This is a genomic window from Meridianimarinicoccus aquatilis, from assembly GCF_004358675.1.
GTDB classification, from domain to species: Bacteria; Pseudomonadota; Alphaproteobacteria; order Rhodobacterales; family Rhodobacteraceae; genus Meridianimarinicoccus; species Meridianimarinicoccus aquatilis.
In genome coordinates, this window is record NZ_SMZO01000012.1 from 1 (window position 1) to 103,032 (window position 103,032).

93 protein-coding genes, 3 tRNA genes and 3 pseudogenes are annotated in these 103,032 nt (G+C 58.2%); 45 read left to right on the forward strand and 54 right to left on the reverse strand.

The window, feature by feature from the left end:
* The 3 genes and pseudogenes from E2L05_RS07045 to gyrB form a co-directional block, all read left to right on the forward strand.
* A pseudogene (locus tag E2L05_RS07045) lies at positions 1–372 on the forward strand (DNA replication/repair protein RecF); the annotation flags it as partial.
* A gap of 112 nt (positions 373–484) precedes the next feature.
* Positions 485–1,105, forward strand: coding sequence for a LysE family translocator (locus tag E2L05_RS07050; RefSeq protein WP_133342221.1), 621 nt, complete (start codon positions 485–487; stop codon positions 1,103–1,105).
* A 78-nt stretch (positions 1,106–1,183) separates the two neighbouring features.
* Positions 1,184–3,601, forward strand: coding sequence for a DNA topoisomerase (ATP-hydrolyzing) subunit B (gene gyrB / locus E2L05_RS07055; RefSeq protein ID WP_133342222.1), 2,418 nt, complete (start codon positions 1,184–1,186; stop codon positions 3,599–3,601).
* A 190-nt stretch (positions 3,602–3,791) separates the two neighbouring features.
* Here gyrB and E2L05_RS07060 read toward each other — a convergent pair whose 3' ends face one another.
* Both E2L05_RS07060 and E2L05_RS07065 read right to left on the reverse strand, forming a co-directional pair.
* A complete protein-coding gene (locus E2L05_RS07060; protein WP_243721899.1) occupies positions 3,792–4,385 on the reverse strand; it encodes an MlaC/ttg2D family ABC transporter substrate-binding protein in 594 nt (197 codons plus the stop codon).
* A complete protein-coding gene (locus tag E2L05_RS07065; protein WP_133342224.1) occupies positions 4,378–5,136 on the reverse strand; it encodes an MlaA family lipoprotein in 759 nt (252 codons plus the stop codon). Before E2L05_RS07065 ends, E2L05_RS07060 begins: the two co-directional genes overlap by 8 nt.
* A 171-nt stretch (positions 5,137–5,307) precedes the next feature.
* On the opposite strand from E2L05_RS07065, the gene E2L05_RS07070 reads away from it, so the two are divergent.
* From E2L05_RS07070 to E2L05_RS07090, 5 genes are all read left to right on the forward strand, one after another.
* The gene (locus E2L05_RS07070; RefSeq protein WP_133342225.1) at positions 5,308–7,038 is read left to right on the forward strand and encodes a type I secretion system permease/ATPase; all 1,731 of its coding nucleotides are present in this window, start codon (positions 5,308–5,310) and stop codon (positions 7,036–7,038) included.
* Positions 7,035–8,354, forward strand: a complete 1,320-nt coding sequence (locus E2L05_RS07075) for an HlyD family type I secretion periplasmic adaptor subunit (protein WP_133342226.1) — start codon at positions 7,035–7,037, stop codon at positions 8,352–8,354. The genes E2L05_RS07070 and E2L05_RS07075 overlap by 4 nt, the downstream gene beginning before the upstream one ends.
* A gap of 37 nt (positions 8,355–8,391) precedes the next feature.
* The gene (locus tag E2L05_RS07080; RefSeq protein ID WP_133342227.1) at positions 8,392–8,856 is read left to right on the forward strand and encodes a RidA family protein; all 465 of its coding nucleotides are present in this window, start codon (positions 8,392–8,394) and stop codon (positions 8,854–8,856) included.
* A 71-nt stretch (positions 8,857–8,927) separates the two neighbouring features.
* On the forward strand, positions 8,928–10,118 hold the full coding sequence (locus E2L05_RS07085; RefSeq protein ID WP_133342228.1) for a GNAT family N-acetyltransferase: 1,191 nt from the start codon (positions 8,928–8,930) through the stop codon (positions 10,116–10,118).
* A gap of 23 nt (positions 10,119–10,141) precedes the next feature.
* On the forward strand, positions 10,142–10,423 hold the full coding sequence (locus tag E2L05_RS07090; protein ID WP_133342229.1) for a 4a-hydroxytetrahydrobiopterin dehydratase: 282 nt from the start codon (positions 10,142–10,144) through the stop codon (positions 10,421–10,423).
* Between the two features lie 77 nt (positions 10,424–10,500).
* Here the strand turns inward: E2L05_RS07090 and E2L05_RS07095 are convergent, their stop codons facing one another.
* The gene (locus E2L05_RS07095; protein ID WP_133342230.1) at positions 10,501–10,989 is read right to left on the reverse strand and encodes a peroxiredoxin; all 489 of its coding nucleotides are present in this window, start codon (positions 10,987–10,989) and stop codon (positions 10,501–10,503) included.
* A gap of 129 nt (positions 10,990–11,118) precedes the next feature.
* Here E2L05_RS07095 and rsmD point away from each other — a divergent pair, with 129 nt between their 5' ends.
* Positions 11,119–11,688 (forward strand): 16S rRNA (guanine(966)-N(2))-methyltransferase RsmD, encoded by a 570-nt coding sequence (gene rsmD, locus E2L05_RS07100; protein ID WP_133342231.1) that lies wholly within the window; start codon positions 11,119–11,121, stop codon positions 11,686–11,688.
* A gap of 131 nt (positions 11,689–11,819) precedes the next feature.
* On the opposite strand, the gene E2L05_RS07105 is transcribed toward rsmD, so the two are convergent.
* From E2L05_RS07105 to sfsA, 3 genes are all read right to left on the reverse strand, one after another.
* A complete protein-coding gene (locus tag E2L05_RS07105; protein ID WP_133342232.1) occupies positions 11,820–12,866 on the reverse strand; it encodes a TRAP transporter substrate-binding protein in 1,047 nt (348 codons plus the stop codon).
* 39 nt (positions 12,867–12,905) lie between these two features.
* Positions 12,906–13,727, reverse strand: a complete 822-nt coding sequence (gene map / locus E2L05_RS07110) for a type I methionyl aminopeptidase (protein WP_133342233.1) — start codon at positions 13,725–13,727, stop codon at positions 12,906–12,908.
* An 84-nt stretch (positions 13,728–13,811) separates the two neighbouring features.
* Positions 13,812–14,516, reverse strand: coding sequence for a DNA/RNA nuclease SfsA (gene sfsA, locus E2L05_RS07115; protein WP_133342234.1), 705 nt, complete (start codon positions 14,514–14,516; stop codon positions 13,812–13,814).
* Between the two features lie 45 nt (positions 14,517–14,561).
* Here sfsA and E2L05_RS07120 point away from each other — a divergent pair, with 45 nt between their 5' ends.
* Genes E2L05_RS07120 through E2L05_RS07140 form a run of 5 tightly spaced genes read left to right on the forward strand, consistent with a single transcriptional unit; the run spans position 14,562 to position 18,289 of the window.
* The gene (locus E2L05_RS07120; protein WP_133342235.1) at positions 14,562–15,299 is read left to right on the forward strand and encodes a competence/damage-inducible protein A; all 738 of its coding nucleotides are present in this window, start codon (positions 14,562–14,564) and stop codon (positions 15,297–15,299) included.
* Positions 15,296–16,084, forward strand: coding sequence for a GNAT family N-acetyltransferase (locus tag E2L05_RS07125; protein WP_133342236.1), 789 nt, complete (start codon positions 15,296–15,298; stop codon positions 16,082–16,084). The genes E2L05_RS07120 and E2L05_RS07125 overlap by 4 nt, the downstream gene beginning before the upstream one ends.
* Positions 16,026–16,595: a peroxidase-related enzyme gene (locus E2L05_RS07130; protein WP_133342237.1), complete on the forward strand. Its 570-nt coding sequence runs from the start codon at positions 16,026–16,028 to the stop codon at positions 16,593–16,595. Before E2L05_RS07125 ends, E2L05_RS07130 begins: the two co-directional genes overlap by 59 nt.
* Positions 16,592–17,554 carry an OmpA family protein gene (locus tag E2L05_RS07135; protein WP_133342238.1) on the forward strand — a complete coding sequence of 321 codons (963 nt, stop codon included), beginning with the start codon at positions 16,592–16,594 and terminating at the stop codon, positions 17,552–17,554. The genes E2L05_RS07130 and E2L05_RS07135 overlap by 4 nt, the downstream gene beginning before the upstream one ends.
* 57 nt (positions 17,555–17,611) lie before the next feature.
* Positions 17,612–18,289 (forward strand): DUF2270 domain-containing protein, encoded by a 678-nt coding sequence (locus E2L05_RS07140; protein WP_133342239.1) that lies wholly within the window; start codon positions 17,612–17,614, stop codon positions 18,287–18,289.
* A gap of 38 nt (positions 18,290–18,327) precedes the next feature.
* On the opposite strand, the gene E2L05_RS07145 is transcribed toward E2L05_RS07140, so the two are convergent.
* The 3 genes from E2L05_RS07145 to ilvD form a co-directional block, all read right to left on the reverse strand.
* Positions 18,328–20,346 (reverse strand): NADPH-dependent 2,4-dienoyl-CoA reductase, encoded by a 2,019-nt coding sequence (locus tag E2L05_RS07145; RefSeq protein ID WP_133342240.1) that lies wholly within the window; start codon positions 20,344–20,346, stop codon positions 18,328–18,330.
* An 83-nt stretch (positions 20,347–20,429) separates the two neighbouring features.
* Positions 20,430–21,101: a hypothetical protein gene (locus tag E2L05_RS07150; RefSeq protein WP_133342241.1), complete on the reverse strand. Its 672-nt coding sequence runs from the start codon at positions 21,099–21,101 to the stop codon at positions 20,430–20,432.
* A complete protein-coding gene (gene ilvD, locus E2L05_RS07155; protein ID WP_133342242.1) occupies positions 21,082–22,815 on the reverse strand; it encodes a dihydroxy-acid dehydratase in 1,734 nt (577 codons plus the stop codon). Before ilvD ends, E2L05_RS07150 begins: the two co-directional genes overlap by 20 nt.
* Positions 22,816–22,978: 163 nt before the next feature.
* Between ilvD and E2L05_RS07160 the strand changes: the two genes are divergently transcribed.
* The 3 genes from E2L05_RS07160 to E2L05_RS07170 are packed head-to-tail and all read left to right on the forward strand — an operon-like array spanning position 22,979 to position 26,142.
* The gene (locus E2L05_RS07160) at positions 22,979–23,866 is read left to right on the forward strand and encodes a CPBP family intramembrane glutamic endopeptidase (RefSeq protein WP_165971706.1); all 888 of its coding nucleotides are present in this window, start codon (positions 22,979–22,981) and stop codon (positions 23,864–23,866) included.
* Positions 23,867–23,923: 57 nt separating this feature from the next.
* Positions 23,924–24,865, forward strand: a complete 942-nt coding sequence (accD, locus tag E2L05_RS07165; protein ID WP_133342244.1) for an acetyl-CoA carboxylase, carboxyltransferase subunit beta — start codon at positions 23,924–23,926, stop codon at positions 24,863–24,865.
* A gap of 32 nt (positions 24,866–24,897) precedes the next feature.
* The gene (locus E2L05_RS07170; RefSeq protein ID WP_394346539.1) at positions 24,898–26,142 is read left to right on the forward strand and encodes a bifunctional folylpolyglutamate synthase/dihydrofolate synthase; all 1,245 of its coding nucleotides are present in this window, start codon (positions 24,898–24,900) and stop codon (positions 26,140–26,142) included.
* Positions 26,143–26,287: 145 nt separating this feature from the next.
* Here the strand turns inward: E2L05_RS07170 and E2L05_RS07175 are convergent, their stop codons facing one another.
* The 5 genes from E2L05_RS07175 to aspS all read right to left on the reverse strand — a co-directional run bounded on the left by E2L05_RS07175 (position 26,288) and on the right by aspS (position 33,562).
* Positions 26,288–27,361 (reverse strand): flagellar basal body P-ring protein FlgI, encoded by a 1,074-nt coding sequence (locus E2L05_RS07175; protein WP_133342309.1) that lies wholly within the window; start codon positions 27,359–27,361, stop codon positions 26,288–26,290.
* A gap of 35 nt (positions 27,362–27,396) precedes the next feature.
* Positions 27,397–28,407 (reverse strand): flagellin, encoded by a 1,011-nt coding sequence (locus E2L05_RS07180; protein ID WP_133342246.1) that lies wholly within the window; start codon positions 28,405–28,407, stop codon positions 27,397–27,399.
* Positions 28,408–28,409: 2 nt separating this feature from the next.
* Positions 28,410–29,855 (reverse strand): FlgK family flagellar hook-associated protein, encoded by a 1,446-nt coding sequence (locus E2L05_RS07185; RefSeq protein ID WP_133342247.1) that lies wholly within the window; start codon positions 29,853–29,855, stop codon positions 28,410–28,412.
* Positions 29,856–29,875: 20 nt separating this feature from the next.
* On the reverse strand, positions 29,876–31,186 hold the full coding sequence (locus E2L05_RS07190; RefSeq protein ID WP_133342248.1) for a flagellar hook protein FlgE: 1,311 nt from the start codon (positions 31,184–31,186) through the stop codon (positions 29,876–29,878).
* Positions 31,187–31,657: 471 nt separating this feature from the next.
* Positions 31,658–33,562 carry an aspartate--tRNA ligase gene (gene aspS, locus E2L05_RS07200; RefSeq protein WP_133342250.1) on the reverse strand — a complete coding sequence of 635 codons (1,905 nt, stop codon included), beginning with the start codon at positions 33,560–33,562 and terminating at the stop codon, positions 31,658–31,660.
* A gap of 549 nt (positions 33,563–34,111) precedes the next feature.
* Here aspS and leuD point away from each other — a divergent pair.
* The 5 genes from leuD to E2L05_RS07225 all read left to right on the forward strand — a co-directional run bounded on the left by leuD (position 34,112) and on the right by E2L05_RS07225 (position 38,303).
* The gene (gene leuD, locus E2L05_RS07205; RefSeq protein WP_133342251.1) at positions 34,112–34,717 is read left to right on the forward strand and encodes a 3-isopropylmalate dehydratase small subunit; all 606 of its coding nucleotides are present in this window, start codon (positions 34,112–34,114) and stop codon (positions 34,715–34,717) included.
* 97 nt (positions 34,718–34,814) lie between these two features.
* Positions 34,815–35,960, forward strand: coding sequence for an endonuclease/exonuclease/phosphatase family protein (locus E2L05_RS07210; RefSeq protein ID WP_133342252.1), 1,146 nt, complete (start codon positions 34,815–34,817; stop codon positions 35,958–35,960).
* A gap of 35 nt (positions 35,961–35,995) precedes the next feature.
* Complete coding sequence (gene leuB / locus E2L05_RS07215) at positions 35,996–37,102, forward strand: 3-isopropylmalate dehydrogenase (RefSeq protein WP_133342253.1); 1,107 nt, start codon at positions 35,996–35,998, stop codon at positions 37,100–37,102.
* A gap of 86 nt (positions 37,103–37,188) precedes the next feature.
* On the forward strand, positions 37,189–38,145 hold the full coding sequence (locus tag E2L05_RS07220) for a DMT family transporter (protein ID WP_133342254.1): 957 nt from the start codon (positions 37,189–37,191) through the stop codon (positions 38,143–38,145).
* A gap of 81 nt (positions 38,146–38,226) precedes the next feature.
* A tRNA-Pro gene (locus E2L05_RS07225) sits at positions 38,227–38,303 on the forward strand.
* A 279-nt stretch (positions 38,304–38,582) separates the two neighbouring features.
* Here E2L05_RS07225 and E2L05_RS07230 read toward each other — a convergent pair.
* Together E2L05_RS07230 and arfB are read right to left on the reverse strand one after the other, a co-directional pair.
* The gene (locus tag E2L05_RS07230; protein WP_133342255.1) at positions 38,583–39,551 is read right to left on the reverse strand and encodes a phosphotransferase enzyme family protein; all 969 of its coding nucleotides are present in this window, start codon (positions 39,549–39,551) and stop codon (positions 38,583–38,585) included.
* On the reverse strand, positions 39,544–39,966 hold the full coding sequence (gene arfB / locus E2L05_RS07235; protein WP_133342256.1) for an alternative ribosome rescue aminoacyl-tRNA hydrolase ArfB: 423 nt from the start codon (positions 39,964–39,966) through the stop codon (positions 39,544–39,546). The genes E2L05_RS07230 and arfB overlap by 8 nt, the downstream gene beginning before the upstream one ends.
* A 139-nt stretch (positions 39,967–40,105) precedes the next feature.
* On the opposite strand from arfB, the gene E2L05_RS07240 reads away from it, so the two are divergent.
* Positions 40,106–41,290 carry an extracellular catalytic domain type 2 short-chain-length polyhydroxyalkanoate depolymerase gene (locus E2L05_RS07240; protein WP_133342257.1) on the forward strand — a complete coding sequence of 395 codons (1,185 nt, stop codon included), beginning with the start codon at positions 40,106–40,108 and terminating at the stop codon, positions 41,288–41,290.
* A 316-nt stretch (positions 41,291–41,606) separates the two neighbouring features.
* Here the strand turns inward: E2L05_RS07240 and E2L05_RS07245 are convergent, their stop codons facing one another.
* The 5 genes from E2L05_RS07245 to E2L05_RS07265 all read right to left on the reverse strand — a co-directional run bounded on the left by E2L05_RS07245 (position 41,607) and on the right by E2L05_RS07265 (position 46,057).
* Positions 41,607–42,227, reverse strand: coding sequence for a queuosine precursor transporter (locus E2L05_RS07245; RefSeq protein ID WP_133342258.1), 621 nt, complete (start codon positions 42,225–42,227; stop codon positions 41,607–41,609).
* A gap of 105 nt (positions 42,228–42,332) precedes the next feature.
* Entirely contained in the window at positions 42,333–43,220 is an 888-nt protein-coding gene (locus E2L05_RS07250; protein WP_133342259.1) for an esterase-like activity of phytase family protein, read from the reverse strand.
* Complete coding sequence (mepA, locus tag E2L05_RS07255; RefSeq protein ID WP_133342260.1) at positions 43,193–44,098, reverse strand: penicillin-insensitive murein endopeptidase; 906 nt, start codon at positions 44,096–44,098, stop codon at positions 43,193–43,195. The genes E2L05_RS07250 and mepA overlap by 28 nt, the downstream gene beginning before the upstream one ends.
* Positions 44,095–45,432: an MFS transporter gene (locus E2L05_RS07260; protein ID WP_243721900.1), complete on the reverse strand. Its 1,338-nt coding sequence runs from the start codon at positions 45,430–45,432 to the stop codon at positions 44,095–44,097. Before E2L05_RS07260 ends, mepA begins: the two co-directional genes overlap by 4 nt.
* Before the next feature lie 61 nt (positions 45,433–45,493).
* On the reverse strand, positions 45,494–46,057 hold the full coding sequence (locus E2L05_RS07265; RefSeq protein ID WP_133342262.1) for an acyl-CoA thioesterase: 564 nt from the start codon (positions 46,055–46,057) through the stop codon (positions 45,494–45,496).
* A gap of 137 nt (positions 46,058–46,194) precedes the next feature.
* Here E2L05_RS07265 and E2L05_RS07270 point away from each other — a divergent pair, with 137 nt between their 5' ends.
* The 3 genes from E2L05_RS07270 to yaaA all read left to right on the forward strand — a co-directional run bounded on the left by E2L05_RS07270 (position 46,195) and on the right by yaaA (position 49,480).
* Positions 46,195–46,479 (forward strand): YggT family protein, encoded by a 285-nt coding sequence (locus E2L05_RS07270; RefSeq protein WP_133342263.1) that lies wholly within the window; start codon positions 46,195–46,197, stop codon positions 46,477–46,479.
* A gap of 76 nt (positions 46,480–46,555) precedes the next feature.
* Positions 46,556–48,634, forward strand: coding sequence for a DNA helicase RecQ (gene recQ, locus E2L05_RS07275; RefSeq protein ID WP_133342264.1), 2,079 nt, complete (start codon positions 46,556–46,558; stop codon positions 48,632–48,634).
* Between the two features lie 60 nt (positions 48,635–48,694).
* Positions 48,695–49,480 carry a peroxide stress protein YaaA gene (yaaA, locus tag E2L05_RS07280; protein ID WP_133342265.1) on the forward strand — a complete coding sequence of 262 codons (786 nt, stop codon included), beginning with the start codon at positions 48,695–48,697 and terminating at the stop codon, positions 49,478–49,480.
* 14 nt (positions 49,481–49,494) lie between these two features.
* On the opposite strand, the gene E2L05_RS07285 is transcribed toward yaaA, so the two are convergent.
* From E2L05_RS07285 to E2L05_RS07295, 3 genes are all read right to left on the reverse strand, one after another.
* Positions 49,495–51,762, reverse strand: a complete 2,268-nt coding sequence (locus E2L05_RS07285; protein ID WP_133342266.1) for a response regulator — start codon at positions 51,760–51,762, stop codon at positions 49,495–49,497.
* 255 nt (positions 51,763–52,017) lie between these two features.
* A complete protein-coding gene (gene serA / locus E2L05_RS07290) occupies positions 52,018–53,613 on the reverse strand; it encodes a phosphoglycerate dehydrogenase (RefSeq protein ID WP_133342267.1) in 1,596 nt (531 codons plus the stop codon).
* 187 nt (positions 53,614–53,800) lie between these two features.
* On the reverse strand, positions 53,801–54,955 hold the full coding sequence (locus E2L05_RS07295; protein ID WP_133342268.1) for a phosphoserine transaminase: 1,155 nt from the start codon (positions 54,953–54,955) through the stop codon (positions 53,801–53,803).
* Between the two features lie 286 nt (positions 54,956–55,241).
* Here E2L05_RS07295 and E2L05_RS07300 point away from each other — a divergent pair, with 286 nt between their 5' ends.
* The 4 genes from E2L05_RS07300 to E2L05_RS07315 all read left to right on the forward strand — a co-directional run bounded on the left by E2L05_RS07300 (position 55,242) and on the right by E2L05_RS07315 (position 58,458).
* A complete protein-coding gene (locus E2L05_RS07300; protein WP_133342269.1) occupies positions 55,242–56,396 on the forward strand; it encodes a THUMP domain-containing class I SAM-dependent RNA methyltransferase in 1,155 nt (384 codons plus the stop codon).
* Between the two features lie 381 nt (positions 56,397–56,777).
* Positions 56,778–57,269: a type III secretion system chaperone family protein gene (locus E2L05_RS07305; protein ID WP_133342270.1), complete on the forward strand. Its 492-nt coding sequence runs from the start codon at positions 56,778–56,780 to the stop codon at positions 57,267–57,269.
* Between the two features lie 41 nt (positions 57,270–57,310).
* Complete coding sequence (gene proC, locus E2L05_RS07310; RefSeq protein WP_133342271.1) at positions 57,311–58,123, forward strand: pyrroline-5-carboxylate reductase; 813 nt, start codon at positions 57,311–57,313, stop codon at positions 58,121–58,123.
* Positions 58,120–58,458: a tRNA-binding protein gene (locus E2L05_RS07315; RefSeq protein WP_133342272.1), complete on the forward strand. Its 339-nt coding sequence runs from the start codon at positions 58,120–58,122 to the stop codon at positions 58,456–58,458. Before proC ends, E2L05_RS07315 begins: the two co-directional genes overlap by 4 nt.
* On the opposite strand, the gene E2L05_RS07320 is transcribed toward E2L05_RS07315, so the two are convergent.
* From E2L05_RS07320 to E2L05_RS07345, 6 genes and pseudogenes are all read right to left on the reverse strand, one after another.
* Entirely contained in the window at positions 58,452–59,048 is a 597-nt protein-coding gene (locus E2L05_RS07320; protein ID WP_133342310.1) for a thymidine kinase, read from the reverse strand. The two genes, E2L05_RS07315 and E2L05_RS07320, sit on opposite strands and share 7 nt — an antisense overlap.
* A 119-nt stretch (positions 59,049–59,167) precedes the next feature.
* Positions 59,168–59,722, reverse strand: a pseudogene (locus tag E2L05_RS07325) (DDE-type integrase/transposase/recombinase); the annotation flags it as partial.
* Positions 59,723–59,876: 154 nt separating this feature from the next.
* Positions 59,877–59,952 (reverse strand) — tRNA-Thr (locus E2L05_RS07330).
* A gap of 63 nt (positions 59,953–60,015) precedes the next feature.
* Complete coding sequence (locus E2L05_RS07335; RefSeq protein WP_133342273.1) at positions 60,016–61,479, reverse strand: heme biosynthesis protein HemY; 1,464 nt, start codon at positions 61,477–61,479, stop codon at positions 60,016–60,018.
* Between the two features lie 10 nt (positions 61,480–61,489).
* The gene (locus E2L05_RS07340) at positions 61,490–63,124 is read right to left on the reverse strand and encodes a COG4223 family protein (protein WP_133342274.1); all 1,635 of its coding nucleotides are present in this window, start codon (positions 63,122–63,124) and stop codon (positions 61,490–61,492) included.
* Between the two features lie 33 nt (positions 63,125–63,157).
* Positions 63,158–63,913: a uroporphyrinogen-III synthase gene (locus E2L05_RS07345; protein ID WP_133342275.1), complete on the reverse strand. Its 756-nt coding sequence runs from the start codon at positions 63,911–63,913 to the stop codon at positions 63,158–63,160.
* 91 nt (positions 63,914–64,004) lie between these two features.
* Between E2L05_RS07345 and tsaD the strand changes: the two genes are divergently transcribed.
* The gene (tsaD, locus tag E2L05_RS07350; RefSeq protein WP_133342311.1) at positions 64,005–65,102 is read left to right on the forward strand and encodes a tRNA (adenosine(37)-N6)-threonylcarbamoyltransferase complex transferase subunit TsaD; all 1,098 of its coding nucleotides are present in this window, start codon (positions 64,005–64,007) and stop codon (positions 65,100–65,102) included.
* Positions 65,103–65,163: 61 nt separating this feature from the next.
* Positions 65,164–65,436, forward strand: coding sequence for a YciI family protein (locus E2L05_RS07355; RefSeq protein WP_133342276.1), 273 nt, complete (start codon positions 65,164–65,166; stop codon positions 65,434–65,436).
* Between the two features lie 92 nt (positions 65,437–65,528).
* Here the strand turns inward: E2L05_RS07355 and E2L05_RS07360 are convergent, their stop codons facing one another.
* Complete coding sequence (locus E2L05_RS07360; RefSeq protein WP_133342277.1) at positions 65,529–65,957, reverse strand: EVE domain-containing protein; 429 nt, start codon at positions 65,955–65,957, stop codon at positions 65,529–65,531.
* A 289-nt stretch (positions 65,958–66,246) separates the two neighbouring features.
* On the opposite strand from E2L05_RS07360, the gene E2L05_RS07365 reads away from it, so the two are divergent.
* A complete protein-coding gene (locus E2L05_RS07365; protein ID WP_133342278.1) occupies positions 66,247–66,897 on the forward strand; it encodes a hypothetical protein in 651 nt (216 codons plus the stop codon).
* A gap of 9 nt (positions 66,898–66,906) precedes the next feature.
* On the opposite strand, the gene E2L05_RS07370 is transcribed toward E2L05_RS07365, so the two are convergent.
* The 5 genes from E2L05_RS07370 to E2L05_RS20720 form a co-directional block, all read right to left on the reverse strand.
* Positions 66,907–67,767 carry an SDR family oxidoreductase gene (locus E2L05_RS07370; RefSeq protein WP_133342279.1) on the reverse strand — a complete coding sequence of 287 codons (861 nt, stop codon included), beginning with the start codon at positions 67,765–67,767 and terminating at the stop codon, positions 66,907–66,909.
* Between the two features lie 41 nt (positions 67,768–67,808).
* Positions 67,809–68,279: a 23S rRNA (pseudouridine(1915)-N(3))-methyltransferase RlmH gene (rlmH, locus tag E2L05_RS07375; protein WP_133342280.1), complete on the reverse strand. Its 471-nt coding sequence runs from the start codon at positions 68,277–68,279 to the stop codon at positions 67,809–67,811.
* 40 nt (positions 68,280–68,319) lie between these two features.
* A complete protein-coding gene (rsfS, locus tag E2L05_RS07380; protein WP_133342281.1) occupies positions 68,320–68,745 on the reverse strand; it encodes a ribosome silencing factor in 426 nt (141 codons plus the stop codon).
* A gap of 80 nt (positions 68,746–68,825) precedes the next feature.
* Entirely contained in the window at positions 68,826–69,443 is a 618-nt protein-coding gene (locus E2L05_RS07385) for an SOUL family heme-binding protein (protein ID WP_133342282.1), read from the reverse strand.
* A gap of 25 nt (positions 69,444–69,468) precedes the next feature.
* The gene (locus E2L05_RS20720; protein ID WP_165971707.1) at positions 69,469–69,717 is read right to left on the reverse strand and encodes a hypothetical protein; all 249 of its coding nucleotides are present in this window, start codon (positions 69,715–69,717) and stop codon (positions 69,469–69,471) included.
* Positions 69,718–69,741: 24 nt separating this feature from the next.
* Here E2L05_RS20720 and leuC point away from each other — a divergent pair.
* The 4 genes and pseudogenes from leuC (at position 69,742) to carB (ending at position 76,318) form a co-directional block, all read left to right on the forward strand.
* Positions 69,742–71,158, forward strand: a pseudogene (gene leuC, locus E2L05_RS07395) (3-isopropylmalate dehydratase large subunit).
* A 28-nt stretch (positions 71,159–71,186) separates the two neighbouring features.
* Positions 71,187–71,714, forward strand: coding sequence for an HdeD family acid-resistance protein (locus E2L05_RS07400; protein ID WP_133342284.1), 528 nt, complete (start codon positions 71,187–71,189; stop codon positions 71,712–71,714).
* 239 nt (positions 71,715–71,953) lie between these two features.
* A complete protein-coding gene (locus E2L05_RS07405) occupies positions 71,954–72,691 on the forward strand; it encodes a VWA domain-containing protein (protein ID WP_133342285.1) in 738 nt (245 codons plus the stop codon).
* Positions 72,692–73,078: 387 nt separating this feature from the next.
* Complete coding sequence (gene carB, locus E2L05_RS07410) at positions 73,079–76,318, forward strand: carbamoyl-phosphate synthase large subunit (RefSeq protein ID WP_133342286.1); 3,240 nt, start codon at positions 73,079–73,081, stop codon at positions 76,316–76,318.
* Between the two features lie 362 nt (positions 76,319–76,680).
* Here the strand turns inward: carB and E2L05_RS07415 are convergent, their stop codons facing one another.
* The 7 genes from E2L05_RS07415 to E2L05_RS07445 form a co-directional block, all read right to left on the reverse strand.
* Positions 76,681–77,592, reverse strand: a complete 912-nt coding sequence (locus E2L05_RS07415) for a restriction endonuclease (RefSeq protein WP_165971708.1) — start codon at positions 77,590–77,592, stop codon at positions 76,681–76,683.
* A gap of 34 nt (positions 77,593–77,626) precedes the next feature.
* Positions 77,627–79,555 carry a 1-deoxy-D-xylulose-5-phosphate synthase gene (gene dxs, locus E2L05_RS07420; RefSeq protein WP_133342288.1) on the reverse strand — a complete coding sequence of 643 codons (1,929 nt, stop codon included), beginning with the start codon at positions 79,553–79,555 and terminating at the stop codon, positions 77,627–77,629.
* A 47-nt stretch (positions 79,556–79,602) separates the two neighbouring features.
* Complete coding sequence (locus tag E2L05_RS07425; RefSeq protein ID WP_133342289.1) at positions 79,603–80,469, reverse strand: polyprenyl synthetase family protein; 867 nt, start codon at positions 80,467–80,469, stop codon at positions 79,603–79,605.
* Positions 80,469–80,711 (reverse strand): exodeoxyribonuclease VII small subunit, encoded by a 243-nt coding sequence (locus E2L05_RS07430; protein WP_133342290.1) that lies wholly within the window; start codon positions 80,709–80,711, stop codon positions 80,469–80,471. Before E2L05_RS07430 ends, E2L05_RS07425 begins: the two co-directional genes overlap by 1 nt.
* Positions 80,708–81,664, reverse strand: a complete 957-nt coding sequence (locus tag E2L05_RS07435) for a histone deacetylase family protein (RefSeq protein ID WP_133342291.1) — start codon at positions 81,662–81,664, stop codon at positions 80,708–80,710. Before E2L05_RS07435 ends, E2L05_RS07430 begins: the two co-directional genes overlap by 4 nt.
* A 157-nt stretch (positions 81,665–81,821) precedes the next feature.
* Complete coding sequence (locus tag E2L05_RS07440) at positions 81,822–82,526, reverse strand: response regulator (RefSeq protein ID WP_133342292.1); 705 nt, start codon at positions 82,524–82,526, stop codon at positions 81,822–81,824.
* A gap of 4 nt (positions 82,527–82,530) precedes the next feature.
* Positions 82,531–83,016 (reverse strand): MarR family winged helix-turn-helix transcriptional regulator, encoded by a 486-nt coding sequence (locus tag E2L05_RS07445; protein ID WP_133342293.1) that lies wholly within the window; start codon positions 83,014–83,016, stop codon positions 82,531–82,533.
* Between the two features lie 176 nt (positions 83,017–83,192).
* Here E2L05_RS07445 and E2L05_RS07450 point away from each other — a divergent pair, with 176 nt between their 5' ends.
* A complete protein-coding gene (locus tag E2L05_RS07450) occupies positions 83,193–84,062 on the forward strand; it encodes a branched-chain amino acid aminotransferase (protein ID WP_133342294.1) in 870 nt (289 codons plus the stop codon).
* Positions 84,063–84,069: 7 nt separating this feature from the next.
* Positions 84,070–84,849 carry a 23S rRNA (adenine(2030)-N(6))-methyltransferase RlmJ gene (rlmJ, locus tag E2L05_RS07455; RefSeq protein ID WP_133342295.1) on the forward strand — a complete coding sequence of 260 codons (780 nt, stop codon included), beginning with the start codon at positions 84,070–84,072 and terminating at the stop codon, positions 84,847–84,849.
* Positions 84,850–84,870: 21 nt separating this feature from the next.
* On the opposite strand, the gene E2L05_RS07460 is transcribed toward rlmJ, so the two are convergent.
* From E2L05_RS07460 to E2L05_RS07490, 7 genes are all read right to left on the reverse strand, one after another.
* Positions 84,871–85,059, reverse strand: coding sequence for a hypothetical protein (locus E2L05_RS07460; protein WP_133342296.1), 189 nt, complete (start codon positions 85,057–85,059; stop codon positions 84,871–84,873).
* Positions 85,060–85,137: 78 nt separating this feature from the next.
* The gene (queG, locus tag E2L05_RS07465; protein ID WP_279512629.1) at positions 85,138–86,202 is read right to left on the reverse strand and encodes a tRNA epoxyqueuosine(34) reductase QueG; all 1,065 of its coding nucleotides are present in this window, start codon (positions 86,200–86,202) and stop codon (positions 85,138–85,140) included.
* Between the two features lie 65 nt (positions 86,203–86,267).
* Positions 86,268–86,933 carry an FtsZ-binding protein FzlA gene (gene fzlA / locus E2L05_RS07470; protein WP_133342297.1) on the reverse strand — a complete coding sequence of 222 codons (666 nt, stop codon included), beginning with the start codon at positions 86,931–86,933 and terminating at the stop codon, positions 86,268–86,270.
* 67 nt (positions 86,934–87,000) lie between these two features.
* Positions 87,001–87,720: a monofunctional biosynthetic peptidoglycan transglycosylase gene (gene mtgA, locus E2L05_RS07475; protein ID WP_133342298.1), complete on the reverse strand. Its 720-nt coding sequence runs from the start codon at positions 87,718–87,720 to the stop codon at positions 87,001–87,003.
* A gap of 206 nt (positions 87,721–87,926) precedes the next feature.
* Positions 87,927–92,465 carry a glutamate synthase large subunit gene (gene gltB, locus E2L05_RS07480; RefSeq protein WP_133342299.1) on the reverse strand — a complete coding sequence of 1,513 codons (4,539 nt, stop codon included), beginning with the start codon at positions 92,463–92,465 and terminating at the stop codon, positions 87,927–87,929.
* Positions 92,462–92,902, reverse strand: coding sequence for a GFA family protein (locus tag E2L05_RS07485; protein ID WP_243721901.1), 441 nt, complete (start codon positions 92,900–92,902; stop codon positions 92,462–92,464). The genes gltB and E2L05_RS07485 overlap by 4 nt, the downstream gene beginning before the upstream one ends.
* Positions 92,903–93,104: 202 nt before the next feature.
* On the reverse strand, positions 93,105–94,541 hold the full coding sequence (locus E2L05_RS07490) for an NAD(P)-dependent oxidoreductase (RefSeq protein ID WP_133342300.1): 1,437 nt from the start codon (positions 94,539–94,541) through the stop codon (positions 93,105–93,107).
* Positions 94,542–94,738: 197 nt separating this feature from the next.
* On the opposite strand from E2L05_RS07490, the gene E2L05_RS07495 reads away from it, so the two are divergent.
* A complete protein-coding gene (locus E2L05_RS07495; RefSeq protein WP_133342301.1) occupies positions 94,739–95,542 on the forward strand; it encodes an undecaprenyl-diphosphate phosphatase in 804 nt (267 codons plus the stop codon).
* Between the two features lie 15 nt (positions 95,543–95,557).
* Here the strand turns inward: E2L05_RS07495 and E2L05_RS07500 are convergent, their stop codons facing one another.
* Positions 95,558–96,541 carry a complex I NDUFA9 subunit family protein gene (locus E2L05_RS07500; RefSeq protein WP_133342302.1) on the reverse strand — a complete coding sequence of 328 codons (984 nt, stop codon included), beginning with the start codon at positions 96,539–96,541 and terminating at the stop codon, positions 95,558–95,560.
* 139 nt (positions 96,542–96,680) lie between these two features.
* Between E2L05_RS07500 and E2L05_RS07505 the strand changes: the two genes are divergently transcribed.
* Positions 96,681–96,766, forward strand: a tRNA-Leu gene (locus tag E2L05_RS07505).
* 426 nt (positions 96,767–97,192) lie between these two features.
* Here E2L05_RS07505 and E2L05_RS07510 read toward each other — a convergent pair.
* Positions 97,193–98,500: a glycerate kinase type-2 family protein gene (locus E2L05_RS07510; protein ID WP_243721902.1), complete on the reverse strand. Its 1,308-nt coding sequence runs from the start codon at positions 98,498–98,500 to the stop codon at positions 97,193–97,195.
* Positions 98,501–98,684: 184 nt separating this feature from the next.
* The gene (idi, locus tag E2L05_RS07515) at positions 98,685–99,215 is read right to left on the reverse strand and encodes an isopentenyl-diphosphate Delta-isomerase (protein ID WP_133342303.1); all 531 of its coding nucleotides are present in this window, start codon (positions 99,213–99,215) and stop codon (positions 98,685–98,687) included.
* A gap of 296 nt (positions 99,216–99,511) precedes the next feature.
* On the opposite strand from idi, the gene E2L05_RS07520 reads away from it, so the two are divergent.
* Positions 99,512–99,940: a c-type cytochrome gene (locus E2L05_RS07520; protein WP_133342304.1), complete on the forward strand. Its 429-nt coding sequence runs from the start codon at positions 99,512–99,514 to the stop codon at positions 99,938–99,940.
* A gap of 90 nt (positions 99,941–100,030) precedes the next feature.
* Here E2L05_RS07520 and E2L05_RS07525 read toward each other — a convergent pair whose 3' ends face one another.
* On the reverse strand, positions 100,031–100,573 hold the full coding sequence (locus E2L05_RS07525; RefSeq protein WP_133342305.1) for a fasciclin domain-containing protein: 543 nt from the start codon (positions 100,571–100,573) through the stop codon (positions 100,031–100,033).
* 105 nt (positions 100,574–100,678) lie between these two features.
* Between E2L05_RS07525 and tnpA the strand changes: the two genes are divergently transcribed.
* The 3 genes from tnpA to tnpC all read left to right on the forward strand — a co-directional run bounded on the left by tnpA (position 100,679) and on the right by tnpC (position 103,004).
* Positions 100,679–101,083, forward strand: a complete 405-nt coding sequence (tnpA, locus tag E2L05_RS07530) for an IS66-like element accessory protein TnpA (RefSeq protein ID WP_133342306.1) — start codon at positions 100,679–100,681, stop codon at positions 101,081–101,083.
* Positions 101,080–101,427 carry an IS66 family insertion sequence element accessory protein TnpB gene (gene tnpB, locus E2L05_RS07535; RefSeq protein WP_133342307.1) on the forward strand — a complete coding sequence of 116 codons (348 nt, stop codon included), beginning with the start codon at positions 101,080–101,082 and terminating at the stop codon, positions 101,425–101,427. The genes tnpA and tnpB overlap by 4 nt, the downstream gene beginning before the upstream one ends.
* A gap of 68 nt (positions 101,428–101,495) precedes the next feature.
* Positions 101,496–103,004, forward strand: coding sequence for an IS66 family transposase (tnpC, locus tag E2L05_RS07540; protein ID WP_133342308.1), 1,509 nt, complete (start codon positions 101,496–101,498; stop codon positions 103,002–103,004).
* Positions 103,005–103,032: the final 28 nt, after the last annotated feature.

A 103,032-nucleotide genomic window follows, 5' to 3' on the forward strand; every position in this document is an offset into this window, starting at 1 on the left:
GACCTGCGCGCCGGACGCACCCGGATCGGCCCGCATCGAACAGACCTTGGGGCAACTTACATCGCCAAGGATGTGGCCGCCGCGCAATGCTCCACCGGCGAGCAAAAGGCGATGCTCATCTCGCTTATTCTGGCCAATGCCCGCGCCCTTGCCCATGACACCGGTGCGGCCCCCATCCTCTTGTTGGATGAAGTCGCGGCCCATCTTGATGCTGCCCGCCGCGCCGCCCTTTATGATGATATTTGCGCGCTGGGATCGCAAGCATGGTTGACCGGCACCGGGCCAGAGCTGTTCACCGAACTCGGTTCGCGCGCTCAGCATTTGACCGTCACCGACCAGGATGGCGAAAGCCACATCGCCTCCGCAGACTAAGATCACAGGCGTCAAACGCTTGATCGACACCTGTCATAGACATGTCACACGCCTGATTTCGCCCCATTCGTTGGGGACTTGCGACCGCGCCGCGCCCGCCTTAGACGACATTATGACCCTTCATCTCGCAGATCTTGCGCTCTATGCGCTTGCGCTTTTCGTGCTGTTCCTGACCCCCGGTCCGGTTTGGCTCGCCTTGTCTGCTCGGGCCATGTCCGGCGGCTTCACCGCAGCTTGGCCGCTTGCTCTTGGCGTCGTCGTAGGCGATGCGGTCTGGCCATTTCTCGCCATCCTTGGCGTCAGTTGGATCGTGTCTGAGTTCGCTGAATTCATGACAGTTTTGCGACTGTTGGGTACCGGGGTCTTTATATGGATGGGGATTTCGCTGATCCGAAACGCGGACCGCCAGATCGGATCTGACAGTCGACTGACAAGACCCGGAAAGCTGGCCGGTTTCATCGCGGGCGTTGTCGTGATCCTCGGGAACCCAAAGGCGATCTTGTTCTATATGGGCGTCCTGCCCGGTTTCTTTGACCTATCCGCAGTCACCGGCCCAGACATTGCCGCTATTGTCGCGCTTTCGATTGCCATCCCCTTGATAGGGAACCTTATTTTTTCACTCTTGATCGATCGGGCCAGACGAGTTTTGACCAGCCCCCGCGCCCTGCGCCGCATGAATTTGACGGCCGGGTATCTCTTGATCTTCGTTGGACTGGTTATCCCGTTCACCTAAGCCGAATTTTGGCCGCTAACGCGTGACATTCCCTGCCCTCGCCGGTATAAAATGTCATAAAAATGAAGGGCATGACGAATGGCCAATACGATCACGGCACCCGAAGAATATGGCGCCGATTCCATCAAGGTTCTCAAGGGGCTGGAGGCCGTGCGCAAGCGCCCGGGCATGTATATCGGTGACACCGATGACGGCTCTGGCCTGCATCACATGGTCTACGAGGTCGTGGACAATGGGATCGATGAAGCCTTGGCCGGTCACGCCGACGCGGTGAACGTCACATTGCACGACGACAACTCGGTTTCTGTGAGCGATAACGGCCGCGGTATTCCCGTTGGCATCCACGAAGGCGAAGGCGTGAGCGCGGCAGAAGTCATCATGACCCAACTTCATGCCGGCGGTAAATTTGATCAGAACTCCTATAAGGTTTCCGGCGGTTTGCACGGCGTTGGCGTGTCAGTCGTCAACGCTTTGTCAGACTGGCTCGAGCTGCGCATCTGGCGGGACGGCAAGGAACACTGCGCCCGGTTCGAACGCGGCGAAACGGTGGAACATCTGCGCGTCACTGGCGACACACCGGGCCGCACCGGAACAGAAGTCCGTTTCCTTGCCTCCAACACCACGTTCACCAACACGGAATACAGCTTCAAGACCCTTGAAAATCGCCTAAGGGAACTGGCGTTTTTGAACTCTGGCGTGCGCATCATCCTCACCGATGAGCGCAGCGCGGAAACACAGCGGTCCGAATTGTACTACGAAGGCGGCGTGAAGGAATTCGTGCGCTATCTGGACCGCTCTAAATCCAGCATGATGCCCGAGCCGATCTTCATCACCGGCGAACGCGACGGGATCACAGTCGAAGTCGCCATGTGGTGGAATGACAGTTACAACGAAATGGTTCTGCCGTTCACCAACAACATTCCGCAACGCGACGGCGGCACGCACTTGGCCGGCTTCCGGGGGGCGCTCACGCGGACCTTGAACATCTATGCGGGGCAGTCAGGGATTGCCCGCAAGGAAAAGGTCACATTCACCGGGGACGACGCCCGCGAAGGGCTGACCTGCGTGCTGTCAGTCAAAGTACCAGACCCGAAATTCTCCAGCCAAACCAAGGATAAGCTTGTCAGTTCAGAAGTGCGCCCCGCCGTTGAGGGCCTTGTGAACGAAAAGCTGTCCGAGTGGTTTGAGGAAAATCCCAACGAAGCCCGTCTCGTTGTGACAAAGATCATGGAGGCCGCTCTCGCCCGCGAAGCGGCGCGCCGCGCGCGCGAACTGACCCGCAAGAAATCTGCGCTCGACATCGCGTCGCTGCCCGGAAAACTCGCCGATTGTCAGGCCCGCGACCCGGAAAGTCGCGAATTGTTCCTGGTGGAGGGTGACAGCGCCGGGGGCTCTGCAAAGCAGGGCCGTGCCCGTGCCAACCAAGCCGTTCTGCCCCTGCGCGGTAAAATCCTTAACGTGGAACGTGCACGGTTTGATCGCATGCTCGGCAGCCAGGAAATCGGGACCTTGATCACCGCTCTTGGCACCGGGATCGGACGCGACGAATTCGACATTTCCAAGCTGCGCTACCACAAGATCGTTATTATGACGGATGCGGATGTGGATGGCGCACACATTCGAACGCTTCTGCTCACCTTCTTCTTCCGGCAGATGCCGCAGATCATCGAAGGTGGTTTCCTCTACATCGCGCAACCGCCGCTGTTCAAAGTCGCGCGTGGCAAATCAGAAGTGTATTTGAAGGACCAACTGGCACTGGAAGATTACCTGATCGAGATGGGTATTGATGGTGCCACCCTAAGGCTTGGAACTGGCGAAGAAATTGTCGGGCAGGACTTGCGCCGCGTCGTTGAAGAGGCGCGCACTGTGCGCCGGACACTCGATAACTTTCCAACCCACTACACCCCACGAATCCTGGAACAGGCAGCGATTGCTGGCGCATTCGAGCCCGGCCAGATCGATAAAGACCTGCAAGGCACCGCAGATGCAGTAGCCGCGCGACTCGACCTGATTTCAGCAGAGTATGAACGCGGCTGGGAAGGTCGCCCGACGCAAGACCATGGAATTCGCCTTATGCGCGCCGTGCGCGGTGTCGACGAAGTGCGTGTTCTGGACGGACCGATCCTGCGCGGCGGCGAAGCCCGTAAACTCGGATCAATGACAGGCGCGCTTCAGGATCTCTATGCCCAACCCGCGACACTGCTCAGACGCGACAAGGGTCTGCCTGTGTCAGGCCCACTGGACCTTCTGGAAGCCGTGCTGAAGGAAGGGGAAAAGGGGCTGACTCTGCAACGCTATAAGGGTTTGGGCGAAATGAACCCCAGCCAATTGTGGGAAACGACCCTAGACCCGGAAGCCCGCACGTTACTTCAGGTGAAAGTCGAAGATGTGGCCGAAGCTGATGACATCTTCACCAAATTGATGGGGGATGTTGTTGAACCGCGCCGCGAGTTCATCCAGTCCAACGCGCTTAGTGTCGCCAACCTCGACTTCTAAATCCCTGTAGGATCGCGTCAATTGTGCGCCATACCCCTAAGTTTGCGCGGGATTCCTCAACGGTTTCCCCGGCCTTCTTGTGGTATGGGTTTTCATGAGACAAGCGACAAAAAAGGTCGTGCAAGCCCCGCACCGGTGATCCGGTACGGGGCTTTTTGTCTTGTCTCGCGGCGGCTTTGCAGCCCGCGCCTTAGGACTTAAGTTGTTGGGTCAACTTTGAGACACTGCCGCCCGCTTTGTCCAAAAGCGAGCCAATCTCGGTCCGCTCGGTGGTGAGCATGTTGATACCTTCGATGATCACGTTGAACACTTTGGGGCTGCCTGAGCGATCAGAAATGTGGAAATCAACCGCGACGGGGCTTTGACCACGAAGGTCGGCGGTGCTTTGCACTACGGTAACCTTACCTTCGGCCTTCACGCGCTTGATCTTGATGTCACCGCCTTTGAATTCCTGGAAACGTCGGCCGTACTTGTCCGCCACATACCCGGAATATGCATCCGTAAACGCGCGCAATTCAGATGCGCTTGCAGATCTCGCCGCGACTCCAAGAGAAAAACGCGCGATCGTTGGAACATCAGCGTAACGATCAAAGATGCTTTCAAAATCCTTCAGGATCGCACTTGTCGATTTACCCGAATTAATCGTTTTCTGGATGTCTGCAACCAGCGAGGTCACAAGCTTTTGCGCCTGCGCATCTGTCAGCGCCAAGGCCGCGCCGGGCATTGCCACTGCTGCGCCCAAAAGCCCTGCGAAACCGCGCCGGGTGAGAGTCAAATCATTCACCGTATAGCTCCTCATAAGGGTCGATGGCGGCTGCGTTAGACGTATCGCCCAACTGGAACCGCCGGTTATCAAGATAAATTAGCCGCAACTGCGCGTAACTGTCACCGCTTTCGTAAAGCACTCCGTCGACAGTATCGGCGAACTCGTAACGGTAATCCACTGCCTCGGCCACGTAGGTACCAGCAGGTATATAAGATGCCGGGGCATCAAGCCCAATGAAGGACAACGGGTTCAAGAAAACGTCAACGACTTCACCGACAAGAGCGCGCTGCGTGTAGGGGCCAAACAGTGGCACTTCAACATAGGCCCCTTCGCCAGCACCCCAAACAAAAAGCGTCTCACCGAAATCTGTACTGCGATCTTCAAGGCCCATGGATGTAGCTGGATCGAAGATCCCGAACACACCGACGGTCGTATTTACGAGAAACCGGAAAAAGTTGTGAACGGTATTCTCGCCGCGCCCCTGCAAGCCCGCATTGATCGTGTCAGCGGGCAGACTGAAATGCGACTGTATGTTGTTCAACCGTTGACGAAGATACCCCGGCACAACGGTGCCGTAAGCGCGCGATACCGGCCTGAATACCATTCGGTCGAATTCTTTGTTAAACTCATGTACGTCCCTGTTCGCGGTTTCATAGGGATCGTTGAATTCTGAACCCGGAGGGGAACTGGCGGTGCAGCCCGACAACGCCAGGGCGGTCACAAGCGCAAGCCCTGCACTGCGCCAACCGGCTCTTCTGGAGTTTAACATGTCAATGACCACCTTTATTCCAGCCCCTTGTAACAACTACCGCACACATAGTAGATTCACATTTACTGCACCACACACTCGCGATGCCGTGAGCAAGTGATCCAAGTCAAGTAACATAAGACTAGGACCCGTCATAAAGCACGGAAACACGTTTCGCAAAGGGACAGGACAATGAGCGCCAAAGACAGCGCGGGATACCAGGAACTGGCCAAGGCCCGCGCGGAAAGCAAATCGCTTTACTGGTTTGTCGGGATTTTTAGCGCTTTTGTGAACCTTCTGATGCTGACTGGTCCGATTTTCATGTTGCAGGTCTATGACCGCGTCTTGGGAAGCGGATCAGAAGCAACGCTGGTCGCGCTCGCGTCGCTGGTGGCATTTTTGTACCTGATGATGGGTTTTCTTGACTACGTCCGCGGTCGGGTTTTGGCACGTATTGGTGCCAGATTTCAGTCTCGGCTCGATAAACGTGTGTTTTCTGCCGCAATCGAAGATGCGGCGCGCAGTGACGTCACCGCTTCGTCTGCGGGCGTTCGGGATCTTGAGACCGTTCAACGCTTCCTTGCCTCACCAGTTCTCAGCGCCGTTTTTGATGTGCCCTTCACGCCCATTTTCCTTGCCGGTATCTTTATCTTCCACCCTTGGTTGGGCGTTCTCGCGATCAGCGGCGGGACGATCTTGGTCCTGACAACGTTTTCCAACCAGATCCGAACGCGTGAACCGGTCCTGCGCTCCAGCATCGCGACAGCCGAAGCCGATCGCATGTCTGAGCGACTCAAGAACGAAGCCGACATGGTGCAAAGCCTTGGCATGCGCAGTGCCGCGTTCAGCCGCTGGAACAGCATTCGGACGCGCGCGCTATCGCTGGGGTTGAAAGCCAGCGATGCGCAGGGGGGCTATTCCGCCGGAACAAAGACATTCCGCCTGTTTCTACAGTCCGCGATGCTCGCACTTGGGGCCTATCTTGTTCTCAACGAACAGATGACAGCAGGTGGAATGATCGCTGCTTCCATTTTGATGGGCCGCGCACTGGCACCAATAGAGATGGCCGTTGGTCAATGGGCCCTTGTGCAAGGCGCGATGCGTAGTTGGAATAATCTTGCTGAACTGCTGACAAAGATCCCTGAGCGTAAACGCCGCACCGACCTGCCACGCCCACGCGCCATATTGGATGTGTCCAGCGCGACAGTTTTGCCGCCGGGGCAACATCAGGCATCCTTGCGACTGGCCACGTTCCGTTTGGAACCCGGCGATGCGATTGGCGTGATCGGTCCATCCGGTGCCGGCAAATCCACATTGGCCCGAGCCCTGACCGGCGCATGGCCGCCCGCAGGTGGATTTATCCGCCTAGATGGCGCCACATTGGAGCAGTATGACCCCGACACGCTTGGTCGCTACATCGGATACTTGCCTCAAAAGGTTCAACTCTTTGATGGGACGATCGCCGAGAACATCGCCCGGCTCGACCCAAATGCCAGCGACGAGGACATAATCAAAGCCGCAAAGAAAGCGGACGCGCATGATATGATCCTCAAGCAACCGCGCGGTTACGACACGCTTCTGTCTGTCGGCGGAGGAAATTTGTCTGGCGGTCAAATCCAACGTGTTGGCCTAGCGCGCGCTTTGTATGGCGATCCAGTCGTCCTTGTTCTAGACGAGCCAAATTCCAATTTGGACAACGAAGGATCCAAGGCTTTGAACGAGGCGATCAAAGCCATGAAGGCCGAGGGTAAGGGCGTATTGATTATGGCGCACAGACCTGCGGCAATTCAGGAATGCACAAAGCTTCTGGTCCTTGATGGCGGGGCTGTGCGCGCCTTTGGCCCCCGCGACGAAGTACTCGGTAAGACCGTTAAAAACGCTGGAGAGATCATGACATCCCAGGTGCAAGGAGGCATCTCATGACACAAGAACCAGACCCATTGGACGACAATTGGTCAGCGCGAAAGCCGCTGCTTATTGGTTTTGTCGTGTTGCTCATTTTGGTCGGTGGCTTCGGAAGCTGGGCGGTATTCACACAAATCGCGGGGGCAGTCGTCGCCTCGGGGCGGATTGAAGTCGATCAAAATCGACAGGTTGTTCAGCACATTGATGGTGGCACAGTCGAAGAAATCTTCGTCCGCGACGGTGTGATCGTGTCTGAAAGCGACGTTCTGTTGCGACTGGACGGATCCACGATGCGATCAGAGTTGGCAATAACCGAAGGCCAGTTATACGAAATCAAGGCACGCCGCGCTCGGCTTCAAGCGGAACGCGACGGGCTTGATACCGTCACATTTGACGAAGACCTCCTGTTAATCTCGGAAACCAACCCCGCGATTGCCGAAGTCATGGAAGGTCAGCGCAATCTGTTCTCGGCGCGCCGCGAGTCGCTCGACCGTGAAAAAGAGCAACTGACAAAGCGGCGCGGACAGATCGAAAGCCAAGTCGAAGGCATTGATGCACAGATCGCCGCTTTGGGCACTCAGTTAGACCTGATGCGCGAAGAACTCGCTGATCAGCAGACCCTACTCGACAGCGGACTTGCGCAGAAATCGCGGATTCTCGCGTTGCGCCGAGAAGAGGCGCGGCTCAGCGGCTCGCTCGGGGAATTGCAGGCATCCTTGGCTGAGAACGAAGGCCGGATGACCGAAATAGACATTCAGATCATCGGCTTGGTGAATCAGCAGCGCGAAGAAGCCATCACCCAACTGCGCGATATGCTGTCCCGCGAATTTGAACTGGTGGAGCAACGCCGCGCATTGAAAGACCGGATTGGCCGGCTGGAGATCAAGGCCCCCTTGGCCGGTGTGGTTTATGACATGCGGGTCTTTGCAGAACAGTCTGTCATCCGGCCAGCCGACCCTGTTCTTTACATTATTCCACAGGATCGACCGCTCATTATCAGCACGCGCATTCAACCAACCAACATCGACCAAGTCTATCCGGGGCAGGATGTCAGTTTGCGCTTTTCCGCTTTGGACTCACGCTCTACGCCGCAACTGGTAGGGACGGTCATGCGGCTGTCGGCTGATGCGTTTACCGACGAGCAGCGGGGCACCAGCTACTACACCGCCGAACTGGTCTTGAAGGAAGGCGAGATTGAACGCTTGCCCGAAGACGTCACCTTGCTGCCGGGTATGCCGGTGGAAGCCTTCATCAAAACCAACGAACGTACGCCTTTGGCCTATTTGGTCAAACCGCTTGCCGATTATTTCATCAAGGCGTTCCGCGAAAGCTGATCGTCCCCCTAATTCTGCACATCTGACGGAGCCATCAATGACCCCCGAAATCCAAGCCCGCCTATCCGATTTGGGCCTCGAACTTCCTGCTGCGCCGGCCCCGGCGGCAAATTATGTATCGTTCGTTCAAACTGGTGATCTGCTTCATGTTTCGGGGCAGGTTGCAGCGGACGCATCTGGGTTCATCATCGGCAAACTTGGCGACTCCATGGATGTGGATGCGGGCGTCGCAGCCGCACAGCGCTGTGCGCTCAGTCTGCTGGCACAGGTAAATGCCGCTTGCGATGGCGACCTGTCACGGCTCAAGCGCGTAGTGAAGCTGGGCGGGTTTGTGAACTGCACGTCAGACTTCACGGATCAGCCCAAGGTCATCAATGGCGCGTCCGACTTTTTTGCCGCTGTTTTGGGCGATGCTGCACCCCATGCTCGGTCAGCCGTCGGTGTGTCGTCTCTGCCATTCGGCGTTGCGGTTGAGATTGATGGGATTTTCCAAATCGATTGAGGAGCGCAGCTTGACCTGTAGCATACCGGGACCAAATGCTGTCTTGGACTTAGCGACAGGCACAGCACTCCATGCCCGATGATATGATCGAGGTGACGGCCCACGTTTCACTGGCCGACATTCCAGAGACCGAGTGGGATGCGTGTGCCTGCCCAGAAACGGCAGACGGCGCTCCCCCGCTCGACCCATTTACGACGCACAGGTTTCTCTCGGCACTCGAAAACAGCGGCTCTGTCGGCCCCGGCACTGGCTGGGAGCCGCGCTATCTGGCAGCCCGGCACGAAGACGGCACTTTAATTGCTGTGGCGCCGCTTTATGCCAAATCACACAGTCAGGGCGAGTATATCTTCGATCACAACTGGGCTCATGCCTATGAGAACGCAGGGGGTGACTATTACCCCAAACTGCAAATTGCGGTGCCGTTTACACCTGCAACCGGCAGGCGGTTCCTTGTGCGGCCCGGCTATGAAATGGTCGGACATCGTGCGCTCGCACAAGGGGCTTTGCAGGTCGCCAGGAAATACGGTGTTTCATCGGTTCATGTAACGTTTTGCACCGAAGACGAGGTCGCGCTGGCAAAGGATCTGGGCATGATGCCCCGTGCCAGCCAACAGTTTCACTGGCTCAACCGCGGCTATCGCGATTTTGGCGCCTTTCTTGGCGACCTGTCGTCGCGCAAGCGCAAGAATATCCGCAAAGAACGCGCAACTGCACAGGCATTCGGGGGCACAATTGTTTCGCTCACCGGCGACGCAATTCAACCGGAACACTGGGATGCGTTCTGGGAGTTCTATCAGGATACCGGCGCGCGAAAATGGGGCACACCCTATTTGTCACGTGCGTTCTTTGACCATGCTCAAGACACCTTGCGGGACGACATGCTGCTTGTGCTGGCCCTAAGAGACGGGCGCCCAGTTGCTGGCGCGTTGAACTTTATCGGCCAGAAGACGTTGTATGGCAGGTACTGGGGAGCTATCGAAGACTATCCCTGCCTGCACTTCGAGTGCTGCTATTATCAAGCCATCGACTTCGCGATCGCCAAAGGGCTGGATCGAGTCGAGGCAGGCGCGCAAGGGGCACACAAGCTCGCGCGCGGATATCTGCCCGTAGCCTGCCATTCGATGCACTGGATCGCAGATCCTGGCTTTGCCCGCGCGGTTGCCCAGTTTCTTGATGCCGAAGCCGCCGCGGTGGACGAAGACATAGAGGTGCTCACCTCATACGGTCCATTTCGCAAAACCCAATCGGCAATCGACCCTTAGCAGTAGTCCATGACGGAGCTTCCATGACCAAAACTCTTGCAGACCGCAGCGTGCTTGACCCTGTATTGGACCGTGGCTGGGCCATGACCGACGGTCGCGACGCGATTACCAAGACGTTCACGTTCAGCGATTTCACCGAGGCCTTTGCGTGGATGACTCGCGCTGCCTTGTTCGCGGAAAAGATGGATCACCACCCGGAATGGTTTAATGTGTACAAAACCGTGACGGTCACTCTTTCAACCCATGACGCTGGCGGTCTGTCTCAACTCGATGTGAAACTGGCCGACAAACTTGACGGAATTTGAACGAAAAAGGGGGCCAAAAGCCCCCATGACCTGTTCGGGCCCAAGCTTCTCGGCGGGTGACTGCCGCCAAAGCCGCCTTAGATAGCTTGCAAAAGCGCCTCTCCGCCGGACGTTTCGCAAACGCCGGGGTTCTCTTCCAGATGCATAACCTTGACGACGCCGTCTTCGGCCATCAGGGCGAAGCGCTTGCATCGACCGTGAAGCCCCACGGGGGGTGCGTCAAAAGACAAGCCCATTGCACTGGTCAACGCGCCATCGGCATCCGCCAGCATCCGAATACCTGCTTCTGCTGCGCCGGTTGAAGAGCCCCATGCGGCCATCACAAACGGGTCGTTCACCGACACACAGATAATCTCATCAACGCCCTTTTCCGCAAATCCGTCTTTGGTACGGATGAAGCTTGGGACATGCGCCGCATCACACGTGCGCGTGAAAGCACCTGGCAACCCGAAAATCACCACCTTGCGACCTTTCGATAGCGAAGAAAGCGTGACCGATCCCGGCCCCTCTTCGCCAAAATACAGCAAGTCCGCCTCGGGTAGCGTATCTCCGACAGCAATCGTCATGGTTAGGTTTCCTTCCCTGTTTGCCAGTGTCAAAAAGGGATATAGGGCACCCGCGCAACCCTCGCCAGAACGGAGATGCCAGATGCAGATTATTCCCGTCCAAACGGTGCCATCAGGTCGGGTAAGCCGATGAGAATCGTAGCAGGCCGCTTTGGGGGGGTGCGTTTGGCGGCACTTGGGAAGGGCGACGCAGGCGCGCATCTGCGCCCCACGGCTGACCGGGTCCGAGAGAGCCTGTTCAGTGCGCTGGCCAGTCGGCCCGATGATCCGGTGGACGGCGCCCAAGTGCTTGACCTGTTCGCCGGTACAGGAGCTTTGGGGCTAGAAGCCCTGTCGCGCGGCGCGCACCATGCAGTGTTTGTAGATAGCGGCAGAACAGCTCTGCGCCTGCTGCGCGAGAATATCGCCAAGACGCGGTGCGAGGCTGAAGCGACGATCATCACCAAAGATGCGACCCGGCTCACTCCCGGCCAAGCTGCCGCGCCAGCTACCTTGGTGTTTCTGGATCCGCCCTATGGCAAAAGCCTCGGCAACAGAGCGCTTGCGACCGCCGTCGCAGGCGGATGGATCGCCCACGGCGCGTTAATTGTCTGGGAAGAAAGCACCCCGCAAGAGCCACCACAGGGCTTTCGGCTAGACAGCGCGCGGCGTTATGGCGACACGCACATCACCCTGATGACGGCAAACCTCGCGGGCTGAGACACACCACGCCCGGGTTTGAAGCCCTCCGTCCAGGCACGCATGTCCGCAGGCGAAGCCTGCCACGCCCAACGGGATGAGACATCGCATGATGTCGAAGACGGGCGGGAGCATCCCCCGCCCTGTCTCGCTTACTTCGTGACCGTTCCGCGATACCGGTCCATGGCTGCGTTGGCATCGTCCACCAACTTTGCGCCATCCAGCCCCTTTGCCGTGACTTCTTCGATCCACTCCGCCGTTACGTCGTCGCCCAAGGCGCGGATTTGCTCTGTCACCTCTGGGCTGATCTCAGCAATCTCGTTGCCAGATGCGACCATCGCGGCACGCCCGTCCGCATCGCCCGTATCGTGTGCGCGCCCGGCCCAAGCCGATGCGAACATGCCAGAATTGGCATCAATCACGGCCTTCAGATCATCGGGCAGCTTGGCATAGCTGTCTTTGTTCATCGCCCAGATGAAGAACAGGTTATAGAGCGCGTCATCCCCGGCCACATCGGTATGGCTGTCCGTCAATTCATCCAGTTTCAGCGAGGGCGACATTTCCCAGGTGATGACACCCCCATCAACAACGCCCTTGGACAGGGCCTCGGGAAAGGCGGGCACGGCCATACCAACAGGTTGCGCGCCCAGTTTACGCAGCAACAGGGTCGCAGGGCGAGACGGGCCGCGCAATTTCAGGCCCTTTAGATCATCCACTTCCCGGACCGCCGGACCCTTTTTGTGGATCAAACCGGGGCCGTGCATATGTGCTGCAATCAGGTGAACATCCGCGAAGTCGTCCAACAGATGCTCTTGAGTGTAATCCCAAGCTGCCATGCTGGCCTCTTCGCCCAATTTTGGCGTCATGAACGGAAGCTCCAGGGCTTCGGCTTCAGGGAAACGCCCCGGCTGATAACCCGGAATCACCCAGCCCCCATCAATCACACCATCGCGGATAAGGTCATACTGCGCCGTGGCCGAGCCACCCAACTGCATGAACGGATAGATTTCCACTTTGATCCGGCCGTTTGAGTCTGCGGCGACCTTTTCGGCCCAAGGTTCGATAAAATATTTCGGGTTCGCCGAATTTGGCGAGACGAAATGCTGGAACCGCAAGGTGACTTCGGTGTCCTGCGCATGGGCGGACACACCTGCGCCCAGAGCAAGGGCTGCAGCAGCAACAAGGCTAGGCAAACGCATGGGATTGCACTCCTGATTTTGGCAAGAACAGAACTGAGGTCAGTCCCGCTGATACGTGGGGTGAAAGAGCCCCTTTGGCGACAGGGTAAAAATCTCCGCCCCGTCTGCCGTGACACCGATCGAATGTTCGAACTGCGCCGACAAAGATTTGTCGCGGGTAACAGCCGTCCAGTCATCGGCAAGAACCTTGGTTTCCGGACGACCCAGATTGACCATCGGCTCAATCGTGAAAAACATGCCTTCCTCTAAAACCGGCCCCGATCCGGCGCGGCCGTAGTGAAGCACATTGGGCGGCGCATGAAACACACGGCCAAGACCGTGGCCACAAAAATCGCGAACAACGGACATGCGATGGCCTTCGACAAAGCTTTGGATTGCGTGCCCAATATCCCCGAACGTGTTGCCTGGCTTGACCGCCTCGATTCCCCGCATAAGGGCGTCATGAGTGACCTGGATCAATCGCTCCGCCTTGCGCGGAAGCTTGCCGGCGACGTACATCCGGCTTGTGTCGCCAAACCAGCCATCAACGATCACTGTGACGTCGATATTCAATATATCGCCATCCTTCAGCTTCTTGCCGATATCAGGAATGCCATGACATACGACATGATTGACCGAAATGCAGGACGCATGCTTGTATCCACGATACCCGATCGTGGCCGATTTTGCGCCAGCGGCGTCAACGGCATCTTCAATCGCACGGTCAAGCTCACCCGTGGTCGCCCCCGGTACAACCAGGGGGGCAATCTCATCCAAAATCTCCGACGCCAGTTGCCCGGCCCGGTGCATTCCAGCGAAATCCGCCGCTTCGTGTATTCTGATACCGTCCTTTGTCAGGCGGCCACCGCTGCGATCGTCCACGGAACTCTCCTGTTTCGTTGGCGCAGGTTATAAAACAAGCCGCTGCCGGATGCCAGTCACAGGCTCTTGCGTAATGTCGCAAGCTCAAACAACAGGCATTTGCCCGCCAAACCGCACACCATGCACATCGATGTCAGTGCCAAAGCACAGCATCTCTACCCCTGTACTGCGCGCAAGATCAAACGCGGCCGCATAGGCCGGGTCCAAATCTGCCGCCATTTGCAATCGTGCACAGTCGGTTCGCTGCACCAGATACAGCATAACGGCCCGGTGCCCTTCTGCCGCCATGTTGGATAGCTCGGCAAGGTGACGCGCCCCGCGCGCCGTTACGCTGTCAGGAAATTCTGCCAAGTCACCGTCTCGGCGCAGGTGCACGTTTTTGACCTCGACATACGCATCTGGCAGGCCCGGTTCGGTCAACAGGAAGTCCACGCGGCTTTTGGTTCCGTATCGGACTTCAGGCTTTACGGTTCCATACCCGGCCAGTGGCGCAACGACTCGCGCCTCCAGTGCTTCGCGCACAACGCGGTTGGGCACGCTGGTGTCGATCCCGGCCCAATGCCCGTCCTCCAGTTCCGCAAGCCTCCAGCCATACCGCAACTTGCGTTTCGGATCGTCGTTGCGTTCAAGCCATATCCGCAACCCCGGTTCGCGCAACCCCAGCATTGCACCCGGATTGGGGCAATGGGCAACGACCTCTTCCCCTGTTTCCTCAAGCACGGCATCTGCAAGAAACCGTTTGTAGCGGCGAACAAGTCGAGCGGGGACAAGCGGGGTTTGAAAGCGCATGATCAGGGTTTATACCGCGCCACATGCCACAACAAGGAGCCGCCGATGAACGCTGATGCCCCCACTGCCGCCATGCTGGTCATCGGTGATGAAATCCTCTCGGGGCGCACCCGCGACAGTAATATGCACCACTTGGCATGCGCCCTGACCGCTCATGGCCTGCCCCTGTCCGAAGCGCGTGTCATTGGCGATGATCGCGCCACCATTATCGCGGCGGTGCAAGAATTGTCCGCGAGGTATAGCCACGTTTTCACATCCGGCGGTATCGGACCGACCCATGACGACATTACCGCCGAAGCCATTGCTGCGGCCTTTGACACACCTATCAGCGTGCGCGACGACGCCCGTGCGATCCTCGCTGCCCATTACGAGGCCCGGGGCACCGAACTCAACGATGCGCGGCTGCGCATGGCCCGTATCCCTGACGGTGCCGCATTGATAGACAACCCTGTCAGTTCTGCGCCGGGCTTTTCACTGGGCAACGTCCATGTCATGGCAGGCGTGCCCGCTGTTTTCGAAGCCATGCTCGCTAGTGTTCTGCCAACCCTCACCGGGGGCGCGCCACTGATCAGCCAGCAATTAACAGTTCATCGCGGCGAAGGCGATATCGCGGGGCCGCTTTCGGATCTGGCCGATGCGTACAGCGACCTGTCATTTGGGTCTTACCCTTTCATCCGCAATGGTGCGTTTGGCGTGAATGTCGTTGTGCGTGGGTCCGACGGCGGGCGCGTCGATGCCGCCATGGCCGAACTTATCGTGCTGTTCCCTTCAGACACCGAATGACAGAAGACAATCCGCTTTGCCGCGTTGATGCGGCCCTGACGGCCACTTGGCCCGCTGCACAGACCGAAGCATTGGGTCCGCTGACCCTTCGGCGCAGTCAGGGCGGCGGATCGCGCGTGACGGCGGCAACTCTTACCGGGAACATTCCGCCAAGTCCGGACGTTCTGGAGTGCGCCGAACACATTATGCGGAACTGGGGCCAGCCCCCCCGTTTCCGCATCGGCGCAGCGCAGGCCCGGTTCGACGCCATGCTTTCGGCACGCGGGTACACAGCCCATGACCCAACGCTGTTCTACAGTGCGCCCACCGCAGAGCTTGCCGTTGAACCGCCCCGCCTTGCGACGTTCGACATCTGGCCGCCACTGGCCATCCAGATCGACATCTGGAGCGAGGCGGGCATCGGCCCTGAACGGATCGCCGTGATGGACCGCACGCCATCGCCACGCACAGCTCTTTTGGGTCGCGCGAATGATCACCCCGCCGCGACAGCGTTCCTTGCCGCTCATGATGGCACCGCAATGATTCACGCGCTTGAGGTGCGCCCTGCCCATCGCCGCCGCGGCGTTGCTCGCCACTTGATGTCCCATTCAGCCCTGTGGGCCATGCGGAATGATTGCCACACACTGGCCTTGGCGGTGACTGAAGCTAACATTGGGGCGCGGGCTTTTTATGACGGGCTTGGCATGACGGTAACGGGCCGCTACCACTACAGAAAAGGAACTGTAGATGCCCGAGACGCCCGTAACCGCGCTGAACCTGCCGCAAGTGGATCCACTGCCGGATGACACAGCGAAGTATTTCGCGCTCTGCGAGGAAAAGCTGGGGTTCGTGCCTAACGTCTTGCGGGCCTATGCCTTCGACATCGAGAAACTAAACGCGTTCACGGGGCTGTATAACGATCTGATGCTTGCACCCAGTGGTCTGAGCAAGCTGGAACGCGAGATGATCGCCGTTGTCGTTTCGTCAATAAATCACTGCCATTACTGCCTTGTGGCCCACGGTGCAGCGGTCCGCGAATTGAGCGGCGATCCGATACTGGGCGAAACTCTGGTCACGAATTACCGCTCGGCCAAACTGGATGCGCGCACTCGCGCCATGCTGGATTTCTCGGTCAAGCTGACGGAATCCAGCAGCAAGGTCACCGAAGAAGACCGAAACGTGCTGCGCGCCCATGGTTTCAGCGAACGCGACATTTGGGACATCGCATCGGTCGCGGCCTTTTTCAACATGACCAACCGGGTCGCCTCTGCCACGGCAATGCGCCCCAACCCGGAGTATCACGGTCAGGCCCGTTGATCCGCATCGCTGCGGCATACCTGTTGACGGCTCTGGCCCTGCCCGCCGCAGCCTTCGTGCCACAGGCTCCAAACGGCGCGGCGATAACAGCCCAAAAGACTGACCCTGTTTCAAGCCACGGCATCGCCGTTGGTCCCGCTCCAGTGCTGTCATCCCCACCTTGGCTCCGGATGGAGGGCGTTCAGGATCGCACCGCATGGCACAGCGGCACCCACCCTGCGGCAGCCCTGATGGTGGACCTTGTGGCGCAACTTGAAGCGGCCGGGTTTGACGCGGTCTTTGACTGCGCGATGGCGGCCTGCGGGGGCTTCGATTTCCGCATCGCCCTTCCACTGCTGGATATGCCGGACATGTTTGTCAGCCTTGGCGGGTTTGAATATCGCGCGTTCAAGCGAGCCGCACCGCCCGCGCTTGCCTCTGTGCTTACCAGTCAAACTCCCGCCGGTGCTTATGCCCAACTGTCGGTGATAACGCCGCCAAAACCGCAAAATGTACCGCCGTCGCCCGTTGCGTCAGAAGCCGCCCCAACCGCTCTGAGCGATACTGCCAGCGTACCGCCGGGCACACCGACACGGCTAGCCACCTCAATCGTCGAAGAGATCGAAACCGAAGGTCGTGTGGTTTTGCCTGATCTCGCTTTTGCCAGCGGCGCAGCCGCATTGTCTGGCCCGCCGCCTGCCGCCCTGGCTGACTTGGCCGCGTGGCTTGCAGCTGACGCCGCTCGCCGGATCGCTTTGGTGGGCCATACCGACTGGACCGGGGCACCGTCAGCCAACACGAGCCTGTCACGCGCGCGCGCGCAAACCGTGGCCGATGCACTGGTCGCGGCCGGAGCGGTCAGCAGCCAGATCACTGTCGCAGGCGCCGGCCCATTTGCGCCAATTGCAGAGAACGACACCGAAGCCGGACGGGCCAAAAACCGCCGCGTCGAAGCCGTGGCGCTTCCGCCCGCCCGTTGACAAAGCATTGGCCTTCCCCCGCCAACCGTGCCAGCCTGACCTAGGGGAGGAACACATATGTCCATAGGCGGTCTGAACGAACGCAAGCAACTGGATGCGGCCGAAATCGGGGCAATAGCGCATCTTTACAGGGGTGAAGTGTACCGATCCACGCTGTGGCGCACGCGGCTCGACACAACGACGAACTGGACAGTGGTCACACTTGGCATTGCCCTGTCCGTCGCGTTTTCATCCCCTGCCGCCTCGCCCCTTCCGCTGATCCTTGTGGGCATCCTGATCGTCTTTTTCCTGATGCTTGAAGCGCGCCGATACCGGTACTTCAACGTCTGGCGTGCGCGCTGTCGCTGGATGGAAGTGCACTTTTTCGCCCCTATGCTTCACGACGGCGATTTGCACATGGAAGACGGATGGCAGCGAAAACTGGCCGAAGACTATTGGACGCCGCGCTATCACGTGTCGATGTGGGTCGCGCTGGGGCGGCGCATCCGGCGCAACTATTTCTGGATTCTGTTGATCCAAACCTCTGCCTATGTTGGCAAGTTGCTTGTGCATCCTGAACCACTGACCCGGTTCGAGCAGTTCACAGAACGCGCCTCAATAGGGCCCGTCGATGGGGCCTATGTGCTCGGCTTTGGGGTGCTGTACTGCGCAACATGGGGCGGTATTTCACTCATCAGTTGGCGTGACGACAACCGACGCGCCAGCGCACGGCGAGATCACAGCAGCATGGGGTGAAGCCGCCCCTGAACGCAGGCCCGATCCTGCCGTGCGCTTCAGAAGCTGGCCGCGAGACGCACACCCTCGTCAATCGCCCGCTTCGCATCGAGTTCGGCGGCAAGGGCCGCACCGCCAATGACATGCACCTCAACCCCTTGGGACCGAAGCGTTTCCGCAAGCGCCGTTTCACTTTCTTGGCCGGCACACAGAACAACGGTATCGACTTCGATAAGGTCTGGAACACCGCTGCGGGAAATCTCCAACCCACTTCGCGTAATGCGGGTGTATTCCACACCTGAAAGCATGCGAACGCCCTTCATTTTCAACGCGGCGCGATGAATCCAACCCGTCGTTTTACCCAACCGCTTGCCCGGCTTTTCAGCCTTTCTTTGCAGCAAGGTCACCTGACGTGCAGCCTGTTCCGGCTGGGGGCCATCGGGGGCTAAACCGCCTTGAGCCGTCTCGGGGTCGGCAACACCCCATTCGCGGCACCAAATCGCCATATCTTCGGCGGGACTGACGCCATCATGCACAAGGTATTCGGCCACGTCGAAGCCAATACCGCCAGCGCCAACCACAGCCACACGGCCCCCGGCTTCGGCGCGTCCCGATAGAAGATCGCCATAACCGATGACGTGGGCGCCCTCTTCAGCCGGAATCCCCGGGTCACGCGGCCGCACTCCCGTTGCAATCACCACGTCATCAAAGGCAGACAAATCTGCGGCGGTCGCTTCGGTATTCAGGCGCAGCACAACCTTAGTTTCGGAAACCCGGCGCTTGAACCAATCGACCAGCCCGTGAAATTCTTCCTTGCCGGGCACTTGCCGCGCCAGATTCAACTGCCCGCCAATCGCATCACCACGTTCGAACAGGGTCACATGATGTCCGCGATCTGCGGCTGTGATGGCAGTGGCAAGCCCCGCGGCACCAGCCCCAACGACCGCGACCCGGCGCGGCTTTGCAGTGGGCGCAACTGAAATTTCTGTTTCAAAACACGCGCGGGGGTTCACAAGGCAGGAACTGACCTTTCCGGAAAATGTGTGGTCCAAACAGGCTTGGTTGCACGCGATGCAGGGCGCGATATCCGCCGCGCGCCCAGCTGCCGCCTTGGCCACAAACGCAGGGTCCGCCAGAAACGGGCGCGCCATTGACACCATGTCAGCGCACCGATCGGCCAAGACCTGTTCAGCCACTTCGGGCGTATTGATCCTGTTCGACGTGATCAAAGGGATGCCCACTTGGCCCATCAGCTTTTTGGTGACGAAAGAAAACGCCGCCCGAGGAACGCTGGTGGCAATCGTCGGGATGCGTGCTTCGTGCCAACCAATGCCCGTATTGATGATGCTCGCACCAGCCGCTTCGATGGCACGGGCCAGTTGAACGACCTCTGGCCAAGTGGACCCGTTCGGCACCAAATCGATCATCGACAAGCGATAGATCAAAATGAAATCGCTCCCCACGGCTTCGCGTACACGGCGCACAACCTCAACCGGAAGGCGCATGCGGTTCTCGAATGAGCCGCCCCAGCGATCCGTCCGACGGTTGGTATGGGTGACAAGAAACTGGTTCAGGAAGTACCCCTCCGACCCCATCACCTCCACCCCGTCATACCCTGCCTCGCGCGCGCGGGACGCGGTCGCAACAATGTCAGCGATCTGCTTTTCGATCCCATCTTCATCTAACTCGCGCGGCGGGAACGGGGAAATCGGTGATTTTATCGCCGAGGGCGCAACGCAGTCCGGGCTGTAGGCATAGCGGCCTGCGTGCAGGATCTGCATGGCAATACGCCCGCCAGCGTCGTGCACAGCACCCGTGACAGTCTGATGGTGCGCAATATCCCTAGGGCCAAACAGCCCCGCCGCGCCTTTGAACACAGCGCCCTCGGGATTTGGCGCAACACCGCCTGTCACGATCAAACCGACACCGCCGCGCGCCCGTTCGGCATAGAATTCGGCCACGCGAGGCCAATCGCCCAATTCTTCAAGCCCGGTATGCATGGACCCCATGAGCACACGGTTGGGCAAGGTCACATGCCCCAAAGCCAGCGGGGTCAGAAGGTTCGGATACTGGGTCACTGTGGCGCCTCCCTCAAAGCTACGCCACACATGGCAAGCGGCACGCGGCTTGTCACGTTCAACGCGGCGTCACAAAAGGCGTGTCAGGTGTCTTGGCCGTCTGTGTTGTCCTTGTTGGCTGACATGACGGCAGCCACAAAACGGTCCAGCGTCTTGCGCATATCGGTATCCGCAACAGGCAGATCGTCGTGCCCAGTGACGGAAAGCGCAACCAAGCGTTCCTTAAGGGGGAAGATCGCGCGCCATGCGACATCGCTCAAATCCGTTGGGCGCCCTTCGCTGCGATCCCGCAATTTGAGATACAGAACTGGCCCATCCTCTGCGAACTTGAGAAGTGTCACACTGGCGGCACGGCCATCCTGAGCCAACGCAGCCTGCCCAGCTTCGGACCGGAAGAACCGTTCAAGCTGAGCCGGATCAGGGACAAGCGGCGGGTCGCTGCGCGGCGAGACAAGCGCGGTCAAGACAGCCGGTTTGCCCGGCCCCTCGCCCTCACCGCGCAAAGTGGCGCAACTGCCCAGCATCACAAAAGCCCCCTCGGTCCGCTCGCGCGAACTGGTGGGATCGACGCAATACCCTTTCGGCCCAACGATGGTTACGTCATTGCCAGACACTCTGACGGCCTGCACGGGGTCGGGCCCTGAGCGAAACGCCAGAGAGTCGCCCGTTGGCAAGCAGCCAACGAGCAGCGCCCCGGACAGAACCAGAGCCACCAAACCGGTCGGCCTTACCCGATCAGATGTCGGCGTAGACATGGGTTTCCGCCTCAGCACCGGGATGGGTAACCGCGCCTTTGTAGGTCGGTCCGACAAGCTGCGAGTATTTCCACAGGGCGCCAGACGCATAATTGGTCGGGCGCGGCCCTGCCCAATTGGCGCGACGATCAGCCAACTCGTCTTCGGTCAGTGCGACGGACAACTCGCCCTTGATCGCATCGATGGTGATGACATCACCGTTGCGCAATAGAGCAATGGGCCCGCCATGCGCCGACTCAGGCCCGACATGACCAACACAGAAACCACGCGTCGCGCCAGAGAATCGACCATCAGTGATCAAAGCCACTTTTTTGCCCATGCCCTGACCCGAAAGCGCGGCTGTGGTAGCAAGCATCTCGCGCATGCCCGGCCCGCCTGCGGGGCCTTCGTTGCGGATAACCAGCACTTCGCCCTCGGCATACTCGCGTGCGCGGACGGCGGCGAATGCCTCTTCTTCGTTTTCAAACACGCGTGCGGGCCCACTGAACACCTGCTCTGCTTCTGACATGCCCGCGACTTTCACAATCGCGCCTTCAGTCGCCAGGTTGCCCTTCAACCCGACAACGCCGCCGGTCTTGGTGATAGGCTTGTCCACCGGATAGATGACGCGCCCATCGGCATCGCGGCTGATCTTGTCCAACTCTTCGCCCATGGAATAGCCGGACGCAGTCATGCAATCTTCATGCATCAAGCCCGCGCGGCGCAGTTCTTTCATCACGACCGGAACGCCGCCCGCTTCGTACAGATCCTTGGCCACGTATTGCCCGCCCGGCTTCAGGTCGACGAAGTAAGGCGTGTCGCGGAAAATCTCGCACACATCTTCAAGGAAGAAGTCGATCCCAGCCTCGTGCGCCATTGCCGGCAGGTGCAACCCGGCATTGGTCGACCCGCCCGTGCAGGCCACGATGCGTGCGGCGTTGATCAGACTTTCGCGCGTGACGATATCACGGGCGCGGATGTTCTTTTCCAAAAGGTTCATAACGGCGGCGCCGGACGCTTCCCCGTACTGATCGCGGGATTCGTAGGGCGCAGGCGCACCGGACGAGTGCATAAGCGCAAGGCCGATGGCTTCGGATACGCAGGCCATGGTGTTTGCAGTGAACTGACCACCACACGCCCCGGCCGACGGACACGCGACGCGCTCCAGAACTGCAAGCTGCTCATCCGAATAGTTGCCGGCCTGATGTTGACCCACGGCCTCGAACACATCCTGAACCGTGACGTCCTTTCCATCCAAACGGCCCGGAAGAATGGACCCGCCATAGATGAACACAGACGGAACATTCAGGCGGATCATCGCCATCATCATACCAGGCAGCGACTTGTCGCACCCGGCAAGGCCCACCAGCGCGTCGTAACTGTGGCCCCTCATGGTCAATTCAACCGTGTCGGCAATCGCTTCACGTGACGCCAGCGACGACCGCATGCCCTCATGGCCCATTGCGATACCATCGGTGACGGTGATGGTGGTGAACTCTCGCGGCGTGCCGCTGGCAGCCTTTACACCCATCTTGGCCGCCTGCGCCTGACGGCTCAGCGCGATATTACAGGGCGCGGCTTCATTCCAGCACGTTGCAACACCCACAAACGGTTGGTTAATCTCGTCCTCGCTGAGGCCCATCGCGTAGTAATACGACCGGTGCGGCGCGCGCTGCGGCCCTTCGGTCACGTGGCGGCTTGGCAGTGTCGACTTGTCGAACGGGCGCTTGAGCATGGGATCCTCCGCGAAAAACTATGGTCAAACCGGAATAGGCAAGCCGCGTCATCGGCGCAAGGGGAACCAACCAACACGATCTGGCGCTTTGGTGCGCTTGCCAATGCACCTTTACCGCGCCAGATATCCAGAAACTGCCCTCAAAGAACAAGGCCCTTGCACCATGCGCCTGAGCCGCACCAGGCCCTTTGTCCGCTTCGTCGAGCCGGCCCGCACCCGGCCCGCCGTTTGGCGGTTGATCTTTGGGCTGTTTATCGTCGCGCTGGTGCAAAGCCTGTGTTTGCTCGCAGTTTTCGGCGGGTTGGCGTATTTTTCTGGACCAGATAACGCCGGTCTGTGGGTGGCCAAACTTGCGGTTGCCAGCACTCCGGCCAGCGCAATTGGAGTTTTGGCAACATTTATCCCATTGCTCGGCGGCGTTTGGCTTGCCCTTCGCGTAATGCACAAACGCAGCTTGCGGTCAGCGATGGGAGCGCGTCCCTGGGCCGGGGCGCTGCGCGGCGCCACGGTCACATCTGCCGTTTTCGCCCCGTTCTTGATTCTGGAAATGGCATTCTCGGGCAGTGTGTCAAACCTTCCTCTTGGCCTGTGGAGCAAACTTCTGGCGCTGACCGTGCTGGGTGTTGCTGTGCAAACCTTGGCTGAAGAAGCTCTGTTTCGCGGCTATGCGCTTCAACAGCTTGCCGCGCGATTTCGCAGCCCACTCATTTGGGGCGGGCTGCCCGCACTGGCCTTTGGTGTGCTGCACTACGATACCACTCGCATGGGAGACGCCGCACCAGTGGCAGTTGCATTGGCCGCGCTGTTTGGTGTGCTTGCCGCTGACCTGACCGCAAGATCCGGCGGGCTTGGCCTTGCTTGGGGTATGCATTTTTCAAATAACATGTTTGGGCTTGCGCTTCTGGGGACACCCGGCAGCATCACCGGCCTTGCGTTGCGCGTGACGCCGCATGATGCCGCCGATATCGCCCAAAATCCGTTTCTTGGGCTGGCCTGGGCAATTCCATTACTGATCGCTTGGGCATTCCTGAGGCGAGGGTTGCGCGGCTGATTGCAATTTGCGCCCCTGAGGCTTATTTCGCCCTTACAACGGTGCAAGGCAGGCCTGATGAACTGGATCTCGAACTACGTCCGTCCGACAATTGATTCTTTGTTTTCGCGCCGCGAGGTGCCGGAAAACCTGTGGACGAAATGCGACAGTTGCGGAACGATGTTGTTTCACCGCGAACTCGCCGGGAGCCTGAATGTCTGCATGAGTTGCGGCCATCACATGAACATTTCGCCACGTGACCGGTTTGACCAGTTGTTTGACAACGGGATCTATCGCGAGGTTAAGGTGCCCACGCCACTGGCAGACCCTTTGCAATTCCGCGATCAGAAACGCTACCCGGACCGCATGCGGGCGGCTCAGAAAAAGACTGGCGAAGCAGAAGCGATGCTGGTCGCAGAGGGCGAGATTGGTCGCTCGCCAATTGTGTCGGCCTGTCAGGATTTCTCCTTCATGGGTGGGTCGATGGGTATGCATGTTGGGAATGCGCTGGTCGCTGGGGCCGAACGCGCGTTGGAACGGCACACTCCCTTTATCGTATTTGCGGCCGCTGGCGGCGCGCGAATGCAAGAAGGGATTCTTTCCCTGATGCAGATGCCGAGATCGACCGTCGCAGTTCAAATGCTGCGCGAGGCGGGATTGCCATATATCGTTGTCCTGACTCATCCAACGACCGGCGGCGTTACCGCGAGTTACGCAATGCTCGGCGACATTCAAATTGCCGAACCCGGCGCATTGATCTGCTTCGCAGGGCCGCGCGTGATTGAGCAAACGATCCGCGAAAAACTGCCCGAAGGGTTCCAAAGTGCGGAGTATCTTCTGGAACACGGCATGCTGGACCGTGTCACCGAACGTAAAAACATGCGCGATGAGTTGATTATGATCGTTCGGATGCTCATGCGTCAGCCTCCGGCGATCAAGGGCGAGTTACCGCCTCCAGGTCCGGCAGAGCGGCAGAAGGCACCTGAAAAACCGACTCAAACGGACGCAGGCACGCAGTGAGCAACCCGAGTTCGGACGTCCTCCTTGATCGGATGATGTCACTGCACCCAAAGGTGATCGATCTGGTGCTTGATCGTGTCTGGCGGCTGCTTGAGAATTTGGATCACCCGGAACGCAAGCTACCACCCGTGATCCACGTCGCTGGGACCAACGGAAAGGGGTCGACCGTTGCCATGCTCCGCGCGGGCTTGGAACGGGCTGGCGCCAAGTGCCATGTGTATACTTCGCCGCATTTGGTGCGGTTTCACGAACGGATCAGACTTGCCGGTGATCTGATTTCAGAACATGAGTTGTCTGCGCTGCTAGACGAATGCCTTGCTGCGAACGGGCCCGACCCGATCACGTATTTTGAAATTACGACCGTCGCGGCTTTGCTTGCGTTTTCCCGCAATTCAGCCGATTGGACCTTGCTTGAGGTTGGTTTGGGCGGGCGTCTGGATGCAACCAACGTGGTGGAACAGCCAGCAGCTTGCGTCATCACACCCGTCTCGATCGATCACGAGCAGTTTCTTGGCGACAGCCTTGCAAAAATTGCTGGCGAAAAAGCCGGGATTTTGAAAAGCGGCGTACCGGCAATCATCGGGCCGCAAAAAGACGAGGCGCTGGATGTGATCGAAGAGCGCGCCGCGCGGATTGGCGCACCGCTCTTGGTACACGGCCAGCACTGGCACGTCACACAAGAAAGGGATCGGCTGGTTTATCAAGACGAAACCGGGTTGCGCGATCTGCCACTTCCCAACTTACATGGCGCACATCAGCTGATGAATGCTGGAATGGCACTCGCGGTGTTGCGCCATCTGAAACAACCGGAGGCCGCCCTGACCGCTGCTGTAACGCAGGCCGATTGGCCAGCCCGGATGCAGCGGTTGCGCGATCATTCGTTCGCACGCAGGTATCCAGAATTTGATCTATGGCTGGATGGCGGACACAATCCTGACGCAGGACAGGCGCTGGCCCGAGCTTTGGCAGATTTGCCAGACCGTCCGACCTATTTAGTCTGCGGAATGCTGAACACCAAAGACGTGACCGGTTACCTTCGCCCATTGGCAAAAACTGCAAAGGCACTTTACGCCGTGGCAATACCTGGTGCTGCGGCGACGCTTCCAGCAGAGGACACCGCAAAGGCTGCCGCGACCGTGGGTATGCGGACCGACGTCGTACCTGATGTGGCTTCTGCCCTAAGCCATATAGAAACCGAATGCCCAACCGCACGTGTTCTTATTTGCGGATCTCTCTACTTGGCCGGTTCTGTCCTCTCGCAGGCGCAGTCTGTCTGAAACCGACACACCTCTGTACTGCAATACTTGCTTCGCCATCGCCCAAAGCGTTTCGCGGCATTTCCAAGTTGTGTGACCTTGGTCGCAAAGGGCCTGGTAAGGCAACTTCAAAAAATTGCCCCACGTGAAACAGAGAAGGCGTCGTTCACCGCACGATAAACTCAGCGTGCAGCGCGCCGGCGGCCTTTATACTTTTTAGTATGTCGATCATATTTCGCGGCGACACGCCCAACGCGTTGAGCCCCGCAATCACTTCAGCAAGAGACGTTCCACCTGGCACTTCAGCCAGTCCGGGACCGTCTTCTTCTTCAAGCCCGACCTCAGTGCGAGGAACGACAACTGTTTCACCATCCGCAAACGGATTGGGTTGCACCACCAAGGGGTCCTCTTGCACTCGCAGCGTCAGGTTGCCCTGTGAGACCGCAACTCGGCTGATCCTGACTTCGTCACCCATTACAATCGTTCCCGAGCGCTGGTCTACGACAACGCGGGCCTTGCGTTGTGGTTCAACGCGGAGGTTTTCAACTTCGGCGATCGCACGAGCCGGACTCCCAGCGCGCGTTCCTGCCAAGTCCAACCTGACCGTACCGGAGTCAAGCGCCTCGGCGACTCCCCTCCCAAAACGAGCGTTTATGACCTGCTCAATCAGCAGAGCTGTTGTGAAATCCGGGCTGCGCAGACCAAGCCTCAGTGAAGTTAGCTGAGTAAAATCGAAATCTACCTCACGCTCTACGCGAGCCCCAGATGGAATAACCCCGGATGTTGGAACGCCCTCCGTCACGACAGCGCCGTCACCTTCGGCCGTAGCACCACCCGCGATGACTGTGCCCTGAGAGACGGCATAGATTTGCCCATCAGCTGCATTGAGCGGAGTCATGATCAACGTGCCGCCTAAAAGGCTTTTGGCATCGCCGATCGCAGAAACCGTCACATCGATCTGACCACCGACTCTTGAAAATGGGGGCAAACTTGCGGTGACGAAAACCGCCGCGACATTCTTAGGTCGAAATTGCTCACCAGTGACATTGACCCCAAGCCGTTCAAGGATGTTCGCCATGATTTCTTCGGTGAAAGGGGTATTTCGCAACCCATCACCGGTTCCGTTCAAGCCTACGACCAGCCCGTAACCTACAAGGTCATTGCCTCTGACACCGTCAAATTCGACAAGGTCCTTCAAACGTATTTCGTTCGCAGAAACTGTGCCAGACACTAAGATCATCGTGACGCAAGTTGCGATGTATCGCAGCGCGCCCATCAGCGCAAAACCGATGCAAGTGACAGTCCCGAGACACGGGCAGTGACCGTATAGATGGTTTCTAATTGTGCCTGTACCTGAGTAAGCTGCATTGCGGTTTGATATGGATCAGCTTCAATCAATGCGGCTCGGGCAAGGCGCAGCCCTGTTACCTCTGCTTCGCTGCGAACCCGCGCTGTTTCAATGCGTTCTTGAACGAACCCAATATCTGCGCGCAGTGCAGTTATTTGGTCGGTCGCGCCGACCAGCGTTTCGCCCATTTCTTGAAGCACAGCCCGCTGGGCGATCGAATCGCCGGACAAAAGCCCTTGATCCATCAACGCTGCAACTGCAAAGCCGCGCAGTGTGTCGCGAATTGCTGGATCAAGCGCCGTCACAGCCAGCGTTTCACGCTGCCCCTCGGCGATATCCATACCTGAGCGTGGCAAGGTAGATCCGGTATAACCGATTGTTTCAAAACCGCCGCCCGGCGTGTCAAACCACGCTTTGGCAGCCGCCTCTACATCGCTGGGGCTAGTTAGCCCAACAAGCGCCACTTTAAGGCCGCTCAAGATATCTTCTGAAGAGCTCAGTGCCGGGCCGTCTGTTGCTGCACCCGCGAACAGACTTTGCGGCCCCACCCTTCCATTGAGCGCGGAAATTACTTGATCCAGCTGCCGTTTCGAGTTTCCAAATGTCACACCAAGCTGAGTATCTTCACCGGTGGAGGCAATTTTCAGGAATTCTGGCCCAGCCGACAGAACGATACTTTGCAAGTTATCAAGAGCAGTCTGCTGCCCTTCTGCAAAGCGTGCTGCGGCACGGTTGCTCGCCAAATAAGTCTCATTGAGAACAAGCCCACGCTCCAGGCCCACCAAGGGCGAGAACTGCCCTTTTAGGGATGCACTCAAGTCAGCCTTGAGGCCTGAGTTCATTTCTTGGGTCAGACGATTTAGGTTCGTTTTCACATCAACGGTATCGCGACGCAGGCGCGTTGCCTGCGCCATGTCACCAAGATTTGCAAGTTTCATCGTCAGATCTCCATCAACAAGTCGAGCATCGTTTGCGACGCTGAAATGACTTTCGCGTTCGCGGCGTAGGATTGTTCGATCAGCAGCAATCGCTGCATCTCGGCATCGCTATCGACTCCGTTCGCCTGAAGGCGAGTATTCAATGCCTCTGCGCGCGCCGCGGCGTGAGCCGTCACCCCTTCAAGTGTATCGCGGACCATTGCCACAGAACTCAGCACGGCAGCGGCCACACCTGAAGCCGTTCGAACACCCGAGGGAAACCCACCTGACACGGGTGGCGCCAGAGCCGAAAAAGCATCAGCCAATCGCTGTAATCCCGCCCCATCGCCCACAGCGCCAACGCTCGCGGCGCCGAGACCATCGCGCAACCGCCATGCAGCCCCACCTTGATCGGGATCAACGAGACTATTGACCTCAAGCCGCCGGGATAGACCGATCTCGTCCGCAGGATCAAAAGTCGCGCCTGCATCTGTCAACAGGCCTGGAGACCCAGGCGCAAGCGTAGGATCAACACCGGGAACCTGAAACCGTTCCAAAATGTCTCGAGCAAATCCGTCGAGCCGCTCTTGCGCCATCGTGCCGTACGTATCGCGCACATCAAGCTGACCCTCGAGAGCCCCCCCGGACAGCAGGTGCATTTCGCGGTCCAAGTCCAACGGGACACCGTTTACTGTAAGCCCAGATAGAGTTCCGCCATCAAGCGTTTGAAATTCTGTAACGACGTTGGAGCCCTGAAATCCAATCACTGGTGCCGGCCCGTCCATCAAGATGCCGCCTTCTGACATCAGCGCAACGGTGCCATTGCCCTTGTCGACCTCGCGAACCGGGACAAGCTCTGAAATACGATCAATCAGCAGCTGCCTTTCGTCCAACAGCCCACCGCCATTTTCACCGCGCAAGATGGCGCGGCGGATGTCTTCATTCAGATCCTCCAACCGAGCGAAATCTGAATTCAGTTGCGACACAGCTTCACCGATAGCTGCATCTGCGCGGCCACGTTCCGTTTGGATCGCGGCACCAACATCCCCGATCCTGCTGGCCAATTGCCCAAGGCGGCTCACCGCTTGTTCAAGGATCGCGCCAGACTCCGGTTGCGCAGCCGCAGCAACAAAGCTGCTTTCAACGTCTGTCACAAGATCCGATAGTGAAAGCGGGCTGCCCGGCTCACCAATCGCATCTTCGATAGACGATAGAAAATCCACTTGGACCTGCCCTTGGGACACCGCGCCAACGGCACTGCGCCGGTCCGTCAAAACAGTCTGGTCCATAATCCGAACTTCGCCAGACACCAGCACGCCACCGGTCCCTGATCGGGCAGTAAGTTCCAATTCTCGCCGGGCGTAACCATCCGTCATTGCGTTGGCGAGGTTGTTTGAAACCGTTGCAGCGCCCCGACTGGCAGCGGCGAGCCCGGAAAGGGCTGTATTCATCGCACCTGTGATGGACATTATCAGCCCCTTTCAGACTCTTATCGCTTGATATTGGTGGTTTCTTGCAGCATCTCGTCCACGGTCTGAATGACCTTGGCGTTGGATGAATATGCGCGCTGAGTTTGAATCAGATCGGTGAGTTCCGACGCCACGTCAGTGGTGGATTCTTCCCTGGCGTAGTTGACCAAATCACCAGTAGGGCCATCGCCCGCATCCCACATGAAGTAGGCACCGCTATCGTTAGAGATTTGATAGGTCTGACTGTCTAGCGCAAGCAGCCCATTAGGGTTGGGCATATCGATCAATGGCACCTGATAGACGGTACGGACTGCGCCATTATCGTACATTGCCTGAACCATGCCGTTTGCGTCGATGTCGACCGAGATCATGTTGCCAACGGGGGCGCCATTCTTGTTGATCACGACAGGCGAGAATGCATCGGACAGTTGGGTCAAGCCTTGGCTACTGCCGGGCACACCAATTGCGATCTCCATTGGGCCGCCAGCGACATTTACCGAGAACTCCCCTGTACTTGGATCATACGCACCGCCCGTTACAGTTGTTACAGATGAAATCGTTCCGCCAGCTGTCCGCGAGTCATCGAATGTTATCACATACTCGCCCACTACAGCGCCGGCTTGCGCACCGTCTGTGATCTGCATGGTCCACTGGTTTGATGCAGGATCAGTTGGTCCAGTCGGAACGGTCGGCGTAAAACTCACCCCTACAGTTTCTGACGTGCCCACATTGTTGTAGTACTCGATTGAGAGGTTCTCGACATCACCTGGCGCTCCTGCCTGTGTCCCGGTCGCAGGAAGGTTCGCGATGACCTCCATCTTCGTCGTCGGCTCACCTACAAATTCGTTTACATTGAGCTGAATTGGTTCAAGCCCTGCAGGCGTATCGCGCGGAAAATTCGGGATGGTACCGTCGTCCGCCGCGGGCCATCCCATCAAGATCAGCCCGGCGGCACTTTTCAGGTAACCTTGCTCATCCGTGCGAAACGATCCCGTTGTCTGAAGCAACATCGGTGCATTGCCGTTGCCGGTATTAACTGCCGATTCTTGCGTCACCGGGATCATTCCACGGCCTCGTACGGCTATGTCAGTGGAATTGCTGGTCCCGACCAGCGACCCACGATCACTGACCAGTTTTTGAGTCGTCGTTCGAACCCCACCCGCAGAGTACGATCCGCTCGAACTGCCGATCACCATTGAGTGGAAATCAGCTTCGGACCGCTTGTACCCATAGGTCGCGGAGTTCGCGATATTGTCGGATATCACGCTCAGCTTACTGGCGTTCGCCTTAAGCCCCATGACCCCAGCGTTCAATGACGACGAAATTGACATGCCTGCGCCTTCCTGCTCCAGAAACATTCACTGGACACAGAGCTAGGCACATGACCCTAATTCAGGCTTAACAGATAAAATTTGAGGAATTTACCTTGGCAGATTTCGCCGAACGTCGCGCCAAGTGCTCTGCCCCAAGCTGTTTCATCCAACCGGCAAGAAGACCGCGCCAGACCTAAAGTTCATGCCGCGACGGCGTTCTTTACGCACTTTCGATATCACGGGGGTCACGATGTGTTGACCTGATCAATGTCATGCGCGACGCCACCCTCAACTCAAGTTCGGGGCTCAACTGCCGCCGCAACCAAGAAAAAACCGAACCAGAACCACCGTCACGACCAAGTACTTACAGCGATCAATTATTGATTGGGCACTCCGGCACCCAGTTCAACCAAAACGCGGCTTGCAAGATTTGCCTAAGCGCTTTTGCGCACCTGCTGGGCGGCATGTTTCAGCCGCCCAAGCGCGCCTCTATTTATCGACTTCGATGACCCGAAGGCTCAATTCCCGCAACTGTTCGTTTGCAGGTTCGGAGGGAGCCGCCATCATCAGGTCTTCGGCACGCTGGTTCATCGGGAACATGATAACTTCGCGAATATTCGCTTCGTCTGCCAGCAACATCACGATACGGTCGATTCCCGCAGCGCACCCCCCGTGCGGCGGCGCCCCGTATTTGAACGCGTTGACCATGCCGCCAAACCGCTTTTCTACTTCGTCGCTGCCGTAACCCGCGATCTCAAACGCTTTGAACATGATCTCGGGCTTGTGATTTCGGATCGCGCCAGACACCAATTCGTACCCGTTGCACGCCAAATCATACTGATATCCCAACACCTTGAGGGGATCACCCTCTAGGGCCTCCATACCGCCTTGCGGCATGGAAAACGGATTGTGTTCAAAGTCGATCTTACCGGTTTCTTCGTCTTTCTCGTAGATCGGGAAATCGACGATCCAGGCAAAGGCGAAACGGTCCGTGTCGGTCAGTTTCAACTCGTCCCCGATGACGGTTCGCGCCCGGCCCGCAACGGCCTGAAAGTCCTTCGGCTTGCCACCAAGGAAAAACGCGGCATCGCCGACGCCAAGGCCAAGCTGCTGGCGGATCGCCTCGGTCCGTTCCGGGCCGATATTCTTGGCGAGCGGGCCCGCGGCTTCCATCCAATTTCCTCCCTCAAGAGGAATTTTGTCTGCCTTCCATTGTCCGTCAAGTTTCATGGCAAGCGCGTGCGCGTGGTTTGCGACTTCGGGAGGACCGAACTCTCGCCCGCCGAGCTGTTCATAGGTGGGCTGCTCAGCCTCTCGCCAGAAAATATACCCCATCCCCGGCAGGCCCTGTTCCTGCGCGAACTTGTTCATCCGGTCGCAGAATTTCCGGCTACCACCCTTGGGCGCTGGAATTGCGCGAATTTCGGTGCCGTCCTGTTCCAGCAGCTTCGCGAAGATCGCGAAGCCACTATCGCGGAAGTGGTCGGAGACCACTTGCATCTTGATCGGGTTGCGCAGGTCCGGCTTGTCGGTGCCATACCACAGCGCCGCATCGCGATAGCTGATCTGCGGCCAGTCGGTATCGACCTTGCGGCCCTTGCCGAACTCTTCGAAGATACCGCCGATCACCGGCTGAATTGCATCGAACACATCCTGCTGCGTGACAAAGGACATTTCCAAGTCGAGCTGATAGAAATCGGTAGGCGACCGGTCGGCGCGCGGATCTTCGTCACGGAAGCAAGGCGCGATCTGGAAATATTTGTCAAAGCCGGACACCATGATCAGTTGCTTGAACTGCTGCGGGGCTTGCGGCAACGCATAGAACTTGCCCGGGTGCAGGCGCGACGGCACCAAAAAGTCGCGCGCACCTTCGGGGCTGGATGCCGTAATGATCGGTGTCTGGAATTCAGTAAAACCGCTGTCCCACATCCGGTTACGGATCGACCGCACAACGTTGCTGCGCATCATGATGTTGTCGTGCAGGCTTTGACGGCGCAGATCGAGATAGCGATACTTCAACCGGGTTTCTTCCGGGTAATCCTGATCGCCGAAGACCGGCAGCGGCAGCTCGTCCGCGGCACCCAGAACTTCCAGATCCTTGATGTAGACTTCGATCTCGCCGGTGGGCAGCTTGGCATTCACAAGGCTTTCGTCGCGGGCCTTCACCACACCATCGATCCGAATACACCATTCAGACCGCACCTTTTCAACTTCGGAAAAGACCGGGCTGTCACTATCCGCCAGCACCTGAGTCATACCGTAGTGATCGCGCAGGTCGATGAACAAAACCCCGCCATGATCGCGCACCCGATGCACCCATCCTGAAAGGCGGACAGTTTGGCCCACATGAGCTTTGTTCAGATCGGCGCAGGTCTGGCTGCGATAGGCGTGCATGGCGAATGTCCCGGCTACGTAAGGTTCGGGCCGATACACAGCGCATCACCGGCGAAGTCAAGGCTGGGCGACGGCAAGGAGCAAGCAATCGCAACTCAGAAAGCCAGGAGGCCCACATACCGGGCCTCGCTTTTGTCCCAAAAGCAACCACCTTCGCCCGCAAGGACCGGCGACATGCCAACCGCTTGCTTGTTGATCATATGGAACAAATGGCACGAAAATGCAGCCTGCTCATGAAACCCGGTCGCAGGATGAACACCTCGCCAGCCTATTTGGTTCTCTATCTTATGGATGGGTCGGAAAAAATGTGTCTCCGCCCGATCCTCTGGCGTTCTACAGGCCGAAAACCCAGCTATCGTGTTGAACTTTGGGGCCGCATATTTGCCCCGGAGGCTGCTTCAAAAAACCGGCTGATGTGACAGCCTCATTTTGGGCGAGAATCTGTTTCCGAATGCGTTTATTGCCTAGCAGGCTTGTGGCCAAGGTGCCGTCCGGATAAGCAACGGCACGGCTGTAATTTGGCCCATTCGATCAGGAAAGGAGCCTTTGATGGAAAAGTTCACGAAATTGACAGGCATCGCGGCCCCACTGCCGTTGATCAACGTCGACACAGACATGATCATACCCAAGCAATTTCTGAAGACCATCAAGCGGTCTGGACTGGGCGTGAACCTGTTTGACGAAATGCGCTATGATGACGATGGCAAGGAAATCCCTGATTTCGTTTTGAACAAACCTGCGTATCGCGATGCTCAGATCCTCGTGTCCGGCGAGAATTTCGGCTGCGGATCGTCGCGTGAACATGCCCCTTGGGCGTTGCTCGACTTTGGTATTCGGGTCGTGATCGCACCAAGCTATGCCGATATCTTCTTTAACAACTGCTTCAAGAACGGCATCCTGCCCATCGTGTTGCCACAAGAAGACGTCGACAAGCTGATGGATGACGCGGCTCGCGGCGCGAATGCCACCGTCACGGTCGATCTCGAGAACCAGACAATCAGCGGTCCAGACGGCGGAACCATTGAATTCGATGTTGACCCTTTCCGTAAGCATTGTTTGCTCAATGGCTTGGACGACATTGGCCTGACGCTTGAAAAAGCCGCATCCATCGATGCATTCGAGAAAGAGGCATCTGCCGCGCGCCCTTGGGTTTGAACTTAAGGCTATCAGCAAGGCATCGGTGCGCGGCGAAAACGGCACCTTTCTGGCTCTTGTAAGGCATTCTTAAGAAAGCTGCGGGCAACCTTGTCACATGGTTGTCCGTTTTCTTTTCCTTGTCCTTTGGGCTCTCGCCACTCCAGGATTGGCGATTGCCGACACACTTCGGCTTGCGGTCTATTCGGTTGAACTGGATCGCAAGGGGCCGGGTCTGTTGCTGCGGGATATTCGCCGCGGCGACCCGCAAGCCGACGCTGCAGCCCGCATTATCGCCACAACGGCGCCGGACATTCTGGTGCTGCTGCGCTTTGACTATGATGCCGGACTGCTGGCTTTGTCGGCATTTGCCGATCTGCTTGCGGAACAGGGGGCGATATACCCCCATCGTTTCGCGCTGCGTCCGAATTCGGGGCATATGACCGATCTCGATCTGGATGGGGACGGCCGATTGCGCGGGGCGCGCGACGCACAAGGGTATGGCTTGTTTGCGGGAAGCAGGGGGATGGCAATCCTGTCGCGTCTACCGATCGACGACACTGGGGTACGTGATTTCTCGCAATTTTTGTGGCGGGAACTTCCCGGCGCTTCGCTGCCGACCATGAACGGCACTCCCTTTCCAAGCCCAGCGGCGCAACAGGCACAACGCTTGTCATCAACCGGGCATTGGGACATCCCTATCATCTTGCCGAATGGCGGGGGTTTGAACCTGCTTGTGTATCACGCAACTGCTCCTGTTTTCGACGGCCCGGAAGATCGCAACGGCCTGCGTGGACGAGACGAGACTCGCTTCTGGACGCTGTTTTTGAACCGCGCGCTGGATTGGCCGCCACCCAAGAATCCATCTGTTGTGATGGGCATTTCCAACATTGACCCAAAGGGCGGCGATGGACACCGGGCTGCGATGACTGAACTGCTTGCCCATCCTTCGCTGCAGGACCCAAGGCCGACAAGCCGAGGCGCTGCCGCGGGCGGCTTCAGACCTGCGCATATTGCCGAAGCCGATACAGCCGCTTGGGACGCAGAAGGTGAACCGGGAAATTTGCGGGTGGACTACATTTTACCAGACGCACGCCTTGAAGTGGCAGGTTCGGGGGTTTTCTGGCCAGCACCGGACGACAGTTCGGCTGCGTTGCTGGGCGCTGATGGGCGAGGCGCATCCCGGCATCGGCTGGTTTGGGTCGATGTTGTTATTCCCCCAGGGAACACAGGCTTTCTTGACCCTTCCGGGGGGAGCGGCTAGGCACCCGCAAACCCACCGTGAAAAGGACGCCTTCCATGACCAATCCATCCCTGTTGATCCTGCCTGGCGACGGAATCGGCCCAGAGGTTATGGCCGAAGTGCGTCGCATCATCGGCTGGTACGGCGAAAAACGCGGCATGCATTTCGATGTAAGCGAGGATCTGGTAGGCGGGGCAGCCTATGACGCACACGGCACGCCCCTGACCGATGCCACGATGGAAAAAGCACAGAACGTCGATGCGGTTTTGCTTGGCGCGGTCGGTGGACCGAAATACGACGTACTCGATTTCAGCGTAAAGCCAGAGCGAGGCCTGCTTCGGTTGCGCAAGGAAATGGACCTGTTCGCCAATTTACGTCCGGCGCAGTGTTTTGATGCGCTCGCCGACTTCTCGTCGCTCAAGCGCGACGTTGTTGCCGGCCTCGACATCATGATCGTGCGGGAATTGACCTCGGGCATCTACTTTGGTGAGCCGCGCGGTATCATTCAAGAAGGCAACGAACGCGTCGGTATCAACACCCAGCGTTACACCGAAAGCGAGATTGAACGCGTGGCCCGGTCCGCGTTCGAATTGGCGCGCCGCCGCGGCAACAAGGTTTGCTCGATGGAGAAGGCAAACGTGATGGAGTCCGGCGTACTTTGGCGCGAGGTTGTCACTAAGATTGGCGAAACCGAGTATCCCGATGTCGAACTGTCGCACATGTATGCTGATGCCGGCGCGATGCAGCTTTGTCGCTGGCCCAAACAGTTTGACGTCATCGTGACCGACAACCTTTTTGGGGATCTTTTGTCGGATGCGGCCGCGATGTTGACCGGCAGCCTTGGCATGCTGCCATCGGCGAGCCTTGGGGCGCCAATGGCAAATGGTCGCCCAAAAGCGCTGTATGAACCGGTGCACGGTTCCGCCCCGGACATTGCCGGCCAAGCCAAAGCAAACCCCATTGCTTGTATCCTGAGCTTTGCCATGGCGCTTCGCTATTCCTTTGACCAAGGCGCGGAAGCAGACCGTTTGGAAGCCGCGGTCGAGACAGTTTTGGCTGACGGGGTGCGGACGGCAGATCTTATGCAAAACGAGGGCGAAACACCGGTATCCACGTCCGGTATGGGCGACGCCGTATTGGCAGCGCTTGACGCAAGCCTCTGAACGCCGAGGGGCCGCTATGAAAATGCGGCCCCTTGATCGGACTGGGCAGGGACGATAGCACCGAGATAGTTGCTGCGGAGCCTGCCATGAACTTCCGTCATTTATCCCCAAATGTACGGGGCGCCCTTTTCGCATTGGGTGCTTTTTCTGTTTTTTCGTCCCATGACGTGCTGGTCAAACTGCTTGGCGGAACTTATTCGCCGATCCAAGTTGTGTTCTTCAGTGTTCTGTTCAGCTTTCCAATTCTGACCTTGTTGCTTGTACGCAGCAAAACGGAAAGCCATATGCGCCCAAAGCACCCGTGGTGGAGCCTTGCGCGGGCCATCGCGGCGATCATTACCGGCTTTTGCGCCTTCACTGCATTTTCACTTTTGCCACTCGCGCAGACCTACGCACTTTTGTTTGCAACGCCTTTGCTGATTACGGTTCTGTCCATACCCATGCTGGGCGAAAAGGTCGGGACCCATCGCTGGATCGCCGTTATTGTCGGGCTGATTGGCGTGATCGTCGTTCTTAGGCCCGGGTCCGCACCGTTTTCGGCGGGGCATCTGGCAGGACTGTTGGCGGCATGCGGGTCAGCCACGGCATCGATCATAGTCCGAAAAATCGGGCAAGAGGAACGCAGCTCGGTCCTGATTTTGTTTCCGTTGCTTGGAAATGTTATGGTGATGGGCGCGCTTCTGCCATCGGTCTATAAACCCATGCCCATCGAACATTTGGGCGCCTTGGCCGCGATTGCCGTGCTTTCCATAACAGCAACAAGCTTCATCATCTTCGCATATCGCACCGGAGAGGCAGCCGTCGTTGCGCCGATGCAATACAGCCAGATCATTTGGGCGTCATTATTTGGCTGGCTCTTTTTCTCCGAAGTGCCGGACATCGCCACTGTCGTTGGCGCCGGGATCGTGATCGCGAGCGGCATGTATATCGTTGTGCGAGAAGGTGGGGCTAGATCGGACGACAATCAACCAGTTCTCAGCACAAAAACCCGTTATGAAACAGGCACTTACCCGCGTGTCAGTTCGTTGATGGAAGACGAGTAAGCGCAGAAAATTTTGTTGGTTGAACCCCACACTTGCCCGCTTGCGCATTGGCATCAAACACTTTAATTGACCGCCCACGGTCGGAGTGTAGCTCAGCTTGGTAGAGCACTGTCTTCGGGAGGCAGGGGTCGGAGGTTCGAATCCTCTCACTCCGACCAATCTTGAAATCTGAAACTTCAGGTGTTTTTGGATTTCACGTCACGCATTTGACCCAACCTGGAAATGGACTTCGTGCTGATCGTGAAGATTGGTTGGGGTGAGAGCCTGACATGCCCCTGAAACTGGGGATCGTGGATCATGATACCTGAACAACCCCAATCAGTTTATGGGTCCTGAGCTTTGGAATCTCATAGGCAGAGGTTCGAACCCGGATGATCCAAAGAAGTCTGAACCAAAATCATAGCGTGCAATCCAGAAAGCCGATTTCAGACACATACCTACCCAGACGTTGAACCGCGCTTCTGATCGGCCAGCCATTCTCGCGCCAGTCTGCACGCGCGGTCAGCATAGCCGCGCATGCGTGGATCATCTGGTTGCACGCGCCCAATGACCCACCCGGCCGAGGCCAGCGCGCGTAGCATTACGAACATCGGCAGGTCCATGAACGCCGTTTTTGGCAGCGGCCCGCCCGCATTAGCATAGCCGCGCATAAGGGAGCCAGCGAGCTCGGGCATGTTCGGGCTGTCGCAACTTTGAATCAAAGCGGTGGCCAAGTCATACAGCCGGTACCCCACTCCGCCGTCGTCGAAGTCAATCAGATAGAGCAGTCCGTCAAAGGCAAGGACGTTCTCTTGCAAGACGTCTGCGTGAATTAATCCGATATGATCCACCGGTAGCGCAGCAAGCCGGATTTGCGCAGCGTCCCGCGCCGCGCGTAATAGCGCAACTTCGTCAGTTGAGAGGGTCGGGTTTTCCCAAAACCTGCCCCATATAGGTGCATCACCACAGCAAAAGGCCGACGCGCGCCAATCTGGGCGCGCCAGATCAGTTGGGGCAACTGCATCGCTGGTCAGGTGAAGATCAGCAAGAAGTGCGCCCAAATCGTGCATGAGCCCCGCATCAAGTTCTACTTTCCCCGAGCAAATCGGCGTTCCGTTCAGCCATTGCACGGCTGATGTTGTCACGCCGATACAATCGTCTGTCAGGGCGCCGCTTTTTGTCCTTTGGGGCCATGGACAGGGAAACCCAGCATCGGCCAAGGATTCCATCCAGCGCAGTTCAGAAGCGATGCGCGACGCATCTTGATATCCGGCCCTATGGAAGCGCAAGGCGATCCGTCGCCCATCATCTAGTGTAACGTCAAAAACGGTATTCTCGCGTTGCTGCACCAATCGCGGCGCGCGGTCCGGGGTGCCCCATGCCTGCGCGGCACTTATGGCCTTTCGGATCAGCGTGGCATCAGTCATCAAGGTCTACTTTGCCGCGCAGCGCCTTGACTTGTCCGCGCTGTGCCTTGCCAAGCAACCTGCGTTTTATGCTGCCCTTTGTGGGTTTGGTGGGGCGGCGGCGCTTGGGAGCGACGCTGGCAGCGCGGATCATCTCGGCCAACCTGTCACGGGCGATTTCGCGATTGCGAGCTTGGCTCCTCGTGTCCTCAACCCGAAGGATCACGGCGCCATCCTCCAGCCATCGACGGCCAGCGATACGTTTGAGCCGGGTTTTGACTGAATCGGGCAAGTTGGGGCTGCGTGCTGCTTCAAAGCGCAATTCGACGGCAGTTGAGACCTTGTTCACATTCTGCCCCCCCGGACCCGAAGCTCGAGTGAAGCTCTCGGTAAACTCCCAGTCCTGAATGGTAATGTTATCGTTGATCTTCAACATGCCTGCCTCGTTTGCGTCCACACTGCATAAAGGGCGAGCCGCGCAATCGCAAAGCACAATGGATCACAGTTCACGCTGCACGTGCAGCATCAACGTGCTATAGTTACCTTAGGTTGTCTTTGTTGCAGGGAATTTTCAGATGATGCGCGCACTAAGCCTGACGATGTGCCTGTTTGGCGCGCCCGCCATTGGCCAAGAATTGCCTCGGCTAAGCCTTGAAGCACGCCAAACTGGCGTATCCGGCCTGTCCAGCGGGGCCTTTATGTCGGTTCAGGTGCACGTCGCCTTTTCCGAGGCGATCGTTGGGGCGGGTGTCGTTGCTGGCGGGCCTTACTATTGCGCAGAAGGAAAGGTGCTTGAGGCCCTGTTCTCCTGCATGCAGACAGATGACGGAGGTCCGCCAGTCGCACCACTTTTGGAAGCGGCAGGCGGGTTTGCAGATGCGCTCCTGATTGACCCTCTTTCCGGGTTGGCTGGTGACCGGGTTTACCTGTTTTCGGGCACCAAGGATGACACGGTCACTTCGCCCGCCGTGGCGGCCGCAGTTGAGTTCTATACGCAGGCCGGGGTTAGTCCGGCAGATGTGAAGCATGTGACAGACCTGCCTGCCGGGCATGCCTTTCTTGCGCCGGGCGGCCCAGTTCCGTGTGGCGAAACAGCGTCCCCCTTCATTTCCGATTGCGGCATTGATCAGGCGGGCGACATTTTGCAGTGGGTCCACGGCGATCTTGCCGCGCCTGTGGAAGCCGACAAAGATCACCTGATCAGCTTCGATCAAGGGTTTTATCTTACGGATCCGGCGCAGCAAGAAATGAACACCCAAGGCTTCGCATATGTTCCGGAAAGCTGTGCGGATGGTGAAACCTGCCGATTGCACATCGCGTTTCACGGCTGCGAGCAGGGGCGCGCCAAACTGGGCGATGAGTACGCATGGACCACTGGCTATAATGGCTGGGCCGAAGCGAATGACATTGTCGTACTCTACCCCCAGGCACTGGCGTCTTTCACAGGCGGAAACCCCAAAGGGTGCTGGGATTGGTGGGGGTATGGCAACGATCAATATTACACCAAACAGGCCCCCCAAATCGCGGCAGTGGCGCGCATGGCCGATGCCCTTGGGGTTAAGCTGGATGGGGATCTGCCCATTTGCGCAGAGTACTATGATTTCAATGCAGTGCATTTTGCACAGGGTCGCGCCGTATCTTGCGGCTTTTCCCTGTGCGCGGTTGGGTCCGGCGACGACATCGGCAGCTTTGCCGGGTCATCTGTACTTTACGAAACCGGGGTCGACCAATTCACGCTGAACGCCTGTGCGCTGAAGTAAGCTGTGACGTCAAACGAAAAGGGCCGCCAGAGGCGGCCCTTCGAGACGTTTAGGAGGTGGGGTCGGTCAGGAACCTATGTCCACGTCCGGTTGGCGCATGCGCCATTAGGGCTGCCTAACGGCTGTCCTCCCGGTTTTCTTCGACGCCTTTCTCCAATACCTCTCTCGACACTGGATCACCTCCTTTCAATATGTTTCCGATACAGAAAAGGTGGCACGGTTTCACCAAATGTCAAAGTAGATTTTTCGATCAGACGCGGGCCACACCGCCTTCTGTTCAAAAATTGACCTTTAAGTGTGCAGTCTAGGAAACCGCTCAGGCCGCGCGCGCCGTCAATCGCTGTACGATCAGCCGGAACGGAACCAAGGCGATGAGGGCGAGTGACAACTTGACCATCCAATCCGCAAGGGCGAGCGACACCCAAAGCGGGACAATCGGACCACCGCCCAACAGCGGAAGCGACTCGTTTGCCCAAGACACATCGTTCACCGGCTCAAGGAAGGTCAACGGCGCCGAAAACGCGACGGTGAAAAAGATGGCGGTATCAACCGAAGATCCGATCAACGTAGACGCCAGCGGCGCACGCCACCACGCCCCATCGCGAAGCCGGTCGAAAATGGAAACGTCCAGCAATTGCGCCGTAAGAAACGCCAGACCAGAACCAAGCGCGATACGAAGCGTCACAAGCGGGCCGAATTCCCCTTGAATCTGGGTGCCGATCAACGAGCAAGCGACCCCAACTGCAAAGCCCATGAGCACGACATTACGCGCTTCACGTTTCCCGTACACGCGATTCATCACGTCTGTAACAAGGAATGCGAGGGGGTAAGTGAATGCGCCCCATGTCAGCCATTGGCCAAACAAGAATTGCACAAGAATGTTGGAGGCGACGACAACTGCCGCCATAGCGAGAACGCCGGGCAAAATGCGGATCATTGTGATATATTCCGTTTTCACAAGGTTGCGGAGACTTGGTCCCGACCGGGACGCGCCCGATTACCCCTGCCGACGGAATAAATCAAGTGCGGCGACGATACCGCGTCAGGGCTCCAACGCGTATTCGACGAACTGTGTGCGTTGGAAGAAATTGAAGTTGTCGTCGGAGATCATCGTGAGCCGAATACGGCCATCTTCGTCTTGCCAGACGCTGATCCCTTCAAGGTTATCGTGCCGCCCGGCAGGCGTTTGCAGCACAAGGCGTTCATCGACCAGACCGGTTGGCGTGAAAGCAAAGCTGCGCACACGGCTTGTGAAAGCTATGCCGGTAAAATGCCGTTCTAGAAGATAAAGCCGATCATCCGGCCCGGTATCGGCACCGACCGGTAAATACTTGCCATCGCGGCGCAAGGTATAAGGCTGGCTCCATGTATTCCCTTCCAGGCGAAACACTGGAAAAGGCCTTTCCCAAGCCCCGGATCGTTCGGGCAACGTGATGGGTCGCCCTTGCGGGTCCAAAGCCAAAGCTTCGAAAGAAGAATTGCGCTGTTGCGTTTCGAAGGCCGGGTCGCGGGGAATGTGGCGGGTGACGTAACTTTGCGGCGCAAGAAAAGCGACCCTGTGAAAGCCCTCAAAAGAGACGTAAAGGCGCCCATCTTTAGCCAAGGCCAACCCCTCTGCATCGGCCGCGAAACCGGTCAGTGGATTTCCATTCTGCCGCATGAGCTGGTTAAGCTGTGCCTCGGACACGCCAACGATCTTGCCATTCTCTCGAATCAACGCGCCCGTCGCCAGCATCCCACTGTCACTCATGGCAAAAAAACTCTCGCCATCCGGCGCAAGTTCAAGCCCTGAGAAGCCCCCGAATTCGGCGGCGCCGGAGCTGGACCATGTAAAGCTGTCAAGGAATTGGGCCTGCTGTGCCTGTGCTGCTGCGCTTGCAAGAAGCGCGGCAAGGCACAGGATCAGGGTGCCGCGAGAACAGTTTGGCATGCTTGTGGCAGGTCAGCCATCACGTAGTTTCGTGAATTGCGTTTTTGTGGGGCTGGCTTGGCAGGAGTTTGCGGCTTTGTCTTGGGGGGATTGAGGTAATCCGTAACCCACCACCGCAACGTATCATCGCAGCCGTTTCCACCCTTTGAAAGCTCCGCCACGCTGGGCGTCTGCGTTGCGCAACCGCGATTGCCCTTCGGGCATTTGAGCCGCACATGAAAATGATAATTGTGGCCGTAAAGCGGGCGTATCTTTTGCATCCAATCCCGGTCTGACCTACGCGCCGTTTTGCACAGTTCAATCTTCACCGGCGCCGTCACAAACAAGCGGTCGACGGATGGGTCGCGTGCGGCCTGTTTCAGGATCGCAGCATGTTGCGGTGTCCAGTTTCCGTTCACGCTGCGCTGATCTTGCGAGCGGACCGAAATGGAACTGATGTTTTCCCGCTGGGATCGGTTCAATCGAAGGGATTTAGGCGGAAGCATCCAGACGTCGATATCCAGACCGATCTGGTGACTTTGATGCCCAGACAACATAGGCCCGCCACGCGGTTGGCTTATGTCGCCAATATACAGACCCTGCCAGCCGCGTTGTCCCGCTGCAAAGGCGCTGAGTCTTTGGATAAACGCGATTGCGTCCGGGTGCCCCCAATTCCTGTTTCGCGACAGACGCATGGCTTGCCATGTTGGGCCCGTTTCCGGCAACTCCACCAGCCCGGCCCCGCATCCTTTGGCATAGCTTCCGATCGCTTGCGGCTTGTGAGGCGACCCCGTGCTTTTAGCGCCAAAAAGCTGATTTGCTTTGGCTTGAGCCACCGAGACAGACGGCGCGCTCGCAAGAAGCAGTGCAATCAGACCGATTACAACGGGGCGTTTCATATTTGCGTCTCTCCGTACGGTTTCACCCAGACTAGCAAAATCAGACCAAAAAGAAACAGTGCCAGCAGCGGTGCAATGCCCATTTGTTGACTGCCGCTTATATCAGTCGCAAGCGCAACAGCGAATGGGGCGACAAAAGCAGTTGCTTTCCCCGTCAGCGCATACAGCCCAAACCCTTGGGTAATATGCGACGGGTCGACCTGAAAAACCAGCATACACCGGGAAGACGCCTGTAACGCCCCGCCCGCGCCACCGATAACTGCGCCGATAGCAAAAAAGGCAATATCAGGTGCGAAACTCTCTGGAAGCACGGCAATGCCGAATACGGTACTGCGCGACACAAAAATCGCAGCCAAGGTCACACCCACGAGCGTCAAAATCGAAACCGCGATGATCGGCTTGGGACCAAATCGCGTGTCGCCCAAACCACCAAGCCATGCAAAGAGGGCTGCAGAAATCACGGCAAGAATGCCAAACACCCCAACTTCGACAACAGACCAGCCCAAAACGCCGGCCGCGTAAATTCCACCAAAGAAGTAAATTCCGTTCAGTGCATCGCGATACAGCATGGACGCGGCAAGAAACGCCGTCAGACTGCGACGGCCCGGCAGCGTGCGCAGAGCTTTGCGTAGGTCCGGCCAAGCTTGCCGCGCCGCCTGACCAAGGCGGACGCCTGCCCGCGGGGGCATTTCCCGAACCCATGCAAAAAACGGGATCATGAATATGGCATACCAAAGCGCCGTAAACGGCCCGACGGCACGGGTTCCTTCGCGGGCGTGAGCGTCCAGCCCCAAAATGGGATCACTACCAATCAAGGTTTTTCCGGTCGCCGAATTTTCCGCCAGCAACGCAAGCACCATCACCAGCGCCATAAGCCCGCCAAGGTAGCCAAAAGCCCAACCAGCGCCTGAGATGCGCCCGATTGCAGCGCGTGGGGCCAGATCCGGCATCATGGCGTTTGTGAAGATGGTGGCGAATTCCATCCCGATCAGCCCGACCCCGAAGAACAGCAGCGTCATGATCAGGTTCGGGTCGCCGGGCATTGTCCACCATAAACCCGAAGCGCCAATGATGTAGAGCCCCGAGAAAATCCAGATGAACCGCAAACGCATGTGAGGTCCGCAGCGATCCGCCATACTGCCCAGAAGCGGCGCCAGAATGGCAATGAGCAAACCGGCGGTGCCTACTCCGTAACCCCAGGCGGATTGCGCGGCCGTGCCTTCGCCCAACACTTCCTTGAGGTAGGGAGCAAAGATGAACGTAAGCAACAACGTATTGTAAGGCTGGCTTGCCCAATCAAAGCAATACCAACCCCAGATCCGTCGTCTGGACATGCGCTGCAGAGTCATACCCGCCCAATTCGGCCTCAGTTCGCGGCACTATGAGGCGAGCGGCCTATTTCGGCAATGGGTGTGTGATTTCAGGTGCTTCTTGCATTGGCGGCCATGGTCGAAGCGCATCAGCTTTGGCCCAAGCGGCAATCCAGTCTGGCATATGGTCTGCCGACACATCATGCCCCAAAGCTTCAAGGACATCGTAAACTGGGACCATGCGCCCGTTTTTGACGAAAGCCGACCGGATCAGCACATGCGACGTGCAAGCACCGCGATGCCACATGGACTGCTCAAGATACATGAAACGGTCATCCCAGCCAGCCAAGCGTGTCCGCATCTCTAACTTGGCAAATGCGACAACCCGCTTTCGATAGCGCACAGAAGACCCGGCGACGGTCAACCCCAACCCTTGCTCTCGCATAACCGTAAAAAGCTGTGATCGTTTGCCAAGCACCATGCGCCCAAGATCATACAGGGTGAGGGTTCGTCCATTGTTCAGCTCTGCAAGAAAGTCCAAGTCCCACGGCCAACAAATGTGATGACTGATGTGAGTTTCGAATAAACCTAGCGCCGGCGCATTGCGATGAACGAAGAACTCTTTCCCGAGACGAAGAAATGGGTACATGGCGCAGCTCCTTGATTTGATCAATTTGCGCCTCTTTCCGCGCGCGTCAATCTAGACGTGGCGGCACCGATGCGCTTGTTCTTGGGTGTGGCGCACCTTAGGTTCCACTCAACGAAATTCGAAAGGTGCCCTTGACCATGACGTCGCTGATTCAAATTCTTCTGCTCATCCTCGACGTGGCGTGGTTCATCATGATCGCCCACATCATCATGAGCTGGCTGATCAACTTTAATGTTTTGAACCTTGGGCAAGATATCGTCCGGTCGATCTGGTACGGGCTCAACAATTTGCTCGAACCGATTTATGGGCGTATCCGGCGAGTGTTGCCGCCAATGGGCGGGCTCGACCTTGCACCGCTGGTCGCGCTGATCGGCATCTATGCCTTGCGCATTATTCTGATCAACAACGCCCCAGCCTTCTAAAGCCAACCACAATAAAAGGGGGCGGCTGACTCTTGTTCCACAAGGTTTGGTATGGGACAAGGTGTTCAAACAGAACATGACAGGCGCTCCATCGATGCCGGACGGCACTTCACGCACGTTTGATACGCTTCTTTCCGAAGTGTTTGGCTTTGCAAGCTTTCGCCCGGGACAACGCGACATTGTTCAGGCTGTGACCGAAGGGCAAAATGCGCTTGCAATTATGCCGACGGGTGGCGGCAAATCCTTATGTTTCCAACTGCCTGCCCTCTGCCGCGACGGCGTCACGGTTGTTGTCTCACCCCTGATCGCCCTGATGCGGGATCAGGTACGCGCACTGCGTGAGGCCGGTGTTGCCGCTGGCGCCCTGACATCCGGCAATACGGATGATGAAACCGAAGCTGTTTTTGCAGCCTTGGACGAGGGGACGCTGAAGCTTCTTTATTTGGCTCCCGAAAGATTGGCCGCGTCAGGAACACAAGCGATGCTACGCCGGATTGGTGTTGGTCTCATCGCCGTCGATGAAGCGCATTGTGTCAGTCAATGGGGCCACGATTTCAGACCCGATTATCTGCGCATAGGTGAATTGCGCGCCTCACTGAACGTCCCCTTGGCCGCGTTCACGGCCACAGCCGATGCAGAAACCCGCGCCGAAATCACAACGCGCCTGTTTGGCGGTAGCCCGCCGCAAGAATTTCTGCACGGCTTTGACAGGCCCAACATCCATCTGGCCTTTGCCCCCAAAGATGGACCGAGACGGCAAATACTGGACTTTGCTGCCGCACGGCGGGGCCAGTCGGGCATCGTGTATTGCGCGACGCGCGCCAAAACAGAAACACTGTCAAAGGCACTGCGTGAAGATGGCCACCCTGCCACGTTCTATCACGGCGGGATGGAAGCCGATGCGAGGCGAGATGTCGAAGAACGGTTTCAGCGTGAAGATGGGCTGATCGTTGTTGCTACGGTGGCGTTCGGCATGGGGATCGACAAGCCCGACATTCGATGGGTGGCGCACGCGGATCTCCCGAAATCCATAGAATCCTATTATCAGGAAATTGGCCGCGCGGGCCGCGATGGCGCACCGGCCGAAACGCTGACCTTGTTTGGATCCGACGATATCCGACTGCGCCGAACGCAAATCGACGAAAGCCTTGCACCACCCGAACGGCGCGATGCAGATCATGGGCGCCTTAACGCCCTTTTGGGCTTGGCCGAAGCTCTGGAATGTCGGCGAAGCACCTTGTTGTCCTATTTTGGCGACAGCGTCACCACGTGCGGAAACTGTGACCTTTGCGACCGCCCCCCGGACGTGATTGATGGCACCGATGCTGTCCGCAAGGCATTGTCGGCAATCCTGCGAACGGGCGAAAATTTTGGCGCCGGGCATCTGATCGATATTCTTACTGGAACGCAGACAGACAAAATCAGCCAACGAGGGCATGACAAACTGCCGACATTCGGTGTGGGCCGCGAGTTCACCAAAGCCCAATGGCAAGGCCTGTTTCGGCAAATGATGGGCCGTGATCTTCTTAGGCCCGACCGGGAACGGCATGGGGCGCTTTTCATGACCGAAGCAGCGCGCCCGATCCTGAAGGGGGAGCAACGGATCAAGTTGCGACGGGATGCGATTGCAGCGCGCCAGCGCAGCGGGCCTGCAGTAAAGACGCTTGTGTCTGACGAGGATGCGCCGCTTTTATCGGCACTAAAGGCCAAGCGGCGTGCACTGGCCGAGGCAGCCAATGCCCCGGCTTATGTCATATTTCCTGACCGGACCTTGATCGAAATGGCCGAAAAACGGCCGCAAGACATGGATGCCATGGCGCAGATCGGCGGCGTCGGGGCCAAGAAACTTGAACGCTATGGCGCTTTGTTTCTTGAGGTGATCGCAGGCGCGGCACCGGCCGTATTGCACCCCAGGCGGCGGGCTTTGGCGGGTCGCCCGGAAGGGCCTTTGTTCGATCGATTGCAAGACGCGCAGACCGCCTTGTTGCGGGGGGCAGACGGAACAGAGCGCCCTTTGAGTTGTTCCAGTGCAGAGTTGGCAAAACTGGCTCGCGGACGGCCACAATCGTTGGAGGCCGTGATCGGCGTGATTGGCACCAGAAAGGGCGAACGTTTCGCCGAGGCTTTCCTGACCATTATTGCGGACTCACAATAGCGCTGTTCGACTGGACGCATCGGCACTGCGGCCCTAGATATTTTGACAAAGGAGAGCGTTATGCTGGTAGTCATTTCCCCCGCGAAAAAGTTGGATTGGACCGACGTTGATGGCGTCAGTTTGTCGACGCCAGCGTTTCAAGAGAATGCCATCTATCTTGCAAAGGTCGCCGGGCGGCTCTCTCGCGCAGATCTCCAGAAGCTCATGAGCATCAGCGGGTCTTTGGCGGAATTGAACCAGAAGCGGTTTCGCGCATTTGAGTCGGACCCGGCAGAAGAGACGCTTCGCCCGGCCATGTACGCCTTTGCCGGTGATACGTATCAAGGCCTTCATGCCAAAAGCCTAGACCGCGACTCAGTACAGTATGCTCAGAACCACGTGCGAATTTTATCCGGACTTTATGGTCTGTTACGTCCGCTGGATGGGATGCAACCCTATCGTCTTGAAATGGGCTCACGACTGAAAACCGCCAAAGCAAATTCGCTCTACGCATACTGGGGCGCGCAAATTGCCGAAGCCTTGAACGCGCAAGCCGCTCGGACGAACAGCAAGGTCTTGTTGAATTGCGCGTCAAAGGAATACTTCAGCGCGGTAGATTTGGATGTGCTTGAACCAAGCGTCATTACGCCAGTTTTTCTTGAAGAGCGCGGCGACGACGCAAAGGTTATCAGCTTTTATGCGAAGCGCGCGCGCGGGGCGATGGCCCGCTTTGTGGCGGAAGAAAGGATCACTTCGGCAGATGCGTTGAAGGACTTCGATCATGGCGGCTATCGCTTCGATGCCGCACGCAGCACGCAAGAAGCGCCTGTATTCTTGCGTCCGGAAAGCGCTCAGAAAGCGGCTTAGCGTTTGGGGTTCGCCTATTTCTCTTCCGAAAGCGTCGTAGCAGGTGCGTGCAATGCGACGCCTCCGGGCAAATATTGTTCGATCATCGCGGTAATGGCGGCTTTGCGAAGCGGTTTCGTCAAATAGTGATCCATACCGGAGGCAAGAATTTCCTCATCATCGCCAGCCATTGCATGGGCCGTAAGTGCGCAAATGGGGACATTCGCCAAGGTTGAGTTTGCCTCGATCGCACGGATTGCGCGTGTCGCCTCTTTTCCATCCATTTCTGGCATGGAAATATCCATAAAGATGATATCTGGTCGCGCGGCCTGAAACGCCTCTACAGCCTCGCGCCCGTTATTTGCAAAGGTGACCTGAACGTTCAGACCACCAACCATTTTGCGAAAAACGAGCTGATTTGTTTTGTTGTCCTCGGCAGCGAGGATGGTCATAGGCGGACCAGATCCCGCTTTGTCAGGGGGGCCACCGGACGTTGATTTTTCTGACTGGCCATCAACGGCAGGGTTTTGCTCAGGCATTGCAATCCCAAGCTCCGCCACACGCCGGAACAGATCGCGCCGTAGCAAGGGCTTTTGCAGCACGGCATTCACACCGCAATCTGACGCCAAGGTTCCGAAGTCGCCCGGCGCGGAACTCAGCAGCAATATTGGCGCCACTTCGCCCCGTGAGCGTAAACGACGGGACAATTCGAGACCGTCCATGTCTGGCATTTTGTAGTCCGTGACGATCAAATCAAAACTGCCGCTCTTTGTGGTCATCGCTTCTGATCCGCTTCGGCACGATGAAACCTGGAAGCCCATGACTGAAAGCTGCCGTTCGAGTATCATCCGATTGATTTGCTGATCATCTACGACCAAAGCCGATTTGTTTAGGCCTGTCTCGACTGACGGCACTCGCACAGCTGTATCTTCGTCCGTTGGAAGGCTAAGGCTAAAACCAAAGCTCGACCCCTCGCCTTCAACGGATTCAACCCAGATTTCGCCCCCCATCAATGCAATCAACTTGCAGGTAATTGACAGACCGAGCCCGGTCCCTTCGAAGCGGCGATTTCGTTCATCATCCACTTGATTGAACTCACCGAAAATGTGGTCGACCTTCTCAGCCGGAATTCCGATTCCCGTATCTTCGACCGTGACCCGCAATTCGTGGTTGCCGTTTTCACCCGGAAAGCCGGTAACGCGGATCAAAACATGTCCTTCCAACGTGAACTTGACCGCATTACCCATGAGATTGGTCAAGATCTGACGGACGCGACCGGGATCGCCAACAAATCGCGTCGGCAGGAACATGTCGAAATCAATCAGCAAATCTATCCCACGTTCCTGCGCCGATGGTTTGAGCAACAGCAATACTTCGTGGATCGTCCGCTCCAGATCGAATGGCGCAGGGTTAAGAGAGAGCTTCTGCGCTTCGATCTTTGAGTAGTCGAGCACGTCGTTGATAATAACGAGAAGCGTTTCACCGGAACTACGGATGGTTTCCGCATAAAGTTGCTGCTCTTCGGACAAGTCGGTGTCGCAAAGAAGATCAGCCATACCGACAACACCATTCATCGGCGTTCTGATTTCGTGGCTCATATTTGCCAGGAACGACGATTTCGCACGGTTGGCAGCTTCGGCTCGCGAACGCTGTTCCTTGAGTTGCTCTTCGTAACGGATGGTTTCGGTTATGTTCAGTGCAAGGCTGACCATGTCGCCATCACGCGCGCGCCGATCAATCAACTTTACATAGCTTTCATCCCAGAGCTTTAGAGTGATCGGTTCGATCTTGTCGTGTTTCCAACGTGCGAGCATTCGGGCTTGCCATGTAGTCGGCGCCTCAAACCCGATATCCACCAATCCTTCTTCCACCAGAAGCAGAAGTATGTCGGGATAGGTCACACCCGGCCTTATGCTATCCAGCCCGTCAAAAATGTTCATGTATGAATGGTTCGCAATGACCAACTGGTTGCGCGGGTTGAAAACGGCGAACCCGTCCTGGATCGTCTCAAGCGCTTCCCATAGGCGCCTTTCCGCCTTGACCGCTTGCTTGTTGGCGCGCTGCAAATCCGCCCGAACCTGCGTGTTTTCGCCTTTCAGGTTCTCGGCTTCAGATTGGAAAGTCTTTGCTTCTTCTCGTTTTACGATAATCTCATCTGACAAGAGCCGCGCATGGGCCGACAGCTTGCGGTTCGCGTTGTGCAGTTCACGACTTTTCTGATCCAACAGCCGTTCAGCCGCCAGTCGTGCCCGCCGTTCTTGCGCGAGCATTTCGGAAAGATCAGGTTTGCCGATGTTAGGCATGGGGGCTCCGGCCGGATTCGATCCTGAGCAGTTTGCCTGTATTTTCCTGAACAGGCGGTGAACACCTGTGCAATCACGGCAGATTGTGACGCCTCAACCTGATTGCGCGTAATAACCTGGCAGCCGCTGATTGACGTTGGTGCGTGTTCTAATGAACTGATTTTTCATGAAAAAGTCCCCCCCGATTTGGGGAGGACCGAAAATCATACATGCGCCACCGCAACTCGGGCGGTGCAAAGCGGGGCGTTCCTGCGATCAGGCCGCGTCGAATTTCAGCGGGCGAACCTGCTGGAACAGGCCAGTGTCTTTCAGCGCCTTCACGCAAGACTCAACTGGTTGATCATCGAGATACAGCAACGCAATCGCGTCTTCGCCCGATTTGGTACGCCCCAGAGTGAAGTTCGCGATGTTCACTTCGTGCTCACCCAGTGTCTTACCAAGCGTCCCGATGATGCCCGGCACATCGCGGTTGGTGGTATAGAGCATGTTTGCGCCGACCTCTGCATCGATATTGATGCCTTTGATCTGGATGAAGCGCGGCTTGCCATCGCTAAAGACCGTCCCGGCAATCGTGCGCGTACGGCTGTCCGTTTCTACCGTCAGCTTGATATATGCATCAAACACGCCGGACTTGTCTTGCGTGGTGCGCGAAAGCTTGATCCCACGTTCCTGCGCGATCACGGGTGCGGACACCATGTTCACGTCGGGGTTGGTGGCCTTCATGAAGCCTGCCAGCGTTGCACAGTTCAGCGCATCAAGGTTCATTTCGGAAACCAGACCGTCATACAGCACGTTGATCGCCTTGACCGGCTCGTCCGTCATCTGGCCGACGAAGCTGCCCAGATGTTCGGCCAGCTTGACCCAAGGGCCCATAACTGCGGCCTCTTCGGCTGTGACCGACGGCATGTTCAGAGCATTCTGAACAGCGCCAGTCAGCAGGTAGTCAGACATCTGCTCGGCCACTTGAAGCGCGACGTTTTCCTGGGCTTCAGTTGTCGCCGCGCCAAGGTGCGGGGTGCAGACAACATTCGGCAGATTGAACAGAACGTTTTCAGTCGCCGGTTCCACTGCGAAAACGTCAAAGGCGGCGCCGGCGACGTGGCCGGATTTCAGGGCTTCGGCAAGCGCTTCTTCGTCGACCAGACCACCGCGAGCACAGTTGATGATCCGAACGCCTTTCTTGGTCTTGGCAAGAGCTTCGCGCGACAGGATGTTCGCGGTCTTCTCGGTTTTAGGAACGTGAAGCGTAATGAAATCAGCGCGCTGCAACAATTCGTCCAGTTCCACTTTGGTCACACCAAGCTTTTTGGCGCGGTCGTCAGAGAGGAATGGATCATAGGCGATGACCTTCATTTTCAGGCCAACGGCGCGGTCGCAAACGATGCCGCCGATATTACCGGCACCGATCACGCCAAGGGTTTTACCGGTCAGCTCAACCCCCATGAACTTGGACTTTTCCCATTTGCCCGCATGGGTGGAGGCGGACGCTTCGGGGATCTGGCGGGCAACGGCGAACATCATGGCGATGGCGTGCTCGGCAGTGGTGATCATGTTGCCGAATGGTGTGTTCATGACGATCACACCCTTGCGTGACGCGGCAGGGATATCGACGTTGTCGACACCAATACCGGCGCGGCCAATGACTTTGAGGTTGCTGGCGGCTTCGATCAGCTTTTCCGTCGCCTTGGTCGCAGAGCGGATCGCAAGCCCGTCATACTGGTCGATGATGGACAGAAGCTTTTCCTTGTCCTTGCCAAGCTCAGGCATGAAATCCACGTCGATTCCGCGATCGCGGAAGATCTGAACGGCGGTTTCGGACAGTTTGTCAGAGACGAGAACCTTGGGGGCCATGATGGCTATCCTTCAAAAATCGGCGCTCCGGGCGTTGTAGGAATCTTGTAGGAATCCTGTCGGAGTCGCGTAATGGCGTATCGGGCACAAAGACCCGCCTGCGGGGAAAGAGGGGCGCGCCGTGTGGCGCCCTTCGGATCAGAAAATCGGGGGCAAAGGCGGTGCACCTTGCGGGTGCACCCTTTGATCAGGCCGCTTTTGCCTGTGCGTCGAGTTCCGCGTGGAACGCCCAGTCAAGCCAAGGCATCAGTGCCGCGACATCCGACGCTTCGATGGTCGAGCCACACCAGATGCGAAGACCGGCAGGGGCATCGCGATAGGCGCCCAGATCGAGACCGACATTTTCTGCCTCTAGACGTTTTGCGACACCTTTTGCAAAGGCCGCGCCATCGACGATCCGGTCATCGTTGAACTTGAGACAAACCGATGTGGTCGAGCGGGTCGCAGGGTCGCTGGCCAAGAAGTCGATCCACGGGGTCGCGGCGACGAATTTCTCGATTTCGGCGAAGTTGGCATCGGCGCGGGCGATAAGGCCCGCCAGGCCGCCCACGGTTTCAGCCCAATCCAGCGCAACAAGGTAGTCTTCGACACAGAGCATGGACGGTGTGTTGATCGTCTCGCCCTTGAAGATGCCCTCATTCAGCTTGCCGCCCTTGGTCAGGCGGAAGATTTTTGGCAGAGGCCATGCGGGGGTGTAGCTTTCCAGCCGTTCGACCGCGCGCGGGGACAGGATCAGCATGCCGTGGGCCGCTTCACCGCCAAGAACCTTTTGCCAAGAGAAGGTGGTCACATCCAGCTTGTCCCAGGGCAGGTCCATCGCGAAGGCGGCGGATGTCGCATCGCACAGGGTCAGGCCCGCACGGTCCGCCGGGATCGCATCGCCGGATGCCATGCGCACACCGGATGTTGTCCCGTTCCAGGTGAAGCAGACGTCGTTGTCATAGTTCAGCGCGGCCATATCCACGATTTCGCCATAGGCGGCTTCGTGCACGGTTGCGTCGATCTTCAGTTGTTTGACCACATCGGTGACCCAGCCAGCGCCGAAGCTTTCCCACGCAACCATTTGCGCGGGACGCTCGCCCAGAAGCGACCACATGGCCATTTCGAACGCGCCAGTGTCAGAGGCCGGCACAATGCCGATACGGTAATCTGCGGGGATGCCAAGAATGTCGCGGGTGCGGTCGATGGCGGCTTTGAGCTTCGCCTTGCCGACGGCTGCGCGGTGCGACCGGCCAAGCGGCGCATCCTTCAGGGCATCGAGAGTCCAGTTGGGGAGTTTGGCACAGGGGCCAGAGGAGAAACGCGGATTCGCAGGTCGCGCGTCAGGGTGCGTGGTAACCATCGCTGGTATCCTTCCAGATAAATGCCCTTCGTTGGGGAAGGGTGTCCCACGGGCGGCTCTACAGAACGCATAAATTCCCGTCAACTGGCAAAACTCAGGGATGGCGCGCATCGCGACCTTTGTCGAAGATGTCGCTGCCGGGGCGAGGCGCGCCCTCTTGCCCGAAAAGGCGAGGCAACTGGCCGGTTTGGGCGTGGGGGCTGAAAGCCGCTTTCCAGCGAAGTGCCCCCATTCTATAAGGTGCCCCATGCACACCTGATCCGGGCGTGTACGGAGTGCGTGCACGATGACCAACATAGGCCCAGCCCCCGGCCCATTCGAAATTTTTCTTGTTGTCGCGCCGGGGCTTGAACCCGCGCTTTTGACAGAAACCCATGCGGCAGGATTTCAGGAGGCCGAGATCGTGCCCGGCGGCGTGCGGTTTCAGGGCGGTTGGCCGGATGTTTGGCGCGCGAACCTGATGCTGCGCGGGACCGGGCGGGTCTTGGCGCGGATTGGATCGTTTCGGGCAATGCACCTTGCCCAGCTTGATAAGCGGGCGCGCAAATTTCCCTGGGCGGACGTTTTGCGCCCGGACGTGCCTGTAAAGGTGGATGTAACGTGCAAGCAGTCGCGCATTTACCATGCCGGGGCCGCAACACAGCGGATCGAGACGGCGCTGCGCGAAACGCTTGGCGCGCAAATCAGCGCCGAGGCGGAGCTTTCCCTCAAAGTGCGTATTGAGGATGATTTGTGCACCATTAGTGTGGACACTTCCGGCGAGCCACTGCACCGGCGCGGTCACAAACTGGCCGTGGGCAAAGCGCCAATCCGCGAAACGCTGGCGGCGCTGTTTCTGCAACAGGCGGGCTATAATGGAGTTGAACCGGTGGTTGACCCGATGTGCGGATCGGGAACCTTTGTAATTGAGGCGGCTGAAATAGCCGCAGGACTGCCGCCGGGCCGTTCACGCAGTTTCGCATTTGAGCACCTTGTCGGGTTCGATGCGGCAGCATGGCAGGCAATGCGCGAGGAGGCCGTAGCCAAGGCCACGCCCGATGCATTGACCACGCGGTTTTACGGGTCTGACCGGGACGCGGGCGCGATCCGCATGAGCCGTGACAATGCAATTCGTGCCGGTGTCGGCGCAGCGGTTTCGTTTCTTGAGCAACCAGCCGGTCGCTTGGTACCGCCGCCGGGGCCGCCCGGTCTTGTGATTGTGAACCCGCCCTACGGCGCGCGGATCGGCGACCGCAAGAAATTGCGCACGCTCTATGCCTCGCTGGGGCGCACGCTGGCGGCGAGGTTTGCGGGATGGCGCGTCGCGGTTGTGACCAGTGAACCGGTTCTGGCGCAGGCGACAGGTTTGCCCTTTTGCGATCCGGGCGCGCCAGTGCCCAATGGCAGCATCCGGGTGCATCTGTATCAGACGGGTCAGCTGCCAGCGCCGAAGGCAGGTTAACGACCGTCAGACGGGGGTTCGGCTTTGGCGTAAGATAGTGACGCCAAAAGTACGCAGCGCAGTCGATTCGCATAGAGCCTGAATTTTATGCACTTCTATCTTGCGCCACCCGCAATTCGCCCATCAGAAGACGCAGCAAGCAAGGTACGCGCAGCATTGGTGGCATAGATTAAGGGAACATGAATAATTTCGCCGGACATCTATAGGCGCATGCTTTGTTTGGCATTGGTCGCACATCACGGAAAAACTGCTTTACAGGATTTCGTTTTGGCCACACCATATCTTGTAAGCGATCCGCAGATTTGCGCCATCGCTGCGAGAGCAGGCACCATACCTTGGGGGGCCCTTGTCCGGCCAAGGCACCAACACGCGAGGCCGAGCATGTCACTTTCCGAACAGATTGATGAAATTCACCCGATCGATATCGTCGAGACGCTGGCAGAGCATCACGAATGGGATTTCGACCGTGTGGGCGAAGATCAGATCGCCATGGCGGTCGAAGGTCAGTGGCGCACATATTCGATCACACTGGCATGGTCCTATAACGACGACATGTTGCGTCTGATCGTGAGCTTCGAGATGGAGCCGCCAGAAGACCGTTTGCCCGAGCTTTATGAAATGATCAACCAGACCAACGACATGTGCTGGACTGGGGCGTTCACCTATTGGGCGGCGCAGAAACTGATGGTGTATCGGTACGGGCTTTTGGCCGGTGAACAAGGCGTTTCGGAAGACCAGATCACGCGGTTGATCGAAACCGCCGTCGCATCGGCTGAACGGTTCTATCCGGCGTTTCAGTTGGTCAGCTGGGGCAATTCCACGCCCGAGGCTGCGCTGCAAACCGCCATTGCAGAGGCTTACGGTCGCGCCTAACCTCGCCCCGCCGCACCACCTGCGGCAGGACAGGAGCGGCGATGCACGACACGATCACCACACGGGGCCTTGCGGTCCTTGGTTGCGGCAAGATGGGGTCCGCCATGTTGGCGGGCTGGTTGCAGCGGGGGCTTGCGCCTTCGTCGGTTTGGGTGACAGATCCGCACCCGTCTGATTGGCTTTTGAGCATCGACGGGCTGAACCTGAACGTCGGGTTCCCCGAGTCGCCCGCAGTGGTTCTGGTAGCCGTAAAACCGCAGATGATGGCCGATGCCCTGCCTGGCCTGACCGCACTTGGCGGTCGCGATACGGTATTCTTGTCGGTCGCAGCCGGTGTTCCCATTGCTCGCTATGCTGACATGCTGGGTGAAAACACACCGATTATCCGGTCGATGCCAAACACACCAGCGGCCGTTGGCAAGGGCATCACAGCTTTGGTCGGCAATGATCGCGTGAACGAAGAGGCCATGCGCATGGCAGAAGACTTGCTGTCCGCCGTGGGCCAGACCGTTCGGCTTGAGCATGAAAGCCAGATGGACGCTGTCACCGGCGTTTCGGGCAGCGGACCAGCCTATGTCTTTCACATGATCGAAGCGTTGGCTGCAGCAGGCGCCGCCGAAGGGTTGCCCACTGACCTGGCAATGCAACTGGCCAAGGCCACTGTCGCCGGGGCGGGCGCTTTGGCGGAAGCAGCGACCGAAACGCCGGCGCAATTGCGGGTGAACGTGACCAGCCCGAATGGGACCACGGCGGCGGGGCTTGAGGTGTTGATGGATGAGGCTGCCGGTTTGCCGCCTCTTATCCGCGCCACGGTCAAAGCCGCAGCAGATCGGTCGCGGGAGCTTGGCCAATGACCGAAGCAAGCTTCGACGATTTTCTGAAACTCGATATTCGGGTGGGGCGTATTGTCGAGGCAGAGCCGTTTCCGGAAGCCCGCAAACCGGCGATCAAGCTGCGCGTCGACTTTGGAGCGCCGCTGGGAATTCGTAAAAGCTCTGCCCAGATCACGGCGCATTACACACCCGAAAGCCTGATCGGGCGACAGGTTATGGCGGTGGTCAATTTCCCGCCGCGCCAGATCGGCAAATTCATGTCGGAAGTGCTGGTGCTTGGAGTGTCCGATGACAGCGGGGAGGTTGTGCTGATCTCACCAGATCAAGCCGTTCCGCTGGGCGGGCGGCTTTACTGAGCGGGCTTCACCCTGTCACCGACCGCTTCGCGCCAATGACGGCGGCACAGCGAGACATAGGTTTCATTTCCGCCGATCTGCACTTGCGCCCCATCGGTCACGACGGTTCCATCTTCGTTTTGCCGCACAACCATGGTGGCCTTTCGACCGCAGTGACAGATCGTGCGAATTTCGCGCAGTTCATCGGCCAGCGCCAACAGTGCGGCTGAGCCGGGAAACAGCCCGCCCCTGAAATCGACGCGCAATCCATAGGCCATGACGGGAACGCTCAGGTCGTCAACAACCCGCGCAAGTTGCCAGACCTGATCGCGCGTCAGAAACTGGGCTTCGTCGATAAACACACAAGCCAAAGGTGCCTGGCCCAACAGCGTCTGGATTTGCGTGAAAAGATCATCCTCGTCGTCGAACACGGCTGCCTCGGCCCCGATCCCGATGCGACTGCCGATCCGGCCCTTGCCCGCGCGCCCATCGAGCGCAGCTGTCAGAAGATAGGGTTTCATTCCACGTTCGCGATAGTTGTGCGCCGCTTGCAAAAGCAACGTCGATTTACCGGCGTTCATGGTGGAATAGTGAAAATACAACTTGGCCATGGCGGCACTATCGCGCGCACGAAAGAAGGTCACAAGCGGACAAACCATTCACCTTCCAGAAGCGATTTGGACCTGTCCCACTTTCGTGCCGCCTTTAGTGCTGGTTTATTCCGCGTCGTTTCGAATGCGACGGGGCTTTTCCAGCCAGATGCTGGGTGACGGCGGCGCGGATTCTTGAACCCGTTGATGTATTCGAAGATCGCCATCTCAGCCTGCCGCCATGTTTTCCAAGACAGGCGCCAGATCAGTTCAGCCTTGATGGTCTTGAAGAACGTCTCGACAGACGGCTTGTCGTCGCAATTGCCCTTGCCGGACATCGAAACCCTGAACCCGTGTTGGCGCAGGATCTTCTGGTCGTCGTGAGAACACAGTTGCGAACCGCAGTCCGTGTGGTGAATGCAGCCCTTCGGCGGTGTCCGGAACGCGATAGCCATGTTCGACGCACGGATCGCGAGGTCACGCTTCATGCCGATTTCCTTCAGTTCATCTGTCATCCGTGGCCTGCAGTAGCGACCGGGACTGAGACGAGATTGTTCTTTGATCTGTGCCAGTGAGACAAGATCGGATCGCTGGCAGCGGCGTGCTGGGCGCCTTCGCAAAGCCCTGAAACCACGTGTGCTGACACCGACAAGATTGCAAAGTCGGTTGCCGGGCAGTGGCCCCTTATGTCGCTGGGATTGATATGTCTGTTGCTGAGCTATGCAGCGAACACAGAATCGGTCTTCTTCGTTCAGCGTAGTGACCGACTAAGACCAAGATGATGTGCGAAACGGTGGTTCAGAATATACAGCAACTATGCTGCTGTATATTTGAAAGTTTTTGGTGTGGTGGTGCCGCTGAAGGGACTCGAACCCCCGACCCCATCATTACGAATGACGTGCTCTACCATCTGAGCTACAGCGGCGACCGGTGTCTGTTATCAGGACTTAAAACCGGACGGTAGCCCCACTTCACCAGATTTTTGCGATCACTTTTCGGCAGTCGCATCGTGGTCAATGATGTCCGCATCCGACGCCGTTTCTGTGACGTCAGCATCGGATGTGTCATGACCCGGCAAGGTGCCAACGATCAGTGGCAGCATCGAAACCGAGCTGGCCTGAACAGTATCGCCTTCGGCTTTGTCTATCCATGTGAGCGTGTCAAACGCGTTGCAGCTATCGCAAAACGCTTTCCACTCTGCATGAACATGACCGCAGTTCTCGCAGGTCCATTGAGGTCCACGCGACACCGTGAGAGCCTTTGCCAGCCACGCCTTGACGGTGCTGTCGTCAGACCCTTCGCCCCGTTCAATCGCCGCCATGAGCGTGAGCGTGCGTGCGTTTGGCGTGGTTTCTGCAAGGTCGCCAAGAGCTTTGCGCGCCGCCGGGAAATTCTCGGCGGCGATTTCAAGCTCGGCCAACAGCATCTTACTTTCTGGATGCACAGGTTTTTGCGAGATCAATGCGCCAAAACGTTTGACGCGGGCTTGGGGTGTCTCGGTCGGCTCAATTTCCGCGAATGCGGCAGCAAGATCTGGATGCGGCTCGCGGCCCCAAGCTGCTTTCAGCGCCTTCGCGGCATTCTTGGGCTTCCCAAGGGCAATATATGACCGTGCAGCCATGGCTGCGGCGGGCACCAAAGCCGGCGCAAGGCGTGCAGCTTCGATCGCTTCGTCATGGGCGGTTGCGGTGTCACCGGCTGCGATGCGGGCCTGCGCATCGGCCAACGCAAGGATAGCATCCCGGCGGCGGTGCAAATCGCGCGGCATGTGGCCGTATTTCAGCTTGGCACCCAGTGTCTTGCGCGCTGCTTTCCAGTTCTCGTTCTTGGCCTGAAGTTGCAGCAGCGTGTCAGACATTTCGGCATTTCGGGGTTTCAGAACGAACGCCTTTTCGGCCAGCTTAAGGGCTGTTTCCGTGTCGCCATCGCCAAGCTTTTGTTTCAAAAGCCCACGCACGCCCACAAAGCGGGTGTCGTCGTCGGTGAGCAGTCGCTTGTAGGCTTGGGCGGCACCGTCCCGGTCGCCTGACATCTCTGCAGCTTGGGCACGGATCAGGTTGGTCAACTCAGGACGACGCAAGAGCCGTTCGGCCTTGCTTGCCTTGGCCAGTGCAAGGTCACCTTCGCCAGATGCCAGCGCGATGTTGGCCTCTGTCAACATGCGAAAGCCTTTGCGTTCGCGATTGCGCGCAAAGAACCGGGTGATCGCGGTTTCATCGCCCGCAAGAAAACGAAGCGACGCGAGTGTCAGCCCCAGCAATTTGAGAACCAGCCACACGACCACCAGCAACAGAACAATGGCGATCACTGTCTGAACCGGGCCAAGCGTAAATTCATAGCTGGCAACGGCAATCCGCAGATTGCCGCCATTGTTGAGGAGCAACTCGGTCCCGTAAATCAGGCCCGAAACGGCAAGCACAAAGAGAAGGATCTTGAATAGGGATAAAAGCATGGAAACCTCCTCAGTTCGCCAGCAATGTGTTGACCAGCGTGTCGGCTGCTTCCGTCACGGCGAGATATTCCTGAGCGCGTGCCGTCCAGTCCGCAAAGGCGTCTTGGCCTGACGGTGGCAATTTCCCAAGTTCCGAAAGTGTCGTCGACAGATCACCATCCGCGAGTGCGGCTTCGGCGCGTGACAACACCGCATCCGGGCTGTCACCTTCCCGCGGATCAAGGGACCGCACGCCACTTTGGACTTGAAGGAATGACACCAGGCGATCCGCGATCCCGTCATCCACCGTCTCGCGGCGCGACGCGTCGAGGGCATCGCGAGCAAGGGGTGCGAAGCTGTCGCGCAACTGGGTCAACGACGCGATCCCGTCATCCGCGGCGGCGGAGAGTGGTTCCGGGATCTCGGCATTCTCGCCCAGCACCTGAAGCGCGCTTGCATATCCGGTGCCGGTCTTCAGCGACGCATCGAGGCTTGCAATTGCTTCGCGCACGGCGGCTCGATTTGCCCGCGCCTCTGCTTGCTCGGCTGCGACGCGCGCTTGCTCTTCGGCCTGCTGCTGAAGCTCAGCCGCGCGCTGTGCGGCGGCGTCCACTTCGGCTTGGGCGACCGCAGCACGGTTTTCAAGCTCTTGCGCAAGCTGGTTGTTTGTCGATTGTTGATCGTCCAGTGCGGCGCGAAGGCTTTCCAAATCACGCTCATACGCCGCAAAGGCTTGCTTTGCAGTCTCGGAGCTTTCGGTCAGCGGGCGCTTTTCTACGGCAGACAAACGCTCGTTCACATCGGCAAGTCGTGTGTCCAAGGCCCCCAGTCGCGCTTCAAGGTCGGAAATGCCGCCTTGCACGGTTTCAATCGTACCTGAGAGCGCTTCAATCTGGGTTACAACGCTTCCGACCTGTTCGCCAAGTCGATCACCGATCGCAGTCAGTTGCGCCGACGTGTCGGTTTCTTGCGGTGCCGAAACTGCTGCAGCGAGTTCGCTCAAGCGCGTATCGAGGCTGCTTTCGATGCCCGACAGCCGGTCAGCTTGCTGGGCAATCGCCTGCTCTACGGCTTCGTCATCGCCCATCAGGTTGCCACCCCACATGGTGGCTGCGCCGAAACCAAGCCCGGCAGCGATCAGGCCGCCAAAAACTGCCGGCACAAACCCGCCGCCACCAGATTTCTCGGGTGCGGGCGCCGGGATGGGCGCGACAGGCGGGGTCGGCTCTTGTGGCTCTGGCGAAACGTTTTCAGGCTCGGGTTCACTTGGCTCTGTTTCGCCTGTCTGCGAGGCAGAAACATCGGATAGGCTGTCATCTTCGGCATCCGCCGTATCATCGGCAAGGAGCGTTGAAGCGGTGTCCCCTTCCAATTCGGTCGAATCGATTGTTGGCGTCACGTCGTCACCGACAAACTCCGGCTCTTCGGAAAGCGCCTCTTCGACGGCGGCGACATCACCACCATCGGCTGTAACTTCGCCAATGATCTCGGCATCTTCAATGTCGGAAATATCTTCGCTTTCAAGAGGCTGGTCAGTGCCCTCTTGCGCATCAGTGATATCATCGCCGTCGGAAGAGTCCTGTAAACTCGGGTTATTCGCGGTGTGGTCTTCCGTATCGACCTCGGGTTTATCATCGTCGCGGCCGGTCTTGTCTTTAGAACTCACACCAACATTCCTTCCCTGATCCTGCGGGCAAGCTTAGCCTGCACTGGTTCCGTCCTCAAGAAAACTTCCGTTTTCCAATAGCTCTGCAATCTCGGCAATTATTTCATCCGCATCCGGGTGCCGCGCAACACGTATTTGCAGTTCAGCCGCACTGTGCACATTTACCGCTTGCGCAACAGCAGGGCTGATTGCCGCAATCCAAAGCGGGGCTTGCGACACCGCCAGATCGCCCGTGAGCAACTTTGCACTGCGGGGCGAAAAAAGTGGCAGAATGACAGGCGCGCTCCCGGCCAGAAGCCTGCGGGCCTGCTGCGAAATTGGGCAGGGTCTTTGGTCATAGACAACCGCGCCACGTGTTGGAATTCCGTGCGCCGCCAAAGCGCCGCTCACATTGCCAGTCACATGCGCCCCATGCAGGTGGACCAGCGGCGCAGCTTCTTGTGCGCATTTCAGCCCTGCGATTGTCGCAATCAGGCCGGCCGCATCACCCGGCCCCATATGCGCAGCGAAACCGGCGGCACCTGCGGCTTTGGCCGTGCGGGGCCCAACGCAAAATGCGGGCAGGTTTGCAGGGATATCGGCACCGATACAGGCGTCCACCCCATTTTCCGACGTAAAGATCACGCCACCCGCCCCGCGCAAAGCCCGCACCGCCGCCACGCGATCGTAAATGATTTCCAGTTTCGGGGCGATCAGAACAGGAAGGGTCGCCCCAAACCGATCCCGAAGCGCGCCCGCGAAGCGTTCCGCTTGTTTGACTGGCCGTGTCAGCAGCACGGTGGCGATCATCAAGTGGCTTCCCTGTTGCCGTTGCAGTACCCCGGTGGTAGCCCCGTACGACCATGTAAACAATGCCCTGACCCTTGAGACGATGGATCCGATGGCGCAAACCCTGACAGTTCTTGGGCTGGAAAGCAGCTGTGACGACACCGGCGCAGCGATTGTGCACAAGCGTCCAGACGGCACGGCAGAGATCCTGTCAAACGTGGTAATCGGGCAGGCAGAGTTACATGCCGCGTTTGGCGGCGTGGTTCCCGAACTAGCCGCCCGCGCCCATGCCGAGAAGATAGACATCGCAGTTGAGCAAGCCCTGTCCACTGCGGGGATGGGCCTTCGTGACGTGGATTTGATCGCCGTTACGGCGGGGCCGGGTCTGATCGGCGGCGTTTTGTCAGGTGTCATGTGCGCAAAGGGGCTGGCGGCGGGGGCTGGTTTGCCATTGGTCGGGGTAAACCATCTTGCCGGGCATGCGCTGACACCACGACTGACCAATGGGCTGCCGTTTCCATACCTGATGCTGCTGGTCTCTGGTGGTCATTGCCAGTTCTTGATTGTCGAAGCCGTTGATCGGTTTTCGCGCCTTGGCGGCACAATCGACGACGCCCCGGGAGAGGCGTTTGACAAGGTGGCCCGTCTCTTGGGGCTTGCGCAGCCGGGCGGCCCCTCGGTTGAGGGGGCGGCCCGGTCGGGCGATGCAGCGCGCTTCGCCTTTCCGCGGCCTTTGCTGGACCGGCCGGGATGTGATCTGTCTTTCTCTGGGCTGAAAACAGCTGTTTTGCGCACGCGCGACAAGCTGGTGGCGGATCAGCACGGCTTGCGAGAGGCCGATGTGGCGCACTTGTGCGCCGGATTTCAGGCTGCAGTTGCGGATGTCTTGGCCGAAAAAACCCGCCGCGCGATGCTGAACTATCTATCGCTGACGCCAGAAAGACCCGCACTCGCAGTAGCAGGCGGTGTGGCCGCCAACGGCGCACTGCGAAGCCGACTGTCGCAGGTCGCCGACACCGCCGGAGCGGAGTTTTGCGCGCCGCCGCTGAATCTGTGCACGGATAATGCCGCCATGATCGCGTTCGCCGGGCTGGAGGCTTTCGGAAATGGGCAGCGCGATGGGTTTGACTTGTCCGCTCGTCCACGATGGCCGCTGGACGACCGCGCACCCGCCTTGCTGGGATCAGGCCGCAAAGGTCCCAAAGCCTGAGGGCTTGCAGCCTCGCGCCGTTTGGCAGAGGTTGCAATTTAACACCGAAAGGAAAACCGCCATGCTCTATGCCCTGCTTTGCCATGACAAACCCAACGCTCTGGAGGTTCGCAAAGCCAACCGAGACGACCACCTCGCTTATATCAAGAGCTCTGGTGTGGTGACGCAGGCCGGCCCGCTGCTGGATGCAGAGGGCAACATGGCGGGCTCACTGTTGATCCTTGATGTGGAAGATGGCGACGCCGCACAGGCATGGGCAGACAACGACCCCTATGCCAAGGCCGACCTGTTCGCCGATGTGACCATCTATCCCTGGAACAGGGTCATCGGCTGATTGCCCTCAGCCGCCCGTTCAAAGCGAATGGTCGGACTCCTCTCCAGAAGGTATGCGGGGCGATCGGGAACTGGGAACGCACGCCTTCGGCGCTATTCAGCCGTGACGCCGCCCAAGGCGCAAACGATGCGCCACTCCTCTTCCGTGACCGGTTGCACAGATAGGCGTGAGTTTTTTACCAGCACCATGTCCGATAGCCGCCCATCTGCTTTGATTTGATCAAGCGTCACATGAACCGGAAAGGGGGCGATCGCTTTGATGTCGACACAGTCCCAACGATCATCCTCACTGGTACTGTCCGGGTGGGCCTCGGCGATCACCTCCACAATGCCGACGACGGCCTTGTCGCGTTGCGATAGGTAGAAGAACCCCAAGTCGCCAACCGCCATGTTTCGCATGAAGTTGCGTGCTTGGTAGTTCCGCACGCCATCCCACTCTTCGCCTGCATCGCCCTTGGCCACCTGATCCTGCCATGACCACGTGGACGGCTCAGTCTTGAACAACCAATACTGCTTTGTCATCCGAGCAAGCTTTCTGTTGAGCTACATATGGAGCAGTTTTCTGTGCCACGGCGGTATCTCGATTGTCCAGACCAAGCACGGCTTGCGCCAGTGCGGATCAGGCCCCAGACCCGTACTGCGCGACGCGAAAACTCACTCTTCCAGAGCCGGACTGCAGCAACGGAAAACGCCAAAGGCGGGCAGCTGTCGTCCGAATTTCACCCGCGCAAAGGCGCTTCTTCGACCCCGACCGCCGCTGGACAATAGACGCCACCGTGGGCATCCTTGCCAAGCCTAAAGGAGTTTCGCCATGATGCGCCGATCCGTTCTTGCTTTTCGATGGGTCGTCTTGCTCCTCGCTGTCATCTTTTTTGTGGATCGCGCCGGCGTCGAGGATCTTGGCAATATGTCGGAATTCGGCTGGCAGTTCCGCTACCTGACGATATGGGCGCTGACCGCAAGCATGATCTCGGCGGCACTGATGCTAAGCAGTCGGTTTGGCGGGCAAGATGATCGCGGCGCGGTGTTCGCATCGATCACCGCAGTGCTGAATATGATTGTCGTTGTCTCGTACTGGCGGCTTTATTTCACCGACCCGGCGCTTGTGAACGGCGAGAACGTGATCGTGCCGTTGCGAGAATACTACCTGCACCTGCTCGGTCCAATCCTGCAATGGATTGACGTCTTGGCAATAAAGCGCGGCTTTCGGCGCATGGGCGCGTCGGCCCTGTGGCTCGGGGTTTTGGTGTTGGCCTATCTGGGCTGGGCAGAGTTCATCGTTCAGCCGTTGAATGACCAACCCGTCGGGACCATCACCAACGGCCTGCCATATCCGTTTCTTAACGACATGGAACTCTCTGCGCGGCTGGTATTCTATGGGGCGACCTGGGCATCTGGACTGGTCTTCATCGTCGTGCTGCGGCTAGCGCAAGCCGGAGTGGACCGGGCCGTGCGGCGCTAGATTGGCTGCTCAGCCTTCCTCAGCCAAAAGCGCGGCGAGCCCACTGCGATAATCTGGGTAGCGCAAGGTTACGCCCAATTCTCGCAGCATTCGATCGTTATCAACCTTTTTGCTCTCAGCGTAGAAGCTCCGCGCCATCGGGGTCATATCCGCAGTTTCAAAATTCTCACGCGGCGGCTCAGGGCACCCCAGAAGCCGTGCTGCATGGGCCAGAACGTCTTGCGGTGGGGCAGGATCATTATCGCACACATTGTAGACGGCACCCGGGTTCGGCCGAGCAATTGACGCCGCAAGAACCTGTGCGATGTCCTCTACATGGATACGGCTAAACACTTGGCCCGGCTTTATGATTTGCCGCGCCGTTCCAGCCCTGACCTTCGCAAAGGGCCCGCGGCCGGGGCCATAGATGCCGGCAAGACGAAATATGTGCAATGGCATACCGGTATCGCGCGCCAGCTCGCGCCAAAGACCTTCGGCCATCACCCGCAATCGCCCGCGCCGGGTCGCTGGCGTCAACGGGGTCTCTTCCGTGACCCAATCGCCGCGATGATCGCCGTAAACACCCGTAGTCGAGAGATACCCGCACCATGACAGAGCTGGGGCGATTTCCCGCAATGTGGAGTTCAGCGCACCGATGGCCGGGTCGCCCTCTTCTGTTGGTGCTGCGGAAATCAGAAGATGTGTTGCGCTTCGTAAAGCCAACGTCAGATCCTCATCAGGCAGCAAGGCCACAATTCCCTGCGCCGCCATCTGCTTTGCCTTGTCCGCGCTGCGAGTGGTGCCCGTGATTTTCCAGCCTTGCGGCAGCAGTAACCGCGATAGCGCCTGCGCCGAATAGCCGTGCCCGAATGAAAATAGGTGTCGTTGCATCGTCATCCCCGCCCCACCGTCGTTCGCTTGCCCCAAGACCGTCATGCGCGGTGATAGGGGCTACCGGCAAGGATACTTGCGGCGCGATAGACTTGTTCGGCCAGCATGACCCGAACCAACATATGCGGCCAGACCATCGGCCCGAACGACAAAAGCCGGTCACAGCTATTTCGAAACTCTGGCGTGAACCCGTCAGCTCCACCGATAAACAATGCTACGTCAGCCCGCCCCTGATCGCGCCAATCGGCGAGCCACTTGGCAAACTGCGGCGATGCGACTTCCTTGCCGCGTTCATCCAGCGCCACCCGTACAGCGCCCGCAGGCGCGACGCGATCCAACAGCCGCGCTTCTTCTGCTGCGCCGCCGCCTTTCTTTGCCTCTACCTCGCACACCGACAAAGGCCCAAGGCCAAGCGCCCGCCCCGTCCGGTCAAACCGGGTTTGATAGTCGTCGAACAAAGTGCGTTCAGGACCGGCCCGAAGACGGCCCACCGCGCATAGCGTGAGTTTCATGGGTCACATGGCCGATCAAAGGCGGAAGACGGAAGGCCGGTCAGCGCGTGGTTGCGTCCGGTGTCTGCCACATCTTTTCGAGCTGATAGAATTCACGCACTTCGGGGCGGAACAGATGAACGATCGCGTCACCGGCATCAATCAGGACCCAATCGCCTTGATCCTTGCCCTCCACCTTGCACGGAACGCCAAGCTCTTGTTTGAGTCGCTCGATCAGCTTTTCTGCCATGGACCCGACCTGACGGGATGACCGACCAGATGCAATCACCATGAAGTCTGCCATTTCTGTGCGCCCCCTCAGGTCGATCGACACAATGTCTTCGGCCTTGTCGTCTGAGAGAGAAGACAGAACGCGCGCAAGTGTTTGGTCGCTTCGGGCGTTGTCGGCCGTGCTGTGACCGGGTGCCGACGGTGCGGACCCGACCGAGACCGCCTGGGCTGAGTTAGACAGGACAGTGTCCTCCATTAAAGTTTAAACCTGCATCACAGGAGATACTTCAATATAACACCCGGTCGGTCATTTCTCAATCCACCGACGAAACACACTTACCGTACAACAAATGCCACTTCGTTGCGGCGATGAAACGGCAGTGTGAAAGGGTCGTCGTAGAAATAATAGGTCGGCCCGCCGTCCAGCGACAGCTCCTCGGCTTGCGCCCAGGACTGAAGCGCGTCGGCCTTGGATGTCAGGCTGCGATTGCTCCAAAACCCGGAAAAGCGGATCACCGCCTGCTTCTGTGTTTCGACCTTCGTAAAACGTATGTCGCTGTTATCGGGGTTTGGCAAAGTCGCGACATCGTATTGCGACGGCATTGTGAACCGCACTTTCCAGTTTTGCGCGCCTGTTCCATCCACCTGCATCGGAACTTGTGCCACGGGCGCCGTCATCGACACCTTTTGGGATTGATCGTTTCCACCAAAGATGTACCCCGCCAATGTACGGAACCCTTTGGAGACAGCGCCCCGGCGACTTCCCTCGACTTCCACTTCAGCCACCACATGCGGCGCGTATTGGCGCACCTCAATGGCCCCATCACGGTGCAGGATTTCGTATGGCGGGGTTTCGTACCCTTTGTACAAACGAGCCTCCGATGCGGCGGCGACGCCGGCAACAAGCAAAAGCGCCGCCAGTCCAAGATGAGTGGCATGTGTCACTTTGGTCATGTCCAGCTGCCCTTATGCTGCGTGATTACGATTTATCTACGGCAAGGCGACTGGCGTGGATCACTTTTACCTTTCCGGGCAGGGTCCGCGATAGCGCAACGCTTGATTGCGGCGCGGCAAGCAGGTAAGTGCCCTGCCATGACACCCGTGTTCGACATTGGTGACCGGGCCCGCCTTCCATGGCGGTTTCACGGTCAAACCCGGACCGCGACCGCCCGCCTATGACGGCTGCGGCGCCAGTTCCGTGCGTCCGCAAGCCTGTTAGCCAGCTCATTCACATCACCGGGAGAGGACCATCATGACCGCCCCGAAGACGCTCTACGATAAAATTTGGGATGCGCATCTGGCGCACGAAGCCGAAGACGGCACCAGCCTTTTGTATATCGACCGGCATCTGGTTCACGAAGTGACCAGCCCGCAGGCCTTTGAAGGTTTGCGCATGACCGGCCGCACCGTACGCGCGCCGGAAAAAACGATCGCCGTGCCGGACCATAACGTGCCGACGACCGAAGATCGCGTGAACGGGATCACCAATGCCGAAAGCCGCATTCAGGTGGAAGCCCTGGACACGAATGCCAAGGACTTTGGCATCCACTACTACCCGGTGTCCGACATCCGTCAGGGAATCGTGCACATTGTCGGCCCGGAGCAAGGCTGGACCCTGCCGGGCATGACTGTGGTTTGTGGCGACAGCCACACATGGTGCGTTCGGTGCGTTGGCTCACGGGATTGGGACATCTGAAGTGGAACACGTTCTGGCAACCCAGACGTTGATACAAAAGAAGTCCAAGAACATGAAAGTCGAGATCACCGGCAAGCTGCGCCCCGGCGTGACCGCCAAGGACATCACCCTGTCGGTGATTGGTCACACAGGCACTGCCGGCGGCACCGGTTATGTTATCGAATATTGCGGTGAAGCGATCCGTGATCTGTCCATGGAAGGCCGCATGACGGTCTGTAACATGGCCATTGAAGGCGGCGCGCGTGCTGGTCTGATCGCCCCTGACGAAAAGACTTATGCCTATGTCAAAGGCCGACCCCATGCCCCCAAAGGCGAGGATTGGGATACCGCGATGGCATGGTGGGCGACATTGTTCAGCGATGATGATGCCCATTGGGATAAAGTTGTTACGCTGAAGGGCGAAGATATCGCCCCCGTTGTAACATGGGGCACATCGCCCGAAGACGTGCTGCCGATCACCGCGACCGTCCCCAACCCCGAGGACTTTACCGGCGGCAAAGTCGACGCGGTTCGCCGGTCCCTCGACTACATGGGGCTCAAGCCGGGCACGCCCCTTTCTGAGGTGGAAATTGACACCGTGTTCATCGGATCGTGCACCAACGGCCGGATTGAAGATTTGCGGGCGGCTGCCGCGATCCTCAAAGGCAAAAAGATCAAGCCAGGCCTGCGCGGCATGGTTGTGCCGGGGTCGGGCCTTGTGCGGGCTCAGGCCGAAGAAGAGGGTCTTGCCGACATCTTCCGCGATGCAGGCTTTGAATGGCGCCTTGCGGGCTGTTCCATGTGCCTTGCCATGAATCCCGACCAGCTTGCGCCGGGCGAACGGTGTGCAGCCACATCGAACCGCAACTTCGAAGGTCGCCAAGGTCGCGGTGGACGGACACATCTGCTCAGCCCGGCAATGGCCGCTGCAGCAGCCATCACTGGGCGTTTGACGGACGTTCGGGAGTTGACGCGCGAAAACGAACCGGCCTGAGTGCGGCCCGCAGAAAAGGACGCCTGATATGGCAATTTGGACCAAATGGCTGTTACTCGGCATAGCGTCTGTGGTTTTTGGACTGCTCGCTCTTGGCAATGCGGTTGCCGCGTCGATCGCTGTTACTTTGGTGACGGGTCTGTTTTTGACAATCGCGGGCGGGGTGCAAATCTTCTTCGCGGTTGGCACACAGGGCGGTCACAAGATATGGGCGCTCGTGCTCGGCATCGTCACGCTGCTGCTGGGGTTGTCTTTCATGATCAACCCTCTGGAAGGTACCATTTCGCTGGCAACCCTTGTCACTGTGCTTTTGTTCGCAGGGGGTTTGCTTCGGTTGGTACTGGCTTGGTCAATGAAGCAAACGCAGTATTTCTGGCCAATGCTAATATCAGGCGCGATGTCCGTTCTGTTGGCTGGATACATCCTTGCAAACTTCGCCGCCGCATCCCTGTCACTGCTGGGGATACTGCTTGGGGTCGAGTTGCTGTTCAACGGTTCCGGGCTGATCGTTTTGGCGCTGTTTGTGAAATCGCGCGAAGGCGACTCGCGCGGCTGAATCTAAAGCGCTTTGAAACAAGCCAGCTAATTGGAATAGGCTGAGCAAAAATAACCTATAGTTGTATTAAAAGGGGGCCAATTAGGCCTCCTTTTTATGTTTTACACGGCCCAGTTGAAGATCCTGAAAGAAATTCATCTTATGCGATAGTATTAACTGATTTTTAGGAATTTTATTGATCGAGAACGAACTTTCGTATCACATTCATAAATAACAATGTTGTTATTTATGGAGGCACTATGTTCAAGAAAACCCTTATCGCGGCTACAGTTGCTGCATGCACTTCGTTTGTTGGCTTCGGCGCTTCGGCTGCCACAAAAGATGTCGATCTTCTTTTTGTCATCGACAGCAGTGGGTCCATGGGCGCTGAGTTCACGACCCTCGCCAACAACATCGAGAGCTTTTTCAACCTTCTTACATCCGATTCGCGCACCGGTTCGGTTGCTGGTGGTCTGGTGAGCTTTCTGGGCACCCCAACACTCCAGCAGGCGATCACAACTGATGTGAACGCACTGAAAACAGCAATCAATAGCGTGCCTGTTAGTGGTGGTACAGAAAATGGTCTAGACGCACTTGAAGCAGGCCTGCCCGGTGGATCGCTGTTTTCCGACATTGCATGGCGCAACAACACGGTGAAATCGTTCATTCTGATCACCGACGAAGACGATGATGGCGCAGAAAACTACGCCGCAGTGGGTGCAGCCATCAACGGTGCTGGCTACCTTAACAATATCATCGTAAGCGGCGGCGGCTCCGAATATGGCCCATCGGCCGTTCCATCCGGTGGGGTTTTCAGTCTTACCGATTTCACATCGAATCCGACAACGTTCTTCACCGCTTTCGCGGCGGCAAAACTGGGTGAAATCGAAGACACTGACACGACCCCCGGCGCCGTTCCGCTGCCAGCAAGCGTTCCGCTTCTCTTGACCGGTGTCGGCTTGATCAGCGCACTGCGTCTGCGTCGCAAAGAAACCTGATCTGAGCAAAATTAAGATGATCAGGGGGCGACTTCGGTCGTCCCCTTTTTTGTACCGCCATGAAGTTTGACCGGAAATTCAGTTGCCAACTGTCGCTCGATCGTTTCCATGCGTTTGCGACCAATGGCCATCGCTGCCGGATTGGAAAAAGCACGCTTCACCCACCAAGTGACGGCGCGGGACTTAGCCCGCCACTCTGAGAGAGTTCTGGCAGGATTGCGGCCTTGCGCCGCCAAAACAGAGGCCCCATACGGCATCGTGGATGGGTGTCAATCGCCACGACACTCCCCTTCGTTTACGTCTGGTCGACCACATTCCCTTGCATGGCCCGACCGCTTGACTATAAGCCACAACGATTTGCCCGCTCCCGAGTCAGAAAGTGACGCCATGCCCAAACGTACCGACCTCTCCTCCATCATGATTATCGGCGCGGGACCCATCATCATCGGGCAGGCCTGCGAATTCGACTATTCGGGCGCACAAGCCTGTAAGGCGCTACGCGAAGAAGGCTATCGCGTCATTCTTGTAAACTCCAATCCAGCGACGATCATGACAGATCCGGGCCTGGCCGACGCGACGTATATCGAACCGATCACGCCTGAAGTCGTTGCCAAGATCATCGAAAAGGAACGGCCCGACGCGTTGTTGCCGACGATGGGCGGACAAACCGGCCTGAACACAGCTTTGAGTCTTGCGGACATGGGCATTCTCGAAAAATTCAACGTCGAGCTGATTGGCGCGAACCGCGAAGCCATCGAAATGGCCGAAGATCGGAAGCTGTTCCGTGAGGCGATGGACCGGATCGGGCTTGAAAACCCTGTCGCTACGATTGCCACCGACATGGATCAATGTATGGCGGCCCTTGAAACAGTGGGGCTTCCGGCGATCATCCGCCCGGCCTTCACGCTGGGCGGCACCGGCGGCGGCGTGGCGTATAACCGCGAAGATTATGAATACTTCTGCCGGACCGGCCTTGATGCGTCGCCCGTGGGTCAGATCCTGATCGACGAGTCGCTGCTTGGCTGGAAAGAATTCGAGATGGAAGTTGTGCGCGACAAGGCGGACAATTGCATCATCGTTTGTTCCATCGAAAACGTCGACCCAATGGGCGTGCATACTGGCGACAGCATCACGGTAGCCCCGGCGCTGACGCTGACGGACAAAGAATACCAGATCATGCGCAACGGCTCCATCGCTGTGTTGCGCGAAATCGGCGTCGAGACCGGAGGATCAAACGTTCAGTGGGCGATCAATCCGGAAAACGGCCGTATGGTTGTGATCGAGATGAACCCGCGCGTGTCGCGGTCTTCGGCTCTGGCCTCCAAGGCCACTGGCTTCCCCATCGCGAAAATCGCTGCCAAGCTGGCCGTGGGGTACACACTGGATGAACTGGACAACGACATCACAGGCGTGACGCCTGCCAGCTTTGAGCCGACAATCGATTACGTTGTCACCAAGATCCCGCGTTTTGCTTTTGAAAAATTCCCCGGCGCCACGGCTGAACTTTCCACGGCCATGAAGTCTGTGGGCGAAGCGATGGCCGTTGGCCGCACGTTCCACGAGAGCATGCAAAAAGCGCTGGCTTCGATGGAAACCGGCCTGACCGGCTTTGACGACATTGAAATTCCGGGCGCAGAAGACGATGCAACGCGCCACGCAGCCGTCATCAAGGCAATCAGTCAACAAACCCCGGACCGCATCCGCCTTATCGCCCAAGCCATGCGCCATGGCCTGAGTAACGAAGAGATTCAGGGGGCCACAGCGTTTGATCCATGGTTCCTTGACCGTATCCGCGAAATCATCGATGCCGAGGCGCAAATCCGAAGAGACGGCCTGCCACTGGACGCAACCGGGCTGAGACAGCTTAAGATGCTGGGCTTCACTGACGCGCGACTTGGGCACCTGACGGGCCGCGACGAAGACCAGGTCCGCCGCGCGCGCCACAATCTTGGCGTAAACGCTGTTTTCAAGCGGATCGATACCTGCGCCGCCGAATTCGAAGCGCAAACTCCGTACATGTATTCCACATATGAAAGCCCCGTCATGGGCGATGTGGAGTGCGAAGCGCGCCCAAGCGACCGCAAGAAGGTCGTGATCCTTGGTGGTGGTCCCAACCGGATCGGTCAGGGGATCGAGTTTGATTACTGCTGCTGTCACGCCTGCTATGCGCTGACCGAAGCGGGCTATGAAACCATCATGGTCAACTGCAACCCGGAGACGGTCAGCACCGACTATGACACGTCAGATCGGCTGTATTTTGAACCGCTGACCTTTGAGCACGTGATGGAAATCCTGCGGGTGGAACAATCCAAAGGAACGTTGCACGGCGTGATCGTGCAATTCGGCGGCCAAACGCCGCTGAAATTGGCGCGCGCGCTTGAGGCCGCGAACATCCCGATCCTTGGCACGACACCGGACGCCATCGACCTTGCAGAAGACCGGGAACGTTTCCAGAGCCTTGTGAACAAGCTTGAGCTCAAGCAGCCCCACAACGCCATTGCCTCCACCGATGCGCAAGCCATGGCCGCCGCCGAAGAGATCGGCTACCCTCTGGTGATCCGACCCTCTTATGTTCTGGGTGGCCGAGCGATGGAAATTGTCCGCGACACCGCGCATCTGGAACGCTACATCGCTGAGGCGGTTGTTGTGTCCGGCTCATCGCCGGTTTTGCTCGATAGCTATCTGTCTGGCGCAGTCGAAGTCGATGTCGATGCGCTGTGCGACGGGGTCGATGTCCATGTGGCGGGGATCATGCAGCACATCGAAGAAGCTGGCGTGCATTCTGGCGACAGCGCCTGTTCGTTGCCGCCTTACTCGCTGCCTGCGGACATCATCGCCGGGATCGAGCAGCAGACACGCGCGCTTGCGCTCAGCCTTGGGGTTGTCGGGCTGATGAACGTACAATTCGCTGTCAAAGACGGCGATATATACCTCATCGAAGTCAACCCGCGCGCCTCGCGTACCGTGCCGTTCGTCGCAAAGGCCGTCGGGGCCCCGATTGCTGCAATCGCTGCCCGCTTGATGGCCGGAGAGAAGCTGACCAATTTCGACATTCCCGCAATGCCGACCGACCGTTTTGCAGTGAAGGAAGCGGTTCTTCCCTTTGCCCGTTTCCAAGGTGTCGATACCCTGCTTGGGCCGGAAATGCGCTCGACCGGCGAAGTCATGGGATCGGACGCAGATTTCCATCTCGCCTTTCTGAAAGCCCAGATGGGAGCCGGAACGGAATTGCCGACGTCTGGCACGGTGTTCCTGTCGATCAAACCGGAAGACAAGACCGCGCAACTTGTGGAAACGGCGCGCACGCTTCGTGAGATCGGGTTCAGCATTCTTGCCACTGAAGGCACTCGCGCCTTCCTTGCAGAACACGACGTCGAATCGACACGTGTGAACAAGGTCTACGAGGGACGCCCGAACATCGTTGATGTGATGAAAGATGGTAGCATCACATTGGTCATGAACACGACCGAAGGAGCGCAAGCGGTGGAAGACAGCCGGTCCATGCGCAATGTGGCGCTTATGGATCGCATTCCGTATTTTACAACGCTTGCTGCTTCGCACGCGGCCGCCCTTGCGATGAAGGCACGGGGTGAACGCGAAATCGGGGTCAAGAGCCTGCAAAGCTGAGAAGCCGTGCAAGAGCTTTCCAGCAGGGTCGAATGCCGCTAGGCTTTTCGGAACAATGAAAGGAAAAACGATGCGAGCAGTTCTGATCCTATCCCTTTTGGCAACGCTGTCGGCTTGTGGCGTGCCACTTGTCCCCGGCATCTGATGAAAAATGTCAGCATAACAGGTACGGCGCCTTAAGACGTCCGTTACAAACTACGGATAGACCTGACCCTGCCAAACATGTGGCGGGTGACGAGTGCGCGGGTTGCGGGGTCTGGCAGTGCCAGACCCTTGCGCGTATCGGGGGGCAGGTCAGGGCCTTTGATCCTGAATCCGAACGCACCACGACAGCAGCGGCGGTTCGATAGACTTTTTCGGGTTCACTCTGCGAAGTAATCTTCGTCCACCGAGCGGATCACATAGACTTGCCGCGCTCGCACGCCGACTTCATGCGCAATCATCAGCCGCGCAAGTCGGTCGCCGTTTATCAAAACGACACGCTGCTGCACTCTGTGCACATAATCCCGGGCTGGCTTAGAGAAGTCCGAAGTGGTCACAAAGACGCCTTTGGACGCGCCTTCCCCTGTCAACGACCCGATGAATGCCTGCAATGCTTCCCGCCCGATCTTGTTTTCCGGGGCGTAGCGTTTTGCCTGAATATAGACGGCATCAAGACCAAGCGCATCTTCGTCGATGATCCCGTCAATACCGCCATCACCCGATTGCGCCGTTTCGCGGTACATGGAGTCGGCGCCACCACCGTAACCCATGGCGCGGAGCAGATCGAGGATCAGGCGCTCAAAGCGGGTCGGAGAAAGACCAAGAACTTCTTGCAACAAAGCATCAGAAAGCTCGGCTTCTATGGTGCGGGCGGCAGTCGCGATGACCTCTTCAGGCGTCAGAGAGGTCTTATTGATCGAACTTTTTGACAGAGTGTCATTTACCGGAAGGCCCGTGTCCCCGTCGGCAGGCGCTTGAGACCGCTCTTTCCAAGTCTTAAAGCCGTCGAACTGCGTCAGGACCTCATTGTCGATCCGGTCGGGACATTGCTGCAAAAGCTCCCGCCCCCGTTGTGTGATGACGTGGAGGTTTCGCTTGGGCGACGTAAGAAGATCGGCCTTCGACAGATAGGTACGCGCCCAGTGGACACGGCTGGCGATGATCGTAACCCGGCCACTTGGAAGCAGTTCGGCGGCCTCTTCATCGGTTATTTCGAACTGGGATTGAACTGTTGGGAGCACTTCCGAAACGTTCCGCGCGCCATCAGCAAAGGCCTGCAAGACAGTGCGCATGAGCGATTCATAATCTGGAATTGCCACGCGTCCGCTATCCCCTCGCCGCGCCGAGGCGTTCCACGCCCAGCACATCCAGCACTTTGGCTTCGATATCTTCGGCGTTCATGCCTGCAACCGCGTACATGTCGGCGGGGCCAGCTTGGTCAATGAATATGTCCGGAAAGACCATGGAACGGTATTTCAGGCCCCGATCAAACACGCCTTCATCCGCCAAAAGTTGCGCGACGTGGCTGCCAAAACCGCCGATTGCGCCCTCTTCCACGGTGATCAGCGCTTCGTGATCGGCGGCAAGCTGCAAGATCAGGTCACGGTCCAGCGGCTTGGCAAAGCGCGCATCAGCCACAGTCGGGGTGATGCCCCGTGCCGCAAGCGACTCTGCCGCCTTTTCAACTTCGGACAAGCGCGCGCCGAACGACAGGATCGCAACGCCCTTACCCTGCCGGATCATCCGGCCCTTGCCAATTTCCAGTGGCACGCCGCGTTCCGGCATTTCGACGCCGACACCTTCGCCCCGCGGAAACCGGAAGGCGCTTGGCCCATCATCATAGGCCGCTGCGGTGGCCACCATGTGGGTCAGTTCAGCTTCGTCAGCCGCAGCCATGACGACAAACCCCGGCAGGTTCGCAAGAAACGCGATGTCGAACGCACCGGCATGGGTCGGGCCATCGGCCCCCACAAGACCAGCCCGGTCAATTGCAAACCGCACGGGCAGGCGTTGAATGGCAACATCGTGCACCACCTGATCATAGCCGCGCTGCAGGAAGGTGGAGTACATGGCGCAGAAAGGTTTCAGCCCACCCGCCGCCAAACCAGCGGCAAAGGTCACACCATGCTGCTCCGCAATGCCCACATCAAAGCAACGAGACGGATAGCGTTCGGCAAACAGGTTCAGGCCGGTGCCATCCGGCATGGCCGCAGTCACGGCCGCAATCCGGTCATCAGCGGCAGCTTCGGCCAGCAATGCATCAGCAAAAACGCGTGTATAACTAGGCGCGTTGGACGGTGCCTTTTTTTGCGCGCCTGTGACGACATCAAACTTGGCGGTCGCATGCCCCTTGTCGGCGCGGTCTTCGGCGGGAGCATACCCTTTGCCCTTACGGGTAATGGCGTGGATCAGGATTGGGCCTGTGGCCCTTTCCTTGACGGTGCGCAAAACCGGCAAGAGTTGGTCCATGTCATGCCCGTCGATCGGGCCAAGATAGGAAAAGCCCAACTCTTCGAACATCGTGCCGCCGACGGTCAGATGCTTGAGCATGTCCTTGGCCCGGCGCGCGCCTTCTTGAAACGGAGGCGGCAGAAGACTGACCGCACCTTTGGCGGCTGATTTGAACTCTTGGAACGGCGCACCGGCATAAAGCCGCGATAGGTACGAGGACAGCGCCCCAACCGGCGGCGCGATCGACATTTCATTGTCGTTCAGGATTACGATCAAACGGCGCTTCAGGTGACCAGCATTGTTCAGCGCCTCAAACGCCATGCCCGCTGACATGGCGCCATCGCCAATCACCGCGATTGCATCGCCAAGTCCCTCGGGCGGTGCGCCGCCCAAGTCCCGCGCCACAGAAAATCCAAGCGCCGCAGAAATTGACGTCGACGAATGCGCCGCGCCAAACGGATCGTAGGGCGACTCGGCTCGTTTGGTGAACCCGGACAGCCCGCCCTTTTGGCGCAGGGTGCGGATACGGTCACGGCGACCCGTCAGGATCTTGTGAGGGTAGCATTGGTGACCCACATCCCAGATCACCTTGTCGCGGGGGGTGTCGAACACGGCGTGCAAAGCGACGGTCAATTCGACCACGCCCAACCCCGCACCCAGGTGCCCGCCAGTGACGGAAACGGCACTGATCGTCTCAGCGCGCAGTTCGTCTGCAACCTGGCTCAGCTGTGCATCAGATAACCGCTTCATATCGGCGGGTGTGTTGATCTGGTCCAACAGGGGCGTATTGGGTCGGTCTGTCATCTCGGGCTCCTCCCCGGTTGGCGCCCGCCCATGCGGCACGGCACCCTTCAGTATTGGCGGGAGATAACGAAACGCGCCGCGTGCCGCAAGGTTTCCGCCTTGTTGCCAAAGGGGGCAAGCGCCTCGCAGGCCTCTTCGACCAAGTCGGCAGCGCGGCGGCGGGCAGGTTCAAGCCCGAGCAGGCTGACAAACGTTGCTTTCCCAGCCGCGTCATCTTTGCGAAGCCGCTTTCCGGCAGCGTCCGGATCTCCTTCAACATCAAGGATGTCGTCCGCAATTTGAAAGGCAAGCCCCAGCGCAGATGCATAAGCCGTCAGGGGCGCAAGATCAGCCCCCGCCATCCTTGCCCCTGCTTCGGCCGACCAACCGATCAGTGCGCCTGTCTTATTCGCCTGCAATTCGGTGATTTGGCCGAGGTTGAGCGGCGCCGCAGCCGTTTCTGCGGCGATGTCCTGCGCTTGCCCCAGAACCATCCCGGCCACACCCGAGGCCCGCGCCAGACTGGCCACAAGATCAAGACGCCGCTCGGGCAGCAAGCTTTGCGGCCGCGTAAGCAATTCAAAAGCCAGCGTTTGAAGGGCATCACCGACCAGAACTGCCGTTCCCTCATCCCAAGCCTTGTGAACCGTGGGTTGACCCCGACGCAGATCATCATCGTCCATGCAGGGCAAGTCGTCGTGCACAAGAGAGTAGGCATGAAGCGCTTCGATCGCCGTTGCGGGCCATATGGCAACCGATGCGTCGATCCCAAACAAGGCCGCGCTTTCAAGCACCAAGAATCCACGCAGCCGTTTGCCACCGCGTGTCGCGTACGCCATGCCGTCAACGACCGGAACAGGGGCTTGGCCAGACAGCACGTCGTCGAAACAAGCTTGAACTTCGGCAGCGGCTGCCGCCAACGCTGCGTCGAACATCACGTGGCGTCGGTCGAAACGGTGCCCTTGGGCTGGCCGGTTTCATCCAGCGTGATCGTCGCAACCTTTTCCTCGGCGGACTTCAGGCGCGCCTCGCAATGCGCCTTTAAAAGCGCCCCGCGTTCATAAAGCGAAATCGATTCGTCCAACGCGACTTCCCCCGCTTCCAAACGGCCAACCACAGTTTCCAATTCAGCCATCGCCGCTTCGAAAGTCATGTCTTCGACGGGTGTGTCACTCATCGTGCGCCTTCCCTTGCCAATTCGCCCCGCGACAGAAGTACGGCCACATGAGCCGATGCAGCCTCTGCCAGCGCGGTCAGGTCATACCCGCCTTCCAGCACCGATACCAGCCGCCCATGGCACATCTCTGCAGCCAAATCGCACAGCTGCTCGGTGATCCAAACGAAATCCTCAGTCTCCAGATCAAGCTGTGCCAAGGGGTCGGCACGATGCGCATCAAACCCTGCCGAAACAAGGATCAGTTCAGGCCGCGCCGCACGCAAAACCGGAGCGGCTTTAGCGAGAAAGATCTCGCGATAAGCCGACCCATCTGTTCCCGGCGCCAAGGGCAGATTGGTAATTTGCCCATGCGCACCCCGTTCTTCAACCCGTCCACTGCCGGGATAGAGTGGCGATTGATGCGTCGATACGAACGTTGCCCGCGCCTCATCCCAAAGCAAATCTTGCGTGCCATTGCCATGATGAACGTCGAAATCAACCACGGCCACGCGCGACAAACCATGTACTTCAAGGGCGTGCTTTGCCGCAATCGCCACCGTGCCGTAAAGGCAAAACCCCATGGCAGTGTCACGCTCTGCATGGTGGCCGGGCGGTCGCATGGCACAAAACGCATTCTGCGCGGCGCCGGACATTACGGAATCCACAGCGGCACACGCAGCTCCCGCGCCGCGACGCGCCGCCATTTCCGAACCGGCCATAACATGAGTGTCGGCATCAAGCTGAGTCCAGCCGGTTTCAGGAATTGCACGTGCAACGCGGGCCAGATACGTCGCCGGATGGCAACGCAATAACGCCTCATCCGTTGCCAGCGGTGCGTCCTGCCGCTCCAAGGCCACAAATTCAGACGCCCGCAATGCCTGCATCACGGCCGTGTACCGCGCCACCTGTTCGGGATGGCCCTCCGGCATCTCATGCGCGGCAGCATCGGGATGTGAAAAGAGGATCGTCGTCATCACCGAACTCTAAGCGGATCAGGGCTTCGCACGCAATCCAGAGAAACCGCTCATTACCCGAACAGGAGTATCGCGCTGCCACAGGGTGGGACCCGCATCCGCAAAGGCGGGTGTGGGGACATAAAAATGCCGCCGCAGGCGGCTCAATTTGGCAAGATCAGTCACCGACCAACATGTAACCGGCACCTCGCACAGTCTGAAGGTAGCGTGGCTGCTTTGGATCAGCTTCTATTTTGCGTCGCAACCGAGTGATTTGCACATCAACCGCACGCTCCTGCGCCTGCCCCCCGTCCCGTCCGATTTCCTCCACCAATTGCGCCCTGCTCAACGGCTCGCCTAGACGTGCTGAGAAAATTCGCATCAACTGATTTTCTGTCCCTGTCAGGCGAACGATGTCCGTACCGGACCACAATTCGCCCCGGTCAAGGTCATACCGCACCTCGCCAAGCATCAAGACAGATGCGTCACCGCTCACCGGTTCAGGCGGCGGCATTCGGCGCAGGATCGCATTGATCCTGAGAAGCAGTTCTTTCGGCTCGAACGGTTTCGGAAGATAATCATCCGCGCCAGCTTCCAACCCGGCGATCCTGTCGGCGGATTCGCTCTTGGCTGTCAGCAAAAGGATTGGTGTTGCCACTTCTTCGCGCAGGGATCGTGTCAGCTGAATTCCGTCTTCGCCCGGCATCATGACATCCAGCACAATCAGATCAAATTCCAGACCATCCAGCAGACGGCGGGCATGGGCCGCATCGCGCGCTGCGCTGACCCAGAAGCCATGCCGCTTCAGAAATTTCTGCAAAAGGCCACGAATGCGTTCATCATCGTCGACAATCAAAAGGTGCGTGTCTGGTAACCCGGTCATCGCTTCACTCCGCAAGCTGCGCATAGTGGCGACGGATGTCAGGGTCCATCATCGCCTCAAGAACTCTGCGGAACCCGTCCACCGCCTCTGCTCCAGCCATGCGATAAGCTTGCCGCATTCGGGTCTGCTGTGCGTCCGACAACTTTGATTCCAAAGACAGTCCCGTATCGGTCAGGTACAAGTGGCGTTCGCGCCGGTCCTTTTCCCCAACCCGCGCCTCAACCAAACCGTCTGCAACCAGGGTCCGCAGAACCCGATTCAACGACTGTTTCGTCACCCCGAGAATCGACAGAAGATTGTTCACCGTTGTACCTGGACTTCTATTAATAAAGTGCAGCGCCCGATGATGTGCGCGGCCATATTCATGCTCGTCCAGAATACGATCAGGATCAGACGTAAAGCCACGATATGCGAAGAACATGGCCTCTATGCCTTGCCGCAGTTGTTCGTCCGTCAGAAACAGCAGTTTTCCGCCGCTTTGTCCGTCCATCGGCCCGGCCCTCCCTGTCGTCGTTTTGTCCAATCAAACTCCGTACCAACTTACGTCAGCCTTATTGACTTTCCAAGACTCAACAGGTACGCATGCCCAGATTTTTGGCAATATATGGTCCGTTTCGGACATAATTTGCGCAACATTCGAAAACCGACAGGCAGAAGGGAAACGCAATGGCGGGTGGTTACGACGATCGCGACGGCAAAATCTGGCTCGACGGCAAAATGGTGCCGTGGCGCGATGCCAATGTGCACATTCTCACGCACGCCATGCACTATGCCTCTTCGGTATTCGAGGGCGAGCGTGCCTACGGCGGGACAATCTTTGAATCGCGCAAACACTCGGAACGGTTGCGCGCATCGGCCAACATGATCGATTTTGAAATCCCCTACACCGTCGATGAAATCGAAGCTGCGAAATACGATGTCATGAAGGCAAATGGGCTCACCGATGCCTATGTGCGCGCAATCGCATGGCGCGGCGCGGGCGAAGACATGGGTGTCGCATCTGCGCGCAACCCTGTGCGCATGGCCGTCGCTGCGTGGACCTGGGGCAATTACTACGGTGACGCCAAGACCAAGGGCGCGAAACTCGACATCTCGCAATGGCGCCGCCCAGCGCCGGATACCATCCCCTGTCATGCAAAGGCCGCCGGTCTGTACATGATCTGCACCATGTCCAAGCACGCTGCCGAAGCGAAGGGGTGCTCGGACGCGATGATGTTCGACTATCGCGGCTATGTGGCCGAAGCGACTGGCGCAAACATCTTCTTTGTGAAGGATGGCGAGGTGCACACCCCCAAGCCGGACTGCTTCCTCAACGGCATTACACGGCAAACCGTCGTTAATATGCTCAAGGAAAAAGGTATCACGGTACACGAGCGGTTCATCATGCCAGAAGAACTGGAAGGGTTTGAGCAGTGCTGGCTGACAGGCACCGCCGCCGAAGTGACCCCGGTCGGGCAAATCGGCGACTACACCTTCGAGGTGGGTGCGATGGCGCGCGACATTTCGGCGGCCTACGAAAAGCTGGTTCGAACCTAGTTCCAGCATGCTGTCTTACCAGCACGCCTATCACGCGGGAAACGCGGCCGATGTGCACAAGCACGCACTTCTGGCTGCGGCGCTCGACTATCTTGTGCGCAAGCCAAAGCAGCTCAGCTATATCGAAACCCATGCCGGACGGGCGATTTATGACCTGTCCGGCGCGGAATCCATTAAAACGGGCGAAGCGGCCGCCGGAATTGAACGCATGGAACGGTGGTTCGCGCCCGACCACCCGTATGCCCGCGCCCTGCAAGCCGCACGCGACGAAGCCGGTCCTAACGCGTATCCCGGCTCACCCTTGATCGCGTCAACACTGCTGCGCCAGGATGACATGATCACACTCGCCGAATTGCATCCCGGCGAGCGGGCTGCGTTGGAACAGGCCGTTCTTGGCGCATATGTTCGCGGCGAAGATGGCCCCACCATGGCGGTTGCGATGGTCCCTCCGACCCCGAGGCGCGGCTTGATGCTCATTGATCCGTCATACGAGATAAAGACTGAGTTTACCGCCATGCCGCGTTTGGTGGCCAAGATTCGCAAACGCTGGGGCGTCGGAGTCGTAATGCTGTGGTATCCGATCTTGGCGTCCGGCGCGCACGCCCCGCTTGTCGATGGCCTTCGCGATCTGGAAATTGACGGTGTGCTTCACAGCCAAGTCCATTTCCCGCCCGCAAAGCCCGGCCACGGCATGATCGGCAGTGGCCTTTATGTGGTGAATCCACCATGGGGATTGGAAGAAGCGGCGACAGAACTTGCCGCACGCTTCGAAAGCCTGGGGCGTTAAGGCCTCAAATCAGGCCCCGGTTTAGGCCATGTGACCCCGGTCGATCCGGGCAAATTCCCGCAACCTTGCGTCAACGGGGCGCGTCACGGGGCGTCGGTGCAGCGACATAGATTCGGCGCGCGGCATACGATTTTGCGCCATGTACGACATGGTCAACTTCATCCCCGATTTCACATGCTTACGAGGGTCGTCAAGAATGTGGCGTGTCACGATTTGTCCTCCTGTGTGGTCGGCTTGAGCGCTTAGTGTAGCACACTCGCGCCTTTTAGACGTGGGGACGTAACCGGGTCATGAAAACCCCTCGCCGTGAGAAAGCACTTGAACCGCCCAAGCCGCCGCATCAGCCACCGCCGGATCGGGATCACAGATCAGGGTGCGGGCCGCATCGGCCAAAGTGGGATCGCCGCTGTTTCCGATGGCGTAAAGGACATTTCTGACAAAACGATCCCGCCCAATCCGTTTGATCGGCGAGCCCGAGAATTTCGCACGAAAGGCTGCATCATCCAGCCCGACAAGGTCAGCCAAGGCCGGCGCGCGCAAATCGTCCCGTCCCGCATATCTTAACTCTCGCGCCTCTGCTGCGAACTTGTTCCATGGACAAGCGGCCAGACAATCGTCGCAACCGTAGATCCGGTTGCCCATCTTGCCGCGCAACTCTTCGTCCACGGCACCGCGATGTTCAATTGTCAGATAGGAAATGCAGCGCCTCGCGTCCAATTGGAACGGCGCGGGAAACGCGGCCGTCGGGCAAATATCAAGGCATGCCGTACAACTGCCGCAACGTTCTGTTTCGGGCGCGTCGGCGGGCAGGTCGATCGTCGTGAAAATGGCACCCAAAAAAAACCAGTTACCCAGATCACGGCCCAAAAGGTTGGTGTGCTTACCCTGCCAACCCAACCCAGAGGCTGCGGCTAAGGGCTTTTCCATCACGGGGGCTGTATCAACAAAGACCTTTATCGCGTGCCCTGTCGCTTCGGGTTGCTCAAGCAGCCAGCGCCCAACACGCTTCAGCCGCTTTTTTACAAGATCATGATAGTCGCGGTTCTGCGCATACACGCTGATCGCCGCCCTATCGCGGCGGGTCAGAACCTCAAGCGGATCATGATCCGGAGTGTAGGGTTCGGCAAGCATCACCACGGAGCGCGCCTCCGGCCAGAGGACAGCAGGGTCACTGCGCCAGGTCATGCGCTCTGCCATCCACGCCATTTGCCCGTGGCGACCATGCTCAACGAATGCGTCAAGCCTGGCAGGAAGTTCTGGCACGGCATCGGGGCGGCAGATGCCCATCTTGGCAAAGCCTTCGGCCTGCGCCTGCGCCTCCAGCGCTGCTTTCAATCCTTCCGTTGTTCGCACGGTGCCCCCTTTACAAGTGGCGAACTAGGCCCGCCTGAGGCACCGAACCAAATCGCCAGCCCCTTCTAGAAATCCAGATCGGCATAATGTGGCGGCGGCGGGAAGCCGGCGACCTGATCTGCCAACAGGCTTCGGAAGGCCGGGCGTGACTTGATCTTTGCATACCAATCCTTGACGCCGGCCTGCCTGTTCCAATCCACATCCGAACTGTAATCCAGAACCGAAAGATGCGCTGCAGCCGCAAAGTCGGCCATTGTCATGACATCCCCCGCCAACCACCGGCGATGATCCAAAAGCTCGGCCATGTAATCAAGGTGCACCTTGATCCGGACCACGCCCTCCTTCACCAAACGGCTATCAGGATAGCCCGACCCGGTCAGCTTTTTGGTAATCCGTTCGCCCAATACCTTGACCGTGACTTCGCTGTGAAATGTGTCGTCAAAATACGCCACGATGCGGCGCACTTCGTACCGTTCTCGCGGGTCCTCGGGCATCAGCGCAGGCGTGGGGTATACATCTTCAAGGTACTCGCAGATCGCCTGACTTTCTGACATGACAAGCCCGTCAATGCGCAGAACCGGCACTTTGCCGATGGGATTGCGGCGCAAGAAGTCCGGGGACTTCTCCCAATAACGTTCTTCCTGAAGGTCAGTGTCGATCCGCTTCTCCGACAGGGTCAGACGAACCTTGCGACAGAACGGGGAAAGCGGTGCGTGGTAAAGTACGGTCATGGTGACTTCCAGTTTGCGTGCGTCTGTCTTGCCGCGAAGTGCGTGCGGTTGCAACGGGGCGCAAACGTCACTTCGGCTGGAAACAGCTTGCACGCCCGTCTCGGCGGATGGTTTGCGCCCCATCAAGAATGGATGCCGCCCTGCGACGGGTAAATTCGCCCGGCTTGCTGGCCGACCTCTTTTTGGGGCTTGGGAGAATGGCCGCGAGTCGCGCCGCCTGAACGCCTGACAGATCGGCAGCAGACACGCCAAAATAGTGCTGTGCCGCCGCACTCACGCCGAATACGCCCGTATCGAACTCTGCCACGTTCAGGTACACCTCAAGGATACGGCGTTTGGTCCAGACCAGTTCAACAACCGGTGTCAGAAGACCCTCCAACGCCTTGCGCGGCCAGCTTCGGCCTTGCCACAGAAAGACGTTCTTGACGGTCTGTTGACTGATAGTCGAACCGCCCCTTTCCGCGCCGCCAGCGATTGCACTTCGCAGGGCGGTGATATCAAAGCCCCAGTGTTCGCAAAAATTGGCATCTTCGGCGGCGACGGCAGTGCGCTGCATGATCGGCGCGATACTGTCCATGGCGGCCCAGTCGTATGACAGCGTGTTGTGGCGAGCCCTCTCAGCCAGCATGTAAGGGGTCGTCGGAACGGGCAAAAAACTCATCGCCCCAATCCAAAGAGCCAAAAGGCCCAACGCCGCAAACAAAGCGCGCCGCAACCAAAGCGTCAGCTTGCGACGAACGGCGACAGGCGCAGCCTTCATAGATTTCTGGGTTTTTTGTCGTGCCATCCTGTCATCAAACATGCAGCAAAGGTCCGGTCAATTGCCAGCCTGCGGAACGGACGCCAAGCGGGAAAACTCTTTTCACGGGCAGTGGCCCACAAGACAGCACCGCAATGGCCAGAAACGCAATCAATCCTATCTCAGCCAAACACAGAAAACGCCGGGCGACTGAATCGCCCGGCGTGTTGATCTCTACTTGCGTCGATCGCAGATCACTCTGCCGGGACGCGCGCCTCTTCAATCTCAAGAGGATGCGGCAACTTGTTGAGCATCTCTTTTGGGCAAATCTGAAGGAAGTTGGCTTTCTCTTCATCCCAGTTTTGCAGAATGTCGGCTGCCCTGCGGCTTCCAGTTTCCGCCGCGTGACGCTCGATCAGGCCGCGCAACTGCGCCTCCCAATGGGCAACGGTCACGGGGCACGTCACCAGCGTTTCCATGTTCATCATATCCCAGACTTTGCCATCCGGATCATAGAGATACGCCATCCCACCAGTCATACCGGCGCCGAAGTTCGTCCCGATGGAGCCAAGGATCACAGCGACACCGCCGGTCATGTATTCGCACCCGTTGGAACCACAGCCTTCGATCACGACATGCGCGCCAGAGTTGCGAACCGCGAACCGTTCCCCCGCACGCCCTGCGGCAAACAAGAAGCCTTCGGTCGCGCCGTAAAGAACGGTGTTCCCGATGATCGTGTTGTCCGCAGCCTTGAGCGGGCTGACCTGCGGCGGGCGCACCACGACGGTGCCGCCCGATAGACCCTTACCAACATAGTCATTGGCGTCGCCAGACACCTCCAACTTGATCCCCGGCGCAAGGAACGCGCCCAGAGACTGGCCCGCACTGCCCGTCAGCTTTACGGTCAGGTGGTCTGATTGAAGGCTGTTGCGCATCCCGAACGCTTTGACCACATGGCTTGATGTCCGCGTGCCGATGGACCGCAGCGTGTTCTGCACCGCATAGGACAACTGCATCTTTTCGCCGTCTTGCAGGAAGCGCGCTGCATCCTTGACGATTTCCGCGTCCAATGTGTCTGGCACCGCGTTCCGCGCTTTGCTACGGTCATAGACCGCATTCTTGGCGCCATCGACGGTGATGAGCAGTGGGTTCAAGTCAAGGTCATCAAGATGCGAAGACCCACGGCTGACTTGGCTAAGCAAATCGGCACGCCCGATAATCTCGTCCAGGTTCCGCACACCCATACCGGCCATGATTTCGCGCACTTCCTGAGCATAGAAGGTGATCAGATTGACCACTTTGTCCGCTGTGCCGGTGAACTTGTCGCGCAGCGCTTCGTCTTGCGTACACACGCCAACAGGGCAGGTGTTGGACTGGCACTGGCGCACCATGATGCAGCCCATAGCGATCAGTGCCGCTGTGCCGATGCCATATTCTTCGGCTCCCATCATCGCGGCGATGACGATGTCGCGGCCAGTTCTCAGGCCGCCATCCGTCCGCAGCGTGACGCGGTCCCGCAGTTTGTTCATCGACAGAACTTGATGCGCTTCGGTCAAGCCCATTTCCCATGGAAGGCCAGCATATTTGATCGAGGTCGCAGGTGACGCCCCGGTTCCGCCATTGTGGCCCGAAATCAAGATCACGTCAGCCTTGGCCTTGGCCACGCCTGCGGCGATGGTGCCAACGCCTGATTGCGCGACCAGCTTCACGGTGACCTTGGCGCGCGGATTGATCTGCTTGAGGTCATAGATCAGCTGCGCAAGGTCTTCGATCGAATAGATATCGTGGTGCGGCGGCGGCGAGATCAGCATCACGCCGGGCGTCGAATGGCGCAGTTTTGCAATCAGCTCGGTCACTTTCATGCCGGGCAACTGGCCGCCTTCACCGGGTTTTGCGCCCTGCGCGACCTTGATCTCAAGTTCTTCGCATTGGTTCAGATACTCTGCAGTTACACCAAAACGACCAGACGCAACCTGTTTGATCTTCGCAGACGGGTTATCGCCATTGGGTTCTGGCACGAAGTGCTTCGGATCTTCGCCGCCTTCGCCACTGTCAGACTTCGCGCCAATCCGGTTCATGGCCACGTTCAACGTTTTGTGTGCTTCGGGGCTAAGGGCGCCAAGGCTCATACCGGGCGTAACGAACCGCTTACGAATCGAAGTGATGCTTTCCACCTCTTCCAGCGGAATCGCAGCGCCAAGCGGCTTGATGTCCAGCAAATCGCGCAGATGAATCGGCGGGGCCGACCGCATCTTGGCAGAATACTGCTTCCACATCTCAAACGACGCGCGGTCACAGGCCGCTTGCATCATGTGCATCGACTGGGCTTCCCAAGCGTGCGTCTCGCCAGAACGCCGCGCCTTGTAGAACCCGCCAATCGGCAGAACGTCTTTGCCGCCGGTCCACCCTTGGGCGTGCACATTTTCCAGTTTGCGTTGAATACCGGTTACACCGATGCCGCTGATACGGCTTGGCATGCCCGGGAAATACTCGGCACACATGGCACGGCTCAAGCCAACGGCTTCGAAATTCAGGCCGCCGCGATAAGAGCTGATGACCGAAATCCCCATCTTGGCCATGATCTTCAGAAGACCTTGGTCAATGGCAGACCGATACCGGGCCACAGCTTCGGACAAAGTGCAATCAAGCAAGCCGCGTTCGATGCGGTCTGCAAGACTGTCTTCGGCCAGATAGGCGTTCACAACTGTCGCGCCAGCACCGATCAGAACCGCAAAGTAATGCGGATCGATACATTCAGCCGACCGAACGCAGATCGATGTGAAGGTCCGCAAGCCCTGACGGGTCAACCAACTATGGACCGCGCTTGTCGCCAAGATCATGGGCATTGCGACCCGATCTTCGCCCTGACCTGCATCAGACAGGATCAAATGACCCGCGCCCGACCGCACGGCGTCTTCGGCTTCGTCTCGAATACGGCGCAAGCCGCGGCTGAGTGCATTGGCGCCATCACCAACGGCAAAGGTACAGTCGATTTCCACCACGGGCGCGTTGAAGTGGTTCTTCAACTCTTCGAACTGAGCGTTGCCCACAAAGGGGCTGTCCAACACGAGAATCTCGGTCTGACTGCTGTCTTCGTCCAGAACGTTCTTCAGGTTTCCGAAGCGCGTCTTGAGGCTCATCACGCGGAATTCGCGCAAACTGTCGATTGGCGGGTTGGTGACCTGGCTGAAATTCTGCCGGAAGAAATGGCTCAGCGGGCGATACTTCTCGGACAGAACCGCCGAAGGGGTGTCATCGCCCATCGACGCGATGGATTCCTTGCCGTCCTCGGCCATTGGCGCAAGGATGACCTCAAGATCTTCCATCGTGTAGCCAGCCGCAATCTGGCGTTTTCGCAACTCACCGCCGGTGTACCCAGCGACTTCCTCGGATTGCTCCAGCGCTTCGCTCAGATCATTGATCTTGCCGACCCAGTCACCGAAGGGCTGGCTCGCTGCCAGCTTGTCCTTGATTTCCACATCGTGGAACAGCTTGCCTTCCAGCGTATCGACCGCAATCATCTGGCCCGGCCCAAGCGCGCCTTTTTCAACGACATGTGCTTCGTTGACCGCGACCATCCCGGCTTCGGAACCGGCGATCAACAGGCCATCGCCGGTCACGACATAGCGCATGGGGCGCAGGCCGTTCCGGTCGAGCCCGCCACAAACCCAGCGGCCGTCGGTCATTGCAAGAGCAGCAGGGCCATCCCATGGCTCCATGACCGAGTTGCAATAGGAATACATATCACGCCATGCGGGCGGCAATTCGACCGCCTGCTTGGACCAAGATTCGGGGACAAGCATCGTTTTGGCCATCGGGGCGTTACGCCCGGCGCGCACCAGAACCTCGAACACCGAATCCAGTGCCGCGCTGTCAGAAGACCCGCCCGGCACAATGGGCTTGATGTCGCCGGCAAGATCGCCGAACGCACTGCTTGCCATGCGGATCTCGTGGGACTTCATCCAGTTGATGTTGCCCTTGAGCGTATTGATTTCGCCGTTATGGGCCAGCATCCGGAACGGCTGCGCCAACCACCACTGCGGGAAGGTGTTGGTGGAATACCGCTGGTGATAGATCGCAAAGGCGCTTTCAAACCGTTCGTCCATCAGGTCGGGATAGAACTCAGCAACCTGCTCAGCCAGCATCATGCCCTTGTAGATGATCGACCGGCAAGACAGCGAACAGATATACAAGCCGGCCACATTTGCTTGCGTTGCCGCCTTTTCGATGCGGCGGCGAATGACGTAAAGTTCGCGTTCGAACGTCTCTTCATCAACGCCTTTGTTGTTCGCGATGATGATCTGCTCGATCTCGGGCCGTGTGGCGTTGGCCTTTTCGCCAAGGCAGGAAATATCCACCGGCACATGCCGCCAGCCGTAGATATAATAGCCCATGCGCAGGACTTCGGCCTCGACGATGGTCCGGCAGGTTTCCTGTGCGCCGAAATTGGTGCGCGGCAGAAACACCTGGCCCACGGCCATCAACTGGTCCATCTTTGGTTCGTGCCCGGTGCGGCGGACCTGATCGTAAAAGAACTGAACGGGGATTTGCACGTGAATACCCGCACCATCGCCGGTCTTCCCGTCGGCATCCACGGCGCCGCGGTGCCAGATCGCCTTCAACGCGTTGATGCCCGACTCAACCACCTTGCGCGATGGCTTGCCGTCAATCGACACGACCAGCCCGACGCCGCAGGATGAATGTTCATCCTCGGTGCTGTACAAACCGGTTTCGGCGAGCAGCGCGCGTTGTGCTTCTTGGTCTGCCACCCAGGCTTCATCATACTTGGTCATGGAGTTTCCCCTTCGCCGAGGGAGGCGAACTGCGCCTCGGTTTGCTGTTTTGTCACTCGTGTGATGGCTCCGGCAAAGCTATAGCCGTCCGGCGCGCGATCACTGTAAATTTCCTTGGTCAGCCTAAAGCCGCCCGCATTGTCGAACAGACCCGCCGACACTGCATATGTTTCGTGCCCCGGAACTGTCAGCTTATACCAAAGCGTCGACCCGCAAGCATCGCACCAAGCCCGCTCTGCCCAATCCGACGATACAAACGACTTCACGGGACCGGACACATCCAGCCCTTCGGGCGCCACGTCGAATTCGACAAACGCCGAACCGCACCACCGACGGCACATGTCACACTGGCAGGCGTGCAATTCAGGCGCTTTTGGCAGCGCGGTCAATTTGACCGCCCCGCACATGCACTGCCCTGTTCGTTCTGCCGTGGCCATGTCGGCCCTCCTGAGCTGGTCCCAAAATCCGCGCCTATGGCCCGGTCTGGTCTGGCGTCTTTCCCTGCGGTCGGCGCACGGCCCAACCGGGCCGCTGCTGTCGTCGTTTCCTGCCCCCTTGGGGAAAGATCAGAATTGCCTTTAGGCTCCCGCTTGGCCAGTCCCACACCACCTGTTCGGGACCGGAAAAGTGGCAAGTGCCTTATTCTGCAGCAACCATGGCGCTGCGCTGCTCGAAACGTTCCAACATCGCTTGCGCCGCTTCGCGTCCGTCCCGGATCGCCCAAACTACGAGCGAGGCACCGCGCACGATGTCACCCACGGCATAGACGCCGTCCATGCTGGTCGCATGCGTGCGGAAGTCGGCCTTGATCGTGCCCCACCGGGTGACCTCAAGCTCCGGCTCGCCCCAAAGAGTTGGCAGGTCTTCTGGTTCAAAACCCAGCGCTTTGACGACAAGATCCGCCTTTTCGACGTAATCTGCGCCTTCGATAAGTTCGGGAACCTGGCGACCGGTTGCGTCAGGCTGGCCAAGGCGCATTTTCTGCACCATCACACCATCGACCTTGTCACCGGTGAAGCCTTTCGGCGCAGACAGCCAAACAAATTCCACGCCTTCTTCTTCGGCGTTGGCAACTTCGCGTTGGCTGCCCGGCATATTGGCCCGGTCACGGCGGTACAGACATTTCACGCTTTCCGCGCCCTGACGAACCGCCGTACGCACGCAATCCATCGCGGTGTCGCCACCGCCAATAACAACCACGTTCTTGCCTGAGGCGTTCAACTCGCCGCTTTCGTATTCTTCAACCGTGTCGCCAAAGCTTACGCGATTAGACGCAGTCAGATAGTCAATCGCGCGGACGATACCGTCAGCATTGCTACCCGGCCCCTGCAAATCACGGGTCTTGTAAACACCTGTCGCAATCAGAACCGCGTCATGCGCGCCCCGGATTGCCGAGAACGTGATGTCATCACCCACGTTGCAGTTCAGCCGGAACTGGACACCGCCGTCTTCAAGCTGATCCATCCGCTTCATGACAATGTCTTTTTCCAGCTTGAAGCCGGGGATGCCATAGGTCAGCAAACCACCGCCGCGATCATAGCGGTCATACACCGTCACCTGAATGCCGGCGCGGCGCAGCATGTCTGCTGCGGCCAATCCGCCCGGTCCGGCGCCAATGATGCCAACGCTTTCATCGCGCTCTACGGCAGGGCGGATCGGTTTGACCCAACCCTCTTCAAAGGCGGTGTCAGTAATGTATTTTTCGACGGCACCGATGGTTACGGTTCCGTGGCCGGACTGCTCGATCACGCAGTTGCCTTCGCACAGACGGTCTTGTGGGCAGATGCGGCCACAGATTTCTGGGAATGTGTTGGTTTCCTGGCTTAGCTCATACGCTTCGCGCAGGCGACCGGTGGCTGTCATGTTCAGCCAATCGGGAATGTTGTTGTGCAACGGGCAATGCGATTGGCAATACGGCACACCGCACTGACTGCACCGAGAGGCTTGCTCTTCGGCCTTTTGTGTGGCGAACTCGGCGTAAATCTCACCGAAGTCCTTGTTGCGTAGATTGGGCGCACGCTTCTCCGGCATATCCCGTGCTACAGACACGAACTGAAGCATTTTTTGCTTGGCCATTTCCCGCCTCCAAATCAAGTTGCCGCCTTTTAGACATGTCTGGGACAAATGAAAAGTCATAAAGTATGACCTATAATTGCCTAATACACACCCCACATGCATTTTTCTGGGCCTTGCCAGCAAAAATAAGGTAATCAATGCTGACCTTAATGCGGTCTTTCACCCAATTCTCAAACACTTGACCCAGAGACACCCCTATGCCGTTGTTCCACTTGTTCCTCGTAGCGGTGATTCAAGGAATCACCGAGTTTCTTCCCATCTCCTCATCTGGCCACCTTATCCTGCTGCCAAATCTTACCGGAATGGCCGACCAAGGGTTGGTTATTGACGTCGCCGTTCACGTCGGCACGCTGTTCGCCGTCGTCTTGTATTTCTGGTCTGACGTTCGCGCTGCTGCCCTCGGCAGTTTGCGACTTTTGCGCGGTAAAGTAGACACGCCAGGTGCCTTTCTTGCACTTTGCCTGATCGTGGCGACAATTCCGGTGGTCATCGCCGGACTCGCCATGAAGCTGACGGGCCTGAACGACGCGATGCGGTCCACAGCCGTCATTGGCTGGACAATGTTGATCTTTGGAATCGTGCTGTATTTCGCAGACCAGAAAGCCGCGGAAACCCGCAAGGCTGAAGAATGGAGTCTGAAGCACGCCATTATAATGGGTCTGTGGCAGGTTATTGCTTTGATCCCCGGGACATCGCGCTCAGGCATCACAATCACCGGGGCGCGCACCCTCGGCTATGAACGCGAGAGCGCAGCAAAGCTCTCGATGCTGATGTCGATCCCAACCATTGCGATGGCAGGTATGCTGTTGGGTCTGGATGTTATTGGCGAAGGGAATGCAGCGGCAGCAAAAGACGGTGCGATCGCGGCCGGTTTTGCCTTTGTCTCAGCGCTTTTGGCGCTCACCTTGATGATGCGCCTTCTGCGATCCGTCAGTTTCACGCCTTATGTGATCTATCGAATCGTCTTTGGTATCATTTTGCTGGGTGTCGCTTACTTGTAAGCAACACCCGGTCGATCAGCCTTTAAGGTTCCGGGCCGACTCGGTCATTTCAGCGTATTGGCCAGTCGGGCGGAACCGCCACAAATAATCAGGCAGAACAGCGCCCATCGAGACTGGGCTAATCCCAAGATCTGCAAGACCCTTCGCGCCATCTGATACGACATTGTCGTTCTTCAGGTTTGCCACTTGGTCTTTCGTGATCATCTTGTTTTCAAACAGCCCAAAAGAAAGCGACTGCAACACATCAAAACTGCTGCCCATCAAGCCGGCAATCGCGAAGGGGATGTTCACGACCAGCCGACGCCGACGGATGACCTGAAGCATCTCAGCCATCAATTCGCGGAAGCTTTTCACGTCAGGTCCACCCAGCTCATAAACGCCCGGTTCTGCTTTGCCCAGAACGCCCATGACGGCCGCCTCGGCGACGTTATCAACGTACACGGGTTGAAATTTCGTGTCAGCGCCGACCACAGGCAATACTGGCCCCATCCGCGACATAGAGGCGAAGCGGTTAAAGAACTCGTCCTCCGAGCCAAAGACAACCGACGGGCGCAAGATTACCGCATTTGGTTGATACTCAAGCACGCCTGCCTCACCAGCCGCTTTTGTACGGGCATAGTCGCTATCGCTGTCAGCATCGGCACCAATCGCGGAAATTTGGACCATCTGAGTGATCCCCGCTTCGGCTGAAAGGCGGGCGATCCGTGCAGCACCTTCGGCTTGGACTGCGTCAAAACCGTTTTTTCCGTATGCGTTGAGAATACCGACGCAGTTTACAACCGCATCCGCACCGCCCAGAACCTGCCGGACCGACGCATCGTCGCGAATATTGCAAAAGATTGGCTCAACCTGCCCGACCGCGCCATAAGGGCGAACGAATCCCGCCTCATCAGGGCGGCGCACGGCGACACGAACCCGCCATCCTTCTTTCGCCATTCGACGTGCAATATAACGGCCGATAAACCCGGACCCGCCAAAGATGGTGACTAGTTTCGACATCACAGCCTCCGCATATACTATGCTGCTGATAACTGGCCTGCCGGTCCCGAACAAGGCACATCACGTCGCGGGGAAAATTGCGCGCAAGACGTGTTGACACCCCCGAACCGTGCCGGTAGATGCCCTCCTCACGACACCTGCCCAGGTGGCGGAATGGTAGACGCGCTAGCTTCAGGTGCTAGTGTCCGTATGGACGTGGAGGTTCGAGTCCTCTCCTGGGCACCAAACTTCTCAAATTTATTTGCAACAGATCGACGCGTTGTGCGCCTTTTGGGTCTGCTGTTCGGCGCAGTTTTGCCGTTTCGATCGCGAAGCTTACGTCACCACCAAGAATGAAAAGAGCCAACCAAAGCGTCCGCTTTGATGTTGCGAGCTATGGCGCCATCGCGTCCGCCAGTTGGGGGTATCCCGTCCGGCGGCACGCTCCCGTCATCAATTTCGGGCTTTCAGATAGTATCCGTTTTCTGGCCTTAGCTGATGCAATCAGGGTCAAGCTGGACAGGAACGCGAATCGAAGACGCTGCACGACGATCACTGCTGCGGTCATTGACCGTAACCGCGCACATAGATGCCGGACGTATACGCTCGTTTATTCTTGTCGGCCGTGATGTTAGGGCGCTGATCGGCTCGTCGAATCTGGAGTGCCGGTGACTAGTGTTCCTCAGCCGGCTCAGCAGTAACCAAGAACGCTCGAAAATCGTTCACGTTGGTTCCGGTTGGCCCCGGTACAAACAAATCGCCAGCCGCGTCGAAGCCGCCCCAAGCGTCATTCTGGGCCAAAGCCGTGGCCGGGTCAAAACCGCCCGCACGCATCCGCGCTGTGCTTTGCCCATCCGCAAAAGCACCGGCATTGTCCTCGGACCCGTCAATTCCATCCGTGTCAGCCGCCAAGGCCGCAACTCCTTCGATGCCTTCCAGAGCGATTGCCGCCGCGAGCAGGAACTCTGAATTTCGGCCCCCGCGACCGCCTTTGCCACGCAGGGTTACCGTTGTCTCTCCCCCCGAAAGTATGACCACCGGTGCCGTGAAGGGGCGGCCACGTGCAACCACTTCCCGCACGATGGCGGCATGGACTTGACCCACATCGCGAGCCTCTCCCTCGATCGCGTCAGACAAAATGACAGCCGGAATCCCCTGCGCCTCAGAAGCTTGTGCTGCCGCCTCAAGCGATATCCGTGCAGAAGCAATTACCCGTACCTCGTTTCGGGAAAACACGGCATCGGCTGGATCTGGCGCAGATGCACTTTGCTGCCTCAGATGCGCCATAATAGTGTCCGGCAGCGCAATGCCGCGACTTTCGATCATCGCCAAAGCGTCCGCAAGACCGACCCCGTCGGGCACAGTTGGTCCAGAGGCGACCTGCGCCGGATCATCCCCCGGCACATCCGATACAACCAGACTTACAACACGCGCCGGGGCTGCTGCTGCAGCCAACCTGCCGCCCTTGATGCAGCTGACATGTTTACGAATGGCATTCATGACCCCAATCGGCGCGCCAGACGCCAAAAGCGCGGTGTTCAAGGCCTGCTCATCGGACAAAGTCAAACCGTCGGGCGGCGCAGGCAGCAGAGACGAGCCGCCGCCGCACACCAGCGCCACAACAAGATCGTCAGGCCCAAGGCCAGCGACGGCCTCGAACAAGGCGCTCGACGCAACCAGCCCAGCATCATCGGGAACCGGGTGCGACGCTTCCAGAACTTGGAGGTATTCACAAGGCGCTGCGTAACCGTAGCGCGTCACCACAACGCCAGTAAGCGGCCCGTCCCATAGTTTTTCGAATGCCGCCGCTAGTTGCGCTGCGCCCTTCCCGGCGCCAATGACAACCGTGCGCCCTTTGGGCTTCGCGGGCAGAGCATTGCGCAGCGCCTGTACCGGATCTGCCGCCGCAACCGCAGCATCAAACAGTCCCGTCAAGAACTTTCGTGCCCCTGCGTCCATATCTTGCGGTGTCTCAATCATCGTGCGCCCATCCTAATCAGGATTTTCAAATCACCCTATCGATACTGGAATGTATCGAATGCGCGCGGGATATCGTCCAGATCAAATTGAGCATTCATGAAGACACTCCCATCAATGCGCCATTGATCAATCGTGCTCACCCCGGCAATGCAGGCAAAATTGGGGACAACGACAAGCCGCAGTGTCAGACCCGAACAAGGTTTCCAAAAATGGTGTCTTTGTGTTCTTCCAGATAAATCCGCAACCATGGCGTAAACCGCCCTGGTCGGCGCGTGACTTCGGCGGCCAGATCGTACAGGCCGACCCACTCGACCTGCATCACCTCATCGCGATTTGGCAAGACGTTCAGGTCCTTGGACGCTGTCGCAACGAACAAGTCGACCACTTCATGCTCGACCATGCCGCCGCCCACGTCCGCCCGATACTCAACCGTATCGCGTTTCGCTGGGTAGACGCCGGTGATGCCCAATTCTTCGTTCAGACGTCGCACGGCGCAGTCGGCCGGGTTCTCGCCCCAAGCGGGGTGCGTGCAGCATGTATTCGCCCAAAGACCAGGCGTATGGTATTTCGACATGGCGCGGCGTTGGATCAGAACATTCTGACCGTCCATGATGAAGACGGAAACAGCCTTGTGCCGCAGCCCCTCGCGATGAACTGCAAGTTTCTCGACCGGGGTCAGTTCGCCATTCACCCAAGCAGGGATAAGATCGGTCATAGTGCGGGCCTCATCCCGGGCGGTTTAGGTCATACGGCTGCAGCGCGCGTGGCGCTCTGCCGTGCTGATACCGCAATCTAATCGCGCCAAGCTTCAATTTGCACCCCGGCAACATGACACAGGGACACTATTGTCGGGCTTCACAAAAACTGCCCTTTGGTAATAATATGAAATTCCGCATGTGTTGTTACGCATCAATCCTTGCATCGCAGGGTGAACTGCGCGACGAAGTTGTGGCAACGTTCCAGAGGCGCACTATCGTCTGTGGGGAAGACACTGCAAAATGGGAGCACTACATGACCAAGCTTTTCGCCGCATTTGCGGCAACCGCGCTGATAACCCTGCCAATCGCAGCCTCCGCCCAATCCGGCGATGCTGCAGCCGGCGAGAAAGCCTTTCGCGGATGTCAGGCATGCCACGTTGTCGTAAATGACGCAGGCGAAACCCTTGCTGGCCGCAACGCCAAAACTGGCCCCAACCTTTACGGTGTGGTCAATCGCGCCGCCGGGGCTGTGGACGGATTCCGCTATTCTGACTCCCTCGCAGCAGCGGGTGAAGCCGGTCTCGTTTGGGACGAAGCAGCATTTACTGCCTATGTTCAGGACCCGACTGGCTATCTGCGCGAGTACTTGGACGACAGCGGCGCTCGTGGCGCGATGTCTTACAAAGTGCGCAAAGAGGCAGACGCTGTGAACCTGTTCGCTTACTTCGCCAGCCTTCAGTAACAAACTGACGCTGTCAGATACTTCTCACAAAAAAGGCCCCCTTCAAGGGGCCTTTTATTTTGCTCTGGGGGAAGGGGAGGTGGGGACCGATTACGACGCCGGCAGCAAGACCCGGTCAATCACGTGGATCACACCGTTAGATTGGTCCACATCGGCAATCGTAACGTTTGCAACGCGGCCACGCTCGTCCTCTATCATGATCTCGTTGCCCGAGTAGCGCGCCTGTAGCATGCAGCCGCCAACGGTTGGAACTGGATGAACGCCGCCATCATCGTCAATCATACCCTTGATTGCAGTCGACATGGCGTCGGCAGATACAACATGGCAGGCAAGAATTTTGGTCAACTGCGCCTTGTGTTCGGGCATCAGAAGTTTGGCCAGCGCATCATCGTCTATTTTGTCAAACGCGGCATTTGTCGGGGCAAATACAGTGAAAGGGCCAGGGCCGGACAGGGTGTCGACTAATCCGGCCGCCTGTACCGCCGCGACAAGAGTTGTATGATCAGCGGAGTTGACAGCGTTCTCGACGATGTTCTTTGACGGGAACATTTCTGCACCGCCCACCATAGGATTTTCGGCCATTGCAGCGGTTGCAGTCAGGGCGAGGCAGGCGGCGTATACGGTCGTTTTCATGGGTCGTCTCCGTGTGATTTGTATGCGTCCGGTGTGACTGCCCTGCCTGCATGATAGAGTGGGTGATAATGTCCACTATCGATAGTGGACATCTTGAGGTTTGTTATGGCGGGGAAGAAGGGCTTGAAGAAGCGGGTCTGGTCGGATGACGAGAAACGCACGATTTGCGCGCAGACACTGACATCGGGCGTTTCGGTTGCACAGGTTGCGCGGCGCTATTCGATGAATGCGAACTTGATTTTCAAATGGCTGAAGGATCCCCGATTTGCGCCGATAGAGAGCCGCGTATCTACCGTTGATGCCGTGGATGAGAGCATTTTTCTCCCTGTGGAGATTGCAGCGCCGCCACTGGAGAGCGCCGAACGTGCGCATGGTGCGGAGGATCCTCCTTGTTGCGCGATCAGCGCGGAGCGGGTGGACATTACCCTGTCGGACGGGCGGCGCATTCTTGTTGAAGGTCCGACGGCCCTGTCATCGGTTGTTGGCCTGATCCATGGGCTGACAGCATGATCCCGGTGCCGAGCAATACGCGCGTTTGGTTGGCGGCGGGCGTGACGGACATGCGGCGCGGGTTTAATACGCTGGCGGCGCAGACGGAGAAGGAGCTCGCTGAGGATCCTTATTCGGGGCATCTGTTCGTCTTCCGTGGGCGTCGCGGCGATCTGTTGAAGATCATCTGGTGGGACACCCAAGGCGCATGCCTTTTCATGAAGCGCCTTGAGAAGGGTCGGTTTGTCTGGCCAGCTGCCAAAGACGGCAAAGTGCACATGACGGCGGCGCAGCTTTCGATGCTGCTGGAAGGCATTGACTGGCGCACACCGCAGCGAACATGGCGGCCAACGCGGGCTGGTTAGTCCAATAAAATATAGGGTTTGGCGCATTCCCCGTTCCGTTTGGCAGGTTGAGCGGATATAAATTGCCCATGCGTGAGACCTTCAAATCCCTGCCCGAAGACCCTGCTGAACTGCGCGCAGTCAGTGAGCTTTTGGTCGCTGAAGTGAAGTCGCAAGCCTATCAAATCGAGAAGCTGAAGAATGAACTGGCGGGACATCGCAAGGCGCGTTTCGGCAGCAAATCCGAGACCATGGATCAACTGGCCTTCGATCTGCAGGAAGACGCCGAGATCGAAGCCGCCGCAGCACAACAGACAGTGCTCACAGGCGAAGCCGATGATCAGGCCACCGACAAACGCAGCCACAATCGCGCGCCGCTGCCTGACCACCTTCAGCGACAAGACGAGATCATTTCACCCGGTGACACCTGCGGCGATTGTGGCGGCGCGCTCAAGCCGCTCGGCGAAGATGTGACGCAAGAGCTGGAATACGTCCCCGGCCACTTTGTGGTTAGGCGGATCGTGCGTCCGCGCATGACCTGCACCTGCTGCGAGGCTTTCGCCCAGGTCGAACTACCCTCGCGCCCGATCAACCGCGGCCGCCCTGGACCGGGTCTGTTGGCGCATGTTCTGGTCGGGAAATATTGTGATCACCTGCCGTTATATCGCCAGTCTGAGATCTATGCGCGCGAAAAAGTCGATCTGCATCGCTCCACGCTGACCGATTGGGTTGGGCGATCAACGACGCTGTTGGAACCACTGGCCACCCACATCGGCAAACTCGTGCGCGCCGGGCCTGCGCTGTTCGCGGATGACACGCCGGTCAAGATGCAGGCCAAAGGCCGCGCGCAAACCGCACGGTTGTGGAGTTATGTCCGCGATGAACGCCCATGGTGCGGGCAAGCGCCACCCTGTGCGTGGTATCAGTTCAGCGTGGACCGTAAAGGCGAGCACCCCTCATCCCACCTCAAGGGGTATCAGGGCGTGATCCATGCCGATGGGTTCACCGGCTTCAATGGTCTATTCGGGGCCGATCGCGCCAGCGAGCAGGCCTGCATGGTCCATGTGCGCCGCAAGTTTGTCGATATCTATGAAAGCGAAGGCTCTGTCATCGCCCAGCAAGCGATCAAGCGGATCGCGAGCCTCTATGCTGTGGAAAAAGAGGCCCGCTACAAACCGGCTGAAGACCGCGTGGCGCTGCGACAAGAAAAGGCAAAGCCGATCTTCGACGATCTCGAGGCGTGGCTCACCCTGCAACTCCCCAAGATCTCCGGCAAATCGACCCTCGCAGCGGCAATCCGATACGCGCTCGGGCGCATGCCGAAAGCGCGGGCATATCTCGAAGACGGCACGCTGGAGCTGGACAACAATATCTGTGAGCGATCAATCAGGCCGGTGACTCTGGGCCGCAAAAACTATCTGTTCATGGGCTCAAAGGGCGGCGGCGATGCTGCGGCCGTCGCCTACACCCTCATCGAGACCTGCCGCATGAACAAGCTCGACCCCGAAGCCTGGCTGACCTGGGTTCTCGCGCGCGTCTCCGATCAAAAGATGACCCAGCTCGAAGACCTCATGCCCTGGAACCGGACGCCAGAATAAGTCAACACCAGTCAGACCGGACGCATAC

Excerpts from the sequence above, each read along its gene's own strand:
- rlmJ (WP_133342295.1), top strand. The coding sequence starts at position 84,070 with ATGCTGTCTTACCAGCACGCCTATCACGCGGGAAACGCGGCCGATGTG.
- E2L05_RS07160 (WP_165971706.1), top strand. The coding sequence starts at position 22,979 with ATGCGCCTGAGCCGCACCAGGCCCTTTGTCCGCTTCGTCGAGCCGGCC.
- E2L05_RS07355 (WP_133342276.1), top strand. The coding sequence starts at position 65,164 with ATGCTCTATGCCCTGCTTTGCCATGACAAACCCAACGCTCTGGAGGTT.
- rsmD (WP_133342231.1), top strand. The coding sequence starts at position 11,119 with ATGAGAATCGTAGCAGGCCGCTTTGGGGGGGTGCGTTTGGCGGCACTT.
- E2L05_RS07105 (WP_133342232.1), bottom strand. The coding sequence starts at position 12,866 with ATGCGTTTGCCTAGCCTTGTTGCTGCTGCAGCCCTTGCTCTGGGCGCA.
- idi (WP_133342303.1), bottom strand. The coding sequence starts at position 99,215 with ATGACCGATCTTATCCCTGCTTGGGTGAATGGCGAACTGACCCCGGTC.
- E2L05_RS07385 (WP_133342282.1), bottom strand. The coding sequence starts at position 69,443 with ATGACCAAAGTGACACATGCCACTCATCTTGGACTGGCGGCGCTTTTG.
- E2L05_RS07260 (WP_243721900.1), bottom strand. The coding sequence starts at position 45,432 with ATGTCCAGACGACGGATCTGGGGTTGGTATTGCTTTGATTGGGCAAGC.
- E2L05_RS07125 (WP_133342236.1), top strand. The coding sequence starts at position 15,296 with ATGACAGAAGACAATCCGCTTTGCCGCGTTGATGCGGCCCTGACGGCC.
- E2L05_RS07365 (WP_133342278.1), top strand. The coding sequence starts at position 66,247 with ATGATGCGCCGATCCGTTCTTGCTTTTCGATGGGTCGTCTTGCTCCTC.
- E2L05_RS07405 (WP_133342285.1), top strand. The coding sequence starts at position 71,954 with ATGTTCAAGAAAACCCTTATCGCGGCTACAGTTGCTGCATGCACTTCG.
- E2L05_RS07210 (WP_133342252.1), top strand. The coding sequence starts at position 34,815 with ATGGTTGTCCGTTTTCTTTTCCTTGTCCTTTGGGCTCTCGCCACTCCA.
- E2L05_RS07335 (WP_133342273.1), bottom strand. The coding sequence starts at position 61,479 with ATGCTTTTATCCCTATTCAAGATCCTTCTCTTTGTGCTTGCCGTTTCG.
- tnpC (WP_133342308.1), top strand. The coding sequence starts at position 101,496 with ATGCGTGAGACCTTCAAATCCCTGCCCGAAGACCCTGCTGAACTGCGC.
- E2L05_RS07190 (WP_133342248.1), bottom strand. The coding sequence starts at position 31,186 with ATGTCAATTTCGTCGTCATTGAACGCTGGGGTCATGGGGCTTAAGGCG.
- E2L05_RS07175 (WP_133342309.1), bottom strand. The coding sequence starts at position 27,361 with ATGATCTTAGTGTCTGGCACAGTTTCTGCGAACGAAATACGTTTGAAG.
- E2L05_RS07495 (WP_133342301.1), top strand. The coding sequence starts at position 94,739 with ATGCCGTTGTTCCACTTGTTCCTCGTAGCGGTGATTCAAGGAATCACC.
- E2L05_RS20720 (WP_165971707.1), bottom strand. The coding sequence starts at position 69,717 with ATGAGCTGGCTAACAGGCTTGCGGACGCACGGAACTGGCGCCGCAGCC.
- E2L05_RS07265 (WP_133342262.1), bottom strand. The coding sequence starts at position 46,057 with ATGTACCCATTTCTTCGTCTCGGGAAAGAGTTCTTCGTTCATCGCAAT.
- E2L05_RS07250 (WP_133342259.1), bottom strand. The coding sequence starts at position 43,220 with ATGCCAAACTGTTCTCGCGGCACCCTGATCCTGTGCCTTGCCGCGCTT.
- E2L05_RS07230 (WP_133342255.1), bottom strand. The coding sequence starts at position 39,551 with ATGACTGATGCCACGCTGATCCGAAAGGCCATAAGTGCCGCGCAGGCA.
- E2L05_RS07245 (WP_133342258.1), bottom strand. The coding sequence starts at position 42,227 with ATGATCCGCATTTTGCCCGGCGTTCTCGCTATGGCGGCAGTTGTCGTC.
- E2L05_RS07090 (WP_133342229.1), top strand. The coding sequence starts at position 10,142 with ATGACCAAAACTCTTGCAGACCGCAGCGTGCTTGACCCTGTATTGGAC.
- aspS (WP_133342250.1), bottom strand. The coding sequence starts at position 33,562 with ATGCACGCCTATCGCAGCCAGACCTGCGCCGATCTGAACAAAGCTCAT.
- recQ (WP_133342264.1), top strand. The coding sequence starts at position 46,556 with ATGACAGGCGCTCCATCGATGCCGGACGGCACTTCACGCACGTTTGAT.
- E2L05_RS07095 (WP_133342230.1), bottom strand. The coding sequence starts at position 10,989 with ATGACGATTGCTGTCGGAGATACGCTACCCGAGGCGGACTTGCTGTAT.
- E2L05_RS07425 (WP_133342289.1), bottom strand. The coding sequence starts at position 80,469 with ATGTTCGACGCAGCGTTGGCGGCAGCCGCTGCCGAAGTTCAAGCTTGT.
- E2L05_RS07525 (WP_133342305.1), bottom strand. The coding sequence starts at position 100,573 with ATGAAAACGACCGTATACGCCGCCTGCCTCGCCCTGACTGCAACCGCT.
- E2L05_RS07065 (WP_133342224.1), bottom strand. The coding sequence starts at position 5,136 with ATGTTAAACTCCAGAAGAGCCGGTTGGCGCAGTGCAGGGCTTGCGCTT.
- rlmH (WP_133342280.1), bottom strand. The coding sequence starts at position 68,279 with ATGAAACTCACGCTATGCGCGGTGGGCCGTCTTCGGGCCGGTCCTGAA.
- E2L05_RS07085 (WP_133342228.1), top strand. The coding sequence starts at position 8,928 with ATGCCCGATGATATGATCGAGGTGACGGCCCACGTTTCACTGGCCGAC.
- gyrB (WP_133342222.1), top strand. The coding sequence starts at position 1,184 with ATGGCCAATACGATCACGGCACCCGAAGAATATGGCGCCGATTCCATC.
- E2L05_RS07415 (WP_165971708.1), bottom strand. The coding sequence starts at position 77,592 with ATGCGCACTGTCTTGCAGGCCTTTGCTGATGGCGCGCGGAACGTTTCG.
- leuD (WP_133342251.1), top strand. The coding sequence starts at position 34,112 with ATGGAAAAGTTCACGAAATTGACAGGCATCGCGGCCCCACTGCCGTTG.
- rsfS (WP_133342281.1), bottom strand. The coding sequence starts at position 68,745 with ATGGAGGACACTGTCCTGTCTAACTCAGCCCAGGCGGTCTCGGTCGGG.
- E2L05_RS07520 (WP_133342304.1), top strand. The coding sequence starts at position 99,512 with ATGACCAAGCTTTTCGCCGCATTTGCGGCAACCGCGCTGATAACCCTG.
- proC (WP_133342271.1), top strand. The coding sequence starts at position 57,311 with ATGCACGACACGATCACCACACGGGGCCTTGCGGTCCTTGGTTGCGGC.
- E2L05_RS07240 (WP_133342257.1), top strand. The coding sequence starts at position 40,106 with ATGATGCGCGCACTAAGCCTGACGATGTGCCTGTTTGGCGCGCCCGCC.
- accD (WP_133342244.1), top strand. The coding sequence starts at position 23,924 with ATGAACTGGATCTCGAACTACGTCCGTCCGACAATTGATTCTTTGTTT.
- mepA (WP_133342260.1), bottom strand. The coding sequence starts at position 44,098 with ATGAAACGCCCCGTTGTAATCGGTCTGATTGCACTGCTTCTTGCGAGC.
- E2L05_RS07150 (WP_133342241.1), bottom strand. The coding sequence starts at position 21,101 with ATGTCTACGCCGACATCTGATCGGGTAAGGCCGACCGGTTTGGTGGCT.
- E2L05_RS07140 (WP_133342239.1), top strand. The coding sequence starts at position 17,612 with ATGTCCATAGGCGGTCTGAACGAACGCAAGCAACTGGATGCGGCCGAA.
- E2L05_RS07485 (WP_243721901.1), bottom strand. The coding sequence starts at position 92,902 with ATGGCCACGGCAGAACGAACAGGGCAGTGCATGTGCGGGGCGGTCAAA.
- E2L05_RS07360 (WP_133342277.1), bottom strand. The coding sequence starts at position 65,957 with ATGACAAAGCAGTATTGGTTGTTCAAGACTGAGCCGTCCACGTGGTCA.
- dxs (WP_133342288.1), bottom strand. The coding sequence starts at position 79,555 with ATGACAGACCGACCCAATACGCCCCTGTTGGACCAGATCAACACACCC.
- E2L05_RS07345 (WP_133342275.1), bottom strand. The coding sequence starts at position 63,913 with ATGATCGCCACCGTGCTGCTGACACGGCCAGTCAAACAAGCGGAACGC.
- fzlA (WP_133342297.1), bottom strand. The coding sequence starts at position 86,933 with ATGACCGTACTTTACCACGCACCGCTTTCCCCGTTCTGTCGCAAGGTT.
- E2L05_RS07285 (WP_133342266.1), bottom strand. The coding sequence starts at position 51,762 with ATGCCTAACATCGGCAAACCTGATCTTTCCGAAATGCTCGCGCAAGAA.
- E2L05_RS07370 (WP_133342279.1), bottom strand. The coding sequence starts at position 67,767 with ATGCAACGACACCTATTTTCATTCGGGCACGGCTATTCGGCGCAGGCG.
- E2L05_RS07435 (WP_133342291.1), bottom strand. The coding sequence starts at position 81,664 with ATGACGACGATCCTCTTTTCACATCCCGATGCTGCCGCGCATGAGATG.
- E2L05_RS07320 (WP_133342310.1), bottom strand. The coding sequence starts at position 59,048 with ATGGCCAAGTTGTATTTTCACTATTCCACCATGAACGCCGGTAAATCG.
- E2L05_RS07305 (WP_133342270.1), top strand. The coding sequence starts at position 56,778 with ATGTCACTTTCCGAACAGATTGATGAAATTCACCCGATCGATATCGTC.
- E2L05_RS07295 (WP_133342268.1), bottom strand. The coding sequence starts at position 54,955 with ATGGTTACCACGCACCCTGACGCGCGACCTGCGAATCCGCGTTTCTCC.
- sfsA (WP_133342234.1), bottom strand. The coding sequence starts at position 14,516 with ATGCGCTTTCAAACCCCGCTTGTCCCCGCTCGACTTGTTCGCCGCTAC.
- E2L05_RS07080 (WP_133342227.1), top strand. The coding sequence starts at position 8,392 with ATGACCCCCGAAATCCAAGCCCGCCTATCCGATTTGGGCCTCGAACTT.
- E2L05_RS07220 (WP_133342254.1), top strand. The coding sequence starts at position 37,189 with ATGAACTTCCGTCATTTATCCCCAAATGTACGGGGCGCCCTTTTCGCA.
- serA (WP_133342267.1), bottom strand. The coding sequence starts at position 53,613 with ATGGCCCCCAAGGTTCTCGTCTCTGACAAACTGTCCGAAACCGCCGTT.
- E2L05_RS07170 (WP_394346539.1), top strand. The coding sequence starts at position 24,898 with ATGATGTCACTGCACCCAAAGGTGATCGATCTGGTGCTTGATCGTGTC.
- E2L05_RS07450 (WP_133342294.1), top strand. The coding sequence starts at position 83,193 with ATGGCGGGTGGTTACGACGATCGCGACGGCAAAATCTGGCTCGACGGC.
- E2L05_RS07440 (WP_133342292.1), bottom strand. The coding sequence starts at position 82,526 with ATGACCGGGTTACCAGACACGCACCTTTTGATTGTCGACGATGATGAA.
- E2L05_RS07315 (WP_133342272.1), top strand. The coding sequence starts at position 58,120 with ATGACCGAAGCAAGCTTCGACGATTTTCTGAAACTCGATATTCGGGTG.
- yaaA (WP_133342265.1), top strand. The coding sequence starts at position 48,695 with ATGCTGGTAGTCATTTCCCCCGCGAAAAAGTTGGATTGGACCGACGTT.
- E2L05_RS07180 (WP_133342246.1), bottom strand. The coding sequence starts at position 28,407 with ATGAAACTTGCAAATCTTGGTGACATGGCGCAGGCAACGCGCCTGCGT.
- E2L05_RS07510 (WP_243721902.1), bottom strand. The coding sequence starts at position 98,500 with ATGATTGAGACACCGCAAGATATGGACGCAGGGGCACGAAAGTTCTTG.
- tnpA (WP_133342306.1), top strand. The coding sequence starts at position 100,679 with ATGGCGGGGAAGAAGGGCTTGAAGAAGCGGGTCTGGTCGGATGACGAG.
- tsaD (WP_133342311.1), top strand. The coding sequence starts at position 64,005 with ATGGCGCAAACCCTGACAGTTCTTGGGCTGGAAAGCAGCTGTGACGAC.
- E2L05_RS07490 (WP_133342300.1), bottom strand. The coding sequence starts at position 94,541 with ATGGCCAAGCAAAAAATGCTTCAGTTCGTGTCTGTAGCACGGGATATG.
- leuB (WP_133342253.1), top strand. The coding sequence starts at position 35,996 with ATGACCAATCCATCCCTGTTGATCCTGCCTGGCGACGGAATCGGCCCA.
- E2L05_RS07445 (WP_133342293.1), bottom strand. The coding sequence starts at position 83,016 with ATGGACGGACAAAGCGGCGGAAAACTGCTGTTTCTGACGGACGAACAA.
- E2L05_RS07070 (WP_133342225.1), top strand. The coding sequence starts at position 5,308 with ATGAGCGCCAAAGACAGCGCGGGATACCAGGAACTGGCCAAGGCCCGC.
- E2L05_RS07430 (WP_133342290.1), bottom strand. The coding sequence starts at position 80,711 with ATGAGTGACACACCCGTCGAAGACATGACTTTCGAAGCGGCGATGGCT.
- arfB (WP_133342256.1), bottom strand. The coding sequence starts at position 39,966 with ATGTTGAAGATCAACGATAACATTACCATTCAGGACTGGGAGTTTACC.
- carB (WP_133342286.1), top strand. The coding sequence starts at position 73,079 with ATGCCCAAACGTACCGACCTCTCCTCCATCATGATTATCGGCGCGGGA.
- E2L05_RS07130 (WP_133342237.1), top strand. The coding sequence starts at position 16,026 with ATGCCCGAGACGCCCGTAACCGCGCTGAACCTGCCGCAAGTGGATCCA.
- E2L05_RS07300 (WP_133342269.1), top strand. The coding sequence starts at position 55,242 with ATGACCAACATAGGCCCAGCCCCCGGCCCATTCGAAATTTTTCTTGTT.
- E2L05_RS07185 (WP_133342247.1), bottom strand. The coding sequence starts at position 29,855 with ATGTCCATCACAGGTGCGATGAATACAGCCCTTTCCGGGCTCGCCGCT.
- E2L05_RS07050 (WP_133342221.1), top strand. The coding sequence starts at position 485 with ATGACCCTTCATCTCGCAGATCTTGCGCTCTATGCGCTTGCGCTTTTC.
- tnpB (WP_133342307.1), top strand. The coding sequence starts at position 101,080 with ATGATCCCGGTGCCGAGCAATACGCGCGTTTGGTTGGCGGCGGGCGTG.
- ilvD (WP_133342242.1), bottom strand. The coding sequence starts at position 22,815 with ATGCTCAAGCGCCCGTTCGACAAGTCGACACTGCCAAGCCGCCACGTG.
- E2L05_RS07500 (WP_133342302.1), bottom strand. The coding sequence starts at position 96,541 with ATGTCGAAACTAGTCACCATCTTTGGCGGGTCCGGGTTTATCGGCCGT.
- gltB (WP_133342299.1), bottom strand. The coding sequence starts at position 92,465 with ATGACCAAGTATGATGAAGCCTGGGTGGCAGACCAAGAAGCACAACGC.
- mtgA (WP_133342298.1), bottom strand. The coding sequence starts at position 87,720 with ATGGCACGACAAAAAACCCAGAAATCTATGAAGGCTGCGCCTGTCGCC.
- E2L05_RS07270 (WP_133342263.1), top strand. The coding sequence starts at position 46,195 with ATGACGTCGCTGATTCAAATTCTTCTGCTCATCCTCGACGTGGCGTGG.
- E2L05_RS07120 (WP_133342235.1), top strand. The coding sequence starts at position 14,562 with ATGAACGCTGATGCCCCCACTGCCGCCATGCTGGTCATCGGTGATGAA.
- E2L05_RS07400 (WP_133342284.1), top strand. The coding sequence starts at position 71,187 with ATGGCAATTTGGACCAAATGGCTGTTACTCGGCATAGCGTCTGTGGTT.
- E2L05_RS07075 (WP_133342226.1), top strand. The coding sequence starts at position 7,035 with ATGACACAAGAACCAGACCCATTGGACGACAATTGGTCAGCGCGAAAG.